The sequence below is a fragment of the Kibdelosporangium banguiense genome (assembly GCF_017876405.1).
Lineage (GTDB): Bacteria > Actinomycetota > Actinomycetes > Mycobacteriales > Pseudonocardiaceae > Kibdelosporangium > Kibdelosporangium banguiense.
Genome location: NZ_JAGINW010000001.1, coordinates 12,455,769 through 12,569,454, shown reverse-complemented (window position 1 = coordinate 12,569,454; position 113,686 = coordinate 12,455,769). Strand labels below are relative to the sequence as shown.

Sequence of the window (113,686 nt, the reverse complement as noted above, 5' to 3'; positions counted from 1 at the left end):
GGGGTCGGCGAGTATTGCCTCGGTGGCGTCCAGACCGTCCAGTTTGGGCATCCGGATGTCCAGGACGGCAACGTCCGGGCGTAACCGGGCGACTTCCGCGACAGCCCTGCGGCCGTCGGCGACCTCGGCGACGCAGTCGAGATCCGGCTGGGTGTCGAAGATGGCACGCATCCCGGATCTGAGCATGGCGTGGTCGTCGGCGAGCAGCACGCTCAAAGTCATTGCCCCTCCAAGGGAAACGTCACCACAGTCCGCCAGGAGCCGTCCGGTTCCAAGCCGTAGCGGGTCCGGCCCGAGAACATCGCAGCCCGGTTACGGATTCCGACGAGTCCGCGGCGCACCGCACCGGGTTGATCACGGCCGACGCCGATATTGTTCTCCGACGAGACAGTCAACGACGACGGGCCGTACTCCAATGTGACTGTGACACCGGACGAATCGCCGTGCCGCAACGCGTTGGTGAGCATCTCCTGCACGATCCGGTAGACCGTGATTCCCAACGACTCCGGCACCTCTCCACGCGCCCCGGACACCTCCATCCGGGCCGGGATGCCGGCTGCCCGGACACCCTCGAACAGCTCGTCGAGATTGTCCAAGCCGGGTTGCCGTGCGCCTTCGGAGTTGTCACCGTGCAGCAGATCCAGCAGGTGCCGCAAGTCGACCATGGCCGCTCGGCTGGCGGTTTCCACTGACCGCAAGGAACCTTCGAGCGTGGCGTTGCCTGCGGGTAAGCCGAGGCGGGCGGCACCGGCGTGCAGGCCGATGGCGCTGACGTGGTGCACGATCACGTCGTGCAGGTCCCGGGCGATCGAACTCCGCTCCGCCGAGATCGCCTTGGTGACCGCGTCTTCGGCGTCCCGGCGTTCCATCTCCGAACGTTTCTCCAGCTCAGCCAGGTAAGACCGGCGCGCGGTGGTGTACCGGCCGACCAGCCACGGCAGGACTGCGGACTGGACCGCACCGACGACGCAGTACAGCAGATGCCGTCCCGTCATCGCATGCCCGATCATGAGCCCGGCAGCGAGCACGGCCAGCGAGGCCACGGCGGGTACGCCTTGCAACCACGCGCCGGCCCGATAACCGGCGATCAGGATTCCCGCGTCGTTGGCGGGCGACCTCCATCCGGTCAGCAACGCCATGCCAACTGGGACAGCGGCGTGCGCCACCGCCACGACGCCGGACAGCCGGGCCGGTCCGGCCAGCGCCGCGTCGACCGCGAGCGTCACGAACAGCACCAGCCAGTTCTGCCATGTCACGCATCCGTAGAGCACGACGGCAGCGCCGTCGGCGACCATGCACACGGCGGCTACCAGCCACGACTGGCGTTTCAGGGACAGCTTGGTGGTGAGCATCGCCCTGGATACTGCCGCATTCCCCACCCTGGAGTCCTCCCGCCACTCGGGGTCCGTAATCCCCCGAACAGGGGACCCGGGTTCCACCCCGGAAGGGACGAATTCACCCGCTGGGCGTCGATAGGTTTCGCTGTGATGAAGCGAACTCTGCTGTTGACACTGTTCGCGCTGGGGATGCTCTTTTCGGTCGCGGCCCCTGCGCTGGCCGACGGTGCCCAGGCGGGCGCCGATATCCACGTCGCGCAGACGCTCGGCGACCGCGAACTCACGGTGATCATCCGGCGGGTCGCCGAAGTGCCTGGTCCGGTGCACGTCGATGTCGTGACCCACGCCGGATCGCCGCCCGGCGAACTGACTCTGACGGCTACCGCCGCCGGTGCGGCGGCCAGTACGACCAAGGTGGTTCTGGGCGAGAAACCGGGTTTTTATTCAGGTGTCGTCCAGGTCGATCGCCCTGGCCCATGGCAGCTCGCGGTGGACGAGGCGACTATTCCGTTCGTGGTCCCGGCGATTGTGGCTTCGCCGTGGGAGAACGCGACTTACGGCGGGTTCATCGCCGCAGGGGCGTTGCTGGTCGTCGCTCTTCTCCTCGCCGTGTTCGGGCGACCGGGATTCGCGCTGGTCCCAGCGGTGGCCATGGTCGCTGCGTTGGCCGTGGCAGCCACGGCCGCTGTCCTGGCACCGAGTATTCCGCCGGTCGCGGCGCCGGGAACGCAGCTGGATCCGACGTTCGACAACGTCAACGATCCGTACGAGCGAACATCCATAGTGGACTTCTCGCGGCCGCCGGTGAACCTGGTGCCGAGTATGGACGGCAACGATCTCAAGCTGAGCCTGACCGACGGCTCGTCGGGGCGCACGGTCGACGACCTGCTGGTGCACGACAATGCCCTGATCCACTTGGTGGTCGTCTCGCCGTCGGGCAAGCTCCGGCATCTGCATCCGGTCCGGGTGGCGCCCGGGGAGTACCGCGCCCGAATCCTCGCCCCGGAACAGGGAACGCATGCGATCGCCGCGGAGATCGCCAGGCGCGGCGGGGGAGTGCAGCTGCTGCGGTCCGCGATCGACATCAGCGGCACGGCGACCGCGCGCCCGAACGACGGAAAAGCCGACCTTGCAACGCAAATCCGTGATGCCGGGACGCCGAGCACGATCACGGCCAAGTTCGGTACCAGGGATCTACAGCCATGGCTCGGCATGCTCGGCCACATGATCGTCATCGGCCCGGTGGCGGACCAGAACCATGCCGCCGCACCGATCTGGGCGCACGTGCATTCGATGATCCCGCCATCGCCGGGGTTTCCTGACAAGCCGGACGAGAGCGTCGCCGCGTTCGGGCCGGATGTCTCGTTCACCTACTCCTTTCCTTTGCCAGGCAGGTATCTGGTGTGGATGCAGGTCGAGCGTGACTACTCGATCGTCACCGTGCCCACGGTCGTCGAAGTCCCCGCGACGAAGGGACCTCAGGGATGAAATACGTGTTGTGGGCGTTGGGTGCGGTCGTCGTGGCCGTGACCGCGCTGCTGGTCTGGCCGTCCGGCGAGACACAGCCGTACCTGGCCGAAAGCACCCAGCACAGCTTCAAACTCAGGCCGGCCACCACGAAGACCGGCGCCAACTCGTTCGACCTGGAGATCACCGACCGGTCCGGCAACCCCGCGCGGGACGGCAGCGTTACGGTCGAACCGGTGATGCCGCAGATGGGACACGCGGTCAGCCCGATCACGGCAGGACCACGTGAGCCTGGCCGCTACAAGGTCGAGAACGTCGACCTGCCGATGGCCGGGCAGTGGGAGATCACGGTTTCACTCAACGGCTCCGAGCGGGTCGTCTTCCCGTTACTGCTCAACTGAGAGGGGTGGATCAATGGACATGACGGCGTCAGCGGTCGCCACCACGGCGGCCAGAAGTGTCCCGAGGGGGCTGGTCCCGGCGAGTTTCGTGCTCGGCGGGACCGTGGTGTCGCTGGTCGGCCTGACCTGGGACATCCAGTGGCACACCGATGTCGGGCCGGACACGTTCTTCACGTTGCCGCACCTGTTCCTGTACTCCGGCAGCGCGATCTCCGGGATCGCGAGCCTGATCGTGGTGCTGATGACGACCGCGGCCGAGCGCAGGGGGAAAGCGGTCGATCCGATGGTCGGCGGTCGTGCGGTCAGCGTGTTCGGGCGGACGTTCGCGGCACCGGTCGGCTACCTGATCTCCGGCGCGGGCGCGGCATCGTTCCTGTTGTACGGCCTATGGGATCAGTGGTGGCACGGCCTGTACGGGTTCGACGCGGTGATCGCGTCGCCGCCGCACATCGGTCTGCTTCTATCGATTTCCATCACGATGGTCGGTGCGGTCATGGTGTTCTCGGTCGCGCGCAACGAGCGCTGGGGCTTGTATGGCACCATCGGCGGTGCTGCGGTGCTGCTCACGTTCAGCATGGTCACGGTGCTCGGATTGCAGGCGCTGCCAAGGGGAATCGTGAACTCGGTGAACGTGGGTGTCGCGTTCCTGAGTGTGATGATCTTGATCATGGGTGGGCGCGCACTCAACCGCCGAGGTGGCGCGTTGACTGTCGCCGTTGTGGTGGCAGCGATTCAGGCCGTGTTCTGGTGGTTCTCGCCGTGGGCGACGGAGGTCTACGCCAACGCCACAGGCCTGCCGCTGCGTGACTACACCGACGGGGTTCCCGCGCTGCCGGCCATGATCCCGATGTGCCTCGTCATCGTGGGTGTGGCCGTTGAGCTTCTGCACAAACTGCCTGCGCCGATCGTGGGCGCGGTAGGCGGCCTGATCGTCACTGCCTGTGCGCCGCTGCAGCACGTGCTTGTGTACGACGGTTCGTGGCCGCGCAGCGCCACTTCCTACGTCGCCACTGTCGTGCTGGGCACGCTCTTCGGTGCCCTCGCCGGACTACTCGGCCGGCGTTTCGGCCAGATGCTGCGACACCTCGCGCCCGCAAAGGAAACCAGCCATGCGTAAAACACTGTTGGGACTGCTGGGAACCATCGGGCTGCTGCTCGGCCTGGCCGCGCCCGCGTCGGCCTACGACCCGGTCAACGTCGTGCACACCGAGCAGGTGCAGGCCGGCCCGTACAAGATGACCATCGGCTTCAGCACATGGCCGCTGAAAGCGATGCAGTCACTCGACTTCACGTTCACGCCCGACGACGGCATCGCCAGCAAGGCAGGCATGCTGACGATGAGCCTGGGCGATTACGTCATGGACGAGCCGCTGGCCAGGCACCCACGCAAACGGGAAGTGTGGGGCCTGGACATCCGCAGCCTGCCCGAGCCGGGCGAGTGGACCCTACGGTTCGACGTGGAAGGCCCCGCGGGCGTAGGTACGGGTGAGCTGAAAAACCTCCAGGTAATGCAGCAGCCCGGCCCACCCATGGGCCTGTCGTGGGCGGTCAGCACGATCCCACTGTTCGGCCTGATCGCGTTGATCGTCGTCGCCTGGCGCCGCACTCGGGTCAAGGTATGACACCCTGGGGGTGGTCGGCCCGCCACCGGCCACCCCCAGGGCAAATTCGGGGTCACGAGACACTGTGCACCAGCGCGGGACCTGAGTGACCGGAGTGCTCCTGGCCCCAGCGGGCCTGGCTGAAGCCGTGCAGGCCCTCGACCAGGCGGGCGACGTCCTGCTCGGGCCGGACGACCAGCCGGACGAACTGGCTGCTCATGCCGAGCTTGTTGCCGCACTCGCGGATGAAGACCTGGTGATGCTGCAGCAGATAGTCGCGTAACGCCATGCCGTCGATGCCTGCTCCCAGTTTGACGAGGAGGAAGTTCGCCTGCGAGGAGTACACGGTCAGGTCGGGATGCCTGGCCAGCTCCATGCCCATCTGGTAACGGTCACGGGCCAGCAGTCGCAGGCTCTCTCCGTACTCGTCCGCGTGCTCCTCAAGCATGAACACGACTGTCTCGGCCAAAGAGTTCAGATTCCACTTGGGCAAAGTCTTTGCCATTTTCCCGGCGAGTGCCGGGTTGGCCACGAGGTAGCCGAAGCGGATGCCGTGCAGGCCGAAGTTCTTGCCCAGGCTCTTGAGCACCACCACGTTGGGCCGGATGGTGGCGTCCGCGGCGACCGACGGATTGCGTTCCACCTCAACGAAATCGATGAAGGACTCGTCGATCACGACCAGGTCCAGGTCGGACAACTCGTCCATGAAACGCAGGATCTCGCGGCGCGGCAGGTAGCCGCCGTCGGGGTTGTTGGGGTTGCACAGCACGGCCACACGGGACTTACGGGCCCGGATGAACTTGATGTAGTCGTCGATGCTCAGGTTGAACTCGGAGTTCTCCTGCAGCGGGTACATGTCCACCCGCTTGCCGGTCTCCATCGGCTGGTCGGTCCAGCGGCCGAACGTGGGGATCGGGATCGCCACGCTTTCGGAGAACCACAGGTGGTCCATCCAGGTGATCAGTTCCGTCGAGCCGTTGGACATCGCCACGGTCGCGGGGTTGAGCTTGAGGATGCGCGCCAGCCGGTTGGCGATCGTGCCCGAGTCGCTGGGGTAGTACTTGAGCACCGACTCCAGGTTCTTGGCCAGCTCGCCGAACATCTCCGGGGTGGGGAAATACGGGTTGCACGGGATGCAGAAGTCCGCGAGCTGCCTGCCGTGCTCGCCCATGCCCCTGGTCAGTTCGAAGTACGACGGGCTGTGTGCGGCCTTGGAGAACAGACTGGTATCCACGGCTTGTCTATCCACACCATGTCGCACGTGATCACTCCCGTATGTCGGCTGCACAGACTGATACGAGCAATCGTGTGCGACCGGTTCAGGGTTTGTCTCAATCAGATCACGGCCGGTTGGTCAGCACGGTGTGCGGGCGGTCGAGCGGGGTCCAGTAGTGATATGGCTCCCGGCCGAGTTTGGAGCGATCAGCCAGCACGTATGCATGTTCGGCGCTGTGCAGCATCACGTGTTTCAGGTGCGCCTGATCGAGGCTCGGCGCGCTCAGCCCGCGTTCCGGGCTGAGTCCGTCGGTGCCCAGGAACACCCGGTCCGCGCCGATGTGCCGCAGCTGCTCGATCACGGTCGCGCCGATGATCGCCTCGTTCGGGTGCCGCAACCGTCCACCTAGGATGATCAACTCGATGGTGGTGCTCTCGGCCAGCGCGAGGATCGCGGTGAGACCGTTGGTCACGACCGTCAGCCTGCGGTGGGCGAGATGTGCGGCCAGGCGGCCGGTTGTCGTCCCGGCGTCCAGGACGATGATCTCGCCGTCTTCGACCAGCTCAGCGGCGGCGAGAGCGATCTCCTCCTTCTCCGCCGAATTACTCGCGTCTTTCTCGCGCACACTGCGCTCGACCGCGCCGCCGTACGTCCGCACCACGTGACCGTCGCGTTCCAGCGTGGTCAGATCGCGTCGGATGGTGGACGGCGACACGCGGAACTGGTCGGCCAGGAGTTGGATGTGACCAGTTCCGCTGCGTACTTCGCCGAGCAGCTTTGCGCGGCGTTCTTGAGCATTCACTTGCCTGGGTACGCCTCTCGCAGTCGTGGGGCGAACGGCGCGAGGTCGACGGCCGCACGGAACGCGGCCACCATTGTCCCGTGCTCGGCGCGGCCGGTGCCGGCGATGTCGAACGCTGTGCCGTGGTCGACGGATGTGCGCAGAATCGGCAGGCCCACGGTGACGGACACCGTGCCGTGGAAGTCGACGGTCTTCGAGGCGATGTGCCCTTGGTCGTGGTAGAGCGACAGGACGCCGTCGTACCGGCCCTCAAGTCCTTGGTGGAAAACGGAATCAGCCGGGATCGGGCCGTACACGTCCAGGCCGTCGGCCTTCGTGGCCTCGACGGCGGGTGCGATGGCGACTATTTCCTCGTCACCGAACTTGCCGCCTTCACCGCCATGCGGGTTCAACGCCGCGACGGCGAGTTTAGGGGAGTTGTTGCCGAACACGCGCAAGGCCGTGTACGCCTCGCGGATCGCGTGCTCGATGTTCGGCCTGGTGATCTGCTCGACCGCCTGGCGCAGCGACAAATGCCTGGTGGCGAAGAAGATCCGCAGGCCACGGACCCAGAACATGGTGTTGAACCGGTCCGAGCCGGTCAGCTCGCCGAGCATTTCGGTGTGCCCCAGGTGTTTCGACCCGGCCGCCCAGATCGACTCCTTGTTGATCGGCGACGTGACCACCGCGTCCACCTCGCCACGCAACGCCGCCTTCGTGGCCGCCTCGATCGCCGCGACCGATGCCTTTCCAGCGGTCGCGTTCACCTCGCCCCAGGGCAGGTCGCCGGGCGCGATTCCCAGGTCCAGCACGTCGATCGTGCCCGGCTCGAACCTCGCGTCCGCGACGGACTCGACCGCGTTGACCTTGGCGTCCAGGCCGCATACCTCGATCGCGCGCTGCAGCACCGGCGCGTCGCCGACGGCCAGTGGCCGTGCGGTGTCGGTGGCCTCCGGCGCGGCGAGGGTCCGGGCGGTGATCTCCGGGCCGATCCCGGCCGGGTCGCCAAGGGTCACTGCGAGCACGGGCTTGGTCATGAATTTCCTCTCGTGCTGGTCAGCCGCTCGATGCAGGCGACCGCCGCGGTCTTGTCACCGATCAGGCCACCCTTGGTGGCGAAGGGCAGGCCGTTGAACGGGCCGCCGGACAGCCGGCCGGTCACGGCCAACGGGACTACTTCGTCGTCGATCACGAACCCGTCGGTGTCCAGTGTGACTGTGATCGCCGTGGCTATGTCGCCGCCGGTCGCGTACAGGCCGCCGATCCGGTGCCGAGCCAGGATCAGTCTCGTGGCCGTGGCCAGGATCTTTGGCAGTTTCTCGGCCATCCTGCGGTCCATTGAACCGGTCGGCGAGATTACTGTGCGGACGCCGACGACCTGACGGCCTTCGTTGAGCAGCGTGGCGATCTTGGCGGCGATCTCCTCGGGCTGTTCGCCGCCGGTGACAGTCACATAGCGAGCGCCCAGCGTCTGCTCTGTTTCGTAGACCTGGTCGGCGGTGGTCGAGGTGATACTGCCGATCACCGCGAGAACCGGCGGCCGGGGCTGGTCACCAGGCGCGATGCCCAGCGCGGCGGCCAGCCGGACGCCGAACGGGCCTGAGTCCACCGACAGCCAGTGCTGCGATACCTGGGCCGCGGCCTCGGCTATCACCCGAAGGTGTGCGTTTCTGGTCGCGTCGCAGACCACGATCCCGCTGTCGCCCCGCAATGCCGCAGCGACCTCGTCGGCACCACGCTCCACCAGGTCGAGCGGGATCTCGGTGATCGACCGGGACGTTCCTTCGCGGAGGATCGTGGCCACGCGCGACGACTTCACCGGATTGAGTGCGTCGCGCCCGGCGGCGGTCTGTGCAACAGGGACGCCGTCGACCAGGTGCAGGCCGCCGACCGTCACGCGACCTGCGTCGGGGAAGGCCGGCACGACAAGCGCCCGGACGCCCAGCGCCTCGATCGCTGCGTCTGTCTCGGCGCCGACATTGCCGCGCAACGTGGTGTCCACACGTTTGACTACGAGCGGAACGTCGCCCGCGGCGGCGATTGTGGCCTTCACCTCGTCGCGAGCGATGTGCGCGGGGGAGTGCCGGTTGCCCAGGTTGACCACGAGCGCCTCGATGTCCGGCATGGTGGCGCGGCCGTGCACAGTCATGGTGTGCAGGCCGAACCGGGCGAACAACGCGCCGGTCGCATTACTCCCGGTCAGGTCGTCGCCGATCACCAAAACTCGCCGATTGCTCATTCTGAGCATTGATACTGCTTGAATTGAGCAGAAAGTCAACCCGGACCCGCCCTTACGACCTGGCATGGCAGCATCAGCGCGACCAGTTCGAAGGGGGAAGCAGTGCGTGTCCTGTCAGTCGACCTCGGCACGTCCAACACCGTGGCTGTGCTGTCCGCGCACGGACGTCCGCCGCGCGTGATCGAGGTCGACGGTTCCGCGACCATGCCGTCCGCCGTGTTCGCGGGCGAGGACGGGAACCTGTTGGTAGGTCGGGATGCTGAGCGCCGCGCGCGTCTTGACCCGTCACGTTTCGAGCCCAACCCCAAGCGTCGGGTCGACGAGGGCACGCTCCTGCTAGGCGACACCGTCGTCCCCGTGACCGACGCGCTCGCCGCTGTCCTTGCGCGAGTAGGCGAAGAGACGCAACGACAGTTGGGCGGCGCGAAGCCAGACGAGATACGGCTGACTCACCCCGCGCAGTGGGGTGCGACGCGCCGCAACGTCCTCATGGCCGCAGCCAGGCTCGCCGGACTGGGATCGAACCTGGTCCTCGTGCCGGAGCCGGTCGCCGCGGCCGCGCACTTCGCATCCATCCCAGGTCAGTCCCTGGTGCCTGGCAAAGCGCTCGCGGTCTACGACCTCGGTGCGGGCACGTTCGACATCGCGGTGGTCGGCGCGACGCAGAACGGCTTCAACGTGCTCGCCGAGGACGGTCTGCCGGACCTCGGCGGTCTGGACGTGGACCAGGCGTTGCTCGAACACGTCGGCCGGGAGGTCTCGCACCGTGATCCTGGCCGCTGGCAACGGCTTCTGCGGCCGGAGACCACCGCCGACCGGCGGGCCCAGCGCTCGCTGCGCGAGGACGTGAAAGCGGCCAAGGAAGCGCTCTCCAGGCACCCGCAGACCGAGGTGCCGATGCCCGAGCCGTTCGACGACGTGCTGGTCACGCGGGCCGAACTGGAGGCGCTGGTCCGGCCGAACCTGCTGCGCAGCGTGGAACTGCTGGCCGCGACCATCCGGTCGGCCGGGATGACCCCGGACCGGCTGCTGGGCATCTACCTGGTCGGCGGATCGAGCCGGATGCCGCTGGTGGCGACCCTGATCGCCGAGCAACTGCGGGTCGTGCCGACGAGCCTCGACCAGCCGGAGACCGCGGTCGCGCTGGGCGCGCACCACGTGCCCTACGAGGGCATCAGCATGCGGACCCAGAACGTGCCGAGCGCGTTGTCGCAGGACCAGCCGACCGCGACCATGGCGCCGGTCCGGCCCGCCTACCGTCCGCCCACGCCCGCCTCGCCCAGCACCGGATTTCCCCAGCCTTTCCCGGCGCCGCCGTTGCCGAGCAACTTTCCCAGCGCCCAGCCGCCGCCGAAGAAGCCGAACCGCAAGATCCTCATCGGTGTGGCCGCCGCTGTGGTGGTCGTGCTCGCGGTGGTCGGCTTGGTCATCTTCCTGCCGTCCAACGGGTTGCCGTCCGCGCAGGACTGTGCATCGGTGGGGGAACGGGACGACAAAGGGTTCACCGCGTGCCTGCGTCAGCTCGCGGGTGGCGTGCCGGACAACAACTCCTGCAAACCCGGCGTGGAGACAAGCGGCCTGGATGCCAACGCGGGACTGACCGCGACCTGCACGCTCCGCGACGACTACCGGGTCTCCTATCTGCAGGCGAACTCCAATGAGGAAGCCGACAAACAGGCGCTGGGCGCGATCGGTTCGCTCGGCGGCGACATCGTCCAGGCCGACTGGAAGGGCAACGGGCTGTCCGGCAGGTACCAGGCCGCGGTCGGCGGGGGCACCGGAAAGCTGGTGTTCCTCGTGGCCGGACGGCCGATTCTCGGTGTGCTGAGCAAGGGCGGGCTGCGCGATTCCGACACGCCCAACGAGATCGCCGACTTCTGGGAGCGCAACGTCCAGCCCGGCAGTTGACTGGTCCGGTGCGGGCGTGACTACTCGTCGGGTTCCTCGGTGTACACCTCGGCCACTTCCACGACCTGGCGTACCTCGAGGTTGGTCTCGATGTCCGGCGGGCTGGGCACCTGGCTGGCCCACTCCAGCGCGTGCTCCAGGGATTCCGCCTCGATCAGCCAGAAACCCGCGATCAGGTCCGTGGCCTCGGTGAACGGGCCGTCGATGATCGTGGCGATGCCGTCGGCCAGCCGAACCCGTGCCCCTGCGCCGCTGTCGAGCAGGCCCTCCGCGCCCAGCAGGATGCCCGCGTCGGCCATCTGCTGGTTGAACTCCGCCATCGCGGTGAACTCGTCCTGCGTCGGCGCCCGGCCTGGCCCGGACTCCTCGTCGGACTTGATGATGATCATGAAACGCATCGGCTCGGCGCCTCCGGTGGACCGGCGACTAGCGGCGATTGCGCCAGGCGCGGATGAGTATGAGCAGCCAGGTGAGCGTGCTGACCACAGCCAGTGCCCACAGCGCGAACGCCTCTGGTCCCTCCCCAGGCGACATGCTCACTAGAGTAGTCAGCGATGCGTACCACGGTTTTCCGCAATCTGATGGCAGGCGAGTTCGGCGCGGTCCGCGCCGAGATGCTGGCTCGGGACCACGTCCTGGGCGCGCTGGGCGGCCGCACGGCTGACCAGGCACTGGACGCCGGGGTCTCCCCCAAGGAGGTCTGGCGGGCGGTCTGCGACGACTTCGGAGTCCCGGCCGAGCGGAGGTAGTCTCCGGCGTGTCGCTCGAACGGGTCGAACAGGTGTTCGCTATAGTCGTGCGGCACCGGGATCGGCGGTCCCCCGAAATTGTCGGTCCCCACCCGTAGCGTCTCCCCTCGAGGAGATAGACCGCTCAGACCAACGAGGTGGACTTCAGATGGCACCAGCAGCACCCGACAGGGGCAAGGCGCTCGAACTGGCCCTTGCCCAGATCGACAAGCAGTACGGCAAGGGCTCCGTGATGAGGCTCGGTGAGGAAGCCCGGGCCCCGATCAAGGTGATCCCGACGGGATCCATCGTGCTGGATGTCGCGCTCGGCATCGGAGGTCTGCCCCGCGGCCGGATCATCGAGATCTACGGCCCGGAATCCTCGGGTAAGACGACCGTGGCCCTGCACGCGGTGGCCAACGCCCAGCGGGCCGGCGGGATCGCCGCCTTCATCGACGCCGAGCACGCCCTGGACCCCGAGTACGCCAAGAAGCTCGGGGTGGACACCGACGCGCTGCTGGTCTCCCAGCCGGACACCGGTGAGCAGGCGCTGGAGATCGCGGACATGCTGATCCGGTCCGGTGCGCTGGACATCCTGGTCATCGACTCCGTGGCGGCCCTTGTGCCCCGCGCCGAGATCGAGGGCGAGATGGGTGACAGCCACGTGGGTCTGCAGGCCCGGCTGATGAGCCAGGCGCTGCGCAAGATCACCGGTGCGCTGAGCAACTCCGGCACCACCGCGATCTTCATCAACCAGCTGCGTGAGAAGGTCGGCGTGATGTTCGGCTCGCCGGAGACCACCACCGGTGGCAAGGCGCTGAAGTTCTACGCGTCGGTCCGGCTGGACGTGCGCCGCATCGAGACCCTCAAGGACGGTGGCGAGCCGGTCGGCAACCGCACCCGTGTGAAGGTCGTCAAGAACAAGGTCGCCCCGCCGTTCAAGCAGGCCGAGTTCGACATTCTCTACGGTTTCGGCATCAGCCGTGAGGGCTCGCTCATCGACATGGGCGTCGAGCAGGGCATCCTGCGCAAGTCCGGCGCCTGGTACACCTACGAGGGCGACCAGCTCGGACAGGGCAAGGAGAACGCGCGCAAGTTCCTGCGCGACAACCCCGACATCGCCAACGACATCGAGAAGCGCATCCAGGACAAGATGGGGATCGGCCCAAAGCTTGACGCCGAGGAAGGCGCACCCGCGCCCGTCGACTTCTGACACCCATGCCAGACGACCACTCTGGCGATCTGTCCTGGCTCACCAGCTGGGTGACGGACCAGCGAGCCAGGACACCGGCGGAACCTGCCATCGACCCTTGGGCCAGGGAAGACGACCAGGCCCCGCCGGAAACGCATCCCGCGTCCCAGCCTTCGGAGCCAGACGTGGCCCCGAAGGCTGGGCGGGATGCGGAAAAGCCCAGCCCGCTCGCCGAACTGCGTGAGTCACTGGTCACAACCAGCCCAGAGCCTGCGGTTCAGCCTCAATCCGGCCGCAAGCCCACCGAGCTCAGCGCGCAGGCCGAGTCCGACAGGGCGGAATCGTTCGATGCCGCCATACAGATCACAGAGTTGTCCAAGTCGATGGCCGAGTTGGCGCCACAGCCAGCCCGCAACAGACAAGACCGCGAACCGCTCCCGGCCAATCCAGCGACTGATCCGTGGACACCAACCGGAAAAACACGCCACCACACAGCGGCAGCCAGCCCGACTATGGATCGCCCAGTCCTGGCAGCGACTGATGCCGCTGCCAGGATCGCTGAGTTGCGTGGGTTGGTGGCCAAGGTCGAGAGTCAGTCGGAGGCCGAGGCGACCAAGGGCAAGCGGCGTGCTCGACCGGAAGCCGCTTCCGAGGCGGAGTCCCGGGTGACCGGGGCCGGGCTTGGGGAGTCGCGGGCTCGGATCGATGAGTTGCGGGCTCGGGTAGGTGAGGTTGAGTCGCAGGCTGCTCCGAAACGCGGCAGGCGCCAGCAGCCATCTGAGCGCACTGGATCTTTGCGGGAGTCTCCGCCGCGGGGCTCGGGCGAGCCGGAGCCTGGCGGGCAGTCACGGCCCTCTTCTCCGGAGGATGACGATCCTTTTGAGGCTCGGGTGCGGCGGTCTGGGCGGCGGGGACGGCGTGGGGCTGAAGCTGCGGAGTCCGGGGCTGCGGATGGGCTGCGTCAGGCGAAGCGGGCGGTTGCGGATGATCGTGATCCGGCTGTGCGGGCCAAGGACATTTGCTTGACGTTGCTGACCGCGCGGCCACGGACTCGGTCCGAGCTCAAGAAGGCGTTGCTCAAGAAGGAGCTCAGCGAAGAGGTCGCTGAGCAGGTTCTGGGGCGGCTGGATGATGTCGGGCTCATCGATGATGCGGCTTTTGCCGAGATGTGGGTTCGGTCGAGGCACACCTATCAGGGCATGGGGCGTAAGGCGTTGAGCATCGAGCTGCGGCGCCGGGGAGTGGACAACGACACGGTGGCTGAGGCCGTGGCTGCCGTTGACGAGGAGGCGGAGGAGGAGCGCGCCCGTCAACTTGTGCGCAAGAAGCTGCCTTCCATGTCCTCCGCTGATCAGCAGGCGAAGATCCGGCGTCTGGTCGGAATGCTCGCCCGCAAGGGATACTCACAAGGCCTCGCATACCGCGTGGTCAAGGACGAGCTGGCCAACATCGGCGACGAGACGAACCTGCTCGACAGCTTCGAATGATCAGGCCTGCCGTGGGCGTGACAGACCGGGGCAACTGGTTCAGCGCAGGTGGGAGACTGCCTTGGCGAGGGACTTGATCCGGGCGAAGTCGTTGTGGGCCAAGGCGTATTTCGGGGTGAGCCAGGAGCCGCCGACGCAGCCCACGTTTTCCAGGGCCAGGTATTTGGCCGCGTTGTCCGGGGTTATGCCGCCGGTTGGGCAGAACTTGAGGCCGGGCAACGGTCCTGCGATCGCTTTGAGGAACTCCACGCCACCGGCCGCCTCGGCGGGGAAGAACTTCAGTGCTGTCAGCCCGCGTTCGGCCAGCCGCATCGCTTCGGAGACTGTGCTGATGCCGGGCAGGAAGGGCAGACCGGTTGCCAGGCACGCGTCGATCACGCTTTCGGTGCTGCCTGGGGTGACCAGGAATGACGCGCCGACCTCGAATGCCTGCTGCGCCTGCTCGGCGGACGTGACTGTGCCTGCGCCGACGACGATGTCCGGGACTTCCTTGCGTACCCGTTGGATCGCCTCGATCGCGATCGGTGTGCGCAGGGTCAGCTCGATCACCGGGATGCCGCCGGCCAGCAGCGCCTCGGCGACCGGCACGGCGTGCTCGATGTCGTCGATCACCGCCACGGGGATGACCGGTGAGAGCTCCAGAAGTTCAGCTGCGGTGGTCAAGCCATCTCCCTAGTCGTAGTCAACAACCCGCCGAACACGGTGGCGCCGTGCTCGGCCGGGCCAACGGCGTCACGTAAGGCGGCGAACAGTTCGCGGCCGGTGCCTTCCCAGGCGCCGACGGGTGCGTGCACAGTGGACCTTCCGGTGAGGTCGGCCTGGACGTCGAGTGTGCCGTGTTCCGCGTCGAGCCGGATGATGTCGCCGTCACGCAGCCGTGCCAACGGCCCGCCGCCCACCGATTCGGGGGAAACCTGAATCGCCGCAGGCACTTTGCCGGATGCGCCGGACATCCGGCCGTCGGTGACGAGCGCGACCTTGTGGCCGCGGTCCATCAGCGAGCCGAGTGCGGGCGTGAGGCCGTGCAGTTCCGGCATGCCGTTGGCCTTGGGGCCCTGGTTACGCACCACCACAACGACGTCACGGTTGAGCTCGCCGGCCCGGAACGCGGCCGTGAGCTGCTCCTGGCTTTCGAAAACGCGCGCGGGCGCCTCCACGACCCAGTTCTCGTGCTTGACCGCGCACACCTTCATCACCGCGTGGCCGAGGTTGCCCGACAGCATCCGCAGGCCGCCGTCCGGCTCGAACGGGTCGTCCATGCCGCGCAGCACGGCGGTGTCGAGACTGTGGTCCGGGCCGTCCCGCCAGACGATCTTCCCGTCCTCCAGGATGGGTTCCTGCCGGTAGAGGTCCAGGCTGCCCCCGGCGACCGTCTTGACGTCCCGGTGCAGCAGCCCGGCATCAAGCAGGGTGCTGACCAGGAACTGCACGCCGCCGGCGGCGTGGAAGTGGTTGATGTCAGCGGTTCCGTTGGGGTACACGCGGGCCAGCAGCGGCACCACGGCCGACAGGTCGGCGAAGTCGTCCCAGGTCAGCTGAATACCCGCGGCCGCGGCGATGGCGGGCAGGTGCAATGTGTGGTTGGTCGATCCGCCGGTGGCCAGCAGCGCGACCACGCCGTTGACGATCGACTTCTCGTCGACGATGTCCGAGATCGGCGTGTACTGCCCGCGGGTCTGGGTCAGCCGCACGATCTGCCGGCCGGCTTCTTCAGTAAGTGCGCGGCGCAAGGGAGTGTGCGGGTGGACGAAGCTGGAGCCGGGCAGGTGCAGGCCCATCACTTCGACGACCATCTGGTTGGAGTTGGCGGTGCCGTAGAACGTGCACGTGCCGGGCCCGTGGTAGGACGCCGACTCGGCGGCCAGCAACTCGTCGCGGGTGGCGAGGCCTTCGGCGAACCGTTGGCGGACACGGGCTTTCTCGGCGTTCGGCAGCCCGGAGGTCATCGGCCCGGCAGGCACCAGGATCGACGGCAGATGACCGAACGACAGCGCGCCGATCAGCAGCCCCGGCACGATCTTGTCGCACACGCCGAGCAGCAGCGCACCGTCGAACATCTCGTGCGACAGGGCGATCGCGGTCGCCATCGCGATGACTTCCCGGCTGAACAGCGACAGCTCCATCCCGGCGCGTCCCTGGGTGATGCCGTCGCACATCGCGGGCACACCACCGGCGAACTGGGCGACACCGCCCGTCTCACGCACGGATTCCTTGAGCCAGTCCGGGTATTCGTGCAACGGCTGGTGCGCGGAGAGAAGGTCGTTGTACGACGAGACGATGGCGACGCCTGGCTTGGTCAGCCCGCGCACCGCGAGCCGGTCCGGACCGTCGCACGCGGCGAAGCCGTGCGCCAGGTTGCTGCAGGCCATGCCGGCCCGCGCCGGCCCATCGCTGGCCATGCTGCGGACCCGGTCCAGGTACGCCTGACGGGTATGCGCACTGCGCTCGGCAATACGTTGAGTGACATTGCCGATGACGCGGTGGAGCTTCGTTTGCACTGCGGCCTCCCGATGTGGTGATGACAGCAACGCTGGCGTCGCACACGGTCGTGACAAGGCACAACGTAGCTATCCGGGGGCGGCTGTCAAAATCGATCCAGAGAAACTGGGGGCACTTCAGGGGGCGATTCGAGACATCTGGCCGACCCCTATGGGGGAGCCATCGGTATCGATACAGTTACCGAGAGTTGAACGATGCGCCGCGTGTCTGAGTGCGGCCGATTGTTTTTCGCCTTGTAGAGCGCCTGTTCCCAGTTGCAGGTGAGCGATCGGGGTCCTGTCCACAGTGTGGGAGCCAGGACACTGGCAGACCCTTCATTATGAACTGTCTGGAGTCGTTGCGGGTAGCGAATGTGAGCTTTTCGACAGCGGCGGATGATCTCACTATCTGATCAATCGGGCTGTCCCGTGGCGGGGTGACGAATTCCTCGCTACCGAACCGGCCGACGCAGTCGCCGGGCCCGGAACTTTGCGGCCGTCGACGTCGCCGCCAGTCGCCCTGTACGCTGTGAGATTATCCGTTTACTTAGGGTGAAAATCGCTCGCTAGGAACCATTGTTGAAAGCCGGTGACATCCGACACAGAAATCGATCCAGCGCGAGCCGCGGGAGTGTTGAGCCGGTCACAGAGCGGATCATGCCTTGTGGTACTTGTCACAAGGTCACCGGCGCGGCACAGTCGGCGGCACGGGGCGCCTGCCACCACCTGGCCCAGAAGGCGTCCTCCATAGCTGGCTGATGGTCTAGACGGTGAATGGAGTCGGGTATGTCGATGAGCGACATCACTGAACTGCAGCGTGCGATCGGGCAGGTCAAGCAGTGTGTGGGCGAGCTGAGGGCGAAGTACGGCGATGTTCCCGCCGTGCGGCGGCTCGTCAACGACGTCGAACGGCTGGACATCGACACTGCCGACTTCCGTTCCGAGCCTGACACGCCCCAGCCACGCCGCCCACAGGTCTCCGAGCAAGATGTCGTGGTCGTACCGGACACGCCATATGACCGTGAGATGTGGCGTGGGGCTGACGACGAGTACGTCCGCCACGACGATTAGCAGACAAACACAAGTCCATACCCGAACTGAGGACAGATGACCGCAGGAATCAACGCGCCAGGCCGGGCGCGGATATCGGTGCGCAGTCTGCGTACCGACCGGTGGTGGCTGCCGCCGCTGGTGACCAATCTCGGCCTGGCGACCTTCGTCATTTACGCGACCGTCCGGTCTTTCATGGGCGAGTGGTACTGGGTGAACGACTACCACTACCTGACGCCGTTCTACTCGCCGTGTATCAGCGAGTCGTGCGTACCGGGTTCGTCGCACTTCGGCGAATGGATCGGCGAACTGCCCGGCTGGATCCCGATGGGCTTTCTCGCCCTGCCGTTCCTGCTGGGTTTCCGGCTGACCTGCTACTACTACCGCAAGGCGTACTACCGCTCGGTCTGGCAGTCGCCGACCGCCTGCGCGGTGGCCGAGCCGCACGCGAAGTACAGCGGTGAGACCAAGTTCCCGTTGATCCTGCAGAACCTGCACCGCTACTTCTTCTACGTGGCGGGCCTGGTCGCGCTCATCAACACCTACGACGCGATCGTCGCGTTCCACTCGCCCGACGGTGGCTTCGGCTTCGGTCTGGGCAACGTGGTGCTCGTGGTCAACGTGGTCATGCTGTGGGCGTACACGTTGTCCTGCCACTCCTGCCGGCACATCGCCGGTGGCCGGCTCAAGCACTTCTCCGCCCACCCTGTCCGGTACAAGCTGTGGACCTTCATATCCAAGCTCAATGTCCGGCACATGCAGCTGGCCTGGGTAACGCTCGGCACCTTGATGCTCACCGACCTGTACGTGATGCTCGTTGCCAGTGGTGCGATCTCCGACCTGCGCTTCGTTTGAGAAAGAGGAATTCTTCATGACCCAGGTCGAGCGGCACACGTACGACGTTGTCGTGATCGGGGCCGGCGGTGCCGGTCTGCGAGCCGCGATCGAGGCCCGGCAACGCGGTCTGCGTACCGCCGTGGTCTGCAAGTCCCTGTTCGGCAAGGCCCATACGGTGATGGCCGAGGGCGGCGTGGCCGCCTCCATGGGCAACGTCAACAGCAACGACAACTGGCAGGTGCACTTCCGCGACACCATGCGTGGCGGGAAGTTCCTCAACAACTGGCGGATGGCCGAGCTGCACGCCAAGGAGGCCCCGGACCGCGTCTGGGAGCTGGAAACCTACGGCGCGCTCTTCGACCGCACCGCCGACGGCCGCATCTCGCAGCGCAACTTCGGCGGCCACGAGTACCCGCGGCTGGCCCACGTCGGTGACCGCACCGGCCTGGAGTTGATCCGCACCCTGCAGCAGAAGATCGTTTCGTTGCAGCAGGAGGACTTCAAGGAGACCGGCGACTACGAGGCCAAGATCAAGGTCTTCGCCGAGTGCACGATCACCGAGTTGCTCAAGGACGGCGACAAGATCTCCGGTGCCTTCGGTTACTGGCGTGAGTCGGGCCGGTTCATCGCCTTCGATGCGCCCGCCGTGGTGCTGGCGACCGGGGGCATCGGCAAGTCCTTCAAGGTCACGTCGAACTCCTGGGAGTACACAGGGGACGGTCACGCGCTGGCACTGCGGGCCGGGGCGACGCTGATCAACATGGAGTTCATCCAGTTCCACCCGACCGGCATGGTCTGGCCGCCGAGTGTCAAGGGAATCCTTGTCACCGAAGGCGTCCGCGGTGACGGTGGCGTGCTGCGCAACTCCGACGGCAAGCGCTTCATGTTCGACTACATCCCCGAGGTGTTCAAGGACAAGTACGCCGACAACGAGGAAGAAGCCGACCGCTGGTACACCGACCCGGACGGCAACCGGCGTACCCCCGACCTGTTGCCGCGTGACGAGGTCGCCCGCGCGATCAACTCCGAGGTCAAGGCGGGCCGTGGATCGCCCCACGGCGGTGTGTTCCTGGACATCTCCAGCCGGATGCCGGCCGAGGAGATCCGCCGCCGGCTGCCGTCGATGCACCACCAGTTCAAGGAACTGGCCGACGTCGACATCACCGCTGAGCCGATGGAGGTCGGGCCGACCTGTCACTACGTGATGGGTGGCGTCGAGGTCGACCCGGACACCGCGGCGGCCAAGGTGCCCGGTCTGTTCGCGGCTGGTGAGGTCGCGGGCGGCATGCACGGCTCCAACCGCCTTGGTGGCAACTCGTTGTCCGACTTGCTGGTGTTCGGCAGGCGCGCCGGGCTGGGCGCGGCCGAGTACGTCGAAGGGCTCGCGGCTCGCCCGGAGATCTCGCAGTCCGATATAGACGGTGCGGCAGAGCGCGCGGTGCAGCCGTTCGATCCGCAAGGCGGCGGGGTCGAGGAGAACCCGTACACCCTGCACTCCGAGCTGCAGCAGTCGATGAACGACCTGGTCGGCATCATCCGCAAGGCGGGCGAGATCCGCCAGGCGCTGGAGAAGATCGACGAGATCAAGGGCCGGATCCCGAACGTCGCGGTGGAGGGCCACCGCCAGTTCAACCCCGGCTGGCACCTGGCGATCGACCTCTACAACATGATCCTGGTCAGTGAATGCGTCGCCAAGGCGGCGCTGCTGCGCGAGGAGAGTCGCGGAGGTCACACCCGCGACGACCATCCGGCGATGTCGGCGAACTGGCGTAACCGGCTGCTGGTGTGTTCGACTGACGGGACGGACGTTTCGGTGGTCGAGCAGCCCCAGCCGCCCATGCGCGAAGAACTGTTCCAACTCTTCGAGATCGGTGAACTGGAGAAGTACTACACCGAAGAAGAGGTTGCCGCGCACCCGGGAAGGAAAGCCTGACATGGGGTACAAAGCGCAGTTCCGGGTCTGGCGTGGTGCTGACGACGCGGGCGAACTGGTCGACTACGTCGTCGAGGTCAACGAGGGCGAGGTCGTCCTCGACATCATCCACCGGCTGCAGGCCACGCAGGCGCCGGACCTGGCGGTTCGCTGGAACTGCAAGGCCGGCAAGTGCGGCTCCTGTTCGGCGGAGATCAACGGCATGCCGCGGCTGCTGTGCATGACCCGGATGTCCACGTTCGCCGAGGACGAGGTCATCACGGTCACGCCGATGCGGACCTTCCCGGTGATCCGCGACCTGGTCACCGACGTGTCGTTCAACTACACCAAGGCCCGCGAGGTGCAGTCCTTCACCCCGCCCGCGGACCTCAAGCCGGGCGAGTACCGGATGCAGCAGGTGGACGTCGAGCGCTCGCAGGAGTTCCGCAAGTGCATCGAGTGCTTCCTGTGCCAGAACACGTGTCACGTCATCCGTGACCACGAGGAGAACAAGGAAGCCTTCTCCGGCCCCAGGTTCCTGATGCGGGTGGCCGAGCTGGAGATGCACCCGCTGGACACCGCCGACCGCCGTGACGTCGCACAGGACGAGCACGGCCTGGGCATGTGCAACATCACCAAGTGCTGCACCGAGGTCTGCCCGGAACACATCAAGATCACCGACAACGCCCTGATCCCGATGAAGGAGCGCGTCGCCGGCCGCCGTTACGACCCGGTCGTCTGGCTCGGCAACAAGCTCTTCAAGCGCAACAAGGCCTGAGTCACCGTTCTGAGGCCCGGAGGCATCGCTTCCGGGCCTCAGGCATGTCCGGCCGCGGCTCGTGCGAACGCCCGGACGATGGGGTGTGGCCGTTCGGCGAGTTCCGGCTGGAACAAGGTCAGCAGGAAGAAGGGATGGCCGGGCAGTTCGGCGATCCGGGCATCACCGGTCTCGTCCCGGCCGGTGAACCGGAGTCCGTTGTCCTGCAAGGTGTTCAGGTGCTGCGGGTTGGCGCCGTACGAGCAGTGGTAGCGCTCGACGGTCCGGTCCGCGCCGAGTACGCGTTCGGCCAGCGATCCAGGCTCGATGATGACCGCGCCTTCGTGGCCGACCAGGGAACAGGCCAGTTCGACGATGACCGGATCCGCGGTGTCCGGCTGGTTCTCCGCGTGCCCCGCCTGCAGTCCACAGACATTGCGCGCGTATTCGAGGACAGCGTGCTGAAAGCCGCCGCAGGTGCCCAGGAACGGGATCTGCTCCGTGCGGGCGGTCAGCACGGCTTCAATGGCTCCTGCCTCGCTGCGGTACGGGCTGCCAGGCACGAGCCAGATGCCGTCGAACTCCGACAGGCTGGGCACGTCCTCGGTCGGGATCCAGTACGGATCGACGACGAGGTTGTCCCGTTCGGCCAGCAGCGCGAGCTGGGCAGGGATCCGGGTGTGTGCGAGGACGCTGGGAGAGCGGTCGCCGATCAGCGCGATTCGAGCATGGGCAACAGTCACCTGGTCATCCTGAACGCTCCAGGCGCTTAAGCGCCAACGATGATGTGTGTTGACTGTATTAGCGATACTGATACTCGTGGATCTGCATCTGCTTCGCACGTTTGTCGCAGTCGCCCGCCAAGGCTCGTTCTCGCACGCCGCGGCGGAACTGGGCTACACACAGTCCGCCGTGTCCCAGCACATTGCCGCGCTGGAAAGCGACCTGGGCGCCACGCTGTTGTCGAGGCGTCCGGTGGCCCCGACAACAGTGGGGGAGCGGCTGCTCGAGCACGCTGGGCCGCTGTTGCTGCGCCTCGATGCCGCCCGCGCCGACATCGTCAGGATGACGGCCCCACCGGCCACACGGCTCGCCATCGGGGTTTCTCCGCTCGCGATGTCACCATCAGCGGCCGCGATGCTGGCGCCGTTCGATCTGACCGTCGAGGTGCTCAGCCGTGAGGACGTTCTGGCCGGAGTGGCGACCGGGTCGTTCGACGCCGGTCTGGTGGACGGTATCGCGGCACCCACCGATCCGCTCAACCTGGCCGACATCCGTCCACATCAGACAGTGTCGGTCGCCGAACAGCCGGTGGCGGTGATACTTCCCGACGGGCACCCCTTGTCCGGCCGAGCCGGGCTACGCTTGGGCGATCTGGCCGACAGTCGCTGGATCGACGCCCCGGATGCCGGAATCCCGTTGGCACAGCTGCGAACCATGAGCAGATCCGACGGCTTCCGGGCGTCGCTCCGGTACACCGGCACCGACGTGCTCGGCTTGGTGGCGTTGGCACGTGCCGGACACGGACTGACCTTGCTGCCCCAGTCAGTGGCCGGTGGGGTGCCGATTTCCGCACCGTCGCTGGTTCACCGGGTCGAGGCCATCGGTGATGTCCCGTGGCTCGGTCAAGCTTGATCTACGAGCTGCTGCGCGACACTTCTTCGGCCCGCCGTCGTGGGCTGGCGAGCGCGGTGGTGGTGGGATAGCCGATCCGGAACGAGAAGACAGCGTGGGTTCCGGCTGGGACCAGCGCGGACATCGCGTCGGTGAAATCCGGTTTGAGGTTCGCGCTGCGTTCGCGGTCGACCCGTTCCTCGATCTGGTTGATCGGCTGCATGGCGAGGCCCTGCGTGGTCGCCCACAGGTGCATCCGCTGCCAAATCCGGCCGGTCTGCATGCGCTGCACGGGATCGAACGGGTCACGGACGAGCAGACTCCCCACGGCCGCGGCGGTCGCCAGCTGCGTGTCTCTTGTGGATTCAAGCCACGTGTCGTTGTTGAGATCGTGGGACGTGGGCAGGATCTTGCCCATCGTGCGGATCATCTGCGACTGGCCGGACGCGTCGATGGTGATGCCGTCCTTCGCCGCCTGCAGGTCGTCCCAGTCGCCGCGGTACCAGGAGAAATCGTCTCTGGACTGGTCCGCATCGGCGATGATCGCCTCGGTCGCCCGCACGGTGAGATCGCTGAACTTGGCTTTGTCGTGCCACACCAGCGAAACCTCGGGCACGTCGACCAGTTCGGCCAGCTTCTGGGTTTCCACGGGGCGTGTGTCGTAGGCCGCCCGATTGGTGTGCCGGTGGGGAATCGCCTCGAAGAGCGGTGAGGTCTCCGGAGTCGAGCGTCCAAGAAGGATAGTCGCACCGTCGGGCCGCAGCCGGATTTCCGGCGTACGGCCGCGATGCCGGGCGGCGAGTGTCAGGTTCTCCAGCGCGCACCCCACCGAGATCTGCATCTCCCGGTTCAACGGGTCCATCGCGCCGAGGTTGCGCGACAGGTCTGGCGTCAGCTCGATCCGGTCCGGGCCCAGCCGGAACAGCCACGGCTGCGCGTTGTGGGCGCTCGCGGCCAGAACAGCCGCCCTGACAAGGTGAAGGACGTCGTCACCGGGCGGATTCCACTCGTCCCAGGCCGCGTACGCCGCGCCGGACCCGGTCGAGAAGACGCCTTGGTCGATCGCCCGCCAGGTCGTGCCGCCGACGCCGAGGGCGGCCATCGAACCCAGTCCCAGTAACAGTTTCCGTCTGCTGATCATGATGTCCCCTCGAAGAGTCTTCGGCCCTCGTCGGTCAGGTACGGCTCGAGGACGACCATCAGCAGGTCGGTCACCCGCGCCACCTGGTGCTGGTCGGTCGGATCGCCGGTGAGGTCAAGCAAGGACTGCCAGCCGTCGGCGATCAGCCAGAGCGCGGCGATCAGGTCGTCGATCGTCCGGGGCGGCCGCGGTACCCGGACCATGTTCTGGCGCACCAGTTCCTGCGCGAAGCCGCGCATTTCGCTGAACCGGCGCTCGTAGACCACGTCGTACGCCGCCCTGAGCTCGACGTCGGCCCGTAGCAGCACCATCAGCTCACGCTGGAAGAACCGGTACGCCCAGCTCAGCTCCGCGCCTTCGGCCAGGTTGCGGCCCAGCGTGGCGATGTTGTGTTCCGCGTCGGGGTCGGGCGCCCACCGGTTGTCGAGCTCGCCGGAGTACCGGTCGAACAGTGCGCGGATGATCTGCTGCTTGTCACGGAAGTGGTAGTAGAGGTTGCCCGGGCTGATGCCGGCCTCGGCCGCGATGTGGTTCGTGCTGACCGCGGCTGTGCCGCGCTCGTTGAACAACTCCCTGGCGGCCTCGAGCACTTTCAGCCGGGTCCGCTCAGAAGTTTTAGAGCTCATACTCTAATTAGAGCATATGCTCTAACCGTTGGCCAGTGAAAAGGCCCTCGGGGCGAACCCCGAGGGCCTTCTCGAACTTCAGCGCTAAGCCGTGCTGCCGACCGGTGTCACCGGGAACGTGCTGTCCTCGGCGACCGGGCCCTTGCCTTCCGGCTCGATGTGCTTCTTGCTGCGGCGTTCCCGCTTGCTCAGGTAGTTCGCCAGCCAGGCCAGCAGCAGGCACATGGTGATGTACATGGCCGCGACCACGATCGTCACCGGGATGAGCGGACGGCCGAACTGCGCCACACCACCGAGGTTGCGGGCGTAGTAGAGCAGCTCCTCGTAGGTGATCAGGAAGCCGAGTGCGGTGTCCTTCAGCACGACCACGAGCTGGCTGACGATCGTCGGCAGCATGGCCCGCAACGCCTGCGGCAGCAGCACCAGGATCATCACCTGGGTCTTGCGCATGCCCAGCGCGTAGGCGGCCTCGCTCTGCCCACGGGGCAGCGAGAGGATGCCGGCCCGGAAGACCTCCGCGAGCACCGAGCCGTTGTAGAACATCAGCGCCAGTACCACGGAGTTGAACGGGTCACCGAGCTGGATGCCGTAGTGGAAGATGAACATCAGGATCACGGCCGGGATCGCCCGGAACAGCTCCACGATGAGCATCGACGGCACGCGGATGATCGCGTGGTCCGAGAGCCGGCCCGCCGCGAAGACCGCGCCGAACACCAGCGAGAACAAGGCCGCCAGCGCGAACGCCGTCAGCGTGTTGCCCAGCGCGCGCAGCAGGTCGGTCTGGATCTTCTCGTACTCCAGCCACTCCCACAGCCTGCCCTTGAACTGGCCGGCGTCGATGAACCGGTAGATCACGTAGGCGATCGCGCCGGCGATCAGCAGGGTGCCTGCCACCGCGTAGATCCGGTAGCGCATCCGGGCCTTGGGCCCGGGCAGGTCGAACAGTGCGGACGCGCTCATCGGGCCACGCTCCAACGCTTCTCGAGGCTGCGCTGCAACAGCGTCAGCGGCACGACCAGCACGACGAAGAAGAACGCCACCCAGAGCAGGCCGGTCATGGCGTTGTAGCCCTTCTCCGAGAGGATGTCGCGGATCGCGCCCGCCTCGGCGACCGAGAACCCGGCGGCGATCGTGGTGTTCTTCAGCAACGCGATCATCGTGGAGACCATCGGCGGCACGACCGACCGGGTGGCCTGCGGAAGCACCACATTGGACAGTGTCTGGCCGAACGTCAGGCCCAGTGCCCGGGAGGCCTCCAGCTGGCCCACCGCCACGGTGTTGATGCCCGAGCGGACGACCTCGCACACGAAGGCCGAGGTGTACAGCGTCAGCGCGATCACCGCGGCGACGAAGAAGTCGAAGTCGGCCCTGTTGATGATCTCCAGCAACGGGAACGCGAAGGCGAAGAAGAAAAAGACCAGTGTCAGCGGGGTGTTACGCACGACCGTGACGTACACCGTGCCGAAGGCCCGGAAGACCGGCACCGGGCTGACCCGCATCATCGCCAGGATCGTGCCGAGGATCAGGCACAGCACGCCGGAGATCAGGAACAGCTTGATGGTGTTGCCGAACCCGCTGAGGAAGATACTGCTGTTGTCCAACAGGACGTTCATCGGCTACCGCCAGCTCTAACGCCGCCGGTCGGTGGCCGCGTGGGCGACCACCGACCGGCGAGGTGACTTGTCAGGACTTGTCGAGCGTCGGCTTGGTGGCCGGGGAACCCGACTTGCCGAGGGTGTTCTCGTAGATCTTCTGCCAGGTGCCGTCGTCCAGCGCGGTCTGCAGGATGCTGGTCACCTTGTCCTTGAGGGCCTTGTCGTCCTTGGGCAGGCCGATGCCGTAGGGCTCCGAGGAGAACGTCTTGCCCACGACCTTGAACTTGTCCGGCTCCTGGGCGGCGTAGCCCTTGAGGATGGCGTCGTCGGTGGTGACCGCGTCGACCAGCTTCTGGTCCAGCTGGGTCACGCACTGCGAGTAGTTCTGCAGCTCGACGATCTGGTCGGTCAGCGCCTGCTCACGCACCCGCTGGATCGGGGTGGAGCCGGTCACCGAGCAGACCTTCTTCCCCTTGAGGGTGTCCTTGCTGGTGATGGCGGTGTCGTCCTTGCGCACCAGCAGGTCCTGGCCGGCGGTGAAGTACGGGCCGGCGAAGGAGATCTGCTCCTTGCGCTTGGCGTTGATCGTGTACGTGCCGACGTAGTAGTCGACGTTGCCGTTGGCGATGGCGGCCTCACGACCGGCCGACGCGACGGCCTTGTACTCGATCTGCTCGGGCTTGAAGCCGAGCTTGGCGGCCACCAGGTTGGCGATCTCGATGTCGAAACCCGAGTACTTGCCGGTGGTGGGGTCCTTGAAGCCCAGGCCAGGCTGGTCTTCCTTGACGCCGATGACGACCTTGCCAGCCTTCTTCATCTTGTCGAACGTCGGCGAGCCGTCGACCTTCACGTCCGCCGCGACGTCCTGGGAAGGTGGCGGCGCGGTCTCGCCGGGGCTGCCTTCCTTGCCGCACGCCGTCAGGGCGAGGCCACCCACCAGCAGCCCAACTGCCAGGGTACGAACCCTCATCGTCTTCAATCTCCTGCTCTGGTGTTCACGCGGCACGCTCGGCGCGCCACTCCTCATCCTCAATGGGTCAGGATCTTGCCAAGGAAGTCTTTCGCCCGGTTGGATTTCGGCGCGGTGAAGAACGCCTCCGGGGTGGAGTCCTCCACGACTTCGCCGTCGGACATGAAAATCACCCGATCGGCTGCTTTGCGCGCGAAGCCCATCTCATGGGTGACCACCAGCATCGTCATGCCCTCCTTGGCGAGGCTGGTCATCACGTCGAGCACTTCTTGGACCATTTCCGGGTCCAAAGCGGAGGTCGGCTCGTCGAACAGCATGACCTTGGGACGCATCGCCAGCGCCCGCGCGATCGCCGCCCGCTGCTGCTGCCCGCCGGAGAGCTGAGCCGGGTACTTGTCGGCCTGGTTGGCGATGCCGACCCGCTCGAGCAGCTCCATCGCGTGCTTGCGGGCGTCGTCCTTGGCGGTCTTGCGGACCTTCACCGGGGCCAGCAGCACGTTGTCCACGATGCTCTTGTGGGCGAACAGGTTGAACGACTGGAACACCATGCCCACGTCGGCACGCAGCCGGGCCAGGTCCTTGCCCTCGGCGGGCAGCGGCTTGCCGTCCACCTCGATGACGCCGGAGTTGATCGGCTCCAGCCGGTTGATCGCCCGGCACAGCGTCGACTTGCCCGAACCCGACGGGCCGAGCACGACCACGACCTCGCCCTTGGGGATCTCGAGGTTGATGTCCTTGAGAACGTGCAACGGCCCGAAGAACTTGTCTACCGCCTTCATGCGGATCATCGCAGGCGCGGCGGCAACTTCGGTCATCAATCCTCCAAAGGGGCAGCGTGCGTTGGCGGAAACCTAGGGGCCTCGGCTCACACAGTCCAGCGACCTTGAGCAACACTTAGGGTCTCAACTCTGTCACATGGTCATGACACCTGCGGAGGGGACACGCGTGCGAGTGCTCCTTGTCGAGGACGACGACCGGGTCGCGCACGCCCTTGTCCCGGCGCTGGTCAAACGCGGCCTGGCGGTACGCAGGCTGGCCGCGGGCCGGGGCGTGCTGGATTTGGTCGCCGAAGTCGACGTGATTCTGCTCGATCTCGGGCTGCCGGATATCGACGGCATGACTCTGTGCCGCCAGATCCGGGCGGTGAGCGATGTTTCGGTGATTGTCGTATCGGCCCGCGGGGAAGTGGACGACCGAATTCAGGCATTGCAGTCCGGTGCCGATGACTATCTGGTGAAACCGTATGACGTCGGCGAACTCGTCGCGCGGGTGCACGCGGTCCGCAGGCGCAGTGCCGACCGGGGCCAGTCCGGCTCTGGAACGATCATGTTCGACGACGTGACCGTCGACATCGGACGGCACGAGGTGCGGGTCGCAGGCGAGCCGATCAACCTGTCCCGCAAGGAGTTCCAGGTTCTGGCGCTGGTCATGTCGGCGCGTGGCGCGGTCTGCCCGCGCGAGCAGATCCTGGCCGAGGTGTGGGGCCGGGGTGGCGCGGCGGAGAACCGGTCACTCGACGTGCACGTGGCGACTTTGCGGACCAAACTCGGGCGGCCCGCATTGATCGAAACAGTGCGCGGTGTGGGTTACCGGCTCGCCGGCCGGCCGGAGTGATCAAATGCGCGTCCGATTGCTCGGAATTGTCCTCTCCCTGGTCGGCCTGCTGGTCATCGGATTGGGCGTGCCATTGGCGCTGAGCATGGCCCAGCGCGAACAGCAACGGCTTTTTCTCGACCGGCTGACCGACACGAGCCGCTATGCCTCCCTGGCGCAACGCCCCGTGTTGGATTCGCAACCCACCGCATTGGACGACCAGCTCGCCAGCTATCACAATGTTTACCAAATCGACACCGTTGTCTTCAGTCGTGACCGGACAGTTGTGGCGAGTTCCGATCCGAAGGGACCACCCTTTCAGGCGAACGACCCGGAAATCGCCGCTCATTTGGACAACGCACTGGGCGGGCAGCACTCCGAGCCGGCCGCGTTGCTGCTGCCGTGGGACACCGAGCCGCTGATCATCGCCGAACCCGTGCTGACCGACGGCGAGGTCCGTGGCGCGGTCGTGACCAGGTCACCGACCGATGGCGCGCGTAACCGGGTGCTGTTCTGGTGGGTGATCATCATGTTCGGCGGAGTCGTGGCGCTGAGCATGGCCGTGCTGGTGGCGTTGCCTGTGGTCGGCTGGACGTTGCGGCCGGTCCGACGGCTGGACTCGGCCACGAGCTCCCTGGTCGCCGCTGTGGTCAGCGGTCAGCCCGTGCCGCCGGTCGACGACGGCCACGGACCGGCGGAACTGCGGCACCTGAGCCGTTCCTTCGACCAGATGGCGGCCAGCGTCAGCGATACCCTGGCCGCCCAACGGGCGTTCGTCGCCGACGCGTCACACCAGCTGCGCAACCCGTTGACCGCCTTGCGGTTGCGACTGAGCAATTTGGAAGGTCACGTCGACACCGAGGAAGCCGAGCACCACGCCGCGGCCATGGCAGAGACAGACCGGCTGAACCAGATCGTCGACGACCTGCTCTCGATGGCCCGCGCCGAAGGCATCGGTGGCGAACTCGTGCCAGTGGACGTGGTCACCACGGTCAGCACCCGGCTGACCGACTGGGAAGCGGTCGCCGACTCGCGTGCGGTCCGGCTGGAGCTCTCCGCGCCGAGCAGGCCGGTGCAGGCGCAAGCGGCGCCGCGGAGCATCGAGATGATGCTGGACGCCTTGCTGGACAACGCTTTGAAGTTCACCGACGAGGGCTCGGCGATCGCGGTCGACGTGGCCGAGGCGGATTCCCGGGTCCGCATCAGCGTCCGTGACCACGGCCCCGGCCTGCAGCCCGACGAACTGGACCGGGCCACCGACAGGTTCTGGCGCAGCCCGGCCCACCAGAACGTCACCGGCTCCGGCCTTGGCCTGGCCATCACCCGCAGGCTGGTCGAGCGAGCCGGCGGCGAGGTCCGCCTGGAACTGCCCGACGACGGTGAAGGCGGCCTGCGCGTGATCATCGAGCTGAACTCGGCTGGTTAAAGTTTCCTGTCGCGGTAGAACTGCAGGGCGCCTTCGTGCAAGGGGATCGGCTGGGTCTCGATCGCGGTGCGGATGTCGATCGAGTTGGCCGCCGTGCTCTGGCTCGCCAGCTGCTTCTGTGCCTCGAAGATGCCCTGCGTGAGCACTTTGGCCGCGTCCACCGGGAGCCGGTCGGTGGCCAGCAACAGGTTCGGCACGACCAGCGTGGTGACAGCCTTGCTGTTGGTCGTGTGGTAGACCGAGAGCGGGATCGCGGCGGCGCTGTAGATGTCGTAGCGGGCCCTGATCGCGGGCATGTTCTCGGTGAGGTCGAGCAGGCGGATCGACGCGGCGTCGCCCAGCTGCACGATCTCGTCGGTCGGCAGGCCACCGGACCAGAAGAACGCGTCGATCCGGCCCTCCTTGAGCGCGGTGCTGGAGTCGCGCAGGCCGAGGTTGACGGTCTGGCTGTTGACATTGAGCACCGACAGCAGCCGGATGGCGATCACCGCGACACCGGACTCCCGCGCGCCGATGGCCACCCGCTTGTCCTTCAGGTCGGCGATCGAGTTGATCAGCCCGTCGGCACGCACCACGACGTGCAGATAGTCGTCGTAGATCCGGGCCAGCGCGCTGAAGTTGCCCCGCTGGTCGATCGCCACATCCGCGGCACTGAACGCGATGTCGGCCGCGCCGGAACTGAGCCGCTCGATGTTGTCCGGCGACCCTGTGGTCGGCAGCACCTCTGGCCTCGGCATACCCAGTTGCGTGGCCCACTCGGTCGCCAGCGCGGACCCGAGCTTGTTGTAGACACCGCCCTCGAACCCGGTCGCGATCCTCAGCCGCAGGCCCTCAGTCGGGCTGGTACATCCGGTAAGCGCGAGCACCACCAGCAGCAAAACGACCAGTTTCCGAGACACGGTCACGATGGTGCCAGACCCGGGGCCTACCCTGAATGACGCAACACCTGTCGTTCGAGGAGCCACTGTGACCCGGAGTTACCAGATTCGCACGTTCGGTTGCCAGATGAACGTGCACGACTCCGAACGCCTGGCCGGCATGCTTGAGGAGGCCGGCTACACGGCGGCGGCCGGGGACGAGACGCCTGACCTGATGGTGCTCAACACGTGCGCGGTCCGCGAGAACGCCGACAACAAGCTGTACGGCAACCTCGGGCACCTGCTGCCGACCAAGAAGTCGCACCCGGGCATGCAGATCGCGGTGGGTGGCTGCCTCGCGCAGAAGGACAAGGGCGAGATCGTCAAGCGGGCGCCCTGGGTGGACGTCGTCTTCGGCACGCACAACATCGGGTCGCTGCCCGCGTTGCTCGACCGTGCGCGGCACAACGAAGAGGCCCAGGTCGAGATCCTCGAGTCGCTCGAGGTCTTCCCGTCGTCGCTGCCCGCGCGCCGGGACTCCGCGTACTCCGGGTGGGTTTCGATCTCGGTCGGCTGCAACAACACCTGCACGTTCTGCATCGTGCCTTCGTTGCGTGGCAAGGAGAAGGACCGCCGTCCGGGCGAGGTTCTGGCTGAGGTCCAGGCACTTGTCGACGAGGGCGTGCTCGAGGTGACGCTGCTCGGCCAGAACGTGAACTCCTACGGCGTCGAGTTCGGCGACCGGCTGGCGTTCGGCAAGCTGTTGCGCGCGTGCGGGGAGATCGACGGGCTCGAGCGGGTCCGGTTCACCTCGCCGCACCCCAAGGACTTCACCGACGACGTGATCGCGGCGATGGCCGAGACCCCGAACGTCTGCCACCAACTGCACATGCCGCTGCAGTCCGGGTCCGACCAGGTGCTCAAGGCGATGCGCCGGTCGTACCGGTCCGAGCGGTACCTCGGCATCATCGAGAAGGTCCGTGCCGCCATGCCGGACGCCGCGCTCACCACCGACATCATCGTCGGCTTTCCCGGTGAGACCGAGGAGGACTTCCAGGGCACGCTGGACGTGGTGCGCCAGGCCCGGTTCATGGGCGCGTTCACGTTCCAGTACTCCAAGCGGCCGGGCACGCCCGCCGCGGAGATGGACCTGCAGGTGCCCAAGCAGGTCGTGCAGGAGCGCTACGACCGGCTGGTGGCGTTGCAGGAGGAGATCTCCTGGGAGCTGAACAAGGAACTCGTCGGCAGGACACTCGAGGTGCTGGTGTCCGCCGGGGAGGGTCGTAAGGACGCTGACACGCGCCGGACGAGCGGTCGGGCACGAGATGGTCGCCTGGTGCACTTCACGCCCGGAGAGGCGCACATACGGCCCGGAGACGTGGTCGAGGCGACGGTCACGTACGGCGCGCCGCACCACCTCGTCGCGGACGGTCCGTTGGTCAGCCACAGGCGCACCCGTGCGGGTGACAACTCCGAAGCCGGTCTACGGCCGAAGACCAACGGGATCAGCCTCGGGCTGCCCGGGTTCGGCACACCACCGCCGGCACCGGTAAACGACGAAGGATGTGCGGTCCGATGACGGACGTCGACCACCTGCGTAACGAGATCGACGAGGTCGAGCGCAAGGCAATCCGTACGGTCGAACTAGGCGGCCGTGCGATTGTCATCTCGGCCGCTGTGATGGTGCTGCTTGTCGGGCTGTTGCTGCCGTGGCTGCACGGCGCCAACGGCTGGCAGGTGCTGTTGGGACAGGTCGAGGGCCGCGCCGGTGTGGTGCCGCGGCTGTTCGCGGCGACGTCGGCCGGGTTCGGTGTGCTGGGGTCGATGGTCGCGCTGATCACCCGCAGGTGGGGGATGACCTGGGTCTGCGCGCTGGGTGGCTGGTTCGCCTCGGTGGACGGGATGCTGGCGATCTGGTCGCGGCAGTCCTCGGAGGGCTCGCCCGGCATCGGGCTGATCATCGCGGTGATCGCGATGGTCGTGATCGCGGCCTGCTGGTTCCGTACCGCGTGGTCGAGGCCGGACATTCCGGAGAATGGCCGACTTTCGGCCGATTGATCGATACAGCGAAGCGCTCATACGCTCGCGGGACAGGCTTTCTCCTCGCTGGCTTCCGGAAGGAATGTCCATGTCCCCATCTGGCAGAGGCGCGCGCCGTCGTTTGCTTTCGTTAATGATCGTCGCTGGGGTGTCACTGACGGTCTTCTCCTCTCCCGCGGCCGCGGCACCGGGCCGGCCGTGGCCGACCGTGGCGGAGGTGCTCGCCCCCGTCGACCCGCAGAACTGGGAGAACCCGGACGCGATGACGTGGGACGACCTCAAGCAGGTCCCCGACATCGACTGGTCGGACCCGAGCCGGAAAGGCTCGGTCCGCACGATCAAAGCGGCACTCGTACTCGGCGACTACCCGAATGAGCAATTCGCGATCACCCGTCCGCGCGGCAGCGACATCTACGCCAACCCGCGTTCGGACTTACAACTCAGCCCAGCCGAGGTCGCCGGGTTCTACCGCGATTTCCTGAACAAGCCGCAGACCCTCAACCACGGTCTGACGATGCACGGCTACTGGATGGAGGTCTCCGGGGGCCGGATCGGCGTGACACTCGACTCGTTCGGCGTCTACCGGATGCCCGGCAAGAAGCACGAATACGGCTTCAACGAGTGGGACCAGGCCGCGGGCAGTTGCCCGACCGGCGACCGGTGCAACCGCAGCCTGCGCACGGATCTCGGTGGCGCCTGGCGCACCGAGCAGGGCTCGGACATCGAATCCAAGTACGACGTGATCTTCTACCAGACCGCGGGCAACGACGAGTCGTCGACGTGGCAGGAGTTCGGCGAGATGAAGTTCGCCAACTGCGAGTCGATTCCGGCGGAGTTCGGCGGCCCTGACCCGACGAAGCCACGCTGCGCCAAGACCCGTTACGTGCCTTGGACAACCTGGCAGGCCGCGGCCAACCACTGGCCCAACGCCAGCGGCAAGAGCACAACGCAGGCCGAAAGCTCCGGCCTCGGCACGTTCTCGCACGAACTGAGCCACGTCTTCGGCATCGCCGACAACTACAACAACCCTTACGGCATCCCACAACGCCGTGCCGGCGCAGGCCCGTGGAGCATGCTCGACCGCGGAACATTCAACGGTCCCGGCGGTCCGCACACGCGTTTCCACATCCCCGCGACCCAGGGCGGCTCGGCAGGTGTGCAACACACGTTGCGCGACAAGCTGAAGCTGAACATTGTCGACGAAGCCAACGTGCTCAGGCTTTCCCGTGAAGCGTTGGCCACATCCGGCCTCGTGGTCATGAACGTCAACGCCCGCGCGATCCCCATGGGCCCGGCGGGCCGCACAGGCCTGGTGGGCGCCAACATCGCCATGAACCGCGACCTGTCGCCTACGTGCAACACATCCACGGACCCGTTGTGCGACGGCGGAGGCTACAACAACTACACCGTGGAAGTGGTCGACCGAATCGGCTACGACTCCTTCACCCCGGACTCCGGAGTGATGCTGTCGAAGACCAAGAACGCCGACGCGACACCATTCGTGTGGGTCCAGGACTCCCACCCGGAGGACATCAAGACGGTGGACTTCGTCCGTCCGGACGGGACAAAGCAGTACATGACCATCGGCGACTACCGTCAGCTGGCCGACGCGCTGTTCCACGCCGGAACAAACTCGGGCACGAAGTACGAGTTCACCGACGAGGCGAACCGTCTGCACTTCTACGTGATCGACGTAGTGCGCGACGCCAAGGGCGTGCTCAGCTACAAGCTCGCGGTGCGGTCACTCGACGGCGCCGGTCCGCACACCCGCAGTGTGGCCCTGACCCGTGGCACCCCCGTCGGCCGTGTTCCCGCCGAGATCGCCACCTGCCAGTTCCCGTTGCGCAACACCGGCCAGGCGAAACCGTTCACCAACGGTCACCCCGAAGACGTTAAGTCCTATGTAGACTCAGACGTCTACCGGCTTTCGGCTTCGGTGACCGGCAACGGCTGGACCGTGCAACTTCCCTCGGAAATCGTGACAGCCAAGAACGGTCAGACAATTTCGGTACCGGTCAACGCGGTCCGCGCCCAGGGCGGTCAGCCCGCGGCCACAGTCCGCCTCACCGCCAAGTCCGAAAGCAACCCAGCCGCCACAAGCACGGCAACCTGCCAGCTCACCGTCCTGAACACAATCCCACCGCTGCACTGATGAATCCGGCTCGTGATCGCCGTTCGAACCGGGCGGCGATCACGAGCCCAGAACGTAGCCAAGTTTGACCAGCGCCTTGCGGAACTTCAGCTCGTGTTCCTCGGACACGGCAAGATGGCGGTCACCGACAAGGCTGCACAGCGAACGAAGGCCGCGGTCGCGGGCGATGAGAGCGGCGACTGCGGGGTCGGCGCACTCGATCACGCGAGCTCGACCGAGATCGCGCAGTTGTCCGGCACGCCGGGTGACGTCTTCGACAAGGGTGGTCAACGTGTTGGGAAGCTCGTGCGCGGACCGTTCGGTCAGGAACGTGACGAACTCCGTCAGATCCCGCCCAGCGTCGAGTCCGGTGTGAAGCTTGCTTGCGGAGACCGTCCACACGTGGTCCGAGGTGTGTTCGGCCCAGGCGGACAGTTGCAGCCGGTCGGCCGCTGTGAGGTGTTCGGTCGCAACGATGTCAAGGTTCGGCAGAACCTTGAGCGGCTGACTGTCCACAGTGGCCGGTTCGTAGGTGCCGGTCAGGCCGAGTGCGTACGAACCCAGCGCGTTTAGCCTGATCGACTGGAGACCGTCGTAGCGACTGAGCGAGTCCAGTTCGTCGCTGCCCCAGTTGTCCCGGAAATCGTCGCGTTCGCCCGCTGGGCGCACGTAGCAAACGTCGACCAGCCCAAGCGTGGCCGCATACTCGAACAGCACGGCCAGGGTGTAGCGGCCTTCGAGGATCTCCCATTCATGGAAACCGAGGTAGCCCAGGCTGCCGTACTCCGCGTCGACGAGGTACAGCTTCCATGGTGCCCTTTCGTTGCGAGCGATAGCTGGGTTCAGACGGGCTCGCCGCATCCGCGTGAACAGCGCGTCCACGGCGATCCAAGTACCCGGCTCACAGCCTGCCAGCGCCTTGGCGACGACCTCACGGCGCGGTTTGGCAGCGGTCAGGACATTGGCGATGCGCTGGCCCTTGATCTCCTCGATCCGGTTGAACTCGTCGATCACCGCATGCGTCAGCCACCGCTGCCACAGCACAGGCTGGTTCGCGGCCACCCACTTGATGGAACGGCTTGCCGAGTTGCGCGACCAGCCTGGGGACAGTTCGACACTGGTCGAGGTTCTGCTTTGGGAAGAGAAGCCGGACCAGGCCTGGCAGGCAGCGGTCGAGGGCGGATGCCGTCCTGGCCTGTGGCTTCACCTGGCGAGGGAACGCGCGGTCACGCATCCGGACGACGCCATCCCTGTGCTGTTGCGTGCGGCTGATCAGCAGATCAAGCACAAGATCCGCAGCTCCTATCAGGAAGCAGCGAAACTGCTCGCCGAAGCGAAACCGCTGTTCGCACGCTGTGACAGGCTGGCGGACTTCGAACAGCACATGCGTGCCCTTCGCGCGGCACACAAGCCGAAACGGGCGTTGCGCGAGGAACTCGACCGCGTCCGGCTGCCGTAGGAGGGGCCTGAGTGGGTAAGTCGGCGATGATGCGACATGCCAGCGGACCTGCGTGACGCCAGGACCGACGACCTGCCGTACCAGTCCCGCCCGGTGAGCATCGACGAGATCCGGCAGGCACTCGCCGAGGACGTCCCTGGGCTGGAAGAGTTCTGGCCGCAGTGGATCGTGGAACTGCGCTGGGTCGAGGGCGACCCGCTGATGCGAGGCCTGCTGGCCGAAGCCGTGCAGCGCTCTGCCGGGGGTGGACGGCCTGGCAGTGCTGGCTCGCGAACCGGGTGAACGCCAGGCCGAGCATTGCCTGGCCTGGATCGACGCGCTCGCCGGTGAGGGCCGCGACGCCGACGCGGCGGCGGCCGTCCGGGAGAGCTTGTCGATGGTTACCGCTGCGGGCCACGGCAGGGCGCGGATCGCCGACCAGTTGGCCAGCCTCACCGGACTCCTGGACGCCCGGCGAGAAGCGTGGCGCGCCGAGCCCACCAGCCTGCGGCTGCGAGCGCTGTACGAGGCGGCGCCAGATCCCGTTGCGGTCATGGCCGCCGAATCGGCACGGCCTGAGGCCAATGTGGACGGTGGGCTGCGGGTGGAGCTGTTGTTGCTGGCTGGAGAGGTCGATCAGGCGGTACCCCTGCTGGGCGGTGCGGACAGCTATGAGGTCCTGCCTGTGCTGCTGCCGTATCTGCTCGCTGCCGGGTCGGCGGCGATCTCCCAGCCGGACTGGACCGGCTCGGTGCTCGCAAAGCTGTTTGGCGCCATGGACTGCAGGTGGGGTCAGATTCCGCCGATGCCCCCGGCCCGGCTGCCTGACTTGTTGCTGTGTGGCCTGGCCGATCAGCCGCCACGCAGCCAGTGGTTGGCCATCGCCGGAGCTGCGGTTGAGCACGTGATCGGCCAGATCGTGACCACCAGGCAACAGAGCCGCTACGGCGAGGCCGCCACTTTGGCCGTTTGCCACGCGGAGGCGTTGGCATGGAGTGGCGGTGATGGAGCGGCGCAGCTGGAATCCGTGTTCTATGCCTATCCGCGGCACCGGGCGTTCAAAGACCAGCTCCGCAAGGCACTTGCCCGCTCGGCGAAGATGACTGCTGCCACCGGAGGAGTCCTGTAAAGGAGATCAATAGGTGGGTTTCGCTGTCGGTGTGCCGCGTTGGTGGGCGGCGGCTGTGAGATGGCATCCGGTGGTCAGGGTGAGGATCGTGTTCTTGGCTGTGCCGAACAGCAGCTCTGCGCCGTATCCGTCCCGGGTGGACACCTCATGGTCGCTTGGCCGGTTCACGACTGTTTTGGGGTCGCCGAATCCGTATTGACGTGCGATCTCGGTGACGGCAGCGACAGCCGCGTCCCACTTCCCATCCGGCAGATTCCCGTCTGACCTCCAGGTAGGCAGTGCCAAAAAGCGGGCGTCATCACTTGTCACTTCGGGAAAGTCGCGACTGCAGCCGCCACCGCCAGAGCTGTCGGGCCGCTCCTGCCAAGAGGCAAGGAACTTCGCGTCGACCAACCTGCTTCTGATCTTGGCCCGCAACTCCTCGTATCGCTTTACCGCCGAATCGATGTCCGGGCGAGTCATCAGCTCGGCGAACTGACTGTTCTCCATAGCTTTCTTCTCTTCCTCCTTACCCTGTTTGCCGGTCGGGCCGCAACCGATCACGAGAACAGTCAGCACCATGAACAAGGGCGCCAGCGGTCGCACAATGCTTCTACCTCTCATCAGTTCGGGACGACTCGGTTGGGCATGCCGGCCACGATGACGCTCATGTTGTATTGGCTTGTCGTATCGTCGCGTGTGTACTCGCTGTGTCCGCTGGATGCGTGCATCGGGCGGCCGTCGGGCGTCACGGCGTCATGGGTGGAGAGCTGCGGAATGGGCAGGTTACTGGGGTCGATGCCATGGATCATGTCATCGCCGAGGTCGGCCACAATGTCACCATCCGCTTCGAGATTATAAAGCTGGCCCTGACCCACCAGTATCTTCCCTGGATCGCTGGTGCCCAATCCGGGTGAGCCGAAGACGACCGCGTCATCGACTCCGGTGTTCTGCTGCAATGCGAGTCCAGTGGTCAACGAGCCGTATGAATGGCCGAGGGCCGTCATATGAGGATCGTTGTCGCGAGACGCGTCGATGCCGTTCAGGAACGGTGCCAATCGATTCGCGCCGTCGCGCGCCAAACCCTGACCGGCGGCATCCCAAGGATTTTCGCTCGTGCTCGGAGGCTCATATCCCAACCATGTGATGGCTGCGACGGTGCCGCCATCACCAAACCGCTCAAGCTCACGCTGGGCTCGGACACGCAGGTTTTCCATGTCGTTGTCGTAACCGTCCAAAGCGCCGTTCACAGTGGAGTTCATCCCCGGTGTGAAGACGGCGACGTGGTCGGCGGCATCCACGTTTCCCGAGGCGATCGCGGCCTTCGCCCGGTCGCCGGACATGTCCATCACCAGTAGCTGCCTGCCGCCGGGTTTGTTCAGGATGTGCTCCATGGCTTCGATGGAGGCGAGTTTGGCTTTGGCCTTCTCGATCTCCACGCGGAGCTTCTGCTGCTCGAACATCATGAGGCGGGGGTCGCGCTGGTTGGATGGGATCGCGCGCAAACGGGCGTTCAGCTCGTCGATCTGCCGCTGAAGTGCGGCTCGCTCGCCGGGGATGCGAGCCCGATTGGCCTGGTCCCGGGCCGCGGCGGGCACGCCGTCGCGGTTGCCGATCCATTCGGGGTGCTGCTTGATGATCTGCTGCTGCTCGGTGGCTGACAACGAGTCCCACCAGCCTGCGTTGTCGTACACGCTGCCGCTCTTCGGCGGTTCGAGGACCGACAGCCCTCCACGGGACGCGCCTGCCTGTGCCGCGCTGGTGAGACCGTCCGGATCTCCGTCCAGTGTCTGGCCGGCCCTGGCCCGATTGACCACGGTGGTCAGATCCTCGTCGATGTCCTGTGCCCGCCGGAGGATCTGGTCGACGCGGTCGGTCAGTTCGGTCCTCACCCGGTCGCGTTCCCGGGCCTGTTCCACCGGAATCTCCCGTGGTGGGCCTGCGTCGTTCACCGAACCATCGTCACCGATCACGAATCCCTTGGCCTGTGCGAAGCTGTCAGCCTCCGCCACCGCGTGCCGTAGGGCACTGACGGCGTCGGCCGCCTCCCCAAGCGCACGGCGGACCGCGGCGACACCGGCGACGCGCTCCTCCACCATGTCGGTTCGTTTCCTGGATTCCCGTGCAGCGGCGTACGCGGCGTCGCCCACCCAGCCTGTCGGCTGGCACGCGGCAGCCAGTTCGTCAGCGAGGCCCAACAGTTGATCGCAACGTTGGTTCAACTCGCCCACGCTCGCGTGCAGCGGGTCCGGATTCCACGTGCGCACCTGACCGAAGCTCGCCATCAGACAGGCCTCATTCCCTCTCCGGCCACGCGCAGGTCTGCCTTGGCCGCTGCCTCGTTCGTGCTGTACAGATCGGCGGACGCCGCCAAGTCGGCGGCATACCGAGCCGCGTCACGGCTCAGCGACTGGACAACACCACGCCACAATTCACCCAAGGCCACGAGGGCAGGACCTGACGACGATCCCGGCAGCGCCGCGTCCAAGCCGGCGACCGGCGCCCCGAGATCGACCGCACCGAGCTGTTTGCCCAGGTCGGCAGCTGCCCTGGACGAACCTCGTAACGCCTCGATCACCACGGCGTAGCCGCTCATCCGCTTCCTCCCCTGTAACCGATCGGTGACACTATGACGCAGCAGATGCGCTCCGGGACCCCTCGGATGCGAAGTTGAGTAGTGCTACCTACCGTTGGTGAGCGCGTGCTGTAGCCGGGCCGTCAGATCGTGCTGGCTGGTTGGTGCGAGTAGCAATTCGGTGTCGTCGTCGACGGTGCTGGTCAGGGTGACGTACCGGCCCACCGCGGTGTCCACGTACCCGACAGGGTCCACATTGGATATTCGGCGACCCATCGAATCTCTTGTCGCGACGTGGAATTCGCCCGCACCGGTTCGGGGCAGCTCGGCAATCCGGGTCAGCTGCCGGACCTCCAGGGGGACCGGTCGGACGGTCAATCCGCGTGACAGGCCACTGTCGAAGGCCAGTGCGTCCGAGCGGCGTACGCGTATCGGTTTTCCTTGCCCTGCGGGGACATCCGGGGTCTGCGCGACTGCCATGGCCGCGAGTTTCGCCGATCGGATCGAGCACACCGACACCCATGCCTCTCGCCGGACAGCGAGTAGCGCTTGCCGTCTGGCGGCTGCGGCCAGCACTCCGATCGTTGTCTCGCAGACGGTGATCCATCCGCGGATTTCGGCACTCGCCCGACAGAGCACCCTCAATGCCGAGACGACCTCGTCATCGAGTCGGCCGCGGTGGTCCAGCCAGCCCAACTGAACGCACTCGTCGCGTGCTTTTGCGTCCAGGGCACCGTCTTCGCTCTGCGGCTGCCATCCGGCTGCGGGCAGCAGTACCTCTGGCAGGGCGCCGATGTTCTCGATCCGGACCAGCCGTGCCAGCGTGTCCAGCGACACCCGTTTCGGCCGTGGCCACAACAATGCTGTCAGCCGCCGATCACGGGCGGCGGGGTTCGTTCGTCGGTGCCGAAGATGGCTTCCGGGTCCGGTTCCTCGAGGAACGACGCTCGCTGGCGTTCCTCGTCCTCGCCGCCCCGCCCGCGACCACCGGCACCCATTCCCATCGGCGCGCCACCTAGGCCACCATGCCCCGTTGGGTTGCTCCGCGTAGTCGCTGTCTGCGTGACCTCGAGGCCATTCAACGGGCCCGCGCCCGTCCGGCTGCCCACACCACCGGCAGCACCAGGGATGCCCGCGCGTCCGCCCGAACCGGTGCCGTCACCAGGGAGACCGACCTGGCCGATCGTGGTACCGGCGAACTCGATCTCTGGACCACTACCCCCGCCGACCGGAACGCTGGGAACATCTGGGCGGAATCCAGGTGCTGGCGGCGTGTACCCGCCAGGCGTTGTCCCACTCGATGCGGTCCCTTGCGGTGGAAGTCCGTTACTCGGCACCCTGCTGTCTGGTCCACGGGAACCGGAACCCGCGCCGCCAGGCTGTCCGCCGTCGCCGGTCGGCGGCCTTGGCCCGCCAGTCCCCGGCCCTGGCTGGTCCGGGGCATCGTCAGGGCCGACCGGAGGCGTGGTCGCCTGCGCGACCCGGATCTCCGCCTGATCGTCGGTGATCGATCCGTACGAGTCAGGCAGGTTCATGTTGTAGACCGAAGCGTTCTCGTAGACGCGCATCACGTCCGCGTTGTGCTGTGCCGCCGCGTTGTGGCTGTTGAGCTGCTGCTGGTAGGTGACCAGTGCGCCCGGAGTCAGGAACGCCGCCAGCGGATCGACTTTCTCCGGCGCGGGCGGAACCGGGATCACCGAGTTCTTGGCGTCGTTGAACGACCCGGCTTGGCGGCCGACGAGGTCTCGCATGGTGTCTATGGCAGGGACGGCCAATGCGTGCTCGAGGGCCAACGGTCCCACGCCCCGGTGTGCCGCACCGGCGGCGCCGCCTTTCCAGACCGCGTCCATTTTGCCCAGGAGCTTCTTGATCTGGTCGCCGCGCTCGTTGTAGGTCTTGACGACCTCGGAGACGACGTCCGCGCTGCCGGCCAGGTCCGCCGAGCCCCGCGCGTTGCTGAAGTTCTCGTAGATCTCCTGGCCCGACAAGAACATGATCAGCCGCCCGCCTTGATCGTCTGGATCACCATCGACGCAACCTGCTTGGCACGGTCACACGACTTCACCCCGAGCCTGCCCTGTTCAGAGACGCGAATCGTCATTGTGTCCGAAATGCCGACCGCGATACCGCAGGTCCCCTGAGACCGGTAGTCGCCCGAATCGCTGAACACCGCTGGGTAGCCGTCCACTTGCGTTGGCTCGAAGTACCCCTTGAACCGGTCTCTGCCGCGGTAGATGTCGGAGAGTCCGTTCTTGTTGCCGACCAGGAACCCGACTCCCACGCCCTCTCTGGTATCGCTGTTTATCCAGTCACAAGCTGGGGAGCCTGCTCGGGCGACGGCGCTGTCGGTGTCGGGTTCTCCCGTTGGGAGGTTGAGGGTCTGTAGCTGGGTTGGTGTGATGACGGTACATGGCCTGGTGACGAATGGTGTCCCATCCAGTGGTGTGGTCACCCGGGGTGCGCCATGGTCCTCGGTCTGGGTGGTCGTGGTGGTGTCAGATGGCGGGCCGGGGGTGCCAGCCTGCGTACTTGTACATGCAGTGGTCGCGATGGTTGCCAGGCTTACGCCGAGCAGCATCCTCGCTCGCAATGCTCGCATGGATCAGCCTCGCATCCGGAAACTCTGCGCACTCGTGCCCTCGACCTGGGCATACGCTTGGCGGGCCGTCTCCAGTTTCGCGATTTCGGCTTCTGCCGCTGCCGACATTCGCCGGTTGTGATCGCGGGCGGCCTGGATGGAGACGACTGCGGCGTTGGCCTGCAGGACGCTCATGACGTCGTTGGCCGGCGGAGACACCAGCGCCTGAGCATCGTCCAGTTTGCGGCCGTCCTTGATGATGCCGTCAGCCACGATTTTGAGTTCGGTGATGATCTCGTCGAGTTCGGTGAGGCTGGTGAATTCGTAGTGGCCGCCTGCGCCGCCACCGCCGGACTGGTGTGTGTACTCGCCACCGAACATGCCTGCGATCGCACGGCCGACCTGGGTGACCGTGACTTCGGCCTCGACCTGTTGTTGTGCCGAGCCTGTTTGTTCAGGCTGAAATCCCTCGGCCACCGCTCACTCCCCATGATGGTTGCCAACCGTGACAGCTTACCAACAGTCATCGGTTCGCCACTGCCAGTTCATGAGACGGGAGTGAAAAGGGAAGGGTTCCTCACCCGATCGTGGACTTGAGCATGGTTATGAATGCGTGGGCGGCGTCCTTGCTGAACAGCAGGGTGGGGCGTTCGGTGTCGGATAACGACGCCTGTTTGGTGTCGCGGTAGCCGACCATGTCGTCTGCCCACCCGGTCTCCACGCATGACGAGTTGTCGACGCTGTAAGAGGCCTTGCGCCAGTTATGGATCACTGGACTTCCTTTCTTGCCTTGGAGATCAACGCCCGTGACTTCCTCGGGTTGAGCGCCAGGTGACGGAGGTGGTTCATCACCTTCTCATAGTCCTCCACGTCTTCGGGGTTGTCGTAGTAGTAGGCGGATCGCCGTGTCTCCTCATAGGCCACTCGCCAGTCGTCCCCGAACCTGAACAATGAGAACGCGCCTTTGAGAGCTGGATGTACCGCAACCTCGTCCGGGAGCACTTGAAAGTTGATGTTGGGTCGCTCGGTCATGTCCAGCAGGTGGTCAAGTTGGCCGGCCATGACGGAGGGGGCGCCCACCGGTCGTCGCAGCACGTGTTCCTCGACAACGCACCACAGTTCAGCGGGATTCTCTTCGCGCGTGACAACGGACTGCCGCCACAGTCGTAGATCCAGGCTCTTCTCGATGTCGACGCCATGTGTGATCGAAGCGTGGTAGGCGATCAGTTCGCGGGCGTATGCCTTGGTCTGCAACAGACCGGTGACCGCAACCGGCTCGAAGACCTCGATTCCGTTGGCGACACCCTCCAAGCCTATGAACAACTCGAAGTCGTTCATCGACGAGGTGGTCTCCATGTCCTGGCGCAGGGAACTCCGCCGGTCCGCCTTCAGCTTTGCCACAGTCAGCAACTCGATCATCCTGGGAAGCCGGTCGGGCCGATCGAAATAGGCCATCAGGATCTCCAAGGCCGGCTTGGACGGCAGGTTCCTCCCGCTGATCAGGTGCGTGAACGCGACCCGGGACATACCCAGCCGGTCACCGATCTCCGCATGGGTCTTCCCGGACTGCTCGCACAAGCGCTCCAACTCGTATCGGAGCACCCTACGAGCCACCTGGGGACCAAAGGTCACCTGCACTGCTGGAGTCCTTTCGCTTGTCGCCAACAGGTTCACCATATGCCGTTACGCGGCTTGTTACCTTGTCTCGAACGAGTGAATGCACTTGCTGTTATGCAGTTCTGCACAGAACTATGTTCCGCATATGAACGGAACCAAGTTCCAGGAGGTTGCACTGTGAGCTGGACATCGAGCGATGACGTGCGTGTCAATGTCGCGTTGACCGTCGGTCCGGATACCGAGGTGAAGTTCCTGGTGAGTGAGCGCTATCCGGACGACATCACGCTGGTGGTCGGTGATTCCGTCGTCGAGGTCATCTTTGAGCCGTCGGCCGTGGAAGCATTGCGGGACAAGGCTGATGAGGCCCTGCGCTGCTCAAGGGCAATGCATCCGTGACGTTCGAGCCGCCTGACGGTGTCCCGGTGTTCTGGGGGCATGGCATTGTCGAGCCTGATCGCGCGCATGTCCGGGAAACCCAAGCGGGGCAGCCCGTTGGCGGCTTCGCGATTTGTGGCTGCCTGCTTGTTGCGGACGTTACCGATGACGATGTCGCATCGGGTGCCTGCCGGTTGTGCTCGCGTTGCCTGGAGTTGCTGGAAAACCGGCGGCCGGGCGTCGACTATCCACTTTGGATGCCGGATTGACGGCTTTCAGGTTCTTCTCCGTCGGGCAGCCTGCGCACGGAGGACATCACCGTCACCGAGGGTGATGTGAGCGCCGGAGTGGGGCTCCAGCCAGTGGCGCGGCGCACAGTCGCTGCGCCGGTGGGCGGGGATTCGTTATGTTGTGAGGTGCTGCGGTAACGGGAAGCCGGTGTGAATCCGGCGCGGTCCCGCCACTGTGACCAGGGAGTTCCTCTCCATCTGTGCCACTGCGTCCGTCGGGCGTGGGAAGGCGGAGGGGCGTTGCGATCTGGGAGCCAGGAGACCGGCCGCGGTGCAACACCCCAGTGGTTCCACGCGGATGGAAGAGGGTCACTCGATGCCCGGTTCTGCCTGGGCGCGCTCAGCGCTGCCCGTGTCTCCTGCATTACTGGATCGCCGCGCGTTTCTGCGTGGTCTCGGAATAGGTGCCATTGGGCTGACGGCCTGCGCGCCTGGTGGGGCGGCGACGTCCGGGCCGGGGGAGCCGCGGCGTGGCGGCAGGCTGCGGGCGGTCGTGTCGGGCACCAGTTCCAGTGCGGACACCTTGCACCCGTTCGTTGCCGGATCGTGGGGCGCGGGCATCGTGCTGAAGAACGTGTTCGACAAACTGTGCGCCTACAACGACGATCTCACGGTCCGGATGCGGCTGGCCGAGTCGATCGAGCCCAACGCGGACGGTTCGATGTGGACGATCCGGCTCCGTGACGGCGTCCAGTGGCACAACGGCAAACCGTTGTCCGCCGACGATCTGGTGTATTCGATCCGGTATCTGCTGGATCCAGCCAACACCTTCAGTGGGGCGCAAGACCTGTCGATGGTGGACAGCGCCGGGGTGACCAAGGTGGACCAGCGGACTGTACGCGTCCCGATGCGTACCCCGATCGCCGACCTGCCTTCGCTGCTTGCCGGTTGGTACAACTACGTGATTCCTGAGGGCACCACCAAGTTCGACAACGAGAACCCGCCTGTCGGGACTGGGCCGTTCAAGTTCGTCAAGTGGAGTCCCGGCGACCGGGTGCTGCTGGCCCGCAACGACGCGTACTGGGAGAACGGGCGGCCGTACCTGGACGAGCTGGAGGTCATCTTCGTGACCCAGCCCGACACTCGGCTCAACGCGTTGCTTGGCGGGCAGGCCGATGTCGCGCACGAGCTGGCCTGGGCACAGGCTGCGGCACAGCAACGCAGCGGCCAGATCCAGCTCACGGTGTCCCCAGCCGGCCGCATGCAGAGCTTCAACATGATGGTCACCGCCGAGCCGTTCACCGACCCGGCGGTGCGCGAGGCGTTGAAGCTTTCGGTGGACCGCAGGGAAATCGTGGACACGGTCTACGCCGGTTACGCCGACGTGGGCAACGACCTGTACGGGCTGGGCGCGCCGTTGTACGCCTCCGATCTGCCGCAACGGGCCTACGACCCGGACCGGGCACGGTCGTTGCTGCGTGCAGCAGGCAAGGAAGGACTGAGCGTCACCCTGCACACCTCGGACGTCACACCCGGCATGCTTCAAGCGGCAACTCTGTATGCCGAACAAGTTAAACGGGCAGGCATCACCATCAACCTGCAGCAGGTCCCGGCCGACTCGTACTGGTCGACGGCATGGGCGAAGCAGCCCTTCACACAGAGCGGCTGGGGCAACTACGCCCTGGACTGGTTCTACGGCCAGACTGTGCTGTCCTCAGCGGAAAGCAACGAGACGGCTTGGCGTCGCCCGGACTGGGATCAGCGGTACTTCCAGGCCCGCGCCACCATGGATCCTGGCCTGCGCGCGCAACGATACGGCGAGTTGCAGCGAGAATTGTGGACTGACGGCGGTTACATCATCCATTCGTTCGTCAAGTGGATCGACGGTGCGCATCCTCGTGTCGGCGGGCTGCGCGGCGCCCCACCGGCATCCGACGGCTGGGGCAACTACCGTGAGATCTGGCTCGGCCAGTGAGCCCTTTGCTGGCTGCGTGCGGCCGGCGCCTCCTTGCCGGGGCAGGGTTGGTGGCGGCAGCGTCGGTCCTCGTGTTTGCGGGGACGACGTTGCTGCCGTCCGATGCCGCGGAGGTGGTGCTGTCCCGGTCGGAGGGCGCGGGCGGCGGGACCCCGGAGCAGATCGCCGCACTGCGCACTCAGTTGGGTCTGGACCGTCCTTGGCCGCAGCGATATCTCGACTGGGCCGGCGGTTTGCTGCACGGCCAGTTGGGCACGTCGTTGATCAGCGGTCGTCCGGTCGCGGACATCATCGGCGACCGGTTGGGCAACACGCTGATCCTGGCGGGGATCGCGGCTGTGCTGCTGGTGCCGATCGCTGTCGGGCTTGGAGTATGGGCCGCGTTGCGACAAGGGCGCGCGGGCGACCGGGTCACCTCCGTGACCGCGATCGGGTTGCAGGCGCTGCCCGAGTTCGTGGCGGCGACCGTGCTGATCGCGGTGTTCGCGCTCGCGCTGCGGTGGCTGCCGCCGGTGTCGTTCGTGGCGGCCGGCACCAGTCCTCTGGCGCAACCCGCCGGACTGGTGCTTCCGGTGGCGAGCCTGCTTACTGTGATGGCTGGACAGTCGATTCGTATGGTCCGTGCCCGCGCAGGTCAGGTGACCAACGCCGAGTACGTACGGATGGCGAGGCTGCACGGAATCCCCGAGCGCCGGGTCGTGTGGCGTTATGTGCTGCCCAACGCCTTGGCGCCTGCGCTGCAACTGCTCGCGAGCAGCGTCGCGTGGTTGGTCGGTGGGGTCGTCGTGGTGGAGCAGGTGTTCGCTTATCCAGGGATCAGCGATGAGCTAGTAGCCGCGATCGCCACTCGTGACGAACCGGTGGTGCAGGCGCTGGCTCTGGTGATGGCTGTCGTCACCATCGCCGCGTACACCGTTGCCGACCTGCTTGCGCTTGTGCTGGTGCCCAAGCTGCGGACCGAAGGCCTCCGATGATGCGGCGGTTTGGTCTCACAGGCGTGGTCGGCGCGGTGTTGGTGCTCGTCGTGCTCACCGTGGCATTGGCTGGGCCGATGCTGGCGCCGCACGGCGCGACCGACCGGGTCGGCAGGGCGTTCGCCTCGCCAGGCGCCCAGGCGTGGCTGGGTACCGACCACCTTGGCCGTGATGTGTTGTCCCGGGTGCTGCACGGCGGAATCAGCATCCTGCTGCTGTCCGTCATTGCGCTGGGTCTGGCCTATTTGGTCGGTGGGGCGATCGGGCTCGCTGCTGCGGTCAGCCGGGGCGTGCTGGACGCGGTGCTGATGCGGCCGCTGGACCTTCTGCTTGCACTGCCCGCGTTCCTGGTGCTTGCGGTACTGGCAACCGGTTCCGGTCGTGGCGCGGTGGTCGTGGTGGCTGCCGTAGCTCTTGGTAACGTGCCTGGCATTGCCAGAGTGGTACGTGCTGCCGGTCGTGAAGTCGCGGTGCGTGGCTGGGTGGAGATGGCACACGCGCGTGGGGAGCGCAGAGTTGCCATTGCGCGGCGCGAGGTGTTGCCCAACATCGTGCCCGCGTTGCTGGCCGACGCAGGGGTCCGTGCGACTGCGGTCATCGGGCTGGTGGGCACAGCGAACTTCCTTGGTCTCGGGCTTCAGCCGCCCCTGGCGGACTGGGCTCTGATGGTCGCCGAGAACCGGTCCGGCATGACACTCCAGCCTTGGGCGGTACTCGCGCCCGCGGGGTGCATCGCGCTGCTCGCGATCGGGATCAACCTCATCGCCGACGCGTTGGCCCGGCCCAGGACACAGTCATGAACATCGCACAGGTAACTGGTTTGAGGGTGACCGCAGCGGCCGGCCCGATCCTTGACGGCGTCGACCTCACTGTCCATCCCGGAGAAGTGCTGGGTGTCGTCGGAGAATCGGGGTCTGGCAAGACAACCCTTGGGCTGGCGATGCTCGGTGCTTGCACCCCGGGTACGCGCATCAGCGATGGCAGCGTCACTGTCGCCGGGGGAGTTTCCTACGTGCCGCAGGATCCGGTGCTGGCCCTCAATCCTGCGATGCGGGTCGGCGCCCAGATCGTCGAGATCGCCCGCGTCCGTCCCGGTGCAGTCGAGGATCGTGTCGCCCGTGCGGTTCGCAGAGCGGGACTACCGACGGACCTTCTGCGGCGATGGCCGCATCAGATCTCCGGCGGCCAGCAGCAACGTGTTCTGCTCGCCCAGGCCTTGGTGAACGAGCCCCGGTTGCTCGTACTCGACGAACCCACCACCGGGCTTGACCCTGAGGCCCAGGAGGCTCTGCTCACGCGACTGCGGCGGCTGGCCACCGAGACCGGTTGCGGGATCGTCCACATCAGCCACAATCTCGCGGCCGTGGCCGCCATCGCGGACCGCGTCGCCGTGCTCTACGCCGGGCACATCGTCGAAACCGGTCCCACTGCAGACCTGCTCACGCGACCGAGGCATCCCTACACAGCGGCGCTTCTCGCAGCCGTTCCTTCCGGAGGCGTCCCGATCGGGCTGCCCGGCATGGTGCCTGCAGTGGGCCACCGACCGCACGGATGTGGGTTCGCGCCCCGGTGCCCACTGAGCCAGCCCAGTTGCGCTGCGGAACCGCCCACACCAGTCGTACTGACCGAAAATCACACCGTGGCGTGCCCTCACCACACGCGCACCGCCACGGTCGTGCGACAACGGGAGGCCCGTAACCACAAGCCAGGGCCGCCAATCCTGACCGTCGAGAACCTGCACGCGATGACCGTCGTTGCCGCGTCCTTCAACATCGGTTCAGGCGAATGCCTGGCGCTCACCGGCACTTCCGGCAGTGGCAAGAGCACCATCGCCCGCTGCCTGGTCGGGCTGCACAGGCCCGACGCAGGCGAGATCCGGCTCGGCGCGGTCCGGTTGGCTGCCACCGCGCGACGCCGAACCCGGGAGCAGCGGCGAGCCATCCAGTTCATCCCGCAGAACCCCGCTGACACCCTGGATCCGTCCCGCACCATCGCCGAACAGGTCGCCCGTCCCGCCAAGTTGCTGCGACGCCTGTCGTCCCGCGATGCGCAAGCCGCAGCCCTCGAGGCTCTCGACCAAGTCAGGCTGCCCGCCGCTGCCGCCATCCGACGACCCGGCGAACTTTCCGGCGGCGAACGTCAACGCGCCGCCATCGCCCGTGCCCTGATCGCTCAACCCGAGGTACTGATCTGCGACGAGATCACTTCAGCCCTCGACGTATCCGTGCAGGCAGCCGTACTCGAACTCCTCGACGACCTCCGCGCCGAAACAGGCATGGCCCTGCTGTTCATCAGCCACGACCACGACGTAGTCGCCACCCTCGCCGACCGAATCGCCACCCTGCCCGCCGCAACAATCACCGAAGCGAAACCACTCCACGACAGGCAGGGGTGAGGCAGGCGTCGTACGCGTCAGGACTGTCCGGCCAGGAAGCACTGGCCGGACAGTCCACAATGGTCCGGTTACCGGGTCGCGACGGCTTGTTCGGCGGCGGCCAGCCATTCGCGCCATTGGGCGGCCTGGGCTTCGGCTTGTTCGGCGCGGCGGGCGTCGCCCGCGGCGCGGGCCTTGGCGGCCTTGGACTCGAATTCCTCGACGCGCTCGCGGAACTGGGCCGCGCGGGCCTGGGCTTCGGGGTCGGTGCGGCGCCATTGCTGGTCGGCGGCGTTGCGGACGCGTTCCTCGACGGCGCGGAGCTTGCCCTCGAGTTCGCGGACGCGTTCGCGGGGGACCTTGCCGATGGCCTCCCAGCGTTCCTGGATTCGGTGCAGGTGGGCCCGTGCCGCGTCCAGGTCGCTGCCTGGGTTGATCTTCTCCGCCTCGGCCAGCAGTTCTTCCTTGGCGCGGGCGTTGTCGTGGAATTCGGCGTCGCGTTCGTTGAACGCTGCCGAGCGGCGGGCGAAGAACTTGTCCTGGGCCGCGCGGAACCGCTGCCAGAGTGCGTCGTCGGAGTCCTTCGGCGCGCGTCCGGCTGCCTTCCACTCGGTCATCAGGGCCTTGTAGCGCCCGGCCGTCGGGCCCCAGTCGTCGGACTCGGCCAGCTGCTCGGCCTCCTCCACCAGTTCCTGCTTGCGGGCCTTCGCGGTCGACCGCTGGCGGTCCAGGTCCGCGAAGTGGGAGCCACGCCGCCGGTTGAAGGTGTCGCGGGCCTTGGAGAACCGGCGCCACAACTGCTCGTCGGTCTTACGGTCCACGCCGCGGATGGTCTTCCACTCGTCCAGGATCGCCCGCAGCCGGTCGCCCGCGACCTTCCACTGCGTCGACTCGGACGCGATGGTCTCGGCTTCCTCCGCCAGCTCCTGCTTGCGTGCCACCGACCCGGCCCGGGCGGCTTCACGCGCCTGCTTGGCCGCCTCGATCGCCTGGCGGGCGTGCGCGAGCACGTACTCCACGCGAGCGTTCAGCGCGCCCAGGTCGCCCACGACCGCCGCGTCGACCAGGCTTTCCTTGATGTGCTTCGCACTGGTCAAAGACTGCTTCGGGTCGCCCGCCCCGGACACGATCCGGGCTTCGAGCAGCTCCACCTCGGTCCGGATGTCGTCGAACCGGCGCGCGTAGTGCGCGAGCCCTTCCGCCGGTTCGCCCGCCTGCCACGAGCCGACTGACCGCTCGCCGTCGTCGGTCTTCACGTAGACCGTGCCCGCCTCGTCGACCCGGCCCCACTTGGTGGGGTCGGTGGACGCGACCGGTACCGGCGCCGGCGCCTTGAGCTCCACGGGCTCAGCGACCGTCGCGGCAACGGGCTCAGATTCGGCCACAGCCACCTCAGCCACCTCAGTCACCACCTCCGCAGTCACCTCGGTCACCTCGGCCACGTCCGTGCTCTGGGTTGTTTCCCTGTCCGTCATCGCCGGCTCCTCCTCGCCTGCGTGCCCGCGCCTCCCACGGGCGCCCCGGTCTCCGCCGGGGCCCAGCAATGTGGAAACCGGCCGCATCGGCGACTGGTTCCGCGCGCATTCAAACAGGTCAACGCCCGAGTCGGAACCACCAGGCTCGCAGCGGGCCATCCGGGTAACGTTCCACAGCGTGATCGTCCGCGCCGCAGTAGTGCCTTATCCACCACTTCTGGTACCCGAACTGGTCGTCGCGGACCTGCCCGAGGTGCGCTCGGTACGCCGTACGTGCGTGGCCGCGGCGAAGCTGCTGGCCCAGGGTTCGCGCAGGTGGATCGCTGTTGCGCCAGGATTTGGCGAGGTTGCGGCCGATTCGGTCGGAACCTTCCAGGGCTTCGGGGTGGACGTCCGGGTACGGCTGAATCCGGACACGGAGGGTGATCTCGACCCGGGTCTGCCGTTGCCGGTATTGATCGCCGCCTGGTTGCGAGAGCAAGCACATGCACTGCGGGTGAGCGTCCATTTGGTCGCACCGGACGCCTCGAGCGCTGAGTGCCGCGCGCTGGCCGCGAGCATCGCGAACGAGACGGACGATCCAGTTGGACTGCTCGTGCTCGGAGACGGCTCGCCGAGGCACGGCGACCGCGCTCCGTCGAGGCCCGACGAGCGCGCGCCGGGGTTCGACGAGACTGTCCACAAGGCTCTGGCGGACGCGGACACCGAAGCCTTGCTGGCACTCGACCAACAACTCGCGGCCGAACTCGGCGCCGAGGGACGCGCGCCCTGGCAGGTCCTCGCCGGGCTGGGCGGCGAGTGGAACTGCGTGAAGAGCGACCTGCTGGTGCCGTACGGCGTCGCCTACCACGTGGCCGTCTGGGATCCTGTTCTGCCGTGACGACACCGATCGCGATCGTCGGGCCCACGGCGACCGGCAAATCCGACTTGGGCATCGCGCTGGCCGAACGGCTCGGCGGCGAAGTGGTCAACGCCGACGCGTCCCAGCTCTACCGGGGAATGGACATCGGCACGGCCAAGGTCACCATGGCCGAGCGCGCCGCCACAAAGCACCATCTGCTCGACGTTCTCGACGTCACGGAGAACGCCTCCGTCGCCGCCTATCAGCGGCACGCCCGTGCCACGGTCGAAGAGCTGATCGCGCGGGGGAAGCTCCCGATCCTGGTCGGCGGTTCCGGGTTGTACGTCCAAGCCGTACTCGACGACCTGGAGTTCCCCGGTACGGACCCGGAGATCAGGTCTCGGCTGGAGGACGAACTGGCCATGGTCGGCGCGTCCCTGCTGCACGAACGCCTGGCCGGGCTCGACCCGGTCGCGGCGGGCGCGATCCTGCCGAGCAACGGCCGCCGGGTGGTGCGTGCGCTGGAGGTGATCGAGCTGACCGGCCGGCCGTTCTCCGCGACCATGCCGCGACCTGGGCCCGCGCGGTACGGCACCGTCCTGATCGGGCTCGATCGTGAGCCGTCCGAACTGGACGCCCGGATCGACGCCCGCGTGCGAAGGATGTTCGGCGCGGGATTCGTCGACGAGGTGCGAGAGCTGGAGAAACTGGGCCTGCGTGACGGCCGGACAGCGTCGCGTGCGCTCGGCTACCAGCAGGTTCTCGCGGCGTTCGACGGCGAGTACGACATGGCTGAGGCCGAGTCGCTGACCGCGCAGGGGCATCGGCGGTTCGTGCGCAGGCAGCGGTCCTGGTTCCGGCGCGACAAGCGGATCATCTGGCTGGACGCGGGCCGTGATGACCTGGTCCACGAGGTGCTCCGGGTGGTCACCACGTAACCTTGACCGGGTGCGGGACATCGAATTCGTCAAGGGACACGGCACGGAGAACGACTTCGTGGTGCTGCCCGACGTGGACGCCCAGCTGGACCTGACTGCGGCGCGGGTGCGTGCGCTCTGCGACCGCAATCGTGGCCTGGGCGCCGACGGTGTGCTGCGGGTCGTGCGTGGCTCCGCGGTCGAGGACGCCCCGTCCGATGTGGACCCGGACGGCTGGTTCATGGACTACCGCAACGCCGACGGGTCGACCGCTGAGATGTGCGGCAATGGTCTCCGGTTGTTCGCGGCCTACCTCGTCGATGTCGGCTTGGTCGATGGCCCCGAGTTCGTCGTGGGCACGCGTGCGGGCGCTCGTCCCGTGCGGACGCACGAAGACGGCTCCGTGACGATCCAGATGGGCCCGGCGAGGATCTTCGGGCGGTCGCAGGCGACGGTGTCCGGATCGGCGTTCCCAGGCGTGGCGGTCGACGTGGGCAACCCGCATCTGGCGTGCCTGATCGACGGCGACCCGGCCGATCTGGATCTGACCGTCCCGCCGGGGCGCGACCCGGTTCTGTTCCCGCACGGCGTGAACGTCGAGTTCTTCCGCCGCAAGGGGCCGGACGCGATCCAGATGCGGGTGCACGAGCGTGGCGTGGGGGAGACCCGCGCCTGTGGCACAGGCACGGTCGCTGCCGTGGCGGCGTTGCTGCACTTGGAGAACGAACCGTCCGGCTCGTCCTATGTGGACATACTGGGTGGCCGGGTCCGCGTCGAGATCACCGAGGACGGCAGCACCCTCACTGGGCCGACGGCGCAGGTTGCGCGGGGGAATCTTGATCGGAAGTGGTGGGAGTCGGCGTCCTGACCATCGTGCGGATCGGCGAGAACATCATCCACACCCAGGACACCGCCAGTCCGCCCGCGGCCACCCACAACGTGCCGCGTACGCCGATCAGTTCGCCGAGTCCGCCACCGGCCAGCGAACCCAGCGGGAACGCGCCCCAGATCATGAACCGCATGCTCGCGTTCATCCGGCCGAGCAGGTGGTCCGGGCAGATCGTCTGACGGAAGCTGACCTGGGCGACGTTGTGCACGATCACGCCGTAGCCCACGCCCAGGTGCCCCAGGACGGTCAGCCAGACCAGCCAGCCCGGCTGGCTGAGCGGGATCAGCAGCTCGAACGGTGCGATGGCCACCAGTGCGACCCACATCGACCGGACATTGCCGATCCGGCGGTACCACCAGTTCGCGGTGATCGCGCCGACAGCGCCGCCCACGCCGCCGACTGCGAGCACCAGACCGACCTGGGCAGGGCTCAGGTGCAGGTCATGGGTCAGAAACAGCACCATGCCCGCGGTCTCCATCTGGAAGAAGAACCCCGCAGTGGTGCCGGTGAGCGCGATCGCACGCAGCATCTTGTTGTGGAACACGAACCGCAGGCCCTCGGCGACCTCGGTGCGCAGCTTGCGATCCGCTTTCCTGTCCGGCTGCGGCTCGACCTTCTTGATCCGGAACAGAAACAGCCAGGACGCCACGAACCCCAGCCCGACCGACGCGGTCGCGTTCGCGGCGCCGACCAGTGAGGCCAGGCCGCCGCCCAGCGCGGGCCCGGACACCATCGCCACGGACTGGCTGGCCTGCAGTTTCGCATTGCCCTCCAGCAACTGCTCGCGGCCGATCAGCGCGGGCAGATACGCCTGGTAGGACACGTCGAAGAACACCGTGCACACCCCGACCAGGAGCCCCACGACGATCATGTGCGGCAGGGTGAGCACCCCGGACCACCACGCCACCGGGATGCTGAGCAGCAGGGCCGCCCGGGTGAGGTCCGCCCGCAGCATCAGCTGGCGTTTGCGCATCCGGTCCACCCACGCGCCTGCGGGGAGCCCGATCAGCAGGAACGCGGCTGTCTCCGCGGCGACCAGCAGACCCATTTCGAACGGCGTCGCGGCGAGAACGGTGACCGCGACGAGCGGCAGGACCGTGGTACCGACAAAGGTGCCGAACTGGCTGATGGTGTCGCTAGCCCAGAGCAGGCGGAAGTCATGGTGGCGAAACAGGGACACCTGACCCACCCTGCACCACTTACCCCTGGTTGGGGAACGAATTACCCCGTGCCGGGCGTTGTAAGGGATGCGATAACCAGTCGGCGGATTGTTCCAGCCGTGCGACCATGAGAACTGCAATGACGGAAACGACAGCGAAGGACAGGGCTCACTCTATGACGGAAGATTACGCGGAAGAGCTGGTCTCGACTGGGGAGTTGGAGCTCGAGGACCGTTCCGCGCTACGTCGAGTGGCCGGGCTGTCCACCGAGCTTGCCGATATCACCGAGGTCGAGTACCGGCAGCTCAGACTCGAACGAGTGGTTCTGGTCGGTGTCTGGACCGAAGGCACCGCCGAGCACGCCGACGCGTCGCTCACCGAGCTGGCGCGGCTGGCCGAGACGGCGGGTTCCGAGGTCCTCGAAGGCCTCATCCAGCGGCGTGACCGGCCGGACCCGGCCACCTACGTCGGCTCCGGCAAGGTCGAGGAGATCATGCAGACCGTGCTGGCGACCGGCGCGGACACCGTGATCTGCGACGGTGAGCTCTCGCCTGGCCAGCTGCGCCAGCTCGAGGCCCGCCTGAAGGTCAAGGTGATCGACCGGACCGCGCTGATCCTGGACATCTTCGCGCAGCACGCGCGGTCCAAGGAGGGCAAGGCCCAGGTCGAGCTGGCCCAGCTGCAGTACCTGCTGCCCCGCCTGCGGGGCTGGGGTGAGTCGCTGTCCCGGCAGGCCGGTGGCCGAGCGGGTGGCGGCAACGGCGGTGTGGGTCTGCGTGGCCCCGGTGAGACCAAGCTGGAAACCGACCGGCGCCGGATCCGGGCCAAGATCTCCAAGCTGCGCAAGGAGATCGCGGCGATGTCGGGCGTACGGGCCACCAAGCGTGGCCGTCGTGTGGCCAACGAGGTGCCCAGCGTGGCCATCGCGGGCTACACCAACGCGGGCAAGTCCAGCCTGCTCAACGCCATCACCGGCGCGGGCGTGCTGGTCGAGGACGCGTTGTTCGCCACGTTGGACGCGACCACGCGCCGGACCCAGACACCGGACGGCCGGACGTACACCCTGACCGACACGGTCGGATTCGTGCGGCACCTGCCGCACCAGCTGATCGAGGCGTTCCGGTCCACTCTCGACGAGGTGGCCGACGCGGACCTGCTGGTGCACGTGGTGGACGGCTCGGACGAGAACCCGGAGTGGCAGGTCAACGCGGTCCGCGAGGTACTGGCGGAGATCACCGAGCGCAACGACACACCCATGCCACCGGAGATCCTGGTGGTGAACAAGATCGACGCGGCGGACGACCTGCAACTGGCTCGTCTGCGGCACCTGCTGCCGGGCGCGGTGTTCGTGTCGGCCCACAAGGGCCTCGGCATGGACCAGCTGCGTGAGCGGCTGGCCGAGGAGCTTCCCCGGCCGACGCTCGAGGTCGAGGTGCTTGTGCCGTACGCCCGGGGCGAGCTCGTGGCCCGGGTCCACCGTGAGGGTGAAGTCCTCGCGGAGCGTCACACGCCGGACGGCACTCAGCTACACGCACGGGTGAATGGCGACCTGGCCGGGGCATTGGGCCAGTTCGCAAGCAACGGCGCGCCCGCCTGACGCGTCTACTTGTCGTGATCGGGGAGAAGCGCGTACGCAAAGCCATGGCCAGTGTGATCGGGGCCATGGCTTTGCTTGCCTTCACCCCGCTTGCGGCCCAAGCGGATCCGGTCGAGCGTTGCAAGCTCAACGTGAAAAGCATCGGTGAGCTGTCCGGCCTCGCGTCGGACGGCTCCAAGATGTACGCGACCAACGACGGCGGCACGAAGCTGACCGTGAGCGTTCTCAACAAGGAATGCAAGGTCGAGGCCACGATCACGAACAAGACGGACCCGTTCGACGTCGAGGACATGGCTCGTACCAAGGACGGCACGCTCTGGCTCGCCGACACCGGCGACAACGGCAAGAAACGGGAGACCGTCGCGCTGCACGCGTTGACCCCGGACGGCAAGTCGACGCTCTATCGACTGTCCTACCCGGACGGTCAGCACGACGCGGAAGCGTTGCTGATGGACAAGAACGGCGTGCCGTTCCTGGTCACCAAGGAGCCGTTCGGCCCGGCCCAGGTGTTCAAACCGGAAGGCACGCTGGCCAGTCCTGGCCCGACCAAACTGGCCAAGGTGGGCGCGCTGGACTTCAAAACCACCGACACACCAGGCGGTCCAACCTCGGTCCCGCACGCCATCAGCACGATCCTCGTCACCGGAGGCGCCGTGAGCGCCGACGGAACCGTTGTGGCGCTTAGGACTTACACAGACGCGTACCTCTACAGCGCTCCGGACGGCGACATCGTCGCCGCGCTCGGCCGTGAGCCTGTCCGCGTGCCGCTGCCCAACGAACCACAGGGTGAAACCATCGCCTTCGAACCCGACGGCACTTTGCTGACCGGCTCCGAAGGCGTCGGCCAGCCGATCCGTGCCATCGCCGGCGCGGCAGCCATGGTCGCCCCCAAGCCCCAGGCAGGCGGTAACCCAGCCGCTGCGGGCAGCGCGGGCGGAGCCAATGCCGCTGGTCCGGGCACTTCGGATGATTCGGGTTTCCCGACGTGGGCAGCGGTTGTGATCGGAGTGCTCGTGGTGCTGGGCGGCGTGGCCTTCATGGGCCGGGGCCGCAAGCGCGCTCGATGAATTGTCGCCGCACTCGGGATATCCGGGGCGCTGCTACAGGATGAACTACCCGCAGGCTTGCGTCTGCGGGCACTTCACCCGGTAGCAACGTCCCGGAATGCCGGGTGCGGCCGTTAAAGTCGGCGCAGGACTGCCACGACCTTGCCGAGGATGGTCGCCTCGTCGCCTGGGATGGGCTCGTAGGCGTCGTTCTGCGGCAGCAACCAGACGTGGCCGTCGCGCAGCTTGTACGTCTTGACTGTGGCCTCGCCGTCGATCATGGCCGCGACGATCTCGCCGTTGTCGGCCACGGACTGCTGGCGCACCACGACCCAGTCGTCGTCCGCGATCGCCGCGTTGATCATCGAGTCGCCGGCGACCTTCAGCAGGAAGAGCGAGCCCTCGCCGACGATCTCCTTCGGCAACGGGAACACGTCCTCGACGGCCTGCTCGGCCAGGATCGGCCCACCGGCGGCGATCCGGCCCAACACGGGAACGTACGCGGGCGTGGGCGCCGGCGTGTCGTCACCGGCCAGCTGGGCCGCGTCCGCATCCGGCGGCAGCACGCCGATGGCGCGTGGCCGGTTGTGGTCGCGGCGCAGGTAGCCCTTCCGCTCCAGGGCCTTGAGCTGGTAGGCGACCGAGGAGGTCGAGGTCAGGCCGACCGCCTCGCCGATCTCCCGGACGCTCGGCGGGTAGCCGACACGTTCGACCCACGCTCTGATCACCTCGAGCACCGCGCGTTGTCGAGGGGGCAGGGTTGCAGAGTCCAAGTCCTCGGCCTGCTCGGGGAAGGGACGGACGTTGTCGCCCTGCTCACCGGTCTTGCTGCGCTGCGGCACCGCTTCCGCCTCCAAAATGCGTCGCCCACCTGTGGGCGAGCTCGATCATCTTCACTGACCGTAGCCCGCTTCGACCAGGAGATCAAACACCTGTTCGAGGGACACGCCGGGCAGATCTCGATTTTTGTCGGTGGTTGGTGGTACACATTCGCACGGACGTTCGATCGAACCGGTGTTCGATCTTCAGCCCTCGCGAGGAGGATACGGCATGGCGGCTCCGGTACGTACGAAGATCGACCTGTCGCAGTTGGATGCCAGGCCAGTGCTCCGGCTGGTTCCGCCGCTGCCCGAGATCGAAGAGGCCCCTGCACGGCGCCCCGCGCCCCGCCGTGCACCCCGTCATCGCGCGCGGGCCCGGGTCGCCACATGCACCCCGGTCATTCGCCGTCGCCGCCGTGTCGCGGCGTCCGTTCTGATTGGACTCGTCGTGTTCCTGGGTGTTCTCGGTGTCGGCATGCTCGCTGATGCCTTCGTCGGCGACGCGGTCCCGGACCGTACGGCCGTTGTGTGGGTGGAGCCCGGCGAGACGTTGTGGGACGTGGCTGAGCGCTCGGCCCCCGGCTATGACCCAGGCGCGGTCGTCCAGCGGATCCATGAACTCAACGAGATCGCGGGCAACGGTGTGCTCGCCGGACAGGCCCTCCAGGTCCCCTTCGCCCCCTGACCCGGGCCCGCCCGCGAACTGACAAAAATACCCATGTCCCCGACGGGGGCTGTACGTCCAGGTGCCTTCAGCGCTCGCGCTGAGGGCACTTAGCATGTGCGGGCTGTTGGCGGCTCGTTCATCCCGTGTTCCCTCGAACGGCTGATTGCGTTGTGCGGTCCGGTCCGGATCTACACGCGGTGTGGTGCTCGCCACTCCGCGTCCACGACCGGGGGAGACACGCCGGAACAACCGGGGTGTCGAGTTGCGTCGAATAGGCCTCGGGCATACTGTCACCCCAACATCTAGTAGTTACACCGCTGTATTTAGTCCACAGGTTGGGGCTGGAGCCGGACGAGTTGTCCACGTTCCATCCACAAGTCGATCACCAGCCAGGCTGTTGCGGTGACGCACGGGTGTTGATGGATGACTGTCAGTGAGACCGAGGGGTGCAAGCCATGAGATGCCCGTTCTGCCGGCACTCCGACTCCCGCGTGGTCGACTCGCGCGAAGTCGACGAGGGGCAGGTCATCCGGCGCAGGCGGTCTTGCTCCAACTGCGGGCGCAGGTTCACCACCGTCGAGGAGGCGGTGCTGGCGGTGGTCAAGCGCTCCGGCGTGACGGAACCCTTCAGCCGCGACAAGGTCGTCCGCGGTGTGCAGCGTGCCTGCCAGGGCCGTCCGGTCGACGAGGACCAGCTGCAGCAGCTGGCCCACCGCGTCGAGGAGTCGATCCGGTCCACCGGCTGTGCCGAGATTCCGAGCCACGAGGTGGGGCTGGCCATCCTCGGCCCGTTGCGTGAGCTCGACGGGGTCGCGTACCTGCGGTTCGCCAGCGTCTACCGGTCCTTCACCTCGGTGGAGGACTTCGAGAAGGAGATCGCCGGCCTGAAGGCGGCGATGGCTGAGCGGGCGGAGGGCCAGGAGTGACCCGCCGGACCCGCCAGAGAACGACAAAGAACACGCTCGGACCGGATCGGACGGGTACCCCGGCCGTGGCCGCGCCAGTTATCGCGAGTGTTGAGGGAGAGGGACTGGTCATGACGGAGACGGTGGGTGCACCCGCTGGGGGCGATCAGCAGGTGAGCGGCCTGCGGATGGAGCGGGTGTACACGACTGAGGGCGTGCACCCCTACGACGCGGTCACGTGGGAGAAGCGCGACGTCGTGATGACGAACTGGCGCGACGGGTCGGTGAACTTCGAGCAGCGCGGCGTCGAGTTCCCCGACTTCTGGTCGGTCAACGCGGTCAACATCGTGACGAGCAAGTACTTCCGCGGCGCGGTCGGCTCCCAGGTGCGGGAGAGCAGCCTGCGTCAGCTGATCGACCGCGTGGTCAAGAAGTACGTGGCGGCCGGTGTCGAGCACAGCTACTTCGCCTCGCCCGCCGACGCGGAGATCTTCGAGCACGAGCTCACCTACATGCTGTTGCACCAGGTGTTCAGCTTCAACTCGCCGGTCTGGTTCAACGTCGGCACCGCCTCCCCGCAGCAGGTCAGTGCCTGCTTCATCCTCGCCGTGGACGACACGATGGAGTCGATCCTCAACTGGTACAAGGAAGAGGGCCTGATCTTCAAGGGCGGTTCGGGCGCGGGCCTGAACCTCTCGCGGATCCGTTCCTCCAAGGAGCTGCTGTCCTCCGGCGGCACCGCGTCCGGCCCGGTGTCGTTCATGCGCGGCGCCGACGCGTCCGCCGGGACCATCAAGTCCGGTGGCGCGACCCGTCGTGCGGCCAAGATGGTCGTGCTCGACGTGGACCACCCGGACGTCGAGGAGTTCATCGAGACCAAGGCCAAGGAAGAGCGCAAGATCCGCGTTCTGCGGGACGCCGGTTTCGACATGGACCTTGGCGGCAAGGACATCACCTCCGTCCAGTACCAGAACGCCAACAACTCGATCCGCGTGTCGGACGAGTTCATGCACGCGGTGGAGAACGACGCCAAGTTCGGGCTGCGTTCGCGTGGCACCAACGAGGTTCTCGACGAGGTCGACGCGAAGAAGCTGTTCCGCAAGCTGGCGCAGGCCGCTTGGGAGTGCGCGGACCCGGGCATCCAGTACGACAGCACGATCAACGACTGGCACACCTGCCCCGAGTCGGGCCGGATCACCGCTTCGAACCCGTGCAGCGAGTACATGCACCTGGACAACTCCAGCTGCAACCTCGCGTCGCTGAACCTGATGAAGTTCCTGCGCACCGACGGCACGTTCGACGCGCAGACGTTCGTCAAGGCTGTCGAGTTCGTCATCACCGCGATGGACATCTCGATCTGCTTCGCCGACTTCCCGACGCAGCCGATCGCCGAGACCACGCGTAAGTTCCGTCAGCTGGGCATCGGCTACGCCAACCTGGGCGCGCTGCTCATGGCGACCGGCCACGCGTACGACTCCGAAGGCGGCCGCTCGCTCGCCGCGGCGATCACCTCGCTGATGAACGGCGTTGCCTACCGTCGTTCCGCCGAGCTCGCCGGTGTCGTTGGCCCGTACGAGGGCTACGCCCGCAACGCCGAGCCGCACATCCGCGTGATCCGTAAGCACGCTGCGGCCAACGACCTGATCCGCACGCTTGCCGCGGACGACACCGCGATCCAGCGCATCGCCGGCGAGGAATGGCGGCGCGGCCTGGACATCGGCGTGCGCGACGGCTGGCGTAACGCGCAGGCCTCCGTGCTGGCCCCGACCGGCACCATCGGCCTGATGATGGACTGCGACACCACCGGCATCGAGCCGGACCTGGCACTGGTGAAGTTCAAGAAGCTGGTCGGCGGCGGCTCGATGCAGATCGTCAACCAGACCGTGCCGCGTGCGCTGAAGTCCTTGGGCTACCAGGACGAGCAGGTCGAGGCGATTGTGGAGTTCATCGCCGAGCACGGTCACGTCATCGACGCGCCGGGCCTGCGCCGCGAGCACTACGAGGTCTTCGACTGCGCCATGGGCGAGCGCTCGATCGCGCCGATGGGCCACGTCCGGATGATGGCCGCGGTGCAGCCGTTCATCTCCGGCGCGATCTCCAAGACGGTGAACATGCCGGAGTCGGCGACCGTCGAGGACGTCGAGGAGATCTACTTCCAGGGCTGGAAGCTGGGCCTCAAGGCGCTCGCGATCTATCGCGACAACTGCAAGGTCGGCCAGCCGCTCTCGGCCGGCAAGTCTGCCCGCGCCGACAAGGAGAAGGAAACCGTCGTCGAGTACCGGCCGGTGCGCAAGCGCCTGCCCAAGAAGCGCCCGTCCCAGACGGTGTCCTTCACAGTCGGCGGCGCCGAGGGCTACCTGCACGCGGGCTCGTACCCCGACGACGGCCTCGGCGAGATCTTCGTCAAGCTGGGCAAGCAGGGCTCGACCCTGGCCGGTGTGATGGACGCCTTCTCGATGTCCATCTCGGTCGGTCTGCAGTACGGGATCCCGCTGGAGTTCTACGTTTCGAAGTTCCAGAACCTGCGCTTCGAACCGGCTGGGATGACCGACGACCCGGACGTCCGGATCGCCACCAGCGTCCTGGACTACCTGTTCCGCAGGCTGGCGCTGGACTACCTGCCCTACGAGAAGCGCGCCCAGCTCGGCATCTTCACCGCCGATGAGCGCTCCGCCCAGGTCACCGCCGACTACGGCTCGCCCGAGGACTCCACTGTGGACCTCGAAGGCATGCGCTCCACAGTGGAATCCGGAAAACCGGCGGCCAAGCCGGAGATCGAGAAGGCCCACAGCTCCACCGAGCTCATCGAACTCCAGCTCGGCACAGTCGCCGACGCCCCCCTCTGCATGACCTGCGGCACCAAGATGCGTCCCGCCGGCTCCTGCTACGTCTGCGAAGGCTGCGGCTCAACCTCCGGCTGCAGCTGATCCTGTTGCCAAGCGGGGTGCCGGCCACTGGCCGGCACCCCGCTTGGCTTTCGTGCCTGGCTGGTTTAGTGCTTACACCTGGGCGGCGAAGGCGTCGTACGAGCGCTGGTCGAACAGGACGAGCCGCACCAGGGTGATGTCCGGGGGTTTCGTTGCCGTGCCGGCAGGGTTCAGGCGATTCGCCGGACTGTCGGCTACTACTCGATCGAACGATCCGCGCCGGATCGGCAGAATCGTCGGCGGCTCCCGGGAATTCGCCGAGCAGCAGGGATATCCCTGGCCGCCCTGAGCCGATAGGCTCATCGGTGATGTCACTTCGATCGGCATATGAATCGCTTGATGGTTTGTCTGTGGGGGACGCGCTGGGGGCGCAGTTCTTCATGGTTGGTCGCTCCCTGCCGGATCTTCGGGCCGGCAATCCGCCCGCCGGGCCATGGGAGTGGACGGATGACACTGAAATGGCCTGCAATCTGATCACCGAACTGCGTGATCATGGCGCGGTCGACCAGGATCGGCTCGCAGCGACCTTCGCGGACCGCTGCGAGCCCTACCGCGGATATGGTGCGGGTGCGTTCTTCATTCTGCACAAGGTCCGTGACGGAATACCTTGGCAAGTAGCCGCTGGCGCGGTTTTCAACGGCCAAGGCTCGTGCGGGAACGGTGCTGCGATGCGCATCGCCCCGCTGGGTGCGTACTTCGCTGACGACATGGCCAAAGTCGTCGAGCAGGCGACACTCTCCGCTGAGGTCACCCATCAGCATCCTGAGGGAATCGTTGGTGCGGTGGCGGTTGCCAAGGCCGCCGCCGTCGCGAGCCGCCGAAACCGGCCGTCAGCAAGGGATTTTCTTGACGAAGTGCTGGACGGACTGGCGAAAGGGTACACGTCCAAGGGGATTCGCCGGGCCCTTACCTTGCTTGGCCGGTCTGTCGCCGAGGCGGCTTACGAACTCGGCAACGGTTCCCGTGTGACTGCCCAGGACACAGTTCCGTTCACGTTGTGGGTGGCGGCGACATACCTGGACGACTATCCATCGGCGATTACAAGCTGTATCGAAGCCGGTGGCGATATCGACACGACGGGTGCGATCGCCGGCGGCATTGTCGCTGCCCATACCGGGATCGACGGCGTACCGAAACAGTGGCTCGCTGCGCGCGAACCGTTGCCGGACTGGGCGTTGTAACCATCCCGTCGTGCTTATTGGACCGGGCCATGTCATTCGGAGCAGCGAAGTGGGACTGGATGGCCGACGTCCCGGCAAGCTGGTGTGCGGTCTGATATGCGTGAGATATGAGGGGGATGGGCGGATGAACTCTGCGGTCTCCCGGTTGCTCACGAGAGCGGCCGGAATCATGATTGTTTCCGGGGTTGTGCTGACGGCAGCGGTGGTGCCCGCGGCGGCCACGGGGTATTCCACGATCGCCAGCGGTTCCTGGGCGTACGTCGACTCGGCGGCGCCACGGACGAGTTTTGTTAATCCCCAGGGGAATGCGCCTGTGGGCGCACAGGTCTTCGCCAGCGGGACTGTGCACAAGTTCAAGTCGTACGTCACCTTCGATCTGGCGTCGTTGCGCGGGACACGGGTGGTCTCGGCGACTTTGTTCACCAACGAAGTGACGGTGGCGGACTGCTCGACTGAGCTCGCCACCCAGGCTTGGTTGACAGCGTCCAAGCGCACGCCGACCTGGGCGGCACAGCCCGCTGAGGAACTGCGCCTCCCAGGTCCTGGGCAGGGCGGGCCGTGCCCAGCGCCACGGGTCGAGTGGGACGCCTCCGGCGCGTTGAGGAAAGCGTTGCAGGAAGGACGTTCCAGCGTCACGTTCGCGTTCCGGCTGCCCGATGCGCAGCAGTCCGATCCGCGCTTCGGGCGGACCTACAACCCGCAGGCACACTTGACCATCGAGGCCAACCGCGCTCCAGGAAAGCCGACCGCGTTGAAGGCGGGCAACGTCGACTGCGGGCAACGCAAGGTCGTCGGTCCCGGCGGTACCCAACTGTCAGCCGTCGCGACCGACCAGGACGACTCGTGGCTCACGTACGAGTTCGCCTATTGGCCCACGCGGCACCCTGACCGGCGGGTCACCCTGCAGTCGCAAGGGTCGAGCGGCTACCGCGCGGAAAGGTCGGTGCAGCAGTCCGATCTGGCCGACGCCACCGATTACGCATGGCAGGTACGGGCCAAGGACAATCTTGACACCGGTCCGTGGAGCGAGGTCTGCAGGTTCAGCACCGACTTCATCGCGCCGGACAAGGCGCCCGAAGTGTCGTCGAAGGACTACACCGCGGACGCGCCTCCGGGGAGCGGCGGTACCGGTGTCCCAGGTGAGTTCACCTTCAAAGCCAATGGTGTCGACGATGTTGCCGGCTTCTACTACGGCGAGTTCGAGGCGTACATCTTCGTGCCCGCGGATCGCCGGACTCGTTCGGCCACCATCGTGCACACTCCCATGCGTTCGGGGCCGCTCTCCATGGCTGTCCGGAGCGTCGATGCCGCGGGCAACCAGTCCCCGACGACCCAGTACCGGTTCTGGGTCGCCAGCAACCAGCCTCGAGTCACGTGCACGCCGGAAACGGGTTACCTGGGTACGCCCAGGGATTGCACGTTCAGCTCACCCTCGCCGGTTTCCGCGTACGTCTACAGCTTCAACGACGGGCCGGCGATCGAGGTCCCGGCAGGTCCGGACGGCACCGCGCACGCCACGGTCGTCCCGGCCGCTGCCGGGCGGTTCAACGTCGTCACGGTGAGCGCCAAGCTGGGCAACGGGAACTTCACAGAGTCGAACGCGCACTACCTGAACGTCGACGAAGGCACACCGATGGTGGAGGTACTGACCGCCGCACCCATTGTCGGCAAGCCTTTGCAGGTCAAGCTGACGTCGGTGCTGCCCGGCTCGACGAGCTTCACCTACACCTGGTCGGATGACGCACCGGTCACAGTTCCCGTCGGAGCCGACGGGACCGCCGTGATCACCCTGATCTCGGAGTCCCCGTACACCAAACAGCTGGCTGTCCACACCACCAGTGGGGAAATCGAGTCCGGGACGGCGTACGAGTACATCTTCATAGCGACCAACGCGCCGGAGATCAACAGTACGGACTACCCGCGCTACGGCTACTCCGGTGAGGTCGGGCTGCCGGGCAGGTTCACGTTCACCGCTGCCGTACCGGAAACGGTCAGCTTCACGTACACGTTCCGCGGCGGTGCACCGGTCACGGTGCCGGCCGGCCCGGATGGAACGGCCACTGTCGAGCTCGTCCCGCTGACGCAGTACGGAAACGACATAAGAGCGACTGGCACGCTGGCTGACGGAACGATCACGCAACCAGCCTTGTACACGTTCTACGCGCACCCGAAGGAACCGAGACTGTCCTGCAACGCCAACCGGCCCTCGCCAGGTGAGCGGTTCCAGTGCACGTTCACACCGGTCCAGTCGAATGTCGTGGCCTATGTGTACAAGTGGGGCCAGGATCCTGAAGTCACCGTGCCCGCGGCGGCCGACGGCACCGCCACGGTCAACCTGGTCGCCCCGGGCCCTGGCGACGTTCAGGTCCCGTTCACGATCTGGAGCGTGAACAATCTCGGGTACCGTTCCGAGGCACTCAGCACCGGGATCACCACCGGCCCGGCCGGCGGCGGGAAAGCCAAGTAGGACGCCCCGGCACCGTTCTGTCCTCTTCGGTCGCCGCGGCCCATGATCAGCGGTTCAATGGGATCATGGGAACTCTCGACGGCAAGGCTGTGGTGATCACGGGGGCAGGACGGGGCCTGGGCAGGGCCTATGCCGTCCACGCCGCGGATGCTGGGGCATCAGTGCTGGTCAACGACGTTGACGGGGAGCTGGCGGACGAGGTCGCGGCGGGTATCCGGGCCGCGGGTGGCCGCGCGGTGGCCAATGGGGACAGTGTGGCCGAGCTGGGGCGGGCGGCCAAGTTGATGGAGCAGTGCGTCGCGGAGTTCGGCAAACTCGACGGGCTGGTGAACAACGCGGGCCTGCGGTACGACGCGATGCCCTGGGAGGACGATCCCGAGCAGATCCGGGCGTTGATCGAAGTCAACGTGCTGGGGGCGTTGTACTGCGGGACGGCTGCCGCGGCCGTCATGCGGGAGCAGGGCGGCGGGGTGATCGTCAATGCCGCGTCGTTTTCTTTTCTCGGCCAGAGTGGGGCCGGGACTTACGCGGCTTCCAAGGGTGCTGTTGTGTCCATGAGCATTTCCTGGGCGGTCGACCTGGCGAAGTTCGGTATCCGGGTCAACGCGGTGTGTCCATTGGCCTGGACGCGGATGTCGGAGGCGGACTATCGGACACGCAGTAAACCGGAAGACACGCCTGATCGGGTGGCGCCGCTGATTACGTACTTGCTCGGTGACCGTTCTTCTGCGGTCACCGGTCAGGTGATCAGGTTTACCGGCGATATTTTGCATGTGGTTCGGCAGCCAGCAAGAAAGGAGCCGGTTTTCACGGGTGAACCGTGGGATGACGACGATTTTGAGAAGGCTTTCGGGGAATTCGACCTGGAGATCTTCCCGGCTGAGCGGTGGAAACTGTAAGGAGACCCGGGGGAGTAACCATCCCCCGGGACTCAGTGTGCCGCCATTTGGCGTCGCCAGTACGTTTAACGAGTACCGATCAGTCTCAAAGCGCCGTGTCTTTCGATTAGACGACCGGCCCCTGGTTGGTGGACCGGGCGGGAGTTGAACCCGCATACCGGCAGCGCCTGCCCATACCCCTTTGACCTGGCGATCGACGGCGAATACTGAAACTTGAGCGATAGTCTGAGGTTCCTCGCGGGTCCCTGGCTGCCTCTGCCATTTGGGCTACCCGCCCTGGAAGATGTGGACGGGGCAGGATTTGAACCTGCACTGTGACCGGAGTCCCTGGTCAAACTGACTTTCAGTTTCAGCTTGCGCTCATGCGCACGGCCATCGTAGCGCAAGGCCGGCCGGTCAGGCGAACAGATAACCGAAGATCTTCTCGCCGGCCTTCTGCTGGGTGATCTCGGCGTTGTTGGCCTCTTCGCGGGCGAACTTCACGGCCTGTTGCAGTTTTTCGACCCGTTCGACCAGCTCGTTGATGCGCTTGGCGGGCAATGCGCCGGAGAACTTGACGGTCTTCCAGTAACCGACGGTCACGTCCTCGTAGTAGACCTCGACCTGGGCCGGGTGCTTTTCGGTCGCCTCGGCCTTGACGTGGTTACGCGGAATCTTCTTCGTACGCACGGTCTGGACCGGGTCGGTCGCCCAGCAGTCGGCGGACGCGTCGTAGTTCCAGGATTCCGCCGCGTCCAGGACCGGCAGTTTGCGCACGAATGTCAGCAGGTCGGCCAGCTGCTTTTCCAGGAACAGCAGATAGCTCACCGGAACGCCTTCGAGCAGGGTGGTGCCGTCCACCTTGACATCGGCCTTCGCGACGCAGTTCGCCCAGTCCTTCGTGGCGGTCACGTCGAACAGCTTGGTCAGGATGGCCGCGGTCTGGCGAATGGTCTCCTCGCCCTTGACCTGGACCTTGGTCGATTCCGGCGGTAACTGCTCGCCTTCCTCGTCCTTCGGCCGATAGGTCCGGGAAATACCGGAGAGCAGGCTGGACTTCTGCAATGCGTGGTGCGCCTCGGTCAGTTCCTGGAAGGAACGGCTCTTGATGCCCTTTTCGACCGCGACGATCTGGTTGAGACGAGTCATGAAGCGATAACCTTGTTTCTGAGGAAGCTTGAAGTTGACCGAATCCTAGCAACGTGGGACAACCAGTTTTGCCGACGATGGAGGATGGAGATCAGATGGGTTTTCCGCCAGCCGCCTACCAGCCGAGGCCGGGCAGCGTCATCGACGTCGACCGTGGCTTCTACGACCGGCTAGCCACCGGCGAACGGGAACTGCTCGACGAGTTCGTGGTCCCGATCCGGTCAGGACGCGCCTGGGAGGTTCCGGCTGGGCACCTGTGCCGGTTGATCACCACGCCGGAAGGCCCGCAGGTCGGCGACCTGAACGTCTGGAACAGGCACAACCCCCGCGAGCGGATGTGGGCGGCGCGGACCAGGCAGATCCAGAGCGCGCACGTCACGCGGTACGACAGGCTCTGGTCGACGTTGCCCTATCTGCGCCCAATGCTCACCATCACCAACGACACGCTCGAGTCATACGGCGTGGACGCGGACGGCGGCCGGGTGCACGACCTGCTCGGATCGCGCTGTGATCCGTACGTCAACCGCATTCTGAGCGACGAGGATTTCGATTTCCACTGCCATTCCAACTTGGTGCGCGCGGTGTTGCCGTACGGGCTCACCGAGTTCGACGTGCACGACGTGCTGAATGTCTTCCAGCTCACCGGGTTGAACGACGAGGACAAGTACTTCATGAAGGCGTCCCCGGCCAGGCCCGGCGACTTCTTCGAGTTCTTCGCCGAGATCGACCTGCTGGTCGCACTGTCCACCTGCCCGGCAGGCGATCTTTCGATCCCGTTGTGGGGCCCGGACGCGCGTGATCCGCTCGAGGTGTGCCGCCCGATCGCCGTCGAGATCCACCGGCCTGCGGACGGCCTCCTCGACGGCTGGCAGTCGCCGGAGAGCCCGCCCTACCGTGGTCTGCACGGGATCGCACTGCCCTAAAGCAGGCCGTGATCACGTGCGTAGATCGCTGCCTGGGTACGGTCGCGCAGATCGAGCCGGTTGAGAATCCTGGACACGTGGTTCTTCACGGTGCCGACGCTGAGGTAGAGGCGGCCGGCGATCTCGCGGTTGGTCGCCCCGGCGGCGACCAACCGCAGGACATCGATCTCCCGGCTGGTCAGGTCGAGGTCCTCGGGCACGGCGGGCCGCGCCAACGCGGTAGTCAGCCGCGCGAGTGCAGCGGGGTCGAACTGGGCGACGCCCGCGTGTGCCAGCTTGACGGCCGCCGCGAGCTCGTGCGAAGGCAAGTCCTTCAACAGGTATCCGGCCGCGCCCGCACGCAGGGCTTGCACGACGTATTCCTCGTCGTCGAACGTTGTGAGCATGACAACCTTGGTATCGGGGGATTTCTGGCGCAGCAGCGCGACAGCCTCGACACCGTCCATTTCGGGCATCCGGACGTCCATCAGCACCACGTCCGGTTCGAGCGCAAGCGTTTTCTCGATCGCGTCCCGGCCGTTCACTGCCGTTGCGACGACCTCGACGCCGTCCTGGATGTCCAAAAGGGACGCGATGCCCTCCCGGATCAGCCGCTGATCGTCGACGACAAGCACCTTCATGACGCCGCCTGCCGAGGGATGGTCACGGTCAGGCGCGTGCCCGCGCCGGGTTCGCTGGCGATTTCCACGCGACCACCGGCTAGGCCGACGCGTTCACGCATGCCGAGCAGCCCGAATCCTTCCGGGCACGCGAAACCGCGGCCATCGTCGTCCACGGTCAGCCGCGCGCGGGATCCGGTGAGGTCGATCGACACTGAGATCCGGCTGGCGTCCGCGTGCCGCCGCGAGTTGGTGATGCCTTCCTGTGCGGCACGGAACAGGGCCGTAAGCGTTTGCGCGGGGTATTCGGTCTCGTCGCCGATGACCTCCAGCGCGATGTCGGGCTGGCCGGTGACGAGATCGGCGAGCGAGCCGGACAGGTCGAACCGCGTCCGGAGCGTCTGCACCGACTGCCGGACGTCGTCGAGCGCCCGTTTCGCCGACGCGCGGGCATCCTCGATGGCCTGGTCGGCTTTGGCGGAGTCCAACGACCGGAACGCCGTGGCTTTCTCCAGCTGGATCACGATCGTCGTGAGGTGATGGCCGAGCCCGTCGTGGATGTCGCGAGCCAGCCGGTTGCGCTCAGCTGCCGCGGACAGTTCTGCGACCTTGTGCCGCAATCGCCGTTCGTCGGCAGCGACGGCCGCCATTGTGATTGTCAGGAGCAAGCCGACGGTGAACATCACCAGGTCGGACACCTGCTCAAGATCGGCGTACCAACCAGGTGTGGTCGCGACAGCGAGCGCGATGCACGCTATCCCGAGCGCGATGCTGGTCAGCCGGCCGAAGGCGAAATATGCCGTGAACGGCACCAGCACGAACAGAATCCGTGCGAGACCGGACTCGTCGACCATCGAGATCGCCAGGATCAGCCCGATCCGCAGAACCAGGGTCAGGATCGGATTCAGCCGATGCTCCACGAAGTCGACCACGTACAACGCGGCCAGAATCGCGAGCAACGGCAACGGCGGCGTGTGACTGAGCCCGGCGACGTCGGCGTACACCCCGGCGACCAACACCGCGCCGTACAACACGAGCGAGACCCACGGTGCTGGCCGCGAGGAGGACATGCGGCTAAGGCTAGAGCGGGTGGCCGCCCGGATCGAGAGGCCAAAGGGCACGTGCCGAGTGGCCTAGATCCGGCAGCTTGAGGTCCTTGGCACGGTGTGGCTGGGCGAGGGAGCGGTGCCACGCTCGACCCAGCCGACCATCGCGTCGAACGCCGAGCGGAAGCACGGCAGCATCGGCCGGACCGGACCGGTTGCCAGGGCTTCGATGTGGTTGCCGCCCTCGATCCGGTAGTAACGATGTTTCCCGGTGGTCATCCGGGCGTACACATCGGAGCTCCGGCTGATCGGGACAAGCGCGTCAAGGGTGCCGTGCACGGTGATATGCGGCCGTTTGATCTTTCCGGTGAGCGAGATCCGGCTGACTGTGTCGCGGACTTCGCGCGGCCGGGACGCGTAGTCGTAGTCCGTGTCGCAGCCCGGACCTGTGCCTTCGGGACAGAACGGCGTGCCTGCCTCGGTGGCGCCGTCGTAGCCGGGGTCGATCTCCTCGCGGAGGATGCGTTGCAGGATGTCCCACTGGTTGCGGTAGTGGAAGGCCCACAACGGTTCTGACTCGGCTGGATAACCCGCGGCGATCATCTCGTCCCGCGCGCCTCGCGGGTATGCGCGCAGCGCGGGCGGAAGCGTGGCGAGCAGGCCGGGGGAGTCGGGTGTGAAAAGCAGGCCGTTCCAGTCGACGCCTCCGTCATAGAGCCACGGGAATCGTTCGAGCTGCCAGCGCACCAGATAGCCGCCCGCCGACGTCCCGGCGACGTACGTGTGCCTCGGCGGACGGCCGTAATGCTTGGCTGCGACGACTTTCGTGGCGATCGTGAGCTGAGCCATGCGGCTATGCCATTCCAGGATGCCGTCGCCAGGCCGGGCACCGTCCCGATAGGCGAAGGGCCCGGTGTTGCCCTTGTCGGTGGCAGCGAAGGCGAATCCTTGGGACAAGACATAGTCGCCGATGATCCGGTCGTTGGCGTACTGCTCGCGGACACCGGGCGGCCCGGCGACCACCAAGCCGCCGTTCCACTTGCGGGGCAACCTGATCACGAACTGGCTATCGTGGTTCCAGCCGTGTGTCGGGTTGGTCGTCGACGTGTCCGGGAAGTAGCCGTCCAGCTGAACGCCCGGCACACCAGAGGGATTCACGGTTCCCGGCGGCTCAAGCCCGGCCCAGTCGGCAGGATCGGTATGGCCGGACGTGACTGTGCCGGCGGTCGTCAGATCATCGAGACAGGCGCCGACGACACGTTCGGCGCCCGGCACCGCGACGCTGCAGTGCGATTGAGGCGATGTCGGGACAATCATGGTCAGCGACATCAGAACAGGGAGGACAATCATGACGGGGACGTTAGAAACCGCGTGGTACCAAGGATAAGTGCACTGTGGCACCAATCGGGGTGACTACTGGCCGATGACCCGCCGGACAGCGCGCTTGGCGCGTTCGGCGGCTGTGCGGTCGCCGAAAAGTTGCACCGCGCGGTTCACAGCCGGGCCGAAGGCGACGATCTCGAACAACGCCTGGTCCACATCGAAGTCGCCGCCACTGCGTCGCAGTTCGCCCCGCAGCAGGTCGTCCCAGTCCGACCAGGCCTCGGCGACGACGTCATGAACCTCGCCCGCCCGTCCATCGAACTCGAGGGCGGCGGCTGTCATCAGGCACCCGCCTGGCAGGCCGGTGTCGGTCACGTAGTCGAACCAGGTGTCGCATAAGGCAAGCAGCCGCTCAAGGCCGGGGGCGCGGCCCATCGACGGCTCGACGACGTGGATCCGGAACTGGCTGATCACCGAGCGGATCGCGGCCAGCTGCAGGGACTGCTTCGTGCCGAAATGACCGAGCACACCGGACTTGCTCATCTTCAGCTCGTCAGCCAACCGGCCGATGGTGATCCCTTCCAGGCCATCGAGAGAGGCGATGTCGATCGCCTTGGTCAGGATCATGTCCTTGGTGTTGCGAGCTTCGGCGACCGACCGGCGTGGCGACATGGGCCGACTCTACTTTAGCGATCGACGGGTCGCTATATTCCGTTATAGAGTCCGAACGATCGGTCGTTAAAGAAGGGAAGCTCATGCGAGTACGAAGGCTTGGCTGGGCCGGGCTGCAGATCGAGTCCAGCGGCTCGACAGTGGTCATCGACCTGGTTGAAGAGTCGGAACCACTGCGTTCGGTATTGCCCGCGGGCAGCCTCCTGCCGGCCAGCCGGACGGCGGACATCGCTCTGGTGACGCATCTGCACAGCGACCACGCCGATCCGGCCGCGATCGAGCGGGCGGTGACCCCGGGAGGGGCCGTGCTCCGGCCCGAGCCGTTCGCCGGGACGAGGGCGGAAACGCTCTGGACCAACCAGGCGGAGGACGGTTTCGCGCAACGCGACCTGAACGTCCAGACCGTGCGGGACTGGCAGGTGATCAATGCCGGGCCGTTCGAGATCACTGCCGTGCCCGCGGTCGACGGGCTCGGTGACCCGCAGGTGAACTGGGTGGTGGCCGCCGACGGGAAGCGGGTGTTCCATGGCGGTGACACAGTGTTCCACGGGCTGTGGTGGCTGATTCAGCGTCGGCTGGGCCCGGTCGACGCCGCGTTCCTGCCGATCAACGGCGCTGCCGTGGACTTCCCGCACCTGCGGCCGCCCAGTCCGCTCCCCGCCGTGCTGACCCCGGAGCAGGCCGTCGTCGCGGGCTCGATTCTGCGAGCGGCGCAGGTGGTCCCGATCCACTATGGGATCGACCAGCCGGGCGTCTACGAGGAGGTCGACGACCCCGCCACGGCCTTCCAGCACGCCGCCAAGCGACACGGCGTCGAAGCCAGGATGCTCGCCCCTGGGGAGACCATCGACCTGTAGGTGATCAGACCCGGGCGCGCTCGGTGATGAGGGTTTCGAGGCCGTCGAGGATTCGGTGCAGGCCGAATGCGCGGCCGTTGTCGTGGGAGGCTGAGCTGTTGACTGAGGATGTGGCGGCGGTCAGGGCTGGGTAGCGGTCGCCGTGCTCTGAGAGGAGTTCTTGCATGATCGGTGTGACTTTTTTGTCGGAGTCCCAGGGTTGGGTTCCTGCCGCGGACATCGACTGGGTGTTGCGGATGTGGCCGAAGAGGACGAAGACCGCGTCCAGCTGCTCGGTTCCGGTCAGGCCTGTGTCTGTCAGGCAGCTGACCGCCGATTCGATCCAGCCCAGCTCGCGGGGGCCCATCACCCGGTCGCCGAGGGTTGCCCAGGGGAGCCATGGGTGTCGTTGCCAGACAACGGAAAGCTGACGGGCGAACTCCTCGATTCGGCCGCGCCAGCCGCCTGGCACGCCGGCGAGGTCCGGTGGGTCTGCCACGGCGAGTTCGATCATCACCGCGAGTAGTTCGGACTTGCCGGAGACGTATCGGTACAGCGCCATTTTGGTGAACTCGAGTTCGCTGGCGACTCGCTGCATCGAGACGGCGGCCAGGCCGTCGGTGTCGGCGATCTCCATGGCGACGCGGGCGATGCGCTCGGCGCTGAGGGTTGGTTTGGGGCCCCGGCGTGGTGGCTGACGCAGACCCCAGAGCAATTTGATGACGCTCGATTGGTCTCCGTACGCGTTGTTCACCCGGCACGCCGCTTCCGTCGAGGGGTTGTCGCCCCATGAAAACTGCGTCTAGTGTACACAGCGTCCGGCGGATACAGTTTATGTGGCAGTCAACACTTACTGAGGGGTCAGTCGTCATGAAGTTCATGGTCTTGATGAAGGCGTCGGCGGAGAGCGAAGCGGGCCAGATGCCGAGCGAGGACCTGCTGCGGGAGATGACCGAGTACAACGAGAAGCTTGTCAACGCGGGTGTGCTCGTGGGCGGCGAAGGCCTGCACCCGAGCTCCAAGGGCGCGCGCGTGCGCTTCGAGGGCAAGAAGACCGCTGTCATCGACGGCCCGTTCGCCGAGGCCAAGGAACTGGTCGCCGGTTACTGGATCCTCGAGGTGGCCTCGCTCGACGAGGCCATCGAGTGGGTCAAGGGCGTGCCCAACACCGACGACGCGCACCACGAGATCGAGATCCGGCAGATCTTCACCGCCGACGACTTCGGCGACACCTTCACCGACGAACTGCGGGACAAGGACGCCGAGCTGCGCGCCAGGACCAACGCCTGAGGTTGTGCCCCCAATGCCACATTGGGGACATGTGATGCCACCAATGTGGCATTGGGGACACACCCACGCTGCTGCTACTGGAGGTAGCCCTCGACCTGCTGGGCCGGGCGCACCTCGGCCGCGTCCGGGTCCTCGCCCGCTCCACGCCGGGCCCGCCGCTGGCGCAGCAGATCCCAGCACTGGTCCAGCGACTCTTCCAGGGTTCGCAACTGGGCCCGCTCCTCGGCCGAGTCGATCTCCCCGGCGACGCTGCGCTCGCGCAGCTCGTGCTCGCGGTCGACCAGGGTACGAATCTGGGCGAAGATCTCGCTTTCGTTCATGCCTCCGAGGTTAGCCACTGGCCCGGCCGGCGCACTGTGGAATCCGTTCGTGGCCTGCGTAAAGATCACACTTGCCGGAAACTGAGCGTTCACGGGCCGGTCATCGCGTGGCCTACCTCGGCATATTCTCCGTCACCCGGCTCCCACTTCTCAGCGAGGTTGTCCTAGCCTGCACGGTGTGGGGAGTATCCGGTCGCGAGTGGTGGCGTGGTTCGCACGCTGGTATCTCGCCCGCGCCAAGAAAAAGGGCTTCGATCTCGGCAAGATGCCGATTCCGGAACCCGCGTTGATGCCGTTGAAGCGGGACGGTCTCGACCCGGTGGCGGAGCTCGGCGAGCTGCGGGCCAGAGAGCCGATCAGCAAGGTGCCGATGCCGTTCGGCATCAACCTCTGGCTGGTCAGCGGCCACGAGGAAGTCAAAGCCGTGCTCAGCGACACCAAGTCGTTCAGCAACGACTTCACCAACCTGGCGGCGGCGGGCGGAACTCCGCAGCAGGACCCAGGCGGCCTGGGGTTCGCCGATCCGCCGGTACACACGCGGCTGCGCAAGCTGCTGACGCCCGAGTTCACGATGCGCAGGCTGGCCCGCCTCACGCCCGGCATCAAGGCGATCATCGACCAGTGCCTGGACAACATGGAGCGCTCGGCCGGCCCGGTCGACCTGGTCAGTGAGTTCGCGCTGCCCATCCCGTCGCTGGTGATCTGCGAGCTGCTCGGCGTGCCGTACGACGACCGCGAGGACTTCCAGCGGCTGGCGATGTCCCGGTTCGACCTGTTCGCCGGTGCGGGCGCGTCCTTGGGCGCGATCTCGGAGTCGCTGGAGTACCTGCTCGGAGTGGTCCGCAAGCAGCGGGAGAACCCGGGCGACGGTCTGCTCGGCATGATCATCAAGGAGCACGGCGACAAGGTCGACGACCGGGAACTGGCGGGCCTCGCCGACGGCGTGCTCACCGGTGGGTTCGAGACCACGGCCAGCATGCTCGCGCTCGGTGCGCTGGTGCTGCTGCAGGACGAGCCGACGTTCAACCTGATCCGCGAGGACGACGACGCGATCAGCGGGTTCGTCGAGGAGATCCTGCGCTACCTGGCGGTCGTGCAGGTCGCGTTCCCGCGCTTCGCCCGCGACGACGTCGAAGTCGCCGGTGTGACGATCGGCAAGGGCGATGTCGTGATCGCGTCGCTGAGCGGCGCGAACCGTGACGAGGCGTTCGGCGAGGATCTCGAGAAGGTCCTGGCGACCCGGACACCGACCTCCCACCTGGCCTTCGGTTACGGCGTGCACCGGTGCATCGGTGCCGAGCTTGCCCGGATGGAGCTCAGGGCGGCGTATCCCGCGCTGGTGCGGCGGTTCCCGGCCATGCGTCTGGCGAAGGCCGCGGATGAGCTGGAGTTCCGCAAGGTTTCGATCGTCTACGGCGTCGACTCGCTCCCTGTCGTGTTGAAGTAGCTGTCACGTTTGAGCGTGCTACCCCGTCCTAGGGGCATGTCCAAGACAGTTCTCGTGACCGGAGGCACCGGGAATCTCGGTGGCCACGTGGTCGACCGGCTCAGGCAGGCCGGTCACGAAGTACGGGTGGCGAGCCGCCGGACCGGCGAAGGTTTGGCCACCGTCGACTGGAAGACAGGTGCGGGCCTGGCCGCCGCGGTCGCGGGCGTTGACGCGATCGTGCACTGCGCCACTGGGATCCGGGGCAACGACGTCGAACGTGCTCTGATCGCGGCCGCCCGCGAGGCCGGTGTCGGCCATCTGGTCTACATCTCCATCGTCGGAGTCGACCGGATCCCGTTCTCCTACTATCAGACGAGACTCGCCGCCGAACGGCTCTTCGAAGCGTCCGGTCTGCCGTGGACAGTGCTGCGGGCCACCCAGTTCCATGACCTGATCAGGGTCGTCCTCGCGATGTTCGCCCGGCTGCCGGTGATGTTCGTGCCCGGCGCCGGGTCGCAGCCGATCGACGTCGGTGAGGTGGCCGAGCGGCTGGCCGAGATCGCCGTCGGGCCGCCGTCCGGACGGGTGCCGGACATCGCCGGCCCGCAGGCGCACAGTTTCCGGGAGCTGGCCCGGATGTATCTGCGGGCCACCGGGCGCCGGCGGCTTCTTGTGCCGCTCAGGCTGCCGGGCAAGGCTTTCCGGGCGTTCAGGGCGGGCCTGAACCTCGCGCCGGACCGGGCGGTCGGGCGGATCACGTTCGCGGACTACCTGGCCGCCCATCCGGACAGGAAAACCGCTTCATATCGGGGGCAGCGCTGAAGGCGGTTGCTGTTCTCCTTGCCGCACACCATCTCCCGCCCTGATTTCTGGTTACATGGTCGTATGCGAGACACGCGCATACGTTGGCGGCGCCGGACGCTGCGGATCGGGCTGGCCGCTGTCGGCGCGGTCGTGCTCGCGATCGGCGGCAGCCTCGCGTGGTCGTACATCGCCTCCGGTGGGCATCGATACGACGTGGCCGACGCGCCGACAGCGCCGGTGGTCATCGTCCTGGGCGCCAAGCTGCAGAACGACCGGCCGATGCCGTTCCTCGCGGGCCGGTTGGACGTGACCGCCGAACTGGTCCGGGCCGGCAAGGCCAAAGTGGTGCTCGTGTCCGGTGACGCGGCGGGCACCTCCGGCAACGAGACCAAGGCGATGACGGAGTACCTGACGGCCAAAGGTGTCGACCCCCGGATGATCGTGGTCGACCCGTATGGCGTGGATACCTACGACACATGCGCCCGTGCGATCCAGGTCTACGGGATAGATCGCGCGTTGCTGGTGACCCAGTCGTACCACCTGCCGCGTGCGGTCGCGCTGTGCCGCAACTTGGGCATCGAGGCCGACGGCGTGGCCGCTACCTGCGACTGCACGGTTTTCAGCCTCGCGAAGAACCGGGTCAGGGAGTGGCTGGCGACGGTCGCGGCCGTGCCTGAGGCGATCCGCAACCGGTCGCCCGCGGTCGCGTCCACACCGGACGGTTCCGTACTCGACCTGGTCGGGGGCCATCCCGCGGGCGGCGGTTGATGGCATGATTGACCTGACCGCGAGGGGGAGAGATGGCCGACGAGGACGACAGTCCGCGGGTCGCAGAGCTGCCTGATTCCGACTGGAAGTCCAGCAGGCCCGAACTGCCCCCGCCGCCGGTGGCCGAGCAGCCGCGGCGCAACTCGCCGTTGGCGATCATCGGTGTGCTCACCCTGGTGATCGTGGTGGTGCTGGCGATGGGTGCGCCCGGCCGGTTCTCCACCGAGGTCGCCGGAACGCCGGTCGCCGGCCCGGTCCTCGACGCGAAGCCCAACGCGGCATCGCCCCAGACCCCGCGGACCGCGCCGTCGCCCGGCGCGCCCGCCAAGCCGAGGTCACAGGAACTCACCGAGGCGAACCCGCTGCTCACCCCGGGTCTGCCGTTGGCACAGATCACGTGCAAGCTGCCGGGTTTCGGCCGGTCCGCCGAGCAGTTGCGCGCCTACTACCAGGCGATGATCGGCTGCCTGGACGAGGCGTGGAAGCCGCTGCTGGCCGACGCCGACCACACCTGGGAATCGCCGAAACTCAACGTGGAGGACAACCCGACCAGCGGCTGCGGCACACCGACCAGGCAGGAGGCGGTCGCCTTCTACTGCCCGCGGGACAGGGGCATCTTCATGCCCCGCAACCGTGTCACCGAGTCGATGGGCAGCAACCAGGGCGGCCACATCATGGTGCTGGCCCACGAGTACGGCCACCACGTTCAGGCGTTGAGCGGCATCAACACCGGCATGGGCATGAAGATGGCGGGCCTGGCCGAGGACTCCCCGGAGTACCTGGAGCTGACCCGCCGGATGGAACTGCAGGCCGACTGCTTCTCCGGCATGTTCATCGCGGCCGCCGGTGGCCGGGGCTCGATCAGCAAGTCGCTGAGCAACTCCGCGTCGTCGGCGTTCCGCAGCTCGGTCGCCGACAAGACGCACGGCAGCGTCAAGCACCAGATCCAGTGGGGCACAGCGGGTGTGAAGAACAACAACACCTCCGCCTGCAACACCTGGCTCGCCCCCGCCGGCGAGGTCAGCTGACCGGGGTTTGTGTGTCCCCAATGCCACATTGGGGACATGTGATGCCACCAATGTGGCATTGGGGACACACCGGAGTCCTCAGGTGAGGGTGCGCCAGAGGAACTCGAAGACCATCGCCCATTTGAAGGCCAGCTGTTCGTTGTCGGCTGCCGCGCCGTGGCCGCCTTCGATGTTCTCGTAGTAGCGCACGTCGTGGCCTTGTTCGAGCATCCGCGCGACCATCTTGCGCGCGTGTGCCGGGTGTACGCGATCGTCCCTTGTGGACGTCGCGAACAGCACCGGCGGGTACTGCGCGTCTGCTGAGACGTTGTGGTACGGCGAGAAAGGCTTGATATAAGCCCATTCCTCAGGCTCGCGGGGATCGCCGTACTCGGCCATCCAGGACGCTCCGGCCAGCAGCTCGTGATAGCGCCGCATGTCCAGCAACGGGACCTGGCAGACGATCGCGCCGAACAGCTGCGGGTAGCGCGTCAGCATCACGCCCATCAGCAGGCCGCCGTTGCTGCCGCCCTGGATGCCCAGCCGCGCCGGGGTGGTGATGCCCTGATCGATCAGATCCTGGGCCACCGCGGCGAAGTCCTCGTACACCAGGTGCCGGTTCGCTTTCACCGCCGAGGAATGCCACTCCGGCCCGTACTCACCGCCGCCACGTAGGTTGGCCACCACATACGTGCCGCCGCGCGCCAGCCACGCCCGGCCGACGTGCCCCAGATAGCTTGGTGTCAAAGAAACCTCGAACCCGCCGTACCCGGAAAGCAACGTCGGCCGGGAGCTCGGATCGGATCTGCCCACCACGTAGTACGGGATCTTGGTGCCGTCGGCTGAGGTCGCGAACAGCTGCCGTACCCGCAGACCGGTGGTGTCGAACAAACCCGGTGCCTGCTTGAGGATCTCCGGCTCGCCGGTCAGGTCACCGCGCCGCAGGGTGGCCGGTTCGGTGTAGCCGCTGGAGTTCATCAGGTACTCGTTGCTGACTTCCGGATCCGTGTCGGTGATGCCCGACAGTTCCCCGGCGGGCACGCCAGGCAGCTCGGAGCGTTGCCAGCCGTCAGGACCCGGTGTGAGCACGAAAAGCTGGCTCTGCACGTCGTGCAGGGTGTTGATGATCAGGTGGTCCCTGGTCCATGAGTGGTACGTCAGCGAGGTGTGTGCGTCCGGCTCGAACAGCACGGTCATCTCCCTGCCACCGGCCAGGAAATCGTCGAACCTGGTGGCCAGCAGCGCACCTGCCGGGTAGGTCGTGGTGCCCAGGGTCCACGGCGAGCGCAATGTGATCAGCAGCCACTCGCGTTCGACGTCGGTTTCCGAGTCGTCCGGCACGTCGATCCGGGCGAACTCGGTTCCCCTGCGCTGGAACCGCTCGGTCCGGTAGAAGTCGATGTTGCGGCCGACGAAGTCGCGCTCGAACCCGGCGGTCGGGTCGTGTGTCGCGTAGACCGAGACGTCCTCAGGCTTGCCCTCGAACACGACCTCGGCCTCGTCGAAGGGCGTGCCGCGGCGCCACTGCTTGACCACACGCGGATAGCCGGACGAGGTGAGCGAGCCGGGGCCGAAGTCGGTGCCCACGTAGACCAGGTCCGCCGAGATCCAGCGCATCCAGTTCTTGGCCTCGGGCAGTTCGAAGCCGTCGGTGACGAACTCGCGCGTCTCCAGATCGAACTCACGGATCACGGTCGCGTCGGCGCCGCCGCGCGACAGGTTCACCAGCGCGAGCCGGTAGTCGGGCCGCAGCACGGCCGCGCCCTGCCAGACCCAGCTTTCGCCCTCGCGTTCCCCCAACGCGTCGACGTCGAGGATGACCTGCCAGTCCGGCTCGGCCAGGCGGTACTGCTCGAGCGTGGTCCGCCGCCACACCCCGCGCGGGTTGGCCGCGTCCTGCCAGAAGTTGTAGAGGTACTCGCCGCGCCTGCGTACGTACGGAATCCGGTCGTCGGCGTCGAACACCGCCCGGATCTCGGACTTCAGCTCCTCGAACCGGGCGCCTCCGGTCAGCTCGGCCACCGAGGCCGCGTTGCGCTCGCGGACCCACGCCATCGCGTCGTCCGCGGTCACCTCCTCCAACCAGAGGAAAGGGTCTTGCTCGCTCATGCCCCCAGTGTGTACTACCCGCGCCACTGATCGAGCACCGAATCGATCTTGGTCCGGATCTTCTCCCGCGCGGCCTCACGCTCCACACCGGACATCAGCAGCTCGTCGTACTCGGTGTCCTCGTGGCGGATCGACGCGATCACCGCGCGGGTAAGGGCTTCCTCGTCCAGTGCACGACCGGCAGCCGAGCGGCCGACCCGTCCGCTGCCGCGCAGGCCCGTGTGCCGGGCGATCGCCGTGGCGCGTTCGGCAGGGCAGTTCGGGAACAGCCGGCCGATCAGCTCGGCCATCCGTGCCATCAACTCGATGTCCTCGTCGGCGCGCCGCTCCCGGTCGCGTTCGCGGCGGCGAAGCCGGACCTCCTCGTCGGCCAGGCACGACTGTTCGGCCTGCTCCAGCGCGGATTCCTCGACCAGGATCCCCTGCCGCTCATAACGCTTGCGGTTACGGCTGAACTTCACCACCACCGCGGACAGGCCGCTGGCCTTCTTGGCCCGCCGGGTGAGTGTGGCATCGCCGGACGGCAGGAAGAGCAGGTGATCCATGTCGGCACAGGTCAGGCAGAGCTGCCCGACGTTGTCCATGATCAGAAACGGGCCGGTGTCCTGGCAGCCCGCGCACGTCCAGTCCTTCAGCGGGATGATCACCACCAGGTCCGGTGCGGTGTTCTGCTTCTGGACAAGGCGTTCCCGCTTCTTGTCCGAGAGGTCCGGCGAGATCCAATGCGTGCGGTACTCCTGTTCGGCCGCCTCGTCGCCGGATGTGGTGAACTTCAGCGGACGGCGGCCCCGATTGGTTGACACATAAGTGCTTTCGCCCGGGGTGAGACCGCGCTGCCCGGCCCACCGGCGGAGGATCTCCCGGGCGTCGGCGAGCTTGTCCGGGCCGACCGCGGCGATCGCCTCCAGGCTGGGCGCCTGTTCGCGTTCCCAGTTCTGCAGCCCGGACAGCCAGCCCATCCGGGCGAACACGGTGACCGGGGTGACGATGCCGGCGTTCGCCAGCTCGTGCTCGGCCGCTTCGAAGATCCGGCGTTCCAGCTTGGTGCGGGGCTCAAAACTCATGCGCGGAAGCTCCCTGTGGGCGGTAGCGTGCGCTGCCATGGTCCCAGCTGTCCGTACCGCCGATGCCGCGGAGTTGCCCTTTCTGGCCGAGATCGAACGGGCCGCGGACCTGGTGTTCCACGCTGTCGGCATCGTGTTCCCGCCCGGGACCGTGATCGACACCGTCGAGGACGCCTCACAGGTGCTCGTCATGGGCGAACCGCCGATCGCGTTCGCCTACTGCTCCCGGCTTGACGACCATCTCCACCTGCATCAGATCGCGGTCCATCCGCAGCACGCCAGGCGTGGCCTCGGGACGGTCCTGATGGAGGCCGTGGTCGAGCGCGCGGGGTCGCTGGGAGTCACCCTGACAACGTTCGCGCACGTGCCCTGGAACCGTCCGTGGTACGCCAGGCTCGGCTTCGCCGAAATGGTTTCGCCTGGTCCTGAGCTTGCCGATGTGGTCAAGGCCGAGCGTGACGCGGGCCTGGACGACCTGGGCGAGCGCCTGGTCATGTACCGGCCGCCCAGGATCGGAACATAACGGACACATTCCGTGATCTGTTGCTGATCGCGTCAGAAGGCCTAACCTCGTCGGTAAGCAGGGTCACACCGGTGGTTGGGATGGAGGCGCCTGATGCGGATCGCGGACGTGTTGCGTACCAAGGGTTCTACCGTGGCGACGGCCGAACCTGGCACGACGGTCAGAGAACTGCTCGCCGCACTGGCCGAGTACAACATCGGCGCGATGGTCGTGCTGGCAGCCGACGACAGCGTGGCCGGCATCGTGTCGGAACGTGACGTCGTACGGCGGTTGACCGACCATGGCGGAGCGCTGCTCGACTTCGCGGTCGCCGACATCATGACCAGCGAGGTCTTCACGTGCGGCCCGGACGACTCGGTCGACAGCCTGACAGTGCTGATGACCGAGCGCCGGATCCGGCACGTGCCGGTGGTCGAGGGCGGCCGGCTGGTGGGCATCGTGAGCATCGGCGACGTGGTCAAGAGCCGGATCAAGAAGCTCGAGGAAGACCAGCAGCAGCTCGAGGCCTACATCACCCAGGGATAGCCGGCGGGCTGTGTCCGGGGTCGCGCCGCCTGAGGCGGTGTGCCCCCAATGCCACATTGGGGGCATCGGACGTCCCCAATGTGGCATTGGGACAAAGTTGTCCGGGGTCAGATTCGGGCTGCGACCTCGTCACGCTCCGTGTCCGACAGGTCGATCCCGAACCTGGTCGCCAGGACTTCGAGGACCTCGTCCTTGGTCAGGGTGCGCTTCTCGAGGTAGCCGTCCTGAGGGCTGATGACCGCCAGTTCGGTGCCGTTGAGGGTCTGCCGCGTCTGCGGGCTGCTCGTCTGGGCGATGACCCGGTTGGCGAACGGCGACTCCGGCCATCGCGCGGTGTAGAAGTTGGCCATCGCGAAGTCTGCTGGGTACTGGCGGTCGGTCAGGAAACCGTAGAGATCACGCCACTCGCCCGAGATGAGGGACGCCAGTACCCAGATCTCGTCGTGCCGCGACAGCCGGAATGTCCACTTTCCCTGCTGCATCGTGCCTTCGCGCAGTGGCATCGGCTCGAGCAGGCAGCCACCGCCCCAGCCGACGTCGGTCAGGTACGGCTGGTCGTCCTGGTGTGCCACCACGATCATGTGCGTCCGTGGGGCGGCCTGCGGACCGCCGAGCATCGGCCGTCCAAGCAACCGTGACACCGTGATCCCCAGCCGCTCCAACGCGGCTGCGTACAAGAGGTTGTGCTCGAAGCAGTAACCGCCGCGCTGCCGTCGCACGAGTTTTGCCTGCAGGCTCGCGATATCCAACGCGGGCACGTTGCCGCGCAGCACATCGAGGCTCTCGAACGGAATGCTCCGCACGTGGCCCGCGTGCAAGGTCTCCAGCGTCGGTTCGGTGACCCCGATTCTCCGCAGGTACGCGTCGAGATCCAGGTCTTCGATCCCCCAGTCGGACATCGTCTACTCCCGCCACCCCAGAATTTCCACGCCGCGGGCCACGTCCACCCGGAAACCGACCGAGACCTCGGCCGACCTGCCTGGCTCCAGGGCTATCTCCCAGGTCAGTTCGCCGAGGTCGGTGCGCTTGCGCGGCTCCGGCTTGCAGCTCACGTCCTTGATCACGATACCGTCGTCGCGGGACACCGGGATCTGGTCCAGCACGGTGACCGTGGTCTTGCGCTGCCCGAAGTTGCCGATCTTGATGCGGTATTCGGCCTCACGGCGTTTCGTGCCGCCGAGCACGGCCTTGCCCGCCGTACGGCGCACAAGTTCCCGCTCGACGCGGATCCGGTCGTCGATGCCCAGATTGAGTTCGACCTCCTCGCCGGGGGACCACACATCGAGCGCGGTGGTGCCGACGAACTCGGACTCGTGGAAGACGGACGCCTTGCCCGGCCGCAGCGTGTGCTCGGAGCTGTTGACCGCCTTCGCCCTTAGGAACGCCTCCACGCCGAGGATCGGCGCGGTGATGTGGTCCACATCGGCCGAAAGATCGATGACCGCGACAGTCGTCCGATGAGCCGTGCCGTCCGCGGGGACGGCGACCTGACGCGTCGGCTTGTACGTGGTCGCTGCGGCGCCATGTTCCACGACCGGCGGCGGTGGGGGAACGAACGCCGCTGCTGCCTGCATCATCGGCGCGGCGGCCACGACCGAACCTGGCGCGCCGAAGTCGGCACTCTCGGCGGCAGCCCCGGCCCGGGACCGCATCGGCATGGCCGGCGGCAGCGGTTGCAGGCGATCGAGGTACCACGGGCTCAGCTCGGGAATCTGCGCTGTGTCCGCCGGCCGGGCAGTGGACAGCGCGAGCTCGCACTCCGGCCAGTCCTCACCGGTGCTCTGGGTGATCTCGGCGTGCCACGTCAGCGCCAGCACCTCGTCGGCAAGCCGGATGTCATAGGTGGACGCCCATTGTGCGTTGTTGACCACATAGGACAGTTCGATCTCGACGGTCCCGGCAGTCCGGACGGTCAGATCGACGTACACGGCCAGCCGATCGGGCGGACTCTGGTTGCGGTGCACGGTGAGCGTCCGCTCCGCGGCGGCCAGCTCCTCCTTGATCCTGGTCTCCTGGTTGGCCAGCTCCCGCTTGCGGCCTAGCGTCTCGGCCATCTGAGTGGCGAGCGAGTCCGTCAGCCCGGCGATCCGATCCGGTTCGATCTTGCCTTTGGCCAGGGCTTTCGCGAACTTCGCGCCGGTCTCGCGGCCGAGCGTGGTCAGTACGGCGATCCGGCCGTCCTCAACGGAAACGTTGTCCTGCAACTCTTTCAGCGCGTCCTGCAGCTGCGTGACCCGCTCCTCGAGCTCCCGCACCGCTGCGTCCGGCGTACGCGGATGCCACTGCGTGCCGACGTCGACGCCCAGGACAGTCGCGTCGCCGCGGCCGTTGACCCGCACCGAGTCCCGTTGCAGGCCAAGGGGCAACCCGCCGACCGCGACCCGCTGTTCACCGGCGTCCAGCGCCACGGTCGTCCGGCGCGTGATCCGCGCCTGACCCGGGTAGACAGTCACGGCGACGATTGGAGCTTCCAGAGTGCTGGTCACTCCCGCGAGGCTACCCGGTACGGCGCGCTAATTCTCGGCCTGCAGGGTGATCGTGGTCCACGCGCCGAGGTGGATGCGGTCGCCGTCCTCCAGTGACCGGGGTGTGTTGGGTTTGAGCATGTCGCGGCGGTAGTTCAGCGTGGTTCCGTTGGCGGAGTTGATGTCCACGACCGCCCAGCCGCCATCCGGCTGGGCCACCAGTAATGCGTGCAGACGGGACACGCCGGGGTCCTCCGGCGGCCCGGTCAGGTCGATGTCCGGCAGGATGCCGCGGGTCGCGCTGCGGCGCCCGATGCTGACCTGCTCGCCGCGTAGCGGGAAATGCCGGTCAGGGCAGTACGGCGGGAAGACGATGCTGTCGGCGTCCGGCCCGCCGTCGGCTTTGACGCTCTCGTAGTACTTGCGGTCCGCGGACACCACCACGGTCCAGGTGCGCAGGACGACACCGGGGACAACCGGTTCTTCATCGGGTTGCTCGGCCGGGGGCGGGTTCTCCTGCTTCGGCGGGGGAGTCGCCAGTGAGTCCGCGCCGCAGTTCTCGCAGAAGCGGTCGTCCAGCTCGGCGTCACAGACCGGGCATGCCCGCGGTGCGGTCATGGTGGCTTGCGGCGCCGAGGGAGCAGGGGCGGACGTGGCGAAGGCCAGACCGCAGACGTCACAGAACTCGTCGTCGGCCGAGGAGTGACCGTTGGCGCAGGTAGGCATCAGTTCTCACCTTCGCCGGGCCCGGACTTGCGGCCCACCCGTTTGGTCACCTGGGACCGGCTCTCCAGGGTCATCGCGTCCACGGCCGCGACCTCACGTTTGAGCCGGATGGTGCCGCGTACCGGGTCGACGACGTCCACGACCTTCGACAGCAGTTTGGCGGTGTCCTCGTGACCGGACTCGTGCGCCAGCGCGACGGCCCGGCCCAGCTTCGCGGTCGCGGTCTCGACCTGGCCGACCCGCTGGGCCTCCAGGCCCTCCTCGATCGCGGCGGCCAGTTCGGCCTGGCCGGTGTAGTGCGCGACCTCGGGGTTGATCTTGGTCGACAGCGCCGTGTCGTCGGTCCAGACCGCGATCACCTGGCCCTTGCCGAGCACGTCTCCGCCGGGAGCGACCAGGCTGACGCGGGCCGCGAGCATCTTGTCGCCGATGTTGGCGGGGGCGACCTGGATGCACACGTGGTAGTCGCGGCTCTCCGAACCCCACGCGCCGGTCGGATAGTCGCCGGAGCGAGGCGCGGATTCCACACGCCGATCGGTCAGGTCGGTCAGCGACGGCTCGACCTGCTTGACGAACTTCACGGTCGCGCCCTGCGGCGTCCACAGCCGCAAGGCCACGTCAGCGACCTCCTTGCCCATGGCGGCGGTGGTCATCGCGCGGAAATCGGCCTCCAGGTCGTCCGGCTCGGCCACGATGTCCACCGTGCCGAGCAGGGTGTCGGAGATCTTGCGCAGTTCCTTGACTTCCCAGTCGGTTCCCACGCCCCGGCAGTCGCACACGAAGAGCCCGTTGACGTTCGCGAGGATGCGTTCGAGCTTCTTGGGCCGCTCGTGCACGTTCTGGCCGTCGGTCAGCAGGATCGCGTGCCGCAGTGTGTTGGACTGGGTGGCGAACAGTTCCTTGGCCAGCAACAGCCATTCGCCCATCGCCGTACCGCCGTCGGCGCGCAGGGCGTTCACGGCGCGCTTGGCTTCCTCGCGTGACAACGATGTCGCGGGCCGCATGCCGAGTTTCGGCGGGTACACCAGCTCCGCGATGTCGGTGCCCGCGACCACCGCGAAGTTGACGCCGTCACGCAAGGTGTCGATCGCCGCGCAGGTCGCCCGTTTGGCGGCGGCCAGCTTCGTCGGCGGGTGGTGCATCGAGCCCGAGGTGTCGATGATGATCACCTCGGCGGCCGAGGTGGTGTTCACCGGTGCCGCGACCGCGTCGCTGCCGGAGGACGTCACCGTGACGATCGCGTTGACCTCCGCGGCACCCTGTGGCAGGTACTCGTTCTGGTAGACCTCGACCTGAAAGTCCGTCATTCCAGTCACCCCTCCAGGCCATCGAATGGAACTACGACAACCGTGATGTTGTCGTGCCCGCCGAGTTCATTGGCAATACTGGTCAGCTCGGCCGCAAGCTTCAACGCCTCGGCGTTGCCTACCTTGGCGGCAAGGGCCTCCGCTTCGGGCAGGTAGTTCCACAACCCGTCGCTGCACAGGATCAGCAATCCCGGCGCGGACGGTTGCAGTGTGACTATGTGCGGCGGGCTTTTCTCCGCGTCGGCGCCGACCCAGCGCGCAAGCGCGTGCGCGTTGAGCGTCGAGGACGCCTCCTCCTCGTTCAGTCCGGCGGCGATCAGCTGCGCGACAAGTGTGTCGTCGGTGGTCAGCCGTTTCGAGGGCACATCCGGAGCGGAGGAGATCCAGTACGCCCGGCTGTCGCCGATCCATCCGACCGTGATGTCCTTCGACGTCACCACCGCGGACACGAAAGTGCAGGAAGGAGCCGTTTCCGGGGAGTTGGGATGGGCCAGTTCGCTGACCGCCGAATAGGCCTCGGCAGCGCCCTCGGTGGTCGCCGTGCGCGGATCCCGGCCGCTCAGCAGAGCGTCCACAATGGAATCAAGAGACGCGTCGACGGCGGCCTGGGACGCGGCGTCCGCGCGTTCGGTCGAACCGACGCCGTCGCACACCACGGCCACGATCGCCTTCGGTGAGCCAGGCGGGCCGACGACGGCGAACGCCATCGAATCCTCGTTGCGTGCGCGGGAACGGCCGCGGTCGGAGACTCCGGCGACCAGTTCGAGGTCGAACTCCATCCGGTCGCGCCCGGTCGGCTGCGCCCGCCCGCAGTTCTCGCAGAAGCCGTCCGCCGCGAGCTCGGTGCCGCCGCAGCCCGTGCAACCGCCCGAGACCCGGCCGATCGGACCGCCGGGCGGGGTCTTGCGCAGCTGCAGGCTGCCACCGCAGTTCTCGCAGTAGCGGTCGGTCTCCTCGGCGGGTTCGCCGCAGTCAGGACATGTCACGGTGCTGTTCTCCACTCAGATCCAGGACCTGGGCCGGATCCGGTTGGCTTGGTCCACCAACGCGATGCGGTCCCGGCGGGTTGCGGCCTGCCGGGCCAGGGTCCGGTACCAGTGCTCCAGGCCGCGCCGCAGGTCCTCGTCGACCAACCGGCATCCCAACACCGTTCCAGATGTCCCCGGCGCGCCCGCATCGACCCACTGGTGTGCGGATTCCAGCAGCTCACGGGCGGCGTGCGCACGCCGTGTGTCGTCCAGGTCCAACCGGGTCAGCTGCTGGCCCGCCACGACCAGGTCCTGCTCGGAGAGTCCCGCCGAGCGGGCGATCGTCGTGCGGGCCCGGATCGCCGCCAGCTGGGCGGCCACGTAGTGACTGGAGGTTTCCGGCACAGAGTTCAAGACGTCCACGGCCTCGTGCCGTTCCCCCTTGACCAGCAAGGCCCGGGCCAATCCGAACGCCGCGCTGATGTAGGAACGGTCCGTACGCCACACGATCCGGTAGTAACGGTCCGCTTCGGCCATGTCCCCGGACGACTCCGCGCACACCGCGATCGCCAGTTTCGGCGCCGCCTCACCAGGCAGGGAGTCGTACACGGATTCGAACGCCATCCGCGCCTGACCAGCGTTTCCATCGGCCAGCGCGGCCAGGCCGCGATGCCACGACACGCGCCAGTCGCCTGGGTCGGTCTTGGTGGAATTGAGGACCTTCTTCGCGTCGGCGAGTTCACCCAGTTCGATGTGCGCACGCGCCAGCCGCAGCTTGATCTCGACACTCTGCAAGGGAGCGGCTTTGAGTTCCTCGATCAGCTCGCGTGCGGTGGCGGCCGTGACACCGGCCAAGAACACCGCGCCCGGATCGGTCGCGTCGACGCGGGGAATGGGCAGCGAGGCCGCGACCGCGACCAGGTCCAGGGCTTTGTCGACCGCGAAGCTGCGTCGTTCCGGCGTGAACTCGACCGAGATGCCCGGCCGGGGCTGGCTGTCCTCGGCCGCCGCGACCTCGCGGAACACCCCTTCCAGCTGGTCGCGCATCTCCTCGGCGGAACCGAAACGCTGTAGCGGATCCTTGTTCGTGGCACGCAGAAGCAGCCGGTAGTACGACTCGAACTCCGCCAGCAGCGGCTGTTCGGCCGGGCCCGGCAGGGAACTCTTGTACGTGGCATGGAAGTCGAACGGGAACGTCATCACCGCCAGCGCGCGCCCGACGGTGTAGATGTCGGTCACCGGCGAGGGGAGTTCCTTGCCGACCTCCGGCGCCTGGTAGCCGGTGGTGCCGTAGATCGGGGAGTCCTCGTCGTCGACGTGCCGCACCGCACCGAGGTCGATCAGCTTGAGCTGCTCCTCGACCTGGATCACGTTGTCGGGCTTGAAGTCGCAGTACGCCAGCCCGATACCGTGCAGGTAGCCCAGCGCGGGCAGGATCTCCAGGGTGTAGGCGATCGCCTGGGTCAGCGGCAGGCACGCGGTCTGGTCGGCCGACGTGCGCAGCTGCTTGATCATGTCCTTGATCGAGGTGCCGCCGACGTACTCCATCACGATGTAGCCGGTGGTCGTGCTGCCGTGCTGGTGCTCGACGAAGTTGAAGATCTTCACGATGGTCGGGTGCTCGACCTGGGCGAGGAACCGGCGTTCGGCCATGGCGGCGGCCATCGCGTCGGCGTCCCCGGTGTCCAGCAGGCCCTTGAGCACCACCCAGCGGTCGGCGACCTTGTGGTCCAGGGCGAGATAGATCCAGCCGAGGCCACCGTGGGCGATGCAGCCCAGCACCTCGTACTGGCCTTGCACCAGCTCACCCTTGGCCAGCTTGGGGGTGAAGTCGAAGCCGTGCCCGCATTTCGCGCAGAACCCGGTGACGCGGCCCGCCTTGCCCTCACGGCCCCGGCCGACCTTCGACCCGCACTTGCTGCAGAACCGTTTGTTCTCAGGGACTTCCGGGTTCTCCAGGACGGCTTCGCGGGGGTCGCGCTTGGGCACACTGGGAATGTCCACAATGCCCCGGCCGAGCAGACCGCGGCGGGTGGACCGCGTGGAACCGCGGCGGGAGCGTGCGGTGGCGCCGCTTGTGGTCGGGGTGCTCCACGCGGTGACCGCGGTCGGCCGGCTCGATGTGCCTGTGCGGGCCGAACTTGTGCTGGGTGTGGAACCCGTCGAGGGCGCGGGTGCCTCGAGGCCGCACGTGTCGCAGAAGCCGTCCTCGTCGATCGTCCCGTCGCACCCTGAGCGCGGACATCCGGCCATTACACGCTCCTCTTGTCCTGCAACGCTTGCTGGTACCGGTTGACCGCCCGGGTCGCGGCCGGCAGGTCGCACGGGACGGTGTAGAGCACGGTGTGTGCCTCCCGGTGCAACGCGGTGAGTTCCCGGTCCTCGGCGTGGCCGAGCCGGTTGGCCTTGGCGCGGTACGCGTCCAGCCGGCCGCGCAGTTCCAGCCTGCGGTCCAGCAGACCGGTGATCAGCCGCAGCTGGGTGCGTGTTTCAGCGAGCGCGCTGGTCGCGTCCCGTTCCAGCATGTCCAGTCCGCTCGCCAGTTCCCGCCACTGCCCGCCCCGCCACAGCTCGGGCAATTCGTACAGCCGTGCCCGCAGCAGTGCCACGGAATCTGTCAGCCGCGGCAGCCCGGGGGAAGCGATTTTCTGCAGCACGGTCGCGTACGCGAGCTGGGCCTCGTCGTAGGCGTTGGTGATCTCACCCATCAGGGCCTCGATCCGCGCCATCCGGTCGTCGAACGTGTCCTTGGCCGAAGCCAGCCTGGCCAGCCGCGCACGGGCCTCGGCGAGTTCCTCGGTCAGCCGGTCCGGCGGGCTGACGGTGTCCAACGCCATCGGATCGGCCAGCGCGAGCTCGCGGATCTGCGACAACTCGGCGTCGATCTTGGCCAGCGCCGGGTCCTCCACACCGAGCGACGCGGCCAGCCCGTTCACCGCGCGCAACTCCGACTCCAGCGGATCGAGCAGCTGGATCGTGGAGTTCCACGCGGTGTCCGCCGCGGCGAGCACCTCGGTCACGCCCGCGTAGGACGATTTCATGCGATTGACCAGGTCGGTCAGTGTGATCCGCTCGGTCACCATCGCGGGCCCGGTCAGGCTGCGCTGCTCGATCGGCACCTGCTGGGCGTTGAGCTCGACAACCGCGCCGGTCAGCAGGGTCGTGACCTCGCTGAGCTCGGCCTGGCCGGGTTTGGACCGCCGGTCCAGCACCTCCCTGGCCTGTTCGAGCAGCCTGCGGTGCAGGTTGAACTGCTCCCACAGCACCGCCATTGCCGCGCTCGCCTCCGCCCACCGGCGTTTGGTCAGCCCAGTGAGCGTGGCGTTGCGCAGCAGCTGGTGGCCGGCGTGCGAGTCCATCGCCACCAGCGCGTCCGCCATCCGGTCGCTCTCGGCACTGAGCCGGTCCAGGGCGTTGGTGGCCTCTTCGTGGCTCAACACGCCGATCAGTCCTTGTACCTGGGCACCGGCGGGCTGGGCGGCGGCCCTGGGATCAGGCTGTCCAGCCATTGCCCGTAGGACCTCGCCCAGGTGCCGTTGGCGCGCACCTGCTCCAGCACCGCGTTGACGAACCGGACGAAGTCCTCGCGCTGCTTGGGCATCGCCATCCCGTAGGGCTCGTTGGCGATCGGCGGGCCGACGACCTCGGTGTACCTGTCCTGCGCGGCCATGCCCGCGAGGATCACGTCATCGGTGGACACCGCGTCGACCTGGCCCTGCTGCAGCATCACCAGGCAGTCCGTCCAGTCCGACACCGACACCCCGATCGGCTTGGCCGGCGAGTTGGCGATGTTGGTCAGCGACGTCGACGACTTCGTCGCGCACACCCGTTTGCCGCCGAGCTGGTCCAGCCCGCTGACGCCGGAGTTCTTGCGCACCAGCACCTGTTGCTTGGCCTCGTAGTAGACAGCGGAGAAGTCGACGTCCTTGAGCCGGTCGCACGTGATGCTCATGGTCCGCACCACGATGTCGACACTGCCCTCCTTCAGCGCCGGGATCCGCTGGTCGGAGGTGAGCGCCCGCAGCTGGATCGCGTTGGGGTCGCCGAAGATCGCCGCGGCGATGTTGTGCGCCATGTCGATGTCGAACCCCTGGATCTCGCCGGAGAACGGATCCCGGAAGCCGACGTTGTAGGTGTTCTGGTCGACCCCCACGATCAGCTTGCCGCGCTGGGCGATCTTCTCCATGGTCGAGCCGGCCGGCATCTGGCCCGGCGGCGGCAACGGGCCCCTGGGCCGGAAGCTTGCGAGCTTGTCCCCGCACTCCTGTGTGGTCACTGTCGGCGGCGCCGTCAGTTCCGCGGCGTTGGCCGGTTTCGGCACAATGGCTGTGACAGTGGGGATCGTTGTCGTGCCTGTGGCGGACGCGCAGCCCGCCAGCATCACGGCAGCCGAAGCCAGTACGAGTGCGAGTCTCATCGGTACTCCTTGAGACGCTGCCAGAGGCCGACCGCGGATCCCACCGCGACGACGATCGCCAGCAGCGACACGACGACGACCGTGCCGCCGAGCCCACTGCTCGCCTCGGCGACATGCGTGTTGAACGAGGACCGGGTGTGGTCGATGGCCTCGCGCAGGTCCGTGTCGACTTTGTCGAACGCCGTGCCCGCGCCTTCCTGGACCGGTGCGATCGCCAGCCGGACCGCTCCGACGTAGTCACCCGCGTCGTCGGCTTTCCGGATCGCGTCGTGTGCGGCCAGCCACGTCTTGGTGTTGTCGCGCGCCGAGGTGACCTCGGAAACGACAGCGGAGTTGTTGGCCTTCGAGAACGCCTCGTCCAGCAGCCCGGTCAGTTTGGTGGTCACCTGGACGTAATCGTCCTGGTAGACCTTGCCGGTACCACGCGCGACCAGCGTGAGCGTCTCGTCGGTCCGGGCCTGCAACGTGGCGATCCTGGCCCGGGCGAGGACGTCGACCTGGGCGGAACCTTCCACCCGGCTGTCATCGACGCTGCCGATCACGCCGAACGTCGAGATCATCACCCACAGCAAGGAGATCACCGCCGCGGCGGTCGCGGCGACCAATCCGACGTTGAACACGCGGTTGGACCGGCGCCGCACGAAGATCTGCGCCATCACCAGCGCCGCGAGCACGACCAGGCCGAGCAGGATCTCCACGAAGGGAAAGCCGCCCGCCCGGTCCTGGTCGGCCGAGACGCGGCCGACCTCGTCGTCGTAGAGCTGCTGGGCCGCGGGCAGGAGCTGAGTGCGCATCAGGTTGGACGCTTCGCGCTGATACGCCACGCCCAACGGCAGGCCTTGCCGGTTGTTCGCCCGCGCGGTCTCGACCAGGCCCGTGTACACCGGCAGCTGGCCGGCCAATGTGGCCAACGGGCTGTTGGCCGCGGTCACGTCACCGGGTTCCCGGGCCGCGATGGCGATCGCGAGCGCGTTGCCCGCCTGGGCGATGTCCGACTCGAACCGGGCGCGCACCGCGGGCGGTTCGAGCCCGCCGGACAGGAACGCACCGCTGGCGGTGGCGTCCGCGTCCGACAGGCTGCGGTAGATCTCCTGGGCGGCGACGCTCAGCGGCCCGCTGCGGGTGGCCAGGTCGTCCAACGCGGTCGACCGCCGCTGGACGCTGATCGCACTGAACACGCCCGCGACCACGCCGACCACGACCAACAGCAGGGCAAGCGAGCCGAGCACGCCTGGTGTCGTCCGCGCGAGCGCGGTGACCTGGCTCAACGGCCCGCTTGAAGTGTCTCTCCGGCTGGTGATGGTCATCCCGGGTCACCTGTTGACATGCCTCAACCACCACCCCTCGCTGCCCCGCGTCGACTCCCCGTCGCCGGTGATGATCCCCACATTAGCCGCCGCTGTTAAGTGCTGAGCCCGGATCGCAGCAACACCGGTGCCCAGGTGTGATTCGATCAGCCGCGCGGCACAGCCGAGATCTCGGCCACCAGGGCCTTTTTCACGTCATCCGGGGCGTAGGAGGCCCGCACGCCGGCGATCGCCAGCTCCGCGAGCTGGGTTCGGTCGTAACCGAACTCCTCGTGACAGACCAGATACTCGTTGTTCAGCGAAGTGTGGAACATGCCCGGGTCGTCGGTACCGAGCGCGACCGGCACACCCGCGGCCACGAGTTTGGGCAACGGGTGTTCTGTCATCGTGCCGACCGCCTTGGTGCGGATGTTCGACGTCGGGCAGACCTCCAGCGCGATGTTGTTGTCCGCCAGATAGTTGAGCAAGCGCGGGTCCTGCGCGGCGCTGGTGCCGTGACCGATCCGTTCGGCATGTAGTTCGTTGACCGCCGCCCAGACCGTTGCCGGACCGGTTGTCTCACCCGCGTGCGGCAGGCATCGCAGCCCGGCATCCGCGGCGACTGCGAACTGCTCGCGGAACCACTCGCGCGGCACGCCGATCTCCGGGCCGCCGAGACCAAGCCCGATCGTGGCCTCCGGCCGGTGTTTCAGCACCCAGTCCAGGGTTTCCGGCGCGCCTGCACGGCCGAGCACGCCATCGATGTCGAAGACCCAGGCGAACTCGACGTTGTGTCGCGCCTTGGCTTGCCTGCGCGCCTCGTCGAGTGCCTCGGTGAGCTCGTCGGGCTCGATGCCCACCCGCAGATGAGAGGTCGGCGTGACGGTGACCTCGGAGTAGCGGACGTTGTTCGCGGCCTGGTCGCGGGCCAGTCCCAGCAGCAGTGCCAGGACGTCCCGCCCGGTGCGGACCAGGCTGTTGACCTTGAAGTAGACCTCGATGAAGTGTGCGAAGTCGGTGAACTCGTAGAAGTCGCGCAATGCCTGCTCGTCGGTCGGCACACCGCGACCGGGATGGGTGCGGGCCAGTTCCAGCACGGTCGGGATCGACGCGGATCCCACCAGGTGGACGTGCAGTTCGGCTTTGGGCAGCGTGGAAACGAACTCGAGCATGGGAGAAGTCCTTGCGATGGCCGGATTGTGGACACACTTCTGGCGCGAAACCCAGTCGCGTCAAGGAGCGAGGTCGCCCCGCTCGTGGTCCTCGCCGTACAAGGGCCATTCCGGCATGTCGGCAGCATAACTTGACGATCAGCCGTTTGGGTACTGAGATGCGGAAATGGACGCAAAGTCGCAGCCGGTTGGTCAATCACCCACACTGTTCGGGGATCACACGTGGCGCAAGGCCGCGCGCCGGCTCGTGCCTTACCTTGGCCTGCTGTACTTCGTCAACTATCTGGACCGGGTCAACATCGGGTTCGCCGGTCCGAACGGGATGTCGGCCGAACTGGGGCTGACGGCGACCGCGTTCGGCTTCGCGTCAGGGATTTTCTTCATCGGCTACCTGATCCTGGAGGTGCCCAGCAACCTGGCGCTGCACAAGTTCGGGGCACGCCGGTGGATCGCGCGGATCATGGTCAGCTGGGGCGTGGTGGCCACCGCGATCGCGTTCGTGCCCAATCCGACGGTGCTGATCATCCTGCGGTTCCTGCTCGGTGTCGCGGAAGCCGGGTTCTTCCCGGGCATCATCCTGTATCTGACGTACTGGTTCCCGGCCAAGCACCGGGCGCGGATGGTGGCGTGGTTCATGGTCGCCATCCCGATCTCGAGTGCGATCGGCGCGACGGTGTCCAGTCTGCTGATCCGGCACGGCGAAGGCGTCTTCGGGCTGGACGGCTGGCGGTTCATGTTCCTGGTCGAGGGCGTCCCAGCGATCCTGCTGGCGGTGGTGACCTGGTACTACCTGACCGACCGGCCATCGCAGGCGAAGTGGCTCACGCCTGAGGAGAGCCAGTGGATGCAGGCCGAACTGGACCGGGAACGTGCCGAGACCGAGCAGACGCACCACTGGCCGTTGCGCAAAGCCTTGACACACGGCCGGATTCTCGGTCTCGCGTTCGTCTATTTCGGAAACGTGTACGGCCTCTACGCACTCGGCTTCTTCCTGCCGACCATCATCTCCGGCTTCCAGCAGCAGTTCGGCACGACGTTCTCGATCGTCGAACGCGGACTGATCACGGCGGTGCCGTACGTCGCGGGTGCGATCGCGATGGTCTTCTGGGCCCGGCACGGGGACCGGACACAGGAGCGCGTCTGGCATGTGGCGCTGCCGATGCTCATCGGTGGCGTGACGATTCCGGTCGCGTTGTACCTCGGCAGCCCGTTCGCGGTCATGGTGGCGGTCACCGTCACCGCGATCGGTATCTGCTGCGCGCTTCCCACATTCTGGGCACTGCCGTCGAGCTTCCTGGCCGGCACCGCGGCCGCGGGAGGCATCGCCCTGATCAACTCGCTCGGCAACGTCAGCGGGTTCGCCGCTCCCTACATCACCGGCGGCCTGCAGGACCTCACCGGCTCGCAACGGACCGGACTGTGGGTCGTCGGCGGCTGCATGGTCGCGGGCGCCTTGCTGGCAGTGGCTTTGAAGGCGGTGCCATCGAACTCGGGACCGTCGAAGAATGCGACTTCTGGCGCCTTGACTGACGAGTCGGGCACGGGGAAGGGTTCTGACTGACCTGTCTGGTTCCTTGTTTGGGGGTTGTTGTGCGGCGCGTAATGTCCGTGCTGACAGCGGTTGTCGTGGCACTGCCACTCGCTGCAGCGACTGCTTTGGCCGCGCCGCAAGGCCCGGTGTTCAAGGATGGCCAGGCGCAGCCTGTGTTCGATCCGGCGGATGTCGTCCGTGAGAGCCTGTGGGTGACGGCCCCGGTGGACAGTGACCGCGACGGCAAGGACGACCTCGTCCACGTCGAGGTCGTGCGGCCGCGCGCCACGGAACAGGGTTTGCGCGTTCCCGTGGTCTATCAGGCTTCGCCGTACTACGCGGGCGGTAACGACGTTGCCAACCACAACGTGGACGTCGAACTGAACGCGCCGACCTGGCCGGGACACCGGCACGGAACGGCGGGTGATGAGCGCGTCGCCGCCGCGATCGGCCCGAACCCCGCGATCACTTGGCGTTACGAGCAGTACTTCACCTCGCGCGGCTTCGCTGTCGTCTATGGCGAGTCGTTGGGCAGCGGGCAGTCGACGGGATGCCCGACTTCGGGTGGCCGCAACGAGACCATCGGTGCGAAGTCCGTTGTGGACTGGCTCAACGGCCGCGCGAGGGCTCGCGATGCCAACGGCGGCGACGTCCGTGCGAAGTGGACGACCGGCAGTGTCGGCATGATGGGCGTGTCCTACAACGGAACCCTGCCCAACGCCGTGGCCACCACGGGTGTCCGGGGCCTGGACGCGATCGTGCCGATCGCCGCGATCTCCAGCTGGTACGACTACTACCGCCAGGACGGCGCCGTCGTCGCGCCAGGCACGTTCCAGGGTGAGGATCTCGATGTACTCGCCGAGTACGTCTACACCCGCGCCGACCGCGAGATCTGCAAGCCGGTCATCGAGGAGATCCGGCAGAAGCAGGACCGGGTCACCGGTGACTACAGCCCGTTCTGGAACGAGCGCAACTACCTCAAGGACGCGCACAACGTCCGCGCCGCCACCCTCGTGGTGCACGGCCTCAACGACTGGAACGTCAAGGACCTGCACGCCGAGCAGTGGTACGAGGCGATCAAGAAGACCGGTGTGCCGCACAAGATCTGGTGGCACCAGTCCGGCCACGCCGACCCGTACAACCTCCGCCGGGAGGAGTGGCTGGTCACCCTGAACCGCTGGTTCACCCGCTACCTCTACAAGCAGCAGAACGGCGTCGAACGCGAGCCACGCGCCACTATCCAGCGCGAGGACAAGACCTGGGTCGACGAAGCCGAATGGCCCGCGCCCAAGACTTCGGACGCCTCGCTGAACCTCGGCGCGGGCGGGAACACCCGCGGCACGCTCGGTCTCTCGCCAACCCACGGCTCGGTGAACGAGTCCCTGACCGACGACGCCACCAAGACCGCGGAGACCCTCGTCGCCGCGGACGCCTCGCCGAACCGGCTGGCGTACTCCACCGGCGTGACCAAGGCTCCGGTCCGGCTGTCCGGCCGCGGCAAGGTCGACCTGAGGGCCTCGTTCAGCCGCCCCGCCGCCAACGTCACCGCGCTGCTGGTCGACAGGGCTCCGGACGGCAAGCGCACGATCGTCACCCGAGGCTGGACCGATCCGCAGAACCGCCTCAGCCCCTGGTTCACCTTGCCGATCACCCCGGGCCGCGAGTACTCCATCGAGGTCGAATTCGAGCCGAAGGACTACGTCTTCGCCGCCGGCCACCGGATCGAGTTCGCGCTGCTGTCGAGTGACTTCGATTACACCCTGCGCCCCCAGCCGGGCGCCGGGATCACCCTCGATGTCGACGACACCCGGCTTGACCTGCCGATTGTCGGCGGCAAGCGGACCTTGAAGGATGCTTTGTGATCAAGTCTCAGCGCGGGCATACCACCTCCTCAGCTGATGTTCAGCTGAGCAAGGCACTCTGAGGCTATTGCGGCTGTCGGGGGCCGCGGGCAGAGGTGGAGGGCGCGATGTTGCGCGACGAGGTGATCAGCTGGGACACCGCCAGCCGTCAGGGCGGCAGGCAGTTCAACGCGGACGCTGTCGGGGCGTCCATGGATAACGAAGGCCGCGTGGTGTTCGCGCTCGCCGACGGCATCGGCGACGACATGTGGGCGTCCGAGGCGGCTCGTATCGCCTCGGACGTGGCCGCACGGACACCGAGCTCGGCGGGACCGGTCGAGGCCGTACTCGCCGCGCAACGAGCCTTGGAGGCGCTCAACACGGGCGCTGACGCGGTGCTCGTCGTAGCCATGCCCTCGGAGGAGGGCTATCAGATCGCGTGGGTGGGCGACGCCCGCGCGTACAGCTGGGACGGTACCGAGCTCAAGCAGCTCACCTCGGACCAGACGATGGCCGAGTACTTCCGTCTGCACGACTCCATCCCCACACCACGGATGGAGCACGTCGTGACGAACTCGCTGCGGACCACCTCTGCCGAACGCATCGGCACAGCGACGGTGACGGGCTTCAAGAGCGTGTTGCTGTCCAGCGACGGTGTGCACAAAGTCGTTTCGCCCGAGACCATCCAGGCTGTCCTGGCCGAGACGGGGACGACGACGCTGACGCGAGTGTCCACATTGGTGGAGACCGCCATGGTGCTCGGCGGCCGGGACAACGCCACCGCATGCCTCATCCGCCTGACGGACTAGGCGGACTGGGACCTGCCGGGTGGGCCTGTGCAGGGCAGGCTCACCCGGCCAGGATCCTCCTGCTGTCAGGAGATGAACAGCGTCTGCACGGCGACGGCCGCCGCGCCACGCGCCCACTCCTCGAACGGCAGCGGGCGGAGAATGAGCTCGCACTGTGCCGCGGCACCGAACGCGTGCGTGGCGAACGTTTCGCGGAGCTCGTCCGCGAACAGGTCATAGGCGTCCAGGCCTTCGCCGGACACGATGATCCGTTCCGGCCCGACCAGGTTGGCCATCGCGGCCAGGCCCCGGCCGATGGCCACACCGGCGCGAGCGAACACCCGCTGCAGCGCCTGATCGCCCGTCCGGGCCCTGGTGACGATCTCGGCCATGGTCAGGCCACGCTCGCCAGTCGCCGTCCTGGCCTGTGCGACGATCGCGTCGGTCGATGCGATGGCTTCGACACAACCTGTTGCGCCGCAATGACACAGCGGGCCATCTCCAGCGACCGGGATGTGCCCGATCTCCCCGGCGACCCCATGCGAACCGGTGACCACCGCGCCGTTGACGACCAACCCGCACCCGATCCCGGTACCAAGCGTGACCAGGGCGAACGAGGGTGCGCCGATGCCGTCGCCGAACCAGCGCTCGGCGACCGTGATCGCTTTGACGTCGTTGTCGACGGTCGTCTCCAGACCGGTCGCCTCGCCGATCGGCTCGGCCAGCTGAACGTCCTGCCAATGCAGGAAAGGGGAATAGCGGACGTGACCGGCTTCCCGGTCGACGTCACCGGCGACTGTCACACCGAGGCTGTTGGTCCGTTTCGTGTATTTGGGGGACAATGCGAGGAGTTCGGCGGCCATTTCCGCGACGCCTGACACCACTGCGTCCGGTTTCCGGGAGGGCAGTCGGTGGAACCTGGTGACCAGGATCTGCGCGCGCAGATCCGTGACCACGCCGATCAGTTCGCTGTCGGTGATCTTGATGCCCAGGAAGAACTCGCGGTCGGCGCGTACTTCCAGCGGGCTGACGGGCCGGCCGATACCGGTTTGCTCCGAGTCCAGCTCGGTCAGGTACCCGGCTTCGATCAGCGGCCGGGCCGCCTTGGTAACGGCTGCCGACGACAGGCCGGTGCGCCGCGCGACCTCGACCCGCGACACTGGGCCCTGGGTGAGCACCGTGGTGAAGACGGTGGCCGATGCCGGGCTGGTGACCGGTGCCCGGCCGCTCTGGCGTCGGGGCGTCATGCTTCGGTAGCGTAGGCATCATAAATTAACTTCGTCAAGAAACTAAAGGAAACACGAGGTCCCGGCATGGCTGAAGTCCTCTTCGATGGTGACGAGCGGCTCTGGTTGCTGGCATGCGCGACGACGTCGTATGCCATCCGGCTCGACTCGTCGGACGCCCCTCGGCACGTGTACTGGGGCCCCGCGCTGACCATCGAGCAGGCAGCCACCGTCCGTACCCCGGTCGCACCCAGGATCGCCAGTTTCGACAGCGACACTGATGAGGAGCTGGTCGTCGAGGGCGGGGCACGGTTCGACGCCCCCTCGCTGCAGGTGCGATTCCCTGACGGAACCCGCGCGTTCGAATGGCAGTACCAGGATTTCACTGTCGAGGACGGCCATCTCGCGATCCGCTTCACCGACCGGCACTATCCGCTGGAAGTCGTGCTGCACTACCGGATCAGCGCCGATACGGACGTGATCGAGCGGTGGACGACACTGCGGCACACCGGGAGCTCCGGACCGATCACGTTGCTGCGCACCGACTCCGCGTCCTGGTATCTGCCGTATCGAACCGGATATCAAGTGACGCACACTGTCGGCGGCTGGTCGAGCGAGTTCCAGTTGCAGAACACCCCTGTCCCGTATGGCGAAACTGTGTTCACGAGTCGTCGCGGGACTTCCAGCCATCAGGCCAACCCCTGGTTGTTCGTGCACGACGGCGACGAGGTGTGGAGCGGCGTACTGGCGTGGAGCGGCAGCTACCGGATCACGTTGCGGCGCACTTCTTCCGGGCAGACCAGCTTTTCCGGCGGCTTCGGCTATGAAGGCCTTTCGTGGCAGCTGAACCCGGGCGAGGAATGGGAAACCCCTGTCTTCGCAGGACTTTATGCCGCCGACGGAGTCGGCTCCGCTTCACGCCGGTGGCATGCCTATGTGCGTGACCACGTGCTGCCGTATCCGGGCGAAACGCGACCGGTCGTCTACAACTCCTGGGAGGCAACGGAGTTCGACGTCAGCGAGGAGAACCAGAAGAGCCTCGCGGCACGCGCGGCGGCTTTGGGCTGCGAGCTGTTCGTGATGGACGACGGCTGGTTCGGTGCACGTACCCACGACGCGGCGGGCCTCGGCGACTGGACTGTCAATCAGGACCGGTTCCCCGGCGGTCTCAATCCGCTGATCGCCGAGGTGCACCGGCTGGGCATGCGGTTCGGGCTCTGGGTGGAGCCGGAAATGGTGAACCCGGACAGCGATCTCTACCGGAGGCACCCGGACTGGGTGCTGCACATGCCCAACCGTTCCCGCACGACGATGCGCAACCAGCTCGTGCTGAACTTCGCCCGCGACGACGTGGCCGAATGGGCGCACAAATGGCTGGACCAGCTGGTCAGCCAGCACGAGATCGACTTCCTGAAGTGGGACATGAACCGGCCCTTCAGCGAGGCGGGCTGGCCGGAGTCGCAGGATCCGGACCGGCTGTGGGTGGATCACGTCCGGCACGTCTACACCATCATCGACCGGCTTCGGGCTGATCACCCGGGCCTGCGTATCGAGGCCTGTTCCGGTGGCGGTGGCCGGATCGACCTCGGCATGCTCGCCCGCACCGACCAGGCCTGGACCTCGGACAACACCGACGCCCTCGACCGGATCTTCATCCAACGCGGGTACGGCACGGTGTATCCGGCCCGCACCATGTCCGCCTGGGTGACCGACAGCCCCAACCAGCTGACCGGCCGTACCATTCCGCTGGCTTTCCGCTTCCACGTGGCCATGGCCGGTGTTCTCGGTATCGGCGGCAACCTGCTCAACTGGACTTCCGTCGAACTCGACGAGGGCGCTTTGCTGCTGGCGCAGTACAAATCGATCCGGCACATCGTCCAGCACGGCGCGCAGTACCCGCTGGACGCCGGCCCGGTCACCGGCGTCCAGTACATCCTCGGTGGTGAGGTTGTCGTGCTGCTGTGGCAGCCAGTCGTCCGCTTCGGCCAGCCGCCGCTACCTGTGCGCCTCAAGGCCCTCGACCCGAATGCCCGATACAGCTCGGGTTCTTCGGTCCACGAGGGCGCTGTCCTGCTGCATCACGGCCTCATCCCCACGCTGCCGTCCGGTGACTACGCCAGCGCCATGATCCACCTGACCGAGGTCACGCCTTCCTGATCTCGACCTCGTTGGTGTTGTGGTTCAACAGGATCAGGTAGTCGCCCCGCCGTGCCGCCTGCACACCGTCCGGCAGTCCACTGAGGACTGGCTGGACGGCGGCCCCGGCGGTGACCTCGTCGACGACCGCGCGCATGGCCTCGGGATTCAGACGGGTGCCCAGGTACCAGGCGACGCCTTCGCCGAACTCGTTGCGGGTCAAGGCCGGGCCGAACTCGAAGCTGCCCTTCGGTACCGCGGTCTCGGTGACGATCTCCTCCGACCAGAGGGTGCCGGTGGCGGGCCGGCCGAGGATCTCGACGGGGATCTCGGCGTCCAACGGGCGGAACTCGGGGATCGTCAGGCCGAGCAGTTCGCGGAACGGTGCGGGGTAGCCGCCCAGGTACACGCGGTCGTTGCCGTCGACTATGCCGGAGAAGAACGACATCAGCAGGTGACCGCCCGTGCGGACGTACTCGGTCAGGTTCGCCGCTTCCTTGACCAGGTACAGGTTCGGCACGACTACAAGCTTGTACGCCGACAGGTCGGCGTCCGGTTTGACGACGTCACAGCCGATGTTCGCCTCGAACAGCGGGGTGTAGTGGGTGAGCAGGGCGTCGATCTGGGTCAGCTCGGTGGACGGGTGCGAGTCCAGCTCCAGAGCCCACCAGTTGTCCCAGTCCAGGATCAGGGCGACCTCGTTCTGCGATCGCGTGCCCACGATCGCGCTGTGCTGCTTGAGTTCCTCGCCCAGCTCGGACACTTCGCGGAAGGTCCGGCTGTCCGGGCCCGCGTGCGGCACCATCGCGGAGTGGAACTTCTCGGCGCCGCCCTGGGACTGGCGCCATTGGAAGTAGAGCACGGCGTCCGCGCCGTGCGCGATCGCCTGCCAGCTCCAGAGCCGCATCTGGCCGGCGGCCTTGATTGCGTTGCGCTGACGCCAGTTCACCGCGCTGGGCGCCTGCTCCATGAGGATCCACGGCTGGCCGTTGCGGGTCGACCGGATGACGTCATAGCTCAGGCCTGCGAGGATGTGCGAGTTCTTGTCGAACGGGTCCGGGTAGGAGTCGTAGCTGACGACGTCGACCTGCTCACTCCAGGCGAACAGGTCGAGCGTCCTGGCCAGTGGCACGTGGTTCGTGGTGACGGGGGCAGGGGAGTACCGGCGGATCACGTCTCGCTCCAGCGTCATGCACTCCAGGAGCGTGTCTGACGAGAAGCGTGCGAAATCCAGCTGCTGCGTGGGATTCGAGAACGTCGGCGCGGTGCGGGGCGGCAGGATCTCGTCGAAACTGTCGTAGCGCTGGGACCAGAACTTGGTCGACCAGGCTTCGTTGAGCGTGCCGATTTCCTTGTAACGCTGGGTTAGCCAGGTGCGGAACGCCGCCGCGGAGACGTCGCAGTAGCACGCCCTGGTGTGGCATCCGTACTCGTTGTTGATGTGCCACAAGGAAAGTGCTGGATGGTCGTGATACCTCGACGCGACCTGTTCGACCAGCCTTGCCGCGTGATCACGGTAGATCGGGCTCGACGGGCAGTACGCCTGCCGTGCGCCCGGCCAAAGCCTGGTGCCGTCCGCTTTCTGCGGCAACGTCTCCGGATGCAGCCGGGCCAGCCAGGGCGGGGGAGACGCGGTCATGGTCGCCAGGCTGACCGCGATCCCGGCGTTCGCCAGGTTGTCCATCACCTGGTCGAACCAGCCGAAATCGAACTCGCCCGGCCTCGGCTCGACCTCGGCCCAGGAGAAGATCCCGACGCTCACCATCGATACGCCGGCCTTGCCCATCAAATCGATGTCCTCGGCCCAGATCTCGGCCGGCCATTGCTCGGGGTTGTAGTCTCCGCCGAACCCGAAAGTCCCCAGTGGCCAGTGCATCTCTCTCCTCCAGTCCAACAGCGGCGCGGCAGGGTAGCGCACCCCACCGACATTCTCGCCGCGACAGCATCTCCCGCGCGCCACTTATCCACAAAACCCGGTTGTCCACAACAGCACCCCGCCACATCTCGTACCCATCCACCCACCCCGGGCAGAGTCGAAGCATGACCACAACACAGCGCACCCACATCAAACTCCGGGACGCGGGCGAACTGATCGCCGCCGTCCCGCACCTGCTGGGCTTCCGCCCGGCGAACTCCCTCGTGATCGCCGCCCACACAGGCGGGAACAGGTCGAACGTCTCGCTGTGCCTGCGTGCCGACATCCCCACGCCGGACCTCTACTGGTCTCTGGCAGAACAACTCCAGGTGCCCGTCCTGCGCGCCAACGCCTGCGGCGTCAGCGTCCTTGTCGTGTGCGACGGAGTGGTCGATCCGCCGTTGCCGCTACCACACAGCGCACTCGTCGAGGCCGTCACCAAAGTGTTCGGGGCAGTCGGCGTAGCGGTCTACCACGCGTTCTGGACACCGGAGATCGCGAAGGACGCCAGCTGGTGGTGCTACACGAACCTGGAATGCAACGGACAACTCCCCGACCCGACCTCGTCCCCACTGGCCGCCGCCTCCGCGGCGTCCGGCTCCATCACCTATGACAGCAGAGCCGAGATGCGCGCCTCCCTTGAACCTGTCGACCGCTACCCGCTCGCCCTCAGAGCCGAGCGGATCAAGGCCGCCCTTCTGCACCAACCAGACGAAGCCCGCGCCACCAAACTTGTCGCCGATGCCATCGCCGACGTCCGCGACGGCACACTCACTTTGGACGACGACCGAATCGTCGACCTGGCTGTAGCCCTGTCCCACATGCGTGTCCGCGACGGATGCCTCAAACCCGAGGTCATCCAACTGGGCAGACCCCTGGAACAACTCTGGGCGGACCTCACCCGCGCCTTGCCGGTCCCGTATCGGGCCGAGGCCGCCTGCCTGCTCGCCTTCACAGCCTTCCTGCAGGGCGACGGCGCAAAAGCCGGCGTAGCACTGGACGCAGCCCTGGAGGCCAACCCCGAACACTGGGGCGCCCAACTCCTGCGCTACTCCATGGACTGGGGCCTACCCCCAACCGCCGTAGCCGAAGCCGTCGCCCACGCCTTCCACGGAGAACAAACCCATGCCCAGAACTGACACCCCACGCCAAAACAGGGCCTCCCACGGCCTTCCGGCCCCTAGCCGATCCGTGTCGTCGTGTCAGTCGAGGTTTGCTTTCTTCCGATGTGATTGTGACGCTTCACCTGGGGAAAGATCACGCCCTCGCCGGGCAGGCAAACCTCCCTCGAATGAGGGGAAAAGAGAGGCCCGCGCCTCACCCTCGATTGGCCTGCCCCGGGGTAACCACACATGCCCAGGACACTGCACGCTTGGGTTTCCGCCGGCGCCCGCACCAGGCCAGGGCTGATCGCCGCTGCACTGCGGTGCCCTGAGCATGTGTGATCAGGCTCCGCCCAGACCGACCGAGGATGAGGACACTCAGGACACACCTCTGCCCGCGCTTTCCTTTGCTGGGGCTCGATAACCAGCGCCAGTTCACGACCGAGGGCGCCAACCCCGCCCGCCAGACCACTCAGCTCGGTGACCGGGGCTAGGGTTGCGTTCGTGGGCGCTGACCGGGCCCGCCAGCTGACCATCCTGCCTCCCTGGTCAAGGTGCTGCCGCGCCCGCCAGGCTTCGTGTCAGTGACTTGTCCCGCTTCCTACTCGTGGGTGCTGACCGGATCGGCTTGGACTGGTCTCGCTTCTCGCAGGGGTGTTGCTTGGGTTTGCTGGGCTTCGGGGAAGTACCTGCAACGGGCCGGATGAACACGGCAGGACCACCACGTTCGTGCGGTGTCAGGGGTGGGTCAGGGCGGTGACCGTTCGGTGTCAGGAGAGCGGGCGATTGTTGCTCTCGTGATCAGCGGGCCCTACCAACGGGGACCGCACAAACCATCAGGAGAACACAATGCAGACTTTCGACACCCCGGCCCCGATCTCCGCCGTTCTGGACATCCCGGCCGGACACGTTCAGCTCATCGCCACTGACCGGGCCGACACCACCGTCGATGTCCAGCCCGCCGACGCCAGTAAGGGGCGCGACGTGAAAGCCGCGGAGCGGGCCACGGTCGCGTTCGCCGATGGTGTTCTGCGGGTCCACACTGCCGAGCCCCGCAACCAGTACTTCGGTCCTTCCGGCACCTTGAAGGTCACCGTGTGCCTGCCCGTCGGGTCCCGTGTTGAGGCCAAGGACACCGCTGAACTGCACGGTGTCGGGCGCCTGGGCGAGGTCTTTGTCGATGGTGCGTACCAGCAGGTCACCATTGAAGAGGCCGCCAGTGTCCGGCTCACCGCGGCTCACGGCGACGTCGAGGTCGGCCGCCTGGGTGGCACTGCGGAGATCAGCACCACCAAGGGTGACATCCGGATCGCCGAAGCTGTCCGCGGCACGCTTGTGTTGCGCGCCCAGGCCGGGGATATCTCCGTCGGTGCCGCCGCCGGCGTCTCGGCAGTTCTGGACGCCGGCACCAGCTACGGCCGCATCAGCAACACCCTCAAGAACGACGGCACCGCTGAGCTCGACATCCGGGCCACCACCTCATACGGCGACATCGTCGCCCGCAGCTTGTGAGGTGCCTGGCCGGGGTCGTCCGAGGGCGAGACCCTCGGACGACCACCGGAACACGGGTCCTAACGGGAGCGGGTGAAGTCCCAGGCGTCTTCGACGATGGTGGCGATGTCTGTGCGTTCGGGTTTCCAGCCGAGTTCGGTGCGGGCCCGGTCGCTGGAGGCCACCAGGACGGCTGGGTCGCCGGCGCGGCGGGGGGCCGTCTGGGCGGGGATCTTGTGGCCGGTGGCGGTGCGGCAGGCCTCGATGACCTGGCGGACTGAGAAGCCGGTGCCGTTGCCGAGGTTGTAGATCGCGTGCTGGCCTGGGGTGGCGTTCTCGATGGCGAGGAGGTGGGCGTCGGCGAGGTCGGTGACGTGGATGTAGTCACGGACGCAGGTGCCGTCTTCGGTGTCCCAGTCTTCGCCGTAGATCTGGACCTGGTCGCGCTGGCCGGTGGCGACCTGCAGGACGATCGGGATCAGGTGGGTCTCGATGGCGTGCCGTTCGCCGTAGCGGCCGTGCGCGCCTGCCACGTTGAAGTAGCGGAGGCTGGTGGCCGCGAGGCCATGTGCGGCGGCGTAGGAGGTGATCATGTGGTCTACGGCCAGTTTGGTGGCGCCGTAGGTGTTCGTCGGACGGGTGGGTGCCGTCTCGGGGATGGGGACCTCGTCAGGTTCGCCGTAGACCGCGGCGGTGGACGAGAAGACCAGCCGGGGAGTGCCGTGCTCGCGCATGGCGTCCAGCAGACGCAGGGAGGTCACCACGTTGCCGTGCCAGTACTTGGCCGGGTCCTGCATGGACTCACCGACCAGGGACTTGGCGGCGTAGTGCAGCACGCCGTCGAAGCCTTCGCCCAGCAGTGTGTTCGCCACGTCGGCGACGTCCGCCTGGACGAGCCGGCAGCCCTCAGGCACCGCGTCGGCGTGCCCGGTGGACAGGTCGTCGACCACGACGACCTCATGGCCGGCCTCGACGAGCCGGGCGGAGCAAGCGCTTCCGACGTACCCCGCACCGCCCGTCACGAGCAGCTTCACAGGTTGTTCCCCTTCCGGACGATAGTGATCAACGATCCTGGCCGGCGCCCGCCGAGGGCACCCCCGTGAACATCCTTGGTGCGGTGAAGGACCGCTTGGCGAACGCCGCGGTGACCGCGGCCTCGACCTCGGCGCGTGCGTCGCCGCGGACCAGGGCGATTGCCGACCCGCCGAACCCGCCGCCGATCATCCTGGCACCGAGGGCGCCTGCGGCTTCGGCCGCCTCCGCGGCCACGTCGAGCTCGTCGCACGACACGCGGTAGTCGTCGCGCAGGCTGGCGTGCGAGGCGCTCAGCAACGGCCCGATCTCTTCGTACTTGTCCTGCCGGAGCAGTTCGACAGTGCGCAGCACACGGTCGTTCTCCGCCACCACGTGCTTGACGAGCGGGCGCAGGTCCTCGGGCAGTTTCTCCAAGGTCGCCGACAGGTCCTCGAACGAGATCTCACGAAGCGAGGGGATACCCATGAGGTCCGCCGCGCGTTCGCAGCCCCGGCGGCGGTCGCCGTAGCCGGACTCGGTGTGCGAGTGATTGGCCCGGGTGTCGATCACGAGCACTTCCAGGCCGTGTTTGCCGGCGTCGAACGGGACCTGGTCGGCCTCGCCGGACCGGACATCCAGGAAGAGCACGTGCGCGGCGGTGCAGCAGAGCGACGCGGTCTGGTCGAGCAGGCCCGTCGGCGCGCCGACGAAGTCGTTCTCGGCCTGCTGGATCCACTTGGCTATGTCGCTGAGCGACGCCTGCCCACCGGCCAGGCCGAGCAGGGCCAGGGCGGTCGCACACTCCAACGAGTGAGAGGAGGACAGGCCTGCGCCCGCAGGCACGTCACCGGCGATGACCAGGTCGGCACCGGTGCTGAAGCCCTGCTCGCGCAGTACCCAGGCGACCCCGGCGGGGTATGCGGGCCAGCCTGGGATCGTGCCGGGCACCAGGTCCGCGATCCTGACCGGATCGGCGGCCTCGTGGCGGCCGTTGTCGTGCAGCGTGGCGACGGTGATCGTGTCGTCCTCGCGCGGGGACGCCGCGACCGCGGTGCGGTGCGGTATGGCGAAGGGCAGCACAAAACCGTTGTTGTAGTCGGTGTGCTCACCGATGAGATTCACACGGCCAGGCGCCGACCACACGCCGGCCGGAGACCGGCCGTGCAGTCGCTGGAACGCCTCTGCCGCACGCTCAGCCTGTGTTCCGGTGGAAATCGTCACAAGGACCGCGCCAGAACCGCGTGCAGCACCGTGGGGGCCAGCTGGGCGGAGTTGCCCGCACCACTGACCTCGATGTTGTTGCCGTCGCCCTTGGACGGGCCGACGCTCACGGTCTGCCCGGGCAGCAGCCCGACCGACTTGAGCTCGGCCATCAGGTCCGGGTCCATCTGCACGTGCTCGGCGATCCGGGCGATCTCGATCTTGCCGCCGCCCCGGCGGGCCACCTCGTCCACGCGGACCAGGTCGGCCTCGGCCGGCGGGGCGGGCTCGCCCTCGCCCAGCTTGTCCAGGCCGGGGATCGGGTTGCCGTACGGCGAGGTGGTCGGGTGGCCGAGCAGCTTGACCAGCTTGCGCTCGACGGCCTCGCTCATCACGTGCTCCCAGCGGCAGGCCTCGCTGTGCACGTGCTCCCACTCCAGGCCGATCACGTCGACCAGCAGCCGCTCGGCGAGCCGGTGCTTGCGCATGACCGCGATCGCCAGTTCCCGGCCGTGATCGGTGAGCTCGAGGTGACGGTCGTCAGCGACCACGAGCAGCCCGTCGCGTTCCATCCGGCCGACTGTCTGGCTCACCGTCGGCCCGCTCTGGCCCAGCCGCTCCGCGATCCGCGCGCGCAGTGGCACCACACCTTCTTCTTCAAGCTCGTAGATGGTGCGCAGGTACATCTCTGTCGTGTCGATGAGATCGTTCACGCCGCTACCCCTTCGTCGGCATCCATGTTAGTCGCACCCTCCGACAGTCCCGGTCGCGAGTCGGATGGTCGTCACGCCGCGTTGCAGGCCAGGATGTATGCGTGCGCGCACTTGTCTCCACATCGGAACTGGCGGACCTGAGGACCGGCGCCCGGCCGCCGGTCCTGCTCGACATTCGATGGGCGCTGGGCGGCCCGCCGGGCCGTGAGTCCTACATGGCCGGTCACCTGCCGGGCGCCGTCTTCCTGGACCTGGACAAGGAACTGGCCGCCGAACCGGGTCCGGGTGGCCGGCACCCGCTGCCGGAACCTGAGGATCTGCAACGAGTACTGCGTGCGGCAGGTGTCAGCGACGACTCCGCCGTGGTCGTGTACGACGGTGGTAACGGCTCGGTCGCAGCGCGTGCCTGGTGGCTTTTGCGCTGGTCCGGACACAAAACCGTGGCTGTCCTGGACGGTGGTTACGCCGCATGGGAGCAGGAAGGACGGGCAGTCACCACCGACGTTCCCCAGCCGCAGCCCGGCGACATCACGGTCCGGCCGGGTGCCATGCCGACTGTCGACGCTGACGGCGCGGCCGAACTGGCGCGGGACGGTGTCCTGCTCGACGCCCGCGCACCTGAGCGCTACCGCGGTGAAACGGAACCGATCGATCCGCGCCCCGGCCACATTCCCGGCGCGGTGAACGCGCCATTCACTGGGCACATAAGCCCGGAAGGCCGTTGGCGCACGGCTGCCGAACTGGCGGACCGGTTCAACGACCTCGGCGTGCGAGCCGGCAAACCAGTAGGCGCGTACTGCGGCTCGGGAGTCACGGCGTCCTCGGTCGTACTGGCTCTGGAAGCGGCCGGAATAACGGATCCGGGAAGCCCGGCGGCGCTGTACCCGGGTTCGTGGTCGCAGTGGTCGTCCGATCCACAGCGGCCGGCCGCCACCGGCTGATCAGCTGCTGGGAAGCTTGTCGAAGACGCTCTTGGCGAGCTTCTCCACAGTCGAGCAGAGCGGCTCCGCCGGGGCCGAGAGCACGATCGAGACCCAGAGAACACGGTAGGGCGAGGTCCGGTCGTCGGTCAGGGCCACGCGGATGTCGCAGGTCGTGGCCTGCGTGCTGAGGCGGTGGGCGGTGTTGCCCTCGAAGGTCGTTTCCTCGGTGTTCTGGGTGTCGAGCGCGGAGGTGAGCACGACCAGGGTGATGCCCGCGGGCCCGCTGGGCCGGGCGAGGGTGTAGCTGCAGAAGCCTTTGTCCTCGGGCTCAGGCGTGGCCGTGGTCCCGGTCAGCTGGCCGATCTGGGCGGGCGTGACGAGCGTGGCGCACGCGGGCGGGGTCGAGATCGTCTTGCGGTTGGTGATCGTCACGTCCGTGTTCGACGACGTGCGGGTGGTCGTCGGAGACGAGGACGATGAGCGGGGCCTGGTCGGTCCGGTGGGCTCCGTGGACTCGGTCGGGAAGTCGTCGACCGCCGTCGTGGTCTCGGCGGCCGGGCCCTCGGCGGCGACCGGTGCCCCGTCGACCGGCTGCATACAGGCGCTGACCAGCAAGACGAGACCCAGGGCGCAGACAATCCGTCCGATCACGGGGATCAGACTAGTGTTGAACCATGGG

General features: G+C 66.9%; 111 protein-coding genes and 1 riboswitch (2 of these 112 only partly in view). Of the genes, 55 read left to right on the top strand and 56 right to left on the bottom strand.

The genetic code is table 11. The features are described from left to right. A protein-coding gene (locus JOF56_RS56325; RefSeq protein WP_209647703.1) for a response regulator crosses the window boundary here: on the bottom strand, positions 1-222 show its start. Its footprint begins 444 nt before the window's first position; 222 of the gene's 666 nt are visible here — the first part of the coding sequence; it begins with the start codon at positions 220-222; the stop codon falls past the left edge of the window. Beyond that, positions 219-1,352: a sensor histidine kinase gene (locus tag JOF56_RS56320; RefSeq protein ID WP_209647702.1), complete on the bottom strand. Its 1,134-nt coding sequence runs from the start codon at positions 1,350-1,352 to the stop codon at positions 219-221. Before JOF56_RS56320 ends, JOF56_RS56325 begins: the two co-directional genes overlap by 4 nt. 135 nt (positions 1,353-1,487) lie before the next feature. On the opposite strand from JOF56_RS56320, the gene JOF56_RS56315 reads away from it, so the two are divergent. The 4 genes from JOF56_RS56315 to JOF56_RS56300 are packed head-to-tail and all read left to right on the top strand — an operon-like array spanning position 1,488 to position 4,827. Beyond that, positions 1,488-2,825: a DUF8832 domain-containing protein gene (locus JOF56_RS56315; protein ID WP_245378818.1), complete on the top strand. Its 1,338-nt coding sequence runs from the start codon at positions 1,488-1,490 to the stop codon at positions 2,823-2,825. Continuing rightward, on the top strand, positions 2,822-3,205 hold the full coding sequence (locus JOF56_RS56310; protein ID WP_209647701.1) for a FixH family protein: 384 nt from the start codon (positions 2,822-2,824) through the stop codon (positions 3,203-3,205). Before JOF56_RS56315 ends, JOF56_RS56310 begins: the two co-directional genes overlap by 4 nt. Before the next feature lie 19 nt (positions 3,206-3,224). Next, the gene (locus JOF56_RS56305; RefSeq protein WP_307855742.1) at positions 3,225-4,322 is read left to right on the top strand and encodes a hypothetical protein; all 1,098 of its coding nucleotides are present in this window, start codon (positions 3,225-3,227) and stop codon (positions 4,320-4,322) included. Continuing rightward, positions 4,315-4,827: a hypothetical protein gene (locus JOF56_RS56300; protein ID WP_209647699.1), complete on the top strand. Its 513-nt coding sequence runs from the start codon at positions 4,315-4,317 to the stop codon at positions 4,825-4,827. The genes JOF56_RS56305 and JOF56_RS56300 overlap by 8 nt, the downstream gene beginning before the upstream one ends. A gap of 52 nt (positions 4,828-4,879) precedes the next feature. Here the strand turns inward: JOF56_RS56300 and JOF56_RS56295 are convergent, their stop codons facing one another. The 4 genes from JOF56_RS56295 to JOF56_RS56280 all read right to left on the bottom strand — a co-directional run bounded on the left by JOF56_RS56295 (position 4,880) and on the right by JOF56_RS56280 (position 9,042). After that, entirely contained in the window at positions 4,880-6,040 is a 1,161-nt protein-coding gene (locus tag JOF56_RS56295) for a pyridoxal phosphate-dependent aminotransferase (protein WP_209647698.1), read from the bottom strand. A 106-nt stretch (positions 6,041-6,146) separates the two neighbouring features. Beyond that, positions 6,147-6,824, bottom strand: a complete 678-nt coding sequence (locus tag JOF56_RS56290; RefSeq protein WP_209647697.1) for a DeoR/GlpR family DNA-binding transcription regulator — start codon at positions 6,822-6,824, stop codon at positions 6,147-6,149. Beyond that, positions 6,821-7,840, bottom strand: a complete 1,020-nt coding sequence (gene pdxA, locus JOF56_RS56285) for a 4-hydroxythreonine-4-phosphate dehydrogenase PdxA (protein WP_209647696.1) — start codon at positions 7,838-7,840, stop codon at positions 6,821-6,823. The genes JOF56_RS56290 and pdxA overlap by 4 nt, the downstream gene beginning before the upstream one ends. Then, positions 7,837-9,042, bottom strand: coding sequence for a four-carbon acid sugar kinase family protein (locus JOF56_RS56280; RefSeq protein ID WP_209647695.1), 1,206 nt, complete (start codon positions 9,040-9,042; stop codon positions 7,837-7,839). The genes pdxA and JOF56_RS56280 overlap by 4 nt, the downstream gene beginning before the upstream one ends. Before the next feature lie 102 nt (positions 9,043-9,144). On the opposite strand from JOF56_RS56280, the gene JOF56_RS56275 reads away from it, so the two are divergent. Beyond that, positions 9,145-10,950, top strand: coding sequence for an Hsp70 family protein (locus JOF56_RS56275; RefSeq protein WP_209647694.1), 1,806 nt, complete (start codon positions 9,145-9,147; stop codon positions 10,948-10,950). Between the two features lie 20 nt (positions 10,951-10,970). On the opposite strand, the gene JOF56_RS56270 is transcribed toward JOF56_RS56275, so the two are convergent. Then, positions 10,971-11,348, bottom strand: coding sequence for a YciI family protein (locus tag JOF56_RS56270; RefSeq protein ID WP_209647693.1), 378 nt, complete (start codon positions 11,346-11,348; stop codon positions 10,971-10,973). Between the two features lie 156 nt (positions 11,349-11,504). On the opposite strand from JOF56_RS56270, the gene JOF56_RS56265 reads away from it, so the two are divergent. The 3 genes from JOF56_RS56265 (at position 11,505) to JOF56_RS59325 (ending at position 14,357) form a co-directional block, all read left to right on the top strand. After that, the gene (locus JOF56_RS56265) at positions 11,505-11,699 is read left to right on the top strand and encodes a DUF3046 domain-containing protein (protein WP_209647692.1); all 195 of its coding nucleotides are present in this window, start codon (positions 11,505-11,507) and stop codon (positions 11,697-11,699) included. A 148-nt stretch (positions 11,700-11,847) separates the two neighbouring features. Next, positions 11,848-12,891, top strand: coding sequence for a recombinase RecA (recA, locus tag JOF56_RS56260; protein WP_209647691.1), 1,044 nt, complete (start codon positions 11,848-11,850; stop codon positions 12,889-12,891). Between the two features lie 935 nt (positions 12,892-13,826). Continuing rightward, positions 13,827-14,357: a regulatory protein RecX gene (locus tag JOF56_RS59325; protein ID WP_245381245.1), complete on the top strand. Its 531-nt coding sequence runs from the start codon at positions 13,827-13,829 to the stop codon at positions 14,355-14,357. Positions 14,358-14,396: 39 nt separating this feature from the next. Here JOF56_RS59325 and JOF56_RS56250 read toward each other — a convergent pair whose 3' ends face one another. Together JOF56_RS56250 and edd are read right to left on the bottom strand one after the other, a co-directional pair. Then, the gene (locus tag JOF56_RS56250) at positions 14,397-15,020 is read right to left on the bottom strand and encodes a bifunctional 4-hydroxy-2-oxoglutarate aldolase/2-dehydro-3-deoxy-phosphogluconate aldolase (protein ID WP_209647690.1); all 624 of its coding nucleotides are present in this window, start codon (positions 15,018-15,020) and stop codon (positions 14,397-14,399) included. Beyond that, entirely contained in the window at positions 15,017-16,855 is a 1,839-nt protein-coding gene (gene edd, locus JOF56_RS56245; RefSeq protein ID WP_209647689.1) for a phosphogluconate dehydratase, read from the bottom strand. Before edd ends, JOF56_RS56250 begins: the two co-directional genes overlap by 4 nt. A gap of 765 nt (positions 16,856-17,620) precedes the next feature. Here edd and JOF56_RS56240 point away from each other — a divergent pair. From JOF56_RS56240 to JOF56_RS56225, 4 genes are read left to right on the top strand one after another with little or no spacing between them, the layout of a single operon-like run. Then, a complete protein-coding gene (locus tag JOF56_RS56240; RefSeq protein ID WP_209647688.1) occupies positions 17,621-17,905 on the top strand; it encodes an Rv0250c family protein in 285 nt (94 codons plus the stop codon). Between the two features lie 36 nt (positions 17,906-17,941). Continuing rightward, positions 17,942-18,739, top strand: a complete 798-nt coding sequence (sdhC, locus tag JOF56_RS56235; protein WP_209647687.1) for a succinate dehydrogenase subunit SdhC — start codon at positions 17,942-17,944, stop codon at positions 18,737-18,739. 16 nt (positions 18,740-18,755) lie between these two features. Then, positions 18,756-20,654: a fumarate reductase/succinate dehydrogenase flavoprotein subunit gene (locus JOF56_RS56230; protein WP_209647686.1), complete on the top strand. Its 1,899-nt coding sequence runs from the start codon at positions 18,756-18,758 to the stop codon at positions 20,652-20,654. A gap of 1 nt (position 20,655) precedes the next feature. Further along, complete coding sequence (locus tag JOF56_RS56225; RefSeq protein ID WP_209647685.1) at positions 20,656-21,411, top strand: succinate dehydrogenase/fumarate reductase iron-sulfur subunit; 756 nt, start codon at positions 20,656-20,658, stop codon at positions 21,409-21,411. A gap of 38 nt (positions 21,412-21,449) precedes the next feature. Here JOF56_RS56225 and JOF56_RS56220 read toward each other — a convergent pair whose 3' ends face one another. Then, positions 21,450-22,133: a CTP synthase C-terminal region-related (seleno)protein gene (locus JOF56_RS56220; RefSeq protein WP_209647684.1), complete on the bottom strand. Its 684-nt coding sequence runs from the start codon at positions 22,131-22,133 to the stop codon at positions 21,450-21,452. Positions 22,134-22,209: 76 nt separating this feature from the next. Here JOF56_RS56220 and JOF56_RS56215 point away from each other — a divergent pair, with 76 nt between their 5' ends. Next, positions 22,210-23,025 (top strand): LysR family transcriptional regulator, encoded by an 816-nt coding sequence (locus JOF56_RS56215; protein ID WP_307855740.1) that lies wholly within the window; start codon positions 22,210-22,212, stop codon positions 23,023-23,025. Position 23,026: 1 nt separating this feature from the next. On the opposite strand, the gene JOF56_RS56210 is transcribed toward JOF56_RS56215, so the two are convergent. From JOF56_RS56210 to JOF56_RS56185, 6 genes are all read right to left on the bottom strand, one after another. Beyond that, positions 23,027-24,145, bottom strand: a complete 1,119-nt coding sequence (locus JOF56_RS56210; protein WP_209647683.1) for a nitroreductase family protein — start codon at positions 24,143-24,145, stop codon at positions 23,027-23,029. Further along, positions 24,142-24,771 carry a TetR/AcrR family transcriptional regulator gene (locus tag JOF56_RS56205; protein ID WP_209647682.1) on the bottom strand — a complete coding sequence of 210 codons (630 nt, stop codon included), beginning with the start codon at positions 24,769-24,771 and terminating at the stop codon, positions 24,142-24,144. The genes JOF56_RS56210 and JOF56_RS56205 overlap by 4 nt, the downstream gene beginning before the upstream one ends. An 84-nt stretch (positions 24,772-24,855) precedes the next feature. Beyond that, complete coding sequence (locus JOF56_RS56200; RefSeq protein WP_209647681.1) at positions 24,856-25,731, bottom strand: amino acid ABC transporter permease; 876 nt, start codon at positions 25,729-25,731, stop codon at positions 24,856-24,858. Next, complete coding sequence (locus JOF56_RS56195; RefSeq protein WP_209647680.1) at positions 25,728-26,384, bottom strand: amino acid ABC transporter permease; 657 nt, start codon at positions 26,382-26,384, stop codon at positions 25,728-25,730. The genes JOF56_RS56200 and JOF56_RS56195 overlap by 4 nt, the downstream gene beginning before the upstream one ends. 70 nt (positions 26,385-26,454) lie before the next feature. After that, on the bottom strand, positions 26,455-27,336 hold the full coding sequence (locus JOF56_RS56190) for a glutamate ABC transporter substrate-binding protein (RefSeq protein WP_209647679.1): 882 nt from the start codon (positions 27,334-27,336) through the stop codon (positions 26,455-26,457). Positions 27,337-27,395: 59 nt separating this feature from the next. Then, positions 27,396-28,124, bottom strand: a complete 729-nt coding sequence (locus JOF56_RS56185) for an amino acid ABC transporter ATP-binding protein (protein ID WP_209649098.1) — start codon at positions 28,122-28,124, stop codon at positions 27,396-27,398. A 157-nt stretch (positions 28,125-28,281) separates the two neighbouring features. Between JOF56_RS56185 and JOF56_RS56180 the strand changes: the two genes are divergently transcribed. Then, positions 28,282-28,950 carry a response regulator transcription factor gene (locus JOF56_RS56180; RefSeq protein WP_209647678.1) on the top strand — a complete coding sequence of 223 codons (669 nt, stop codon included), beginning with the start codon at positions 28,282-28,284 and terminating at the stop codon, positions 28,948-28,950. 4 nt (positions 28,951-28,954) lie between these two features. Continuing rightward, on the top strand, positions 28,955-30,355 hold the full coding sequence (locus JOF56_RS56175) for a sensor histidine kinase (RefSeq protein ID WP_209647677.1): 1,401 nt from the start codon (positions 28,955-28,957) through the stop codon (positions 30,353-30,355). Here the strand turns inward: JOF56_RS56175 and JOF56_RS56170 are convergent. Then, positions 30,352-31,254, bottom strand: coding sequence for a TAXI family TRAP transporter solute-binding subunit (locus JOF56_RS56170; RefSeq protein ID WP_307855739.1), 903 nt, complete (start codon positions 31,252-31,254; stop codon positions 30,352-30,354). The two genes, JOF56_RS56175 and JOF56_RS56170, sit on opposite strands and share 4 nt — an antisense overlap. A gap of 67 nt (positions 31,255-31,321) precedes the next feature. Here JOF56_RS56170 and miaB point away from each other — a divergent pair, with 67 nt between their 5' ends. The 3 genes from miaB (at position 31,322) to JOF56_RS56155 (ending at position 35,404) form a co-directional block, all read left to right on the top strand. Beyond that, entirely contained in the window at positions 31,322-32,791 is a 1,470-nt protein-coding gene (gene miaB / locus JOF56_RS56165) for a tRNA (N6-isopentenyl adenosine(37)-C2)-methylthiotransferase MiaB (RefSeq protein WP_209647675.1), read from the top strand. Continuing rightward, positions 32,788-33,270 carry an Rv2732c family membrane protein gene (locus tag JOF56_RS56160; protein WP_209647674.1) on the top strand — a complete coding sequence of 161 codons (483 nt, stop codon included), beginning with the start codon at positions 32,788-32,790 and terminating at the stop codon, positions 33,268-33,270. Before miaB ends, JOF56_RS56160 begins: the two co-directional genes overlap by 4 nt. Positions 33,271-33,400: 130 nt before the next feature. Next, positions 33,401-35,404, top strand: a complete 2,004-nt coding sequence (locus JOF56_RS56155) for a M6 family metalloprotease domain-containing protein (RefSeq protein WP_307855738.1) — start codon at positions 33,401-33,403, stop codon at positions 35,402-35,404. 39 nt (positions 35,405-35,443) lie between these two features. On the opposite strand, the gene JOF56_RS56150 is transcribed toward JOF56_RS56155, so the two are convergent. Then, the gene (locus JOF56_RS56150) at positions 35,444-36,445 is read right to left on the bottom strand and encodes a helicase-associated domain-containing protein (protein ID WP_307855737.1); all 1,002 of its coding nucleotides are present in this window, start codon (positions 36,443-36,445) and stop codon (positions 35,444-35,446) included. A 7-nt stretch (positions 36,446-36,452) separates the two neighbouring features. On the opposite strand from JOF56_RS56150, the gene JOF56_RS56145 reads away from it, so the two are divergent. Genes JOF56_RS56145 through JOF56_RS56135 form a run of 3 tightly spaced genes read left to right on the top strand, consistent with a single transcriptional unit; the run spans position 36,453 to position 37,950 of the window. Continuing rightward, the gene (locus tag JOF56_RS56145) at positions 36,453-36,842 is read left to right on the top strand and encodes a hypothetical protein (protein WP_209647672.1); all 390 of its coding nucleotides are present in this window, start codon (positions 36,453-36,455) and stop codon (positions 36,840-36,842) included. A 36-nt stretch (positions 36,843-36,878) separates the two neighbouring features. Continuing rightward, the gene (locus tag JOF56_RS56140) at positions 36,879-37,124 is read left to right on the top strand and encodes a hypothetical protein (protein WP_209647671.1); all 246 of its coding nucleotides are present in this window, start codon (positions 36,879-36,881) and stop codon (positions 37,122-37,124) included. Continuing rightward, positions 37,087-37,950, top strand: a complete 864-nt coding sequence (locus tag JOF56_RS56135) for a hypothetical protein (protein WP_209647670.1) — start codon at positions 37,087-37,089, stop codon at positions 37,948-37,950. Before JOF56_RS56140 ends, JOF56_RS56135 begins: the two co-directional genes overlap by 38 nt. A gap of 6 nt (positions 37,951-37,956) precedes the next feature. Here the strand turns inward: JOF56_RS56135 and JOF56_RS56130 are convergent, their stop codons facing one another. The 9 genes from JOF56_RS56130 to JOF56_RS56090 all read right to left on the bottom strand — a co-directional run bounded on the left by JOF56_RS56130 (position 37,957) and on the right by JOF56_RS56090 (position 44,684). Beyond that, positions 37,957-38,535, bottom strand: coding sequence for an LppA family lipoprotein (locus tag JOF56_RS56130; RefSeq protein ID WP_209647669.1), 579 nt, complete (start codon positions 38,533-38,535; stop codon positions 37,957-37,959). 17 nt (positions 38,536-38,552) lie between these two features. Beyond that, a complete protein-coding gene (locus tag JOF56_RS56125) occupies positions 38,553-40,214 on the bottom strand; it encodes an alpha/beta hydrolase (RefSeq protein WP_209647668.1) in 1,662 nt (553 codons plus the stop codon). Beyond that, positions 40,214-40,525, bottom strand: a complete 312-nt coding sequence (locus JOF56_RS56120) for a hypothetical protein (protein ID WP_209647667.1) — start codon at positions 40,523-40,525, stop codon at positions 40,214-40,216. Before JOF56_RS56120 ends, JOF56_RS56125 begins: the two co-directional genes overlap by 1 nt. Before the next feature lie 84 nt (positions 40,526-40,609). Beyond that, complete coding sequence (locus JOF56_RS56115) at positions 40,610-41,341, bottom strand: ESX secretion-associated protein EspG (protein WP_209647666.1); 732 nt, start codon at positions 41,339-41,341, stop codon at positions 40,610-40,612. Positions 41,342-41,370: 29 nt separating this feature from the next. Further along, on the bottom strand, positions 41,371-42,498 hold the full coding sequence (locus JOF56_RS56110) for a hypothetical protein (protein ID WP_209647665.1): 1,128 nt from the start codon (positions 42,496-42,498) through the stop codon (positions 41,371-41,373). 2 nt (positions 42,499-42,500) lie between these two features. After that, the gene (locus JOF56_RS56105; protein ID WP_245381237.1) at positions 42,501-43,082 is read right to left on the bottom strand and encodes a DUF3558 domain-containing protein; all 582 of its coding nucleotides are present in this window, start codon (positions 43,080-43,082) and stop codon (positions 42,501-42,503) included. Positions 43,083-43,106: 24 nt separating this feature from the next. Further along, positions 43,107-43,559: a hypothetical protein gene (locus JOF56_RS56100; protein ID WP_209647663.1), complete on the bottom strand. Its 453-nt coding sequence runs from the start codon at positions 43,557-43,559 to the stop codon at positions 43,107-43,109. Positions 43,560-43,659: 100 nt separating this feature from the next. Continuing rightward, a complete protein-coding gene (locus tag JOF56_RS59320; protein WP_209647662.1) occupies positions 43,660-43,854 on the bottom strand; it encodes a DUF397 domain-containing protein in 195 nt (64 codons plus the stop codon). Then, entirely contained in the window at positions 43,851-44,684 is an 834-nt protein-coding gene (locus tag JOF56_RS56090; RefSeq protein ID WP_209647661.1) for a helix-turn-helix domain-containing protein, read from the bottom strand. The genes JOF56_RS59320 and JOF56_RS56090 overlap by 4 nt, the downstream gene beginning before the upstream one ends. A gap of 192 nt (positions 44,685-44,876) precedes the next feature. Between JOF56_RS56090 and JOF56_RS56085 the strand changes: the two genes are divergently transcribed. The 6 genes from JOF56_RS56085 (at position 44,877) to JOF56_RS56060 (ending at position 50,648) form a co-directional block, all read left to right on the top strand. Next, on the top strand, positions 44,877-45,095 hold the full coding sequence (locus JOF56_RS56085; protein ID WP_209647660.1) for a hypothetical protein: 219 nt from the start codon (positions 44,877-44,879) through the stop codon (positions 45,093-45,095). Further along, positions 45,092-45,343 (top strand): hypothetical protein, encoded by a 252-nt coding sequence (locus tag JOF56_RS56080; RefSeq protein WP_209647659.1) that lies wholly within the window; start codon positions 45,092-45,094, stop codon positions 45,341-45,343. The genes JOF56_RS56085 and JOF56_RS56080 overlap by 4 nt, the downstream gene beginning before the upstream one ends. 136 nt (positions 45,344-45,479) lie before the next feature. Continuing rightward, positions 45,480-45,649: riboswitch (cobalamin riboswitch) on the top strand. A gap of 31 nt (positions 45,650-45,680) precedes the next feature. Then, on the top strand, positions 45,681-47,279 hold the full coding sequence (locus tag JOF56_RS56075; RefSeq protein WP_209647658.1) for an ABC transporter substrate-binding protein: 1,599 nt from the start codon (positions 45,681-45,683) through the stop codon (positions 47,277-47,279). Between the two features lie 71 nt (positions 47,280-47,350). Further along, entirely contained in the window at positions 47,351-48,253 is a 903-nt protein-coding gene (locus JOF56_RS56070) for an ABC transporter permease (RefSeq protein WP_209647657.1), read from the top strand. After that, positions 48,253-49,053, top strand: coding sequence for an ABC transporter permease (locus JOF56_RS56065; RefSeq protein ID WP_209647656.1), 801 nt, complete (start codon positions 48,253-48,255; stop codon positions 49,051-49,053). Before JOF56_RS56070 ends, JOF56_RS56065 begins: the two co-directional genes overlap by 1 nt. After that, a complete protein-coding gene (locus JOF56_RS56060; RefSeq protein ID WP_209647655.1) occupies positions 49,050-50,648 on the top strand; it encodes an ABC transporter ATP-binding protein in 1,599 nt (532 codons plus the stop codon). Before JOF56_RS56065 ends, JOF56_RS56060 begins: the two co-directional genes overlap by 4 nt. Positions 50,649-50,716: 68 nt before the next feature. On the opposite strand, the gene JOF56_RS56055 is transcribed toward JOF56_RS56060, so the two are convergent. Further along, on the bottom strand, positions 50,717-52,102 hold the full coding sequence (locus tag JOF56_RS56055) for a DUF349 domain-containing protein (RefSeq protein WP_209647654.1): 1,386 nt from the start codon (positions 52,100-52,102) through the stop codon (positions 50,717-50,719). Between the two features lie 178 nt (positions 52,103-52,280). Between JOF56_RS56055 and JOF56_RS56050 the strand changes: the two genes are divergently transcribed. The 3 genes from JOF56_RS56050 to dapF are packed head-to-tail and all read left to right on the top strand — an operon-like array spanning position 52,281 to position 54,728. Then, complete coding sequence (locus JOF56_RS56050; protein WP_209647653.1) at positions 52,281-52,982, top strand: class III extradiol ring-cleavage dioxygenase family protein; 702 nt, start codon at positions 52,281-52,283, stop codon at positions 52,980-52,982. After that, complete coding sequence (gene miaA, locus JOF56_RS56045) at positions 52,979-53,881, top strand: tRNA (adenosine(37)-N6)-dimethylallyltransferase MiaA (protein ID WP_209647652.1); 903 nt, start codon at positions 52,979-52,981, stop codon at positions 53,879-53,881. Before JOF56_RS56050 ends, miaA begins: the two co-directional genes overlap by 4 nt. A 10-nt stretch (positions 53,882-53,891) precedes the next feature. Next, positions 53,892-54,728 (top strand): diaminopimelate epimerase, encoded by an 837-nt coding sequence (gene dapF / locus JOF56_RS56040; protein WP_209647651.1) that lies wholly within the window; start codon positions 53,892-53,894, stop codon positions 54,726-54,728. On the opposite strand, the gene JOF56_RS56035 is transcribed toward dapF, so the two are convergent. After that, positions 54,661-55,938, bottom strand: coding sequence for an MFS transporter (locus JOF56_RS56035; protein WP_209647650.1), 1,278 nt, complete (start codon positions 55,936-55,938; stop codon positions 54,661-54,663). The two genes, dapF and JOF56_RS56035, sit on opposite strands and share 68 nt — an antisense overlap. Before the next feature lie 146 nt (positions 55,939-56,084). On the opposite strand from JOF56_RS56035, the gene hflX reads away from it, so the two are divergent. Beyond that, positions 56,085-57,506, top strand: a complete 1,422-nt coding sequence (gene hflX / locus JOF56_RS56030) for a GTPase HflX (protein ID WP_245378815.1) — start codon at positions 56,085-56,087, stop codon at positions 57,504-57,506. A 44-nt stretch (positions 57,507-57,550) separates the two neighbouring features. Beyond that, on the top strand, positions 57,551-58,573 hold the full coding sequence (locus tag JOF56_RS56025) for a hypothetical protein (protein WP_209649096.1): 1,023 nt from the start codon (positions 57,551-57,553) through the stop codon (positions 58,571-58,573). A gap of 113 nt (positions 58,574-58,686) precedes the next feature. On the opposite strand, the gene lexA is transcribed toward JOF56_RS56025, so the two are convergent. After that, a complete protein-coding gene (gene lexA, locus JOF56_RS56020) occupies positions 58,687-59,394 on the bottom strand; it encodes a transcriptional repressor LexA (protein WP_372448350.1) in 708 nt (235 codons plus the stop codon). Between the two features lie 208 nt (positions 59,395-59,602). Between lexA and JOF56_RS59315 the strand changes: the two genes are divergently transcribed. The 3 genes from JOF56_RS59315 (at position 59,603) to JOF56_RS56005 (ending at position 63,872) form a co-directional block, all read left to right on the top strand. Continuing rightward, positions 59,603-60,058 carry a LysM peptidoglycan-binding domain-containing protein gene (locus JOF56_RS59315; RefSeq protein ID WP_245378814.1) on the top strand — a complete coding sequence of 152 codons (456 nt, stop codon included), beginning with the start codon at positions 59,603-59,605 and terminating at the stop codon, positions 60,056-60,058. A gap of 437 nt (positions 60,059-60,495) precedes the next feature. Then, the gene (nrdR, locus tag JOF56_RS56010; protein ID WP_209647648.1) at positions 60,496-60,966 is read left to right on the top strand and encodes a transcriptional regulator NrdR; all 471 of its coding nucleotides are present in this window, start codon (positions 60,496-60,498) and stop codon (positions 60,964-60,966) included. Between the two features lie 110 nt (positions 60,967-61,076). Next, positions 61,077-63,872: a vitamin B12-dependent ribonucleotide reductase gene (locus JOF56_RS56005; RefSeq protein WP_209647647.1), complete on the top strand. Its 2,796-nt coding sequence runs from the start codon at positions 61,077-61,079 to the stop codon at positions 63,870-63,872. A gap of 72 nt (positions 63,873-63,944) precedes the next feature. Here the strand turns inward: JOF56_RS56005 and JOF56_RS56000 are convergent, their stop codons facing one another. Then, positions 63,945-64,175 carry a hypothetical protein gene (locus tag JOF56_RS56000; RefSeq protein WP_209647646.1) on the bottom strand — a complete coding sequence of 77 codons (231 nt, stop codon included), beginning with the start codon at positions 64,173-64,175 and terminating at the stop codon, positions 63,945-63,947. Between the two features lie 5 nt (positions 64,176-64,180). Here JOF56_RS56000 and JOF56_RS55995 point away from each other — a divergent pair, with 5 nt between their 5' ends. The 3 genes from JOF56_RS55995 to JOF56_RS55985 all read left to right on the top strand — a co-directional run bounded on the left by JOF56_RS55995 (position 64,181) and on the right by JOF56_RS55985 (position 68,419). Continuing rightward, positions 64,181-65,053: an ADP-ribosylglycohydrolase family protein gene (locus JOF56_RS55995; protein WP_209647645.1), complete on the top strand. Its 873-nt coding sequence runs from the start codon at positions 64,181-64,183 to the stop codon at positions 65,051-65,053. 124 nt (positions 65,054-65,177) lie between these two features. Beyond that, entirely contained in the window at positions 65,178-67,520 is a 2,343-nt protein-coding gene (locus JOF56_RS55990; protein ID WP_209647644.1) for a DNRLRE domain-containing protein, read from the top strand. A 65-nt stretch (positions 67,521-67,585) separates the two neighbouring features. After that, positions 67,586-68,419 (top strand): SDR family NAD(P)-dependent oxidoreductase, encoded by an 834-nt coding sequence (locus JOF56_RS55985; protein WP_209647643.1) that lies wholly within the window; start codon positions 67,586-67,588, stop codon positions 68,417-68,419. Positions 68,420-68,815: 396 nt separating this feature from the next. On the opposite strand, the gene JOF56_RS55980 is transcribed toward JOF56_RS55985, so the two are convergent. Beyond that, entirely contained in the window at positions 68,816-69,547 is a 732-nt protein-coding gene (locus JOF56_RS55980) for a DUF7873 family protein (protein ID WP_209647642.1), read from the bottom strand. Between the two features lie 95 nt (positions 69,548-69,642). Between JOF56_RS55980 and JOF56_RS55975 the strand changes: the two genes are divergently transcribed. Beyond that, positions 69,643-70,470 (top strand): urea carboxylase-associated family protein, encoded by an 828-nt coding sequence (locus JOF56_RS55975; RefSeq protein ID WP_209647641.1) that lies wholly within the window; start codon positions 69,643-69,645, stop codon positions 70,468-70,470. On the opposite strand, the gene JOF56_RS55970 is transcribed toward JOF56_RS55975, so the two are convergent. The 4 genes from JOF56_RS55970 to JOF56_RS55955 form a co-directional block, all read right to left on the bottom strand. Continuing rightward, on the bottom strand, positions 70,467-71,090 hold the full coding sequence (locus JOF56_RS55970; RefSeq protein ID WP_209647640.1) for a response regulator: 624 nt from the start codon (positions 71,088-71,090) through the stop codon (positions 70,467-70,469). The two genes, JOF56_RS55975 and JOF56_RS55970, sit on opposite strands and share 4 nt — an antisense overlap. After that, positions 71,087-72,139 (bottom strand): sensor histidine kinase, encoded by a 1,053-nt coding sequence (locus JOF56_RS55965; protein WP_209647639.1) that lies wholly within the window; start codon positions 72,137-72,139, stop codon positions 71,087-71,089. The genes JOF56_RS55970 and JOF56_RS55965 overlap by 4 nt, the downstream gene beginning before the upstream one ends. A 63-nt stretch (positions 72,140-72,202) precedes the next feature. Further along, a complete protein-coding gene (locus JOF56_RS55960) occupies positions 72,203-73,465 on the bottom strand; it encodes a tannase/feruloyl esterase family alpha/beta hydrolase (protein ID WP_209647638.1) in 1,263 nt (420 codons plus the stop codon). 63 nt (positions 73,466-73,528) lie between these two features. Then, positions 73,529-74,110: a TetR/AcrR family transcriptional regulator gene (locus JOF56_RS55955; protein ID WP_209647637.1), complete on the bottom strand. Its 582-nt coding sequence runs from the start codon at positions 74,108-74,110 to the stop codon at positions 73,529-73,531. 83 nt (positions 74,111-74,193) lie between these two features. Here JOF56_RS55955 and JOF56_RS55950 point away from each other — a divergent pair, with 83 nt between their 5' ends. Next, positions 74,194-74,967 carry an MBL fold metallo-hydrolase gene (locus JOF56_RS55950; RefSeq protein ID WP_209647636.1) on the top strand — a complete coding sequence of 258 codons (774 nt, stop codon included), beginning with the start codon at positions 74,194-74,196 and terminating at the stop codon, positions 74,965-74,967. Between the two features lie 4 nt (positions 74,968-74,971). Here JOF56_RS55950 and JOF56_RS55945 read toward each other — a convergent pair whose 3' ends face one another. Continuing rightward, positions 74,972-75,661 carry a TetR/AcrR family transcriptional regulator gene (locus JOF56_RS55945; RefSeq protein WP_209647635.1) on the bottom strand — a complete coding sequence of 230 codons (690 nt, stop codon included), beginning with the start codon at positions 75,659-75,661 and terminating at the stop codon, positions 74,972-74,974. A 155-nt stretch (positions 75,662-75,816) separates the two neighbouring features. Between JOF56_RS55945 and JOF56_RS55940 the strand changes: the two genes are divergently transcribed. Continuing rightward, the gene (locus JOF56_RS55940) at positions 75,817-76,236 is read left to right on the top strand and encodes a YciI family protein (protein ID WP_209647634.1); all 420 of its coding nucleotides are present in this window, start codon (positions 75,817-75,819) and stop codon (positions 76,234-76,236) included. Between the two features lie 74 nt (positions 76,237-76,310). Here the strand turns inward: JOF56_RS55940 and JOF56_RS55935 are convergent, their stop codons facing one another. Continuing rightward, positions 76,311-76,556 carry a DUF2630 family protein gene (locus JOF56_RS55935; protein WP_209647633.1) on the bottom strand — a complete coding sequence of 82 codons (246 nt, stop codon included), beginning with the start codon at positions 76,554-76,556 and terminating at the stop codon, positions 76,311-76,313. 199 nt (positions 76,557-76,755) lie between these two features. Between JOF56_RS55935 and JOF56_RS55930 the strand changes: the two genes are divergently transcribed. From JOF56_RS55930 to JOF56_RS55915, 4 genes are all read left to right on the top strand, one after another. After that, positions 76,756-78,003 carry a cytochrome P450 gene (locus JOF56_RS55930; RefSeq protein ID WP_307855851.1) on the top strand — a complete coding sequence of 416 codons (1,248 nt, stop codon included), beginning with the start codon at positions 76,756-76,758 and terminating at the stop codon, positions 78,001-78,003. A gap of 36 nt (positions 78,004-78,039) precedes the next feature. Next, positions 78,040-78,807 carry an SDR family oxidoreductase gene (locus JOF56_RS55925; protein WP_209647632.1) on the top strand — a complete coding sequence of 256 codons (768 nt, stop codon included), beginning with the start codon at positions 78,040-78,042 and terminating at the stop codon, positions 78,805-78,807. A gap of 63 nt (positions 78,808-78,870) precedes the next feature. After that, on the top strand, positions 78,871-79,557 hold the full coding sequence (locus JOF56_RS55920; RefSeq protein ID WP_209647631.1) for a SanA/YdcF family protein: 687 nt from the start codon (positions 78,871-78,873) through the stop codon (positions 79,555-79,557). Between the two features lie 32 nt (positions 79,558-79,589). Next, positions 79,590-80,585, top strand: a complete 996-nt coding sequence (locus JOF56_RS55915) for a neutral zinc metallopeptidase (protein WP_209647630.1) — start codon at positions 79,590-79,592, stop codon at positions 80,583-80,585. 78 nt (positions 80,586-80,663) lie between these two features. Here JOF56_RS55915 and JOF56_RS55910 read toward each other — a convergent pair whose 3' ends face one another. Then, entirely contained in the window at positions 80,664-82,673 is a 2,010-nt protein-coding gene (locus tag JOF56_RS55910) for a prolyl oligopeptidase family serine peptidase (RefSeq protein WP_209647629.1), read from the bottom strand. 14 nt (positions 82,674-82,687) lie between these two features. Next, a complete protein-coding gene (locus JOF56_RS61090) occupies positions 82,688-82,963 on the bottom strand; it encodes a DUF2293 domain-containing protein (protein WP_372448416.1) in 276 nt (91 codons plus the stop codon). An 811-nt stretch (positions 82,964-83,774) separates the two neighbouring features. On the opposite strand from JOF56_RS61090, the gene JOF56_RS55900 reads away from it, so the two are divergent. Together JOF56_RS55900 and JOF56_RS55895 are read left to right on the top strand one after the other, a co-directional pair. Continuing rightward, the gene (locus JOF56_RS55900) at positions 83,775-84,260 is read left to right on the top strand and encodes a GNAT family N-acetyltransferase (protein ID WP_245378813.1); all 486 of its coding nucleotides are present in this window, start codon (positions 83,775-83,777) and stop codon (positions 84,258-84,260) included. Positions 84,261-84,353: 93 nt separating this feature from the next. Then, positions 84,354-84,785, top strand: coding sequence for a CBS domain-containing protein (locus tag JOF56_RS55895; protein ID WP_209647627.1), 432 nt, complete (start codon positions 84,354-84,356; stop codon positions 84,783-84,785). A gap of 107 nt (positions 84,786-84,892) precedes the next feature. Here JOF56_RS55895 and JOF56_RS55890 read toward each other — a convergent pair whose 3' ends face one another. The 10 genes from JOF56_RS55890 to add all read right to left on the bottom strand — a co-directional run bounded on the left by JOF56_RS55890 (position 84,893) and on the right by add (position 97,126). Further along, positions 84,893-85,684: an arylamine N-acetyltransferase family protein gene (locus JOF56_RS55890; protein WP_209647626.1), complete on the bottom strand. Its 792-nt coding sequence runs from the start codon at positions 85,682-85,684 to the stop codon at positions 84,893-84,895. Positions 85,685-85,687: 3 nt separating this feature from the next. Next, positions 85,688-87,271 (bottom strand): mucoidy inhibitor MuiA family protein, encoded by a 1,584-nt coding sequence (locus tag JOF56_RS55885; protein ID WP_209647625.1) that lies wholly within the window; start codon positions 87,269-87,271, stop codon positions 85,688-85,690. A 27-nt stretch (positions 87,272-87,298) separates the two neighbouring features. Further along, the gene (locus tag JOF56_RS55880) at positions 87,299-87,976 is read right to left on the bottom strand and encodes an FHA domain-containing protein (protein ID WP_209647624.1); all 678 of its coding nucleotides are present in this window, start codon (positions 87,974-87,976) and stop codon (positions 87,299-87,301) included. Continuing rightward, positions 87,976-89,283, bottom strand: coding sequence for a vWA domain-containing protein (locus tag JOF56_RS55875; RefSeq protein ID WP_209647623.1), 1,308 nt, complete (start codon positions 89,281-89,283; stop codon positions 87,976-87,978). Before JOF56_RS55875 ends, JOF56_RS55880 begins: the two co-directional genes overlap by 1 nt. Before the next feature lie 5 nt (positions 89,284-89,288). Further along, positions 89,289-90,269: a PP2C family protein-serine/threonine phosphatase gene (locus JOF56_RS55870; RefSeq protein WP_209647622.1), complete on the bottom strand. Its 981-nt coding sequence runs from the start codon at positions 90,267-90,269 to the stop codon at positions 89,289-89,291. 15 nt (positions 90,270-90,284) lie between these two features. Further along, on the bottom strand, positions 90,285-92,504 hold the full coding sequence (locus JOF56_RS55865) for a serine/threonine-protein kinase (protein ID WP_209647621.1): 2,220 nt from the start codon (positions 92,502-92,504) through the stop codon (positions 90,285-90,287). Next, positions 92,504-93,760, bottom strand: coding sequence for a hypothetical protein (locus tag JOF56_RS55860; protein WP_209647620.1), 1,257 nt, complete (start codon positions 93,758-93,760; stop codon positions 92,504-92,506). Before JOF56_RS55860 ends, JOF56_RS55865 begins: the two co-directional genes overlap by 1 nt. Next, entirely contained in the window at positions 93,697-94,668 is a 972-nt protein-coding gene (locus tag JOF56_RS55855) for a glutamate ABC transporter substrate-binding protein (protein WP_209647619.1), read from the bottom strand. The genes JOF56_RS55860 and JOF56_RS55855 overlap by 64 nt, the downstream gene beginning before the upstream one ends. Beyond that, positions 94,665-95,975: a GlnX family signal transduction membrane protein gene (locus tag JOF56_RS55850; protein WP_209647618.1), complete on the bottom strand. Its 1,311-nt coding sequence runs from the start codon at positions 95,973-95,975 to the stop codon at positions 94,665-94,667. The genes JOF56_RS55855 and JOF56_RS55850 overlap by 4 nt, the downstream gene beginning before the upstream one ends. A 146-nt stretch (positions 95,976-96,121) precedes the next feature. Next, positions 96,122-97,126, bottom strand: a complete 1,005-nt coding sequence (gene add, locus JOF56_RS55845) for an adenosine deaminase (RefSeq protein WP_209647617.1) — start codon at positions 97,124-97,126, stop codon at positions 96,122-96,124. Positions 97,127-97,292: 166 nt separating this feature from the next. Here add and JOF56_RS55840 point away from each other — a divergent pair, with 166 nt between their 5' ends. From JOF56_RS55840 to JOF56_RS55830, 3 genes are all read left to right on the top strand, one after another. After that, a complete protein-coding gene (locus JOF56_RS55840) occupies positions 97,293-98,687 on the top strand; it encodes an MFS transporter (protein WP_209647616.1) in 1,395 nt (464 codons plus the stop codon). 41 nt (positions 98,688-98,728) lie between these two features. Then, complete coding sequence (locus JOF56_RS55835; RefSeq protein WP_209647615.1) at positions 98,729-100,519, top strand: Xaa-Pro dipeptidyl-peptidase; 1,791 nt, start codon at positions 98,729-98,731, stop codon at positions 100,517-100,519. A 107-nt stretch (positions 100,520-100,626) separates the two neighbouring features. After that, positions 100,627-101,307 carry a PP2C family protein-serine/threonine phosphatase gene (locus JOF56_RS55830; protein WP_209647614.1) on the top strand — a complete coding sequence of 227 codons (681 nt, stop codon included), beginning with the start codon at positions 100,627-100,629 and terminating at the stop codon, positions 101,305-101,307. A 65-nt stretch (positions 101,308-101,372) separates the two neighbouring features. Here JOF56_RS55830 and JOF56_RS55825 read toward each other — a convergent pair whose 3' ends face one another. After that, complete coding sequence (locus JOF56_RS55825; protein WP_209647613.1) at positions 101,373-102,533, bottom strand: ROK family transcriptional regulator; 1,161 nt, start codon at positions 102,531-102,533, stop codon at positions 101,373-101,375. 66 nt (positions 102,534-102,599) lie between these two features. Here JOF56_RS55825 and JOF56_RS55820 point away from each other — a divergent pair, with 66 nt between their 5' ends. Beyond that, positions 102,600-104,669 (top strand): alpha-galactosidase, encoded by a 2,070-nt coding sequence (locus tag JOF56_RS55820; RefSeq protein ID WP_209647612.1) that lies wholly within the window; start codon positions 102,600-102,602, stop codon positions 104,667-104,669. Here JOF56_RS55820 and JOF56_RS55815 read toward each other — a convergent pair. After that, on the bottom strand, positions 104,656-106,524 hold the full coding sequence (locus JOF56_RS55815) for a beta-galactosidase (RefSeq protein WP_209647611.1): 1,869 nt from the start codon (positions 106,522-106,524) through the stop codon (positions 104,656-104,658). The two genes, JOF56_RS55820 and JOF56_RS55815, sit on opposite strands and share 14 nt — an antisense overlap. 164 nt (positions 106,525-106,688) lie before the next feature. On the opposite strand from JOF56_RS55815, the gene JOF56_RS55810 reads away from it, so the two are divergent. Together JOF56_RS55810 and JOF56_RS55805 are read left to right on the top strand one after the other, a co-directional pair. Then, positions 106,689-107,702 carry a DUF4192 domain-containing protein gene (locus JOF56_RS55810; protein ID WP_209647610.1) on the top strand — a complete coding sequence of 338 codons (1,014 nt, stop codon included), beginning with the start codon at positions 106,689-106,691 and terminating at the stop codon, positions 107,700-107,702. Between the two features lie 813 nt (positions 107,703-108,515). After that, complete coding sequence (locus JOF56_RS55805) at positions 108,516-109,178, top strand: DUF4097 family beta strand repeat-containing protein (RefSeq protein ID WP_209647609.1); 663 nt, start codon at positions 108,516-108,518, stop codon at positions 109,176-109,178. 59 nt (positions 109,179-109,237) lie between these two features. Here JOF56_RS55805 and galE read toward each other — a convergent pair whose 3' ends face one another. Genes galE through JOF56_RS55790 form a run of 3 tightly spaced genes read right to left on the bottom strand, consistent with a single transcriptional unit; the run spans position 109,238 to position 112,084 of the window. After that, on the bottom strand, positions 109,238-110,191 hold the full coding sequence (gene galE, locus JOF56_RS55800) for a UDP-glucose 4-epimerase GalE (protein ID WP_209647608.1): 954 nt from the start codon (positions 110,189-110,191) through the stop codon (positions 109,238-109,240). A gap of 28 nt (positions 110,192-110,219) precedes the next feature. Next, the gene (gene galK, locus JOF56_RS55795; RefSeq protein WP_307855734.1) at positions 110,220-111,392 is read right to left on the bottom strand and encodes a galactokinase; all 1,173 of its coding nucleotides are present in this window, start codon (positions 111,390-111,392) and stop codon (positions 110,220-110,222) included. Beyond that, entirely contained in the window at positions 111,389-112,084 is a 696-nt protein-coding gene (locus JOF56_RS55790; protein ID WP_209647607.1) for an iron-dependent transcriptional repressor DtxR, read from the bottom strand. The genes galK and JOF56_RS55790 overlap by 4 nt, the downstream gene beginning before the upstream one ends. A 101-nt stretch (positions 112,085-112,185) precedes the next feature. Between JOF56_RS55790 and JOF56_RS55785 the strand changes: the two genes are divergently transcribed. Continuing rightward, the gene (locus tag JOF56_RS55785; RefSeq protein WP_209647606.1) at positions 112,186-113,025 is read left to right on the top strand and encodes a sulfurtransferase; all 840 of its coding nucleotides are present in this window, start codon (positions 112,186-112,188) and stop codon (positions 113,023-113,025) included. On the opposite strand, the gene JOF56_RS55780 is transcribed toward JOF56_RS55785, so the two are convergent. Continuing rightward, on the bottom strand, positions 113,026-113,658 hold the full coding sequence (locus JOF56_RS55780) for a hypothetical protein (protein WP_209647605.1): 633 nt from the start codon (positions 113,656-113,658) through the stop codon (positions 113,026-113,028). 23 nt (positions 113,659-113,681) lie between these two features. Here JOF56_RS55780 and JOF56_RS55775 point away from each other — a divergent pair, with 23 nt between their 5' ends. Further along, positions 113,682-113,686: the 5' portion of an acetoin utilization protein AcuC gene (locus tag JOF56_RS55775; protein WP_209647604.1), read on the top strand. It continues 1,171 nt past the right edge of the window; 5 of the gene's 1,176 nt are visible here — the first part of the coding sequence; the start codon lies at positions 113,682-113,684; its stop codon lies off the right edge, out of view.

Coding starts and splice junctions, on each gene's coding strand:
- JOF56_RS55820 (WP_209647612.1), top strand. CDS start 102,600: ATGGCTGAAGTCCTCTTCGATGGTGACGAGCGGCTCTGGTTGCTGGCA.
- JOF56_RS61090 (WP_372448416.1), bottom strand. CDS start 82,963: ATGGCCGAGCTGATCGGCCGGCTGTTCCCGAACTGCCCTGCCGAACGC.
- JOF56_RS55855 (WP_209647619.1), bottom strand. CDS start 94,668: ATGAGACTCGCACTCGTACTGGCTTCGGCTGCCGTGATGCTGGCGGGC.
- JOF56_RS56305 (WP_307855742.1), top strand. CDS start 3,225: ATGACGGCGTCAGCGGTCGCCACCACGGCGGCCAGAAGTGTCCCGAGG.
- JOF56_RS56055 (WP_209647654.1), bottom strand. CDS start 52,102: ATGACGGACAGGGAAACAACCCAGAGCACGGACGTGGCCGAGGTGACC.
- JOF56_RS55895 (WP_209647627.1), top strand. CDS start 84,354: ATGCGGATCGCGGACGTGTTGCGTACCAAGGGTTCTACCGTGGCGACG.
- JOF56_RS56205 (WP_209647682.1), bottom strand. CDS start 24,771: ATGAGCTCTAAAACTTCTGAGCGGACCCGGCTGAAAGTGCTCGAGGCC.
- JOF56_RS55810 (WP_209647610.1), top strand. CDS start 106,689: ATGACCACAACACAGCGCACCCACATCAAACTCCGGGACGCGGGCGAA.
- JOF56_RS55965 (WP_209647639.1), bottom strand. CDS start 72,139: ATGTCCTCCTCGCGGCCAGCACCGTGGGTCTCGCTCGTGTTGTACGGC.
- JOF56_RS56315 (WP_245378818.1), top strand. CDS start 1,488: ATGAAGCGAACTCTGCTGTTGACACTGTTCGCGCTGGGGATGCTCTTT.
- JOF56_RS56225 (WP_209647685.1), top strand. CDS start 20,656: ATGGGGTACAAAGCGCAGTTCCGGGTCTGGCGTGGTGCTGACGACGCG.
- JOF56_RS55955 (WP_209647637.1), bottom strand. CDS start 74,110: ATGTCGCCACGCCGGTCGGTCGCCGAAGCTCGCAACACCAAGGACATG.
- JOF56_RS55825 (WP_209647613.1), bottom strand. CDS start 102,533: ATGACGCCCCGACGCCAGAGCGGCCGGGCACCGGTCACCAGCCCGGCA.
- recA (WP_209647691.1), top strand. CDS start 11,848: ATGGCACCAGCAGCACCCGACAGGGGCAAGGCGCTCGAACTGGCCCTT.
- add (WP_209647617.1), bottom strand. CDS start 97,126: ATGCTCGAGTTCGTTTCCACGCTGCCCAAAGCCGAACTGCACGTCCAC.
- JOF56_RS55920 (WP_209647631.1), top strand. CDS start 78,871: ATGCGAGACACGCGCATACGTTGGCGGCGCCGGACGCTGCGGATCGGG.
- JOF56_RS55875 (WP_209647623.1), bottom strand. CDS start 89,283: ATGACGGACTTTCAGGTCGAGGTCTACCAGAACGAGTACCTGCCACAG.
- JOF56_RS55935 (WP_209647633.1), bottom strand. CDS start 76,556: ATGAACGAAAGCGAGATCTTCGCCCAGATTCGTACCCTGGTCGACCGC.
- JOF56_RS56280 (WP_209647695.1), bottom strand. CDS start 9,042: ATGAGCAATCGGCGAGTTTTGGTGATCGGCGACGACCTGACCGGGAGT.
- JOF56_RS56265 (WP_209647692.1), top strand. CDS start 11,505: ATGCGTACCACGGTTTTCCGCAATCTGATGGCAGGCGAGTTCGGCGCG.
- JOF56_RS56145 (WP_209647672.1), top strand. CDS start 36,453: ATGGAACGGCTTGCCGAGTTGCGCGACCAGCCTGGGGACAGTTCGACA.
- JOF56_RS56195 (WP_209647680.1), bottom strand. CDS start 26,384: ATGAACGTCCTGTTGGACAACAGCAGTATCTTCCTCAGCGGGTTCGGC.
- JOF56_RS56160 (WP_209647674.1), top strand. CDS start 32,788: ATGACGGACGTCGACCACCTGCGTAACGAGATCGACGAGGTCGAGCGC.
- JOF56_RS56105 (WP_245381237.1), bottom strand. CDS start 43,082: ATGCTGCTCGGCGTAAGCCTGGCAACCATCGCGACCACTGCATGTACA.
- JOF56_RS56270 (WP_209647693.1), bottom strand. CDS start 11,348: ATGCGTTTCATGATCATCATCAAGTCCGACGAGGAGTCCGGGCCAGGC.
- JOF56_RS55925 (WP_209647632.1), top strand. CDS start 78,040: ATGTCCAAGACAGTTCTCGTGACCGGAGGCACCGGGAATCTCGGTGGC.
- JOF56_RS55880 (WP_209647624.1), bottom strand. CDS start 87,976: ATGCCTACCTGCGCCAACGGTCACTCCTCGGCCGACGACGAGTTCTGT.
- JOF56_RS55940 (WP_209647634.1), top strand. CDS start 75,817: ATGAAGTTCATGGTCTTGATGAAGGCGTCGGCGGAGAGCGAAGCGGGC.
- JOF56_RS55950 (WP_209647636.1), top strand. CDS start 74,194: ATGCGAGTACGAAGGCTTGGCTGGGCCGGGCTGCAGATCGAGTCCAGC.
- JOF56_RS55980 (WP_209647642.1), bottom strand. CDS start 69,547: ATGACTCGTCTCAACCAGATCGTCGCGGTCGAAAAGGGCATCAAGAGC.
- JOF56_RS56075 (WP_209647658.1), top strand. CDS start 45,681: ATGCCCGGTTCTGCCTGGGCGCGCTCAGCGCTGCCCGTGTCTCCTGCA.
- JOF56_RS56320 (WP_209647702.1), bottom strand. CDS start 1,352: ATGCTCACCACCAAGCTGTCCCTGAAACGCCAGTCGTGGCTGGTAGCC.
- JOF56_RS55850 (WP_209647618.1), bottom strand. CDS start 95,975: ATGACCATCACCAGCCGGAGAGACACTTCAAGCGGGCCGTTGAGCCAG.
- JOF56_RS59315 (WP_245378814.1), top strand. CDS start 59,603: ATGGCGGCTCCGGTACGTACGAAGATCGACCTGTCGCAGTTGGATGCC.
- JOF56_RS55890 (WP_209647626.1), bottom strand. CDS start 85,684: ATGTCCGACTGGGGGATCGAAGACCTGGATCTCGACGCGTACCTGCGG.
- JOF56_RS55900 (WP_245378813.1), top strand. CDS start 83,775: ATGGTCCCAGCTGTCCGTACCGCCGATGCCGCGGAGTTGCCCTTTCTG.
- JOF56_RS56185 (WP_209649098.1), bottom strand. CDS start 28,124: ATGATCCGCATGAAGGCGGTAGACAAGTTCTTCGGGCCGTTGCACGTT.
- JOF56_RS55835 (WP_209647615.1), top strand. CDS start 98,729: ATGTCCGTGCTGACAGCGGTTGTCGTGGCACTGCCACTCGCTGCAGCG.
- JOF56_RS55990 (WP_209647644.1), top strand. CDS start 65,178: ATGAACTCTGCGGTCTCCCGGTTGCTCACGAGAGCGGCCGGAATCATG.
- JOF56_RS56190 (WP_209647679.1), bottom strand. CDS start 27,336: ATGAGGGTTCGTACCCTGGCAGTTGGGCTGCTGGTGGGTGGCCTCGCC.
- JOF56_RS55865 (WP_209647621.1), bottom strand. CDS start 92,504: ATGGCCGGATGTCCGCGCTCAGGGTGCGACGGGACGATCGACGAGGAC.
- JOF56_RS56230 (WP_209647686.1), top strand. CDS start 18,756: ATGACCCAGGTCGAGCGGCACACGTACGACGTTGTCGTGATCGGGGCC.
- JOF56_RS56025 (WP_209649096.1), top strand. CDS start 57,551: ATGGCCAGTGTGATCGGGGCCATGGCTTTGCTTGCCTTCACCCCGCTT.
- JOF56_RS56120 (WP_209647667.1), bottom strand. CDS start 40,525: ATGAGCGGCTACGCCGTGGTGATCGAGGCGTTACGAGGTTCGTCCAGG.
- JOF56_RS55830 (WP_209647614.1), top strand. CDS start 100,627: ATGTTGCGCGACGAGGTGATCAGCTGGGACACCGCCAGCCGTCAGGGC.
- JOF56_RS56210 (WP_209647683.1), bottom strand. CDS start 24,145: ATGATCAGCAGACGGAAACTGTTACTGGGACTGGGTTCGATGGCCGCC.
- JOF56_RS55995 (WP_209647645.1), top strand. CDS start 64,181: ATGTCACTTCGATCGGCATATGAATCGCTTGATGGTTTGTCTGTGGGG.
- JOF56_RS55915 (WP_209647630.1), top strand. CDS start 79,590: ATGGCCGACGAGGACGACAGTCCGCGGGTCGCAGAGCTGCCTGATTCC.
- sdhC (WP_209647687.1), top strand. CDS start 17,942: ATGACCGCAGGAATCAACGCGCCAGGCCGGGCGCGGATATCGGTGCGC.
- JOF56_RS56300 (WP_209647699.1), top strand. CDS start 4,315: ATGCGTAAAACACTGTTGGGACTGCTGGGAACCATCGGGCTGCTGCTC.
- JOF56_RS56000 (WP_209647646.1), bottom strand. CDS start 64,175: ATGAGCCTATCGGCTCAGGGCGGCCAGGGATATCCCTGCTGCTCGGCG.
- JOF56_RS56175 (WP_209647677.1), top strand. CDS start 28,955: ATGCGCGTCCGATTGCTCGGAATTGTCCTCTCCCTGGTCGGCCTGCTG.
- JOF56_RS55960 (WP_209647638.1), bottom strand. CDS start 73,465: ATGATTGTCCTCCCTGTTCTGATGTCGCTGACCATGATTGTCCCGACA.
- JOF56_RS56065 (WP_209647656.1), top strand. CDS start 48,253: ATGCGGCGGTTTGGTCTCACAGGCGTGGTCGGCGCGGTGTTGGTGCTC.
- hflX (WP_245378815.1), top strand. CDS start 56,085: ATGACGGAAGATTACGCGGAAGAGCTGGTCTCGACTGGGGAGTTGGAG.
- JOF56_RS56060 (WP_209647655.1), top strand. CDS start 49,050: ATGAACATCGCACAGGTAACTGGTTTGAGGGTGACCGCAGCGGCCGGC.
- pdxA (WP_209647696.1), bottom strand. CDS start 7,840: ATGACCAAGCCCGTGCTCGCAGTGACCCTTGGCGACCCGGCCGGGATC.
- JOF56_RS55910 (WP_209647629.1), bottom strand. CDS start 82,673: ATGAGCGAGCAAGACCCTTTCCTCTGGTTGGAGGAGGTGACCGCGGAC.
- JOF56_RS56310 (WP_209647701.1), top strand. CDS start 2,822: ATGAAATACGTGTTGTGGGCGTTGGGTGCGGTCGTCGTGGCCGTGACC.
- JOF56_RS55805 (WP_209647609.1), top strand. CDS start 108,516: ATGCAGACTTTCGACACCCCGGCCCCGATCTCCGCCGTTCTGGACATC.
- JOF56_RS56140 (WP_209647671.1), top strand. CDS start 36,879: ATGCCAGCGGACCTGCGTGACGCCAGGACCGACGACCTGCCGTACCAG.
- JOF56_RS55985 (WP_209647643.1), top strand. CDS start 67,586: ATGGGAACTCTCGACGGCAAGGCTGTGGTGATCACGGGGGCAGGACGG.
- JOF56_RS55860 (WP_209647620.1), bottom strand. CDS start 93,760: ATGGCTGGACAGCCTGATCCCAGGGCCGCCGCCCAGCCCGCCGGTGCC.
- JOF56_RS56240 (WP_209647688.1), top strand. CDS start 17,621: ATGTCGATGAGCGACATCACTGAACTGCAGCGTGCGATCGGGCAGGTC.
- nrdR (WP_209647648.1), top strand. CDS start 60,496: ATGAGATGCCCGTTCTGCCGGCACTCCGACTCCCGCGTGGTCGACTCG.
- JOF56_RS56200 (WP_209647681.1), bottom strand. CDS start 25,731: ATGAGCGCGTCCGCACTGTTCGACCTGCCCGGGCCCAAGGCCCGGATG.
- JOF56_RS55815 (WP_209647611.1), bottom strand. CDS start 106,524: ATGCACTGGCCACTGGGGACTTTCGGGTTCGGCGGAGACTACAACCCC.
- JOF56_RS55840 (WP_209647616.1), top strand. CDS start 97,293: ATGGACGCAAAGTCGCAGCCGGTTGGTCAATCACCCACACTGTTCGGG.
- JOF56_RS56125 (WP_209647668.1), bottom strand. CDS start 40,214: ATGGCGAGCTTCGGTCAGGTGCGCACGTGGAATCCGGACCCGCTGCAC.
- JOF56_RS56110 (WP_209647665.1), bottom strand. CDS start 42,498: ATGTTCTTGTCGGGCCAGGAGATCTACGAGAACTTCAGCAACGCGCGG.
- JOF56_RS56005 (WP_209647647.1), top strand. CDS start 61,077: ATGACGGAGACGGTGGGTGCACCCGCTGGGGGCGATCAGCAGGTGAGC.
- JOF56_RS55970 (WP_209647640.1), bottom strand. CDS start 71,090: ATGAAGGTGCTTGTCGTCGACGATCAGCGGCTGATCCGGGAGGGCATC.
- JOF56_RS55975 (WP_209647641.1), top strand. CDS start 69,643: ATGGGTTTTCCGCCAGCCGCCTACCAGCCGAGGCCGGGCAGCGTCATC.